Annotated in this window: 71 protein-coding genes and 14 pseudogenes (1 of these 85 only partly in view); 42 read left to right on the plus strand and 43 right to left on the minus strand. The window is 70.6% G+C overall.

The window, feature by feature from the left end; all coding sequences use genetic code 11:
- The 4 genes from GTY58_RS02280 to GTY58_RS02295 form a co-directional block, all read right to left on the minus strand.
- On the minus strand, positions 1 to 9,850 hold the 5' portion of the coding sequence (locus tag GTY58_RS02280; protein WP_042492670.1) for a type I polyketide synthase. It extends 8,633 nt beyond the left edge of the window; only the first 9,850 of its 18,483 coding nucleotides appear in the window; its start codon is at positions 9,848 to 9,850; the stop codon falls past the left edge of the window.
- 34 nt (positions 9,851 to 9,884) lie between these two features.
- Positions 9,885 to 15,395 carry a type I polyketide synthase gene (locus GTY58_RS02285; protein WP_176572994.1) on the minus strand — a complete coding sequence of 1,837 codons (5,511 nt, stop codon included), beginning with the start codon at positions 15,393 to 15,395 and terminating at the stop codon, positions 9,885 to 9,887.
- A gap of 32 nt (positions 15,396 to 15,427) precedes the next feature.
- The gene (locus GTY58_RS02290) at positions 15,428 to 26,122 is read right to left on the minus strand and encodes a type I polyketide synthase (protein WP_010981855.1); all 10,695 of its coding nucleotides are present in this window, start codon (positions 26,120 to 26,122) and stop codon (positions 15,428 to 15,430) included.
- A gap of 71 nt (positions 26,123 to 26,193) precedes the next feature.
- Complete coding sequence (locus GTY58_RS02295) at positions 26,194 to 49,434, minus strand: type I polyketide synthase (RefSeq protein ID WP_010981856.1); 23,241 nt, start codon at positions 49,432 to 49,434, stop codon at positions 26,194 to 26,196.
- Between the two features lie 645 nt (positions 49,435 to 50,079).
- Here GTY58_RS02295 and GTY58_RS02300 point away from each other — a divergent pair.
- Together GTY58_RS02300 and GTY58_RS02305 are read left to right on the plus strand one after the other, a co-directional pair.
- The gene (locus tag GTY58_RS02300) at positions 50,080 to 51,114 is read left to right on the plus strand and encodes a DUF4158 domain-containing protein (RefSeq protein WP_010981857.1); all 1,035 of its coding nucleotides are present in this window, start codon (positions 50,080 to 50,082) and stop codon (positions 51,112 to 51,114) included.
- 1 nt (position 51,115) lies between these two features.
- The gene (locus GTY58_RS02305) at positions 51,116 to 52,369 is read left to right on the plus strand and encodes an Ig-like domain-containing protein (RefSeq protein ID WP_010981858.1); all 1,254 of its coding nucleotides are present in this window, start codon (positions 51,116 to 51,118) and stop codon (positions 52,367 to 52,369) included.
- Positions 52,370 to 52,631: 262 nt separating this feature from the next.
- Here the strand turns inward: GTY58_RS02305 and GTY58_RS02310 are convergent, their stop codons facing one another.
- Complete coding sequence (locus tag GTY58_RS02310) at positions 52,632 to 53,129, minus strand: hypothetical protein (protein WP_052082445.1); 498 nt, start codon at positions 53,127 to 53,129, stop codon at positions 52,632 to 52,634.
- A gap of 290 nt (positions 53,130 to 53,419) precedes the next feature.
- Between GTY58_RS02310 and GTY58_RS02315 the strand changes: the two are divergent.
- Positions 53,420 to 53,995, plus strand: a pseudogene (locus GTY58_RS02315) (IS30 family transposase); the annotation flags it as partial.
- Between the two features lie 40 nt (positions 53,996 to 54,035).
- Positions 54,036 to 54,332, plus strand: coding sequence for an IS3 family transposase (locus tag GTY58_RS02320; RefSeq protein WP_255253777.1), 297 nt, complete (start codon positions 54,036 to 54,038; stop codon positions 54,330 to 54,332).
- Here GTY58_RS02320 and GTY58_RS41485 read toward each other — a convergent pair.
- Positions 54,311 to 54,683: pseudogene (locus tag GTY58_RS41485) on the minus strand (hypothetical protein); the annotation flags it as partial. The gene GTY58_RS02320 and the pseudogene GTY58_RS41485 overlap by 22 nt on opposite strands.
- 949 nt (positions 54,684 to 55,632) lie before the next feature.
- A complete protein-coding gene (locus GTY58_RS02330; protein WP_037652164.1) occupies positions 55,633 to 55,812 on the minus strand; it encodes a hypothetical protein in 180 nt (59 codons plus the stop codon).
- Positions 55,813 to 55,897: 85 nt separating this feature from the next.
- Between GTY58_RS02330 and GTY58_RS39340 the strand changes: the two genes are divergently transcribed.
- A complete protein-coding gene (locus GTY58_RS39340; RefSeq protein WP_137951517.1) occupies positions 55,898 to 56,080 on the plus strand; it encodes a hypothetical protein in 183 nt (60 codons plus the stop codon).
- Between the two features lie 243 nt (positions 56,081 to 56,323).
- Here the strand turns inward: GTY58_RS39340 and GTY58_RS02335 are convergent, their stop codons facing one another.
- The 5 genes and pseudogenes from GTY58_RS02335 to GTY58_RS02355 form a co-directional block, all read right to left on the minus strand.
- On the minus strand, positions 56,324 to 57,262 hold the full coding sequence (locus tag GTY58_RS02335) for a sigma-70 family RNA polymerase sigma factor (protein WP_010981862.1): 939 nt from the start codon (positions 57,260 to 57,262) through the stop codon (positions 56,324 to 56,326).
- A gap of 10 nt (positions 57,263 to 57,272) precedes the next feature.
- Positions 57,273 to 58,463 carry an FAD-dependent oxidoreductase gene (locus GTY58_RS02340; RefSeq protein WP_010981863.1) on the minus strand — a complete coding sequence of 397 codons (1,191 nt, stop codon included), beginning with the start codon at positions 58,461 to 58,463 and terminating at the stop codon, positions 57,273 to 57,275.
- A gap of 185 nt (positions 58,464 to 58,648) precedes the next feature.
- Positions 58,649 to 59,020 (minus strand): DUF2397 family protein, encoded by a 372-nt coding sequence (locus GTY58_RS02345; protein ID WP_010981864.1) that lies wholly within the window; start codon positions 59,018 to 59,020, stop codon positions 58,649 to 58,651.
- Positions 59,021 to 59,246: 226 nt separating this feature from the next.
- Positions 59,247 to 59,630, minus strand: a pseudogene (locus GTY58_RS02350) (thiamine pyrophosphate-dependent enzyme); the annotation flags it as partial.
- Between the two features lie 505 nt (positions 59,631 to 60,135).
- Positions 60,136 to 60,585, minus strand: coding sequence for an SRPBCC family protein (locus tag GTY58_RS02355; RefSeq protein ID WP_037652168.1), 450 nt, complete (start codon positions 60,583 to 60,585; stop codon positions 60,136 to 60,138).
- Between the two features lie 967 nt (positions 60,586 to 61,552).
- Here GTY58_RS02355 and GTY58_RS02360 point away from each other — a divergent pair.
- Both GTY58_RS02360 and GTY58_RS02365 read left to right on the plus strand, forming a co-directional pair.
- Positions 61,553 to 62,170: a carboxymuconolactone decarboxylase family protein gene (locus tag GTY58_RS02360; RefSeq protein WP_010981867.1), complete on the plus strand. Its 618-nt coding sequence runs from the start codon at positions 61,553 to 61,555 to the stop codon at positions 62,168 to 62,170.
- A complete protein-coding gene (locus tag GTY58_RS02365) occupies positions 62,163 to 62,966 on the plus strand; it encodes an SDR family oxidoreductase (RefSeq protein WP_010981868.1) in 804 nt (267 codons plus the stop codon). Before GTY58_RS02360 ends, GTY58_RS02365 begins: the two co-directional genes overlap by 8 nt.
- 60 nt (positions 62,967 to 63,026) lie before the next feature.
- Here GTY58_RS02365 and GTY58_RS02370 read toward each other — a convergent pair whose 3' ends face one another.
- A complete protein-coding gene (locus GTY58_RS02370) occupies positions 63,027 to 63,686 on the minus strand; it encodes a TetR/AcrR family transcriptional regulator (protein ID WP_037652170.1) in 660 nt (219 codons plus the stop codon).
- A gap of 365 nt (positions 63,687 to 64,051) precedes the next feature.
- On the opposite strand from GTY58_RS02370, the gene GTY58_RS02375 reads away from it, so the two are divergent.
- The 4 genes from GTY58_RS02375 to GTY58_RS39350 all read left to right on the plus strand — a co-directional run bounded on the left by GTY58_RS02375 (position 64,052) and on the right by GTY58_RS39350 (position 68,291).
- Entirely contained in the window at positions 64,052 to 65,275 is a 1,224-nt protein-coding gene (locus GTY58_RS02375) for a choice-of-anchor Q domain-containing protein (RefSeq protein ID WP_037652172.1), read from the plus strand.
- A gap of 34 nt (positions 65,276 to 65,309) precedes the next feature.
- Positions 65,310 to 67,172 carry a carboxylesterase family protein gene (locus GTY58_RS02380; protein ID WP_010981871.1) on the plus strand — a complete coding sequence of 621 codons (1,863 nt, stop codon included), beginning with the start codon at positions 65,310 to 65,312 and terminating at the stop codon, positions 67,170 to 67,172.
- Positions 67,172 to 67,561 (plus strand): hypothetical protein, encoded by a 390-nt coding sequence (locus tag GTY58_RS39345; RefSeq protein ID WP_010981872.1) that lies wholly within the window; start codon positions 67,172 to 67,174, stop codon positions 67,559 to 67,561. The genes GTY58_RS02380 and GTY58_RS39345 overlap by 1 nt, the downstream gene beginning before the upstream one ends.
- Positions 67,562 to 67,976: 415 nt before the next feature.
- Entirely contained in the window at positions 67,977 to 68,291 is a 315-nt protein-coding gene (locus GTY58_RS39350) for a hypothetical protein (RefSeq protein ID WP_079121362.1), read from the plus strand.
- Here the strand turns inward: GTY58_RS39350 and GTY58_RS02390 are convergent.
- From GTY58_RS02390 to GTY58_RS02405, 4 genes and pseudogenes are all read right to left on the minus strand, one after another.
- Positions 68,275 to 68,934 carry a TetR/AcrR family transcriptional regulator gene (locus tag GTY58_RS02390; RefSeq protein WP_010981874.1) on the minus strand — a complete coding sequence of 220 codons (660 nt, stop codon included), beginning with the start codon at positions 68,932 to 68,934 and terminating at the stop codon, positions 68,275 to 68,277. The genes GTY58_RS39350 and GTY58_RS02390 overlap by 17 nt on opposite strands.
- 753 nt (positions 68,935 to 69,687) lie before the next feature.
- Positions 69,688 to 69,771 (minus strand): annotated as a pseudogene (locus GTY58_RS40200) (MarR family transcriptional regulator); the annotation flags it as partial.
- Positions 69,772 to 70,041: 270 nt separating this feature from the next.
- Positions 70,042 to 72,468: a SpoIIE family protein phosphatase gene (locus GTY58_RS02400; RefSeq protein WP_010981875.1), complete on the minus strand. Its 2,427-nt coding sequence runs from the start codon at positions 72,466 to 72,468 to the stop codon at positions 70,042 to 70,044.
- Positions 72,469 to 73,094: 626 nt separating this feature from the next.
- Positions 73,095 to 74,195, minus strand: a complete 1,101-nt coding sequence (locus GTY58_RS02405; RefSeq protein WP_010981876.1) for a DUF2855 family protein — start codon at positions 74,193 to 74,195, stop codon at positions 73,095 to 73,097.
- A gap of 152 nt (positions 74,196 to 74,347) precedes the next feature.
- On the opposite strand from GTY58_RS02405, the pseudogene GTY58_RS41490 reads away from it, so the two are divergent.
- Positions 74,348 to 74,404 (plus strand): annotated as a pseudogene (locus tag GTY58_RS41490) (hypothetical protein); the annotation flags it as partial.
- An 84-nt stretch (positions 74,405 to 74,488) separates the two neighbouring features.
- On the opposite strand, the gene GTY58_RS40210 reads toward GTY58_RS41490, so the two are convergent.
- The 3 genes from GTY58_RS40210 to GTY58_RS41500 form a co-directional block, all read right to left on the minus strand.
- A complete protein-coding gene (locus GTY58_RS40210) occupies positions 74,489 to 75,067 on the minus strand; it encodes an oxygenase MpaB family protein (protein WP_052082447.1) in 579 nt (192 codons plus the stop codon).
- Positions 75,068 to 75,734: 667 nt separating this feature from the next.
- On the minus strand, positions 75,735 to 76,103 hold the full coding sequence (locus GTY58_RS41495; RefSeq protein WP_338058979.1) for a LysE family transporter: 369 nt from the start codon (positions 76,101 to 76,103) through the stop codon (positions 75,735 to 75,737).
- A complete protein-coding gene (locus tag GTY58_RS41500) occupies positions 76,043 to 76,213 on the minus strand; it encodes a hypothetical protein (protein WP_308699016.1) in 171 nt (56 codons plus the stop codon). The genes GTY58_RS41495 and GTY58_RS41500 overlap by 61 nt, the downstream gene beginning before the upstream one ends.
- A gap of 435 nt (positions 76,214 to 76,648) precedes the next feature.
- Between GTY58_RS41500 and GTY58_RS02420 the strand changes: the two genes are divergently transcribed.
- The 3 genes from GTY58_RS02420 to GTY58_RS02430 all read left to right on the plus strand — a co-directional run bounded on the left by GTY58_RS02420 (position 76,649) and on the right by GTY58_RS02430 (position 79,565).
- Complete coding sequence (locus GTY58_RS02420) at positions 76,649 to 77,665, plus strand: DNA-directed RNA polymerase subunit alpha (RefSeq protein WP_010981878.1); 1,017 nt, start codon at positions 76,649 to 76,651, stop codon at positions 77,663 to 77,665.
- A gap of 1,289 nt (positions 77,666 to 78,954) precedes the next feature.
- Positions 78,955 to 79,260 carry an antibiotic biosynthesis monooxygenase gene (locus GTY58_RS02425; protein WP_010981880.1) on the plus strand — a complete coding sequence of 102 codons (306 nt, stop codon included), beginning with the start codon at positions 78,955 to 78,957 and terminating at the stop codon, positions 79,258 to 79,260.
- A gap of 128 nt (positions 79,261 to 79,388) precedes the next feature.
- Positions 79,389 to 79,565 carry a hypothetical protein gene (locus GTY58_RS02430; RefSeq protein ID WP_010981881.1) on the plus strand — a complete coding sequence of 59 codons (177 nt, stop codon included), beginning with the start codon at positions 79,389 to 79,391 and terminating at the stop codon, positions 79,563 to 79,565.
- 189 nt (positions 79,566 to 79,754) lie between these two features.
- Here GTY58_RS02430 and GTY58_RS41505 read toward each other — a convergent pair whose 3' ends face one another.
- The 3 genes and pseudogenes from GTY58_RS41505 to GTY58_RS02445 form a co-directional block, all read right to left on the minus strand.
- Positions 79,755 to 80,351 carry an RHS repeat-associated core domain-containing protein gene (locus GTY58_RS41505; protein ID WP_078234884.1) on the minus strand — a complete coding sequence of 199 codons (597 nt, stop codon included), beginning with the start codon at positions 80,349 to 80,351 and terminating at the stop codon, positions 79,755 to 79,757.
- A 377-nt stretch (positions 80,352 to 80,728) separates the two neighbouring features.
- Positions 80,729 to 83,451, minus strand: a pseudogene (locus GTY58_RS02440) (RHS repeat-associated core domain-containing protein); the annotation flags it as partial.
- A 16-nt stretch (positions 83,452 to 83,467) separates the two neighbouring features.
- Positions 83,468 to 83,891 (minus strand): annotated as a pseudogene (locus tag GTY58_RS02445) (Tn3 family transposase); the annotation flags it as partial.
- A gap of 223 nt (positions 83,892 to 84,114) precedes the next feature.
- Here GTY58_RS02445 and GTY58_RS39355 point away from each other — a divergent pair.
- From GTY58_RS39355 to GTY58_RS41220, 3 genes and pseudogenes are all read left to right on the plus strand, one after another.
- Positions 84,115 to 84,342 (plus strand): annotated as a pseudogene (locus GTY58_RS39355) (helix-turn-helix domain-containing protein); the annotation flags it as partial.
- A 475-nt stretch (positions 84,343 to 84,817) separates the two neighbouring features.
- Positions 84,818 to 84,962, plus strand: a pseudogene (locus GTY58_RS40220) (integrase); the annotation flags it as partial.
- Between the two features lie 112 nt (positions 84,963 to 85,074).
- Positions 85,075 to 85,197 (plus strand): hypothetical protein, encoded by a 123-nt coding sequence (locus GTY58_RS41220; RefSeq protein ID WP_255253775.1) that lies wholly within the window; start codon positions 85,075 to 85,077, stop codon positions 85,195 to 85,197.
- Positions 85,198 to 85,245: 48 nt separating this feature from the next.
- On the opposite strand, the gene GTY58_RS02455 is transcribed toward GTY58_RS41220, so the two are convergent.
- A complete protein-coding gene (locus GTY58_RS02455) occupies positions 85,246 to 85,863 on the minus strand; it encodes a TetR/AcrR family transcriptional regulator (protein WP_010981886.1) in 618 nt (205 codons plus the stop codon).
- Between the two features lie 122 nt (positions 85,864 to 85,985).
- Between GTY58_RS02455 and GTY58_RS02460 the strand changes: the two genes are divergently transcribed.
- Both GTY58_RS02460 and GTY58_RS02465 read left to right on the plus strand, forming a co-directional pair.
- Complete coding sequence (locus GTY58_RS02460; RefSeq protein WP_010981887.1) at positions 85,986 to 86,390, plus strand: Dabb family protein; 405 nt, start codon at positions 85,986 to 85,988, stop codon at positions 86,388 to 86,390.
- Between the two features lie 28 nt (positions 86,391 to 86,418).
- Positions 86,419 to 87,321, plus strand: coding sequence for an SDR family oxidoreductase (locus tag GTY58_RS02465; protein WP_010981888.1), 903 nt, complete (start codon positions 86,419 to 86,421; stop codon positions 87,319 to 87,321).
- Between the two features lie 100 nt (positions 87,322 to 87,421).
- Here GTY58_RS02465 and GTY58_RS02470 read toward each other — a convergent pair whose 3' ends face one another.
- A complete protein-coding gene (locus tag GTY58_RS02470) occupies positions 87,422 to 87,790 on the minus strand; it encodes an STAS domain-containing protein (RefSeq protein WP_010981889.1) in 369 nt (122 codons plus the stop codon).
- Complete coding sequence (locus tag GTY58_RS41225; RefSeq protein WP_255253776.1) at positions 87,787 to 87,912, minus strand: hypothetical protein; 126 nt, start codon at positions 87,910 to 87,912, stop codon at positions 87,787 to 87,789. Before GTY58_RS41225 ends, GTY58_RS02470 begins: the two co-directional genes overlap by 4 nt.
- A 14-nt stretch (positions 87,913 to 87,926) precedes the next feature.
- Here GTY58_RS41225 and GTY58_RS39360 point away from each other — a divergent pair, with 14 nt between their 5' ends.
- The 3 genes from GTY58_RS39360 (at position 87,927) to GTY58_RS02480 (ending at position 90,256) form a co-directional block, all read left to right on the plus strand.
- A complete protein-coding gene (locus GTY58_RS39360; RefSeq protein WP_010981890.1) occupies positions 87,927 to 88,448 on the plus strand; it encodes a hypothetical protein in 522 nt (173 codons plus the stop codon).
- 128 nt (positions 88,449 to 88,576) lie between these two features.
- The gene (locus GTY58_RS02475; protein ID WP_037652176.1) at positions 88,577 to 88,957 is read left to right on the plus strand and encodes a DUF2267 domain-containing protein; all 381 of its coding nucleotides are present in this window, start codon (positions 88,577 to 88,579) and stop codon (positions 88,955 to 88,957) included.
- Between the two features lie 150 nt (positions 88,958 to 89,107).
- The gene (locus GTY58_RS02480) at positions 89,108 to 90,256 is read left to right on the plus strand and encodes a hypothetical protein (protein ID WP_137951515.1); all 1,149 of its coding nucleotides are present in this window, start codon (positions 89,108 to 89,110) and stop codon (positions 90,254 to 90,256) included.
- 21 nt (positions 90,257 to 90,277) lie between these two features.
- On the opposite strand, the gene GTY58_RS40225 is transcribed toward GTY58_RS02480, so the two are convergent.
- A complete protein-coding gene (locus tag GTY58_RS40225) occupies positions 90,278 to 90,790 on the minus strand; it encodes a hypothetical protein (RefSeq protein WP_010981893.1) in 513 nt (170 codons plus the stop codon).
- A gap of 349 nt (positions 90,791 to 91,139) precedes the next feature.
- Between GTY58_RS40225 and GTY58_RS02490 the strand changes: the two genes are divergently transcribed.
- Entirely contained in the window at positions 91,140 to 91,481 is a 342-nt protein-coding gene (locus GTY58_RS02490) for a hypothetical protein (protein ID WP_137951514.1), read from the plus strand.
- On the opposite strand, the gene GTY58_RS02495 is transcribed toward GTY58_RS02490, so the two are convergent.
- From GTY58_RS02495 to GTY58_RS02510, 3 genes are all read right to left on the minus strand, one after another.
- Entirely contained in the window at positions 91,453 to 93,120 is a 1,668-nt protein-coding gene (locus GTY58_RS02495) for an SWIM zinc finger family protein (RefSeq protein ID WP_010981895.1), read from the minus strand. The two genes, GTY58_RS02490 and GTY58_RS02495, sit on opposite strands and share 29 nt — an antisense overlap.
- A 297-nt stretch (positions 93,121 to 93,417) precedes the next feature.
- Positions 93,418 to 94,029 (minus strand): DUF6087 family protein, encoded by a 612-nt coding sequence (locus tag GTY58_RS40235; protein ID WP_237528701.1) that lies wholly within the window; start codon positions 94,027 to 94,029, stop codon positions 93,418 to 93,420.
- A gap of 141 nt (positions 94,030 to 94,170) precedes the next feature.
- The gene (locus tag GTY58_RS02510) at positions 94,171 to 94,851 is read right to left on the minus strand and encodes a hypothetical protein (protein ID WP_010981896.1); all 681 of its coding nucleotides are present in this window, start codon (positions 94,849 to 94,851) and stop codon (positions 94,171 to 94,173) included.
- Positions 94,852 to 94,981: 130 nt separating this feature from the next.
- Between GTY58_RS02510 and GTY58_RS02515 the strand changes: the two genes are divergently transcribed.
- Positions 94,982 to 95,416, plus strand: a complete 435-nt coding sequence (locus GTY58_RS02515) for an Hsp20/alpha crystallin family protein (protein WP_010981897.1) — start codon at positions 94,982 to 94,984, stop codon at positions 95,414 to 95,416.
- A gap of 88 nt (positions 95,417 to 95,504) precedes the next feature.
- Positions 95,505 to 95,900: a DUF2267 domain-containing protein gene (locus GTY58_RS02520; protein ID WP_010981898.1), complete on the plus strand. Its 396-nt coding sequence runs from the start codon at positions 95,505 to 95,507 to the stop codon at positions 95,898 to 95,900.
- Positions 95,901 to 95,979: 79 nt separating this feature from the next.
- On the opposite strand, the gene GTY58_RS39365 is transcribed toward GTY58_RS02520, so the two are convergent.
- The 3 genes from GTY58_RS39365 to GTY58_RS02535 all read right to left on the minus strand — a co-directional run bounded on the left by GTY58_RS39365 (position 95,980) and on the right by GTY58_RS02535 (position 97,918).
- Positions 95,980 to 96,501 (minus strand): DUF6300 family protein, encoded by a 522-nt coding sequence (locus GTY58_RS39365; protein ID WP_338058980.1) that lies wholly within the window; start codon positions 96,499 to 96,501, stop codon positions 95,980 to 95,982.
- Positions 96,502 to 96,802: 301 nt separating this feature from the next.
- Positions 96,803 to 97,117 carry a hypothetical protein gene (locus GTY58_RS02530; RefSeq protein WP_010981900.1) on the minus strand — a complete coding sequence of 105 codons (315 nt, stop codon included), beginning with the start codon at positions 97,115 to 97,117 and terminating at the stop codon, positions 96,803 to 96,805.
- A gap of 504 nt (positions 97,118 to 97,621) precedes the next feature.
- Positions 97,622 to 97,918, minus strand: a complete 297-nt coding sequence (locus GTY58_RS02535) for a hypothetical protein (protein WP_174514666.1) — start codon at positions 97,916 to 97,918, stop codon at positions 97,622 to 97,624.
- Between the two features lie 379 nt (positions 97,919 to 98,297).
- Here GTY58_RS02535 and GTY58_RS02540 point away from each other — a divergent pair, with 379 nt between their 5' ends.
- The 10 genes and pseudogenes from GTY58_RS02540 (at position 98,298) to GTY58_RS02580 (ending at position 105,976) form a co-directional block, all read left to right on the plus strand.
- The gene (locus GTY58_RS02540; protein ID WP_010982316.1) at positions 98,298 to 98,795 is read left to right on the plus strand and encodes a cupin domain-containing protein; all 498 of its coding nucleotides are present in this window, start codon (positions 98,298 to 98,300) and stop codon (positions 98,793 to 98,795) included.
- Positions 98,796 to 99,262: 467 nt separating this feature from the next.
- Positions 99,263 to 99,358, plus strand: a pseudogene (locus tag GTY58_RS02545).
- A gap of 168 nt (positions 99,359 to 99,526) precedes the next feature.
- Complete coding sequence (locus GTY58_RS41230) at positions 99,527 to 99,655, plus strand: hypothetical protein (protein ID WP_255253766.1); 129 nt, start codon at positions 99,527 to 99,529, stop codon at positions 99,653 to 99,655.
- A gap of 1,133 nt (positions 99,656 to 100,788) precedes the next feature.
- Positions 100,789 to 101,145: a hypothetical protein gene (locus GTY58_RS02555; protein WP_237528702.1), complete on the plus strand. Its 357-nt coding sequence runs from the start codon at positions 100,789 to 100,791 to the stop codon at positions 101,143 to 101,145.
- A gap of 86 nt (positions 101,146 to 101,231) precedes the next feature.
- Positions 101,232 to 101,528, plus strand: coding sequence for a tail fiber domain-containing protein (locus tag GTY58_RS02560; RefSeq protein WP_237528703.1), 297 nt, complete (start codon positions 101,232 to 101,234; stop codon positions 101,526 to 101,528).
- Between the two features lie 207 nt (positions 101,529 to 101,735).
- Entirely contained in the window at positions 101,736 to 102,407 is a 672-nt protein-coding gene (locus tag GTY58_RS02565; protein WP_010981906.1) for a 2OG-Fe(II) oxygenase, read from the plus strand.
- A gap of 302 nt (positions 102,408 to 102,709) precedes the next feature.
- Entirely contained in the window at positions 102,710 to 102,841 is a 132-nt protein-coding gene (locus GTY58_RS41235; RefSeq protein WP_255253768.1) for a hypothetical protein, read from the plus strand.
- A gap of 105 nt (positions 102,842 to 102,946) precedes the next feature.
- Positions 102,947 to 104,152, plus strand: a complete 1,206-nt coding sequence (locus GTY58_RS02570) for a lipase (RefSeq protein WP_010981907.1) — start codon at positions 102,947 to 102,949, stop codon at positions 104,150 to 104,152.
- 399 nt (positions 104,153 to 104,551) lie between these two features.
- Positions 104,552 to 105,031 carry a transposase family protein gene (locus tag GTY58_RS02575; protein ID WP_237528704.1) on the plus strand — a complete coding sequence of 160 codons (480 nt, stop codon included), beginning with the start codon at positions 104,552 to 104,554 and terminating at the stop codon, positions 105,029 to 105,031.
- A 378-nt stretch (positions 105,032 to 105,409) separates the two neighbouring features.
- Positions 105,410 to 105,976: a dihydrofolate reductase family protein gene (locus GTY58_RS02580; RefSeq protein WP_010981909.1), complete on the plus strand. Its 567-nt coding sequence runs from the start codon at positions 105,410 to 105,412 to the stop codon at positions 105,974 to 105,976.
- Positions 105,977 to 106,185: 209 nt separating this feature from the next.
- Here the strand turns inward: GTY58_RS02580 and GTY58_RS41510 are convergent.
- Both GTY58_RS41510 and GTY58_RS40240 read right to left on the minus strand, forming a co-directional pair.
- A pseudogene (locus GTY58_RS41510) lies at positions 106,186 to 106,374 on the minus strand (helix-turn-helix domain-containing protein); the annotation flags it as partial.
- 895 nt (positions 106,375 to 107,269) lie between these two features.
- Positions 107,270 to 107,581: an AraC family transcriptional regulator gene (locus GTY58_RS40240; protein ID WP_237528705.1), complete on the minus strand. Its 312-nt coding sequence runs from the start codon at positions 107,579 to 107,581 to the stop codon at positions 107,270 to 107,272.
- On the opposite strand from GTY58_RS40240, the gene GTY58_RS40245 reads away from it, so the two are divergent.
- Both GTY58_RS40245 and GTY58_RS02595 read left to right on the plus strand, forming a co-directional pair.
- The gene (locus GTY58_RS40245; RefSeq protein WP_037651849.1) at positions 107,514 to 107,810 is read left to right on the plus strand and encodes a hypothetical protein; all 297 of its coding nucleotides are present in this window, start codon (positions 107,514 to 107,516) and stop codon (positions 107,808 to 107,810) included. The two genes, GTY58_RS40240 and GTY58_RS40245, sit on opposite strands and share 68 nt — an antisense overlap.
- Position 107,811: 1 nt before the next feature.
- Positions 107,812 to 108,145, plus strand: a pseudogene (locus GTY58_RS02595) (alkene reductase); the annotation flags it as partial.
- Positions 108,146 to 108,836: 691 nt separating this feature from the next.
- Here the strand turns inward: GTY58_RS02595 and GTY58_RS02600 are convergent.
- The 3 genes from GTY58_RS02600 to GTY58_RS02610 form a co-directional block, all read right to left on the minus strand.
- The gene (locus tag GTY58_RS02600; protein ID WP_037651877.1) at positions 108,837 to 109,652 is read right to left on the minus strand and encodes a class I SAM-dependent methyltransferase; all 816 of its coding nucleotides are present in this window, start codon (positions 109,650 to 109,652) and stop codon (positions 108,837 to 108,839) included.
- A 141-nt stretch (positions 109,653 to 109,793) separates the two neighbouring features.
- A complete protein-coding gene (locus GTY58_RS02605; protein WP_010981913.1) occupies positions 109,794 to 109,940 on the minus strand; it encodes a hypothetical protein in 147 nt (48 codons plus the stop codon).
- A 17-nt stretch (positions 109,941 to 109,957) separates the two neighbouring features.
- Positions 109,958 to 110,398, minus strand: coding sequence for a VOC family protein (locus tag GTY58_RS02610; protein WP_030185481.1), 441 nt, complete (start codon positions 110,396 to 110,398; stop codon positions 109,958 to 109,960).
- 225 nt (positions 110,399 to 110,623) lie between these two features.
- Here GTY58_RS02610 and GTY58_RS02615 point away from each other — a divergent pair.
- Both GTY58_RS02615 and GTY58_RS02620 read left to right on the plus strand, forming a co-directional pair.
- Positions 110,624 to 110,956: pseudogene (locus GTY58_RS02615) on the plus strand (MFS transporter); the annotation flags it as partial.
- 85 nt (positions 110,957 to 111,041) lie between these two features.
- Positions 111,042 to 111,299: a hypothetical protein gene (locus GTY58_RS02620; RefSeq protein ID WP_010981915.1), complete on the plus strand. Its 258-nt coding sequence runs from the start codon at positions 111,042 to 111,044 to the stop codon at positions 111,297 to 111,299.
- A 34-nt stretch (positions 111,300 to 111,333) separates the two neighbouring features.
- On the opposite strand, the gene GTY58_RS02625 is transcribed toward GTY58_RS02620, so the two are convergent.
- Entirely contained in the window at positions 111,334 to 111,750 is a 417-nt protein-coding gene (locus GTY58_RS02625) for a hypothetical protein (RefSeq protein WP_197586424.1), read from the minus strand.
- Between the two features lie 109 nt (positions 111,751 to 111,859).
- Between GTY58_RS02625 and GTY58_RS02630 the strand changes: the two genes are divergently transcribed.
- Positions 111,860 to 112,207, plus strand: a complete 348-nt coding sequence (locus GTY58_RS02630) for an HAD-IA family hydrolase (RefSeq protein WP_338059015.1) — start codon at positions 111,860 to 111,862, stop codon at positions 112,205 to 112,207.
- 15 nt (positions 112,208 to 112,222) lie between these two features.
- Here the strand turns inward: GTY58_RS02630 and GTY58_RS02635 are convergent, their stop codons facing one another.
- The 3 genes and pseudogenes from GTY58_RS02635 to GTY58_RS02645 all read right to left on the minus strand — a co-directional run bounded on the left by GTY58_RS02635 (position 112,223) and on the right by GTY58_RS02645 (position 113,691).
- Positions 112,223 to 112,771 (minus strand): transposase, encoded by a 549-nt coding sequence (locus GTY58_RS02635; RefSeq protein WP_010981917.1) that lies wholly within the window; start codon positions 112,769 to 112,771, stop codon positions 112,223 to 112,225.
- Positions 112,768 to 113,306, minus strand: a pseudogene (locus GTY58_RS02640) (winged helix-turn-helix domain-containing protein). The gene GTY58_RS02635 and the pseudogene GTY58_RS02640 overlap by 4 nt, the downstream one beginning before the upstream one ends.
- A 61-nt stretch (positions 113,307 to 113,367) precedes the next feature.
- Entirely contained in the window at positions 113,368 to 113,691 is a 324-nt protein-coding gene (locus GTY58_RS02645; protein WP_010981919.1) for a hypothetical protein, read from the minus strand.
- Between the two features lie 130 nt (positions 113,692 to 113,821).
- Here GTY58_RS02645 and GTY58_RS41240 point away from each other — a divergent pair, with 130 nt between their 5' ends.
- Positions 113,822 to 113,956 (plus strand): hypothetical protein, encoded by a 135-nt coding sequence (locus GTY58_RS41240; RefSeq protein WP_255253765.1) that lies wholly within the window; start codon positions 113,822 to 113,824, stop codon positions 113,954 to 113,956.
- A gap of 277 nt (positions 113,957 to 114,233) precedes the next feature.
- Here the strand turns inward: GTY58_RS41240 and GTY58_RS02650 are convergent, their stop codons facing one another.
- Complete coding sequence (locus GTY58_RS02650) at positions 114,234 to 115,055, minus strand: class I SAM-dependent methyltransferase (protein WP_010981922.1); 822 nt, start codon at positions 115,053 to 115,055, stop codon at positions 114,234 to 114,236.
- Positions 115,056 to 115,343: the final 288 nt, after the last annotated feature.

Below are 115,343 nucleotides of genomic sequence, written 5' to 3' on the forward strand. Positions count from 1 at the left end.
TGCACCGTCCGTCAGGGGCCAGCCCGCGCTGGCGGCTGAACTCCACGAACGCAGCCGGTACGGCCATGACGTTCACACCGCCGGCGACGGCCATCGTGCTCTCGCCGTTGCGCAGCGACTGGATGGCCAGGTGCAGGGCGACCAGCGACGACGAGCACGCCGTGTCGACGGTGACGGCCGGGCCCTCCAGTCCGAACGAGTAGGCTACGCGCCCGGAGACGACGCTCGCGGCGCTGCCGGTGAGCAGGTGGCCCTCGACGCCTTCCGGGACCTGCGGGAGGCCCGCGCCGTAGCCCTGGTAGGACATGCCGACGAACACGCCGGTGCGGCTGCCCTTCAGGGAGGCCGGGTCGATGCCCGCCCGCTCGAACGCTTCCCACGAGGCCTCCAGCAGTAGGCGCTGCTGGGGGTCCATCGCGAGCGCCTCGCGCGGCGAGATCCCGAACAGTGCGGCGTCGAAGTCGCCCGCGTCGTAGAGGAAGCCGCCGTCGCGCGCGTACGTCTTGCCCGGGGTGCCCGGGTCGGGGTCGTAGAGGGCCTCTACGTTCCAGCCGCGGTCCTCGGGGAAGCCGGAGATCACGTCGCCGCCGGACGTCACGAGCTGCCACAGGTCCTCGGGCGAGCCGACGCCGCCGGGGAGGCGGCAGCTCATGGCCACGATCGCGATGGGTTCGTCGCCGACGGCGGCCGTGCGCTGCTCCTGCCGCGCGGCGCCCCGCGAACCGAGCAGTTCGGCGCGCAGGAAGCGGGCCAGGGCCGTGGCGTTGGGGTAGTCGAAGACCAGCGTGGTAGGCAGCTTCAGGCCGGTGTCGGCCGTGAGCTTGTTGCGCAGTTCGACGGCGCTGAGCGAGTCGAAGCCGAGGTCGTTGAAAGCGCGGCCGGGCTCCACCGCCGCGGTGCCGTCGTGGCCGAGCACGGCGGCCGCGTGCGTGCGGACGAGGTCCACCAGCGTGCGGTCCTGCTCGGCCGCCGGCAGCCCGGTCAGCTTCGCGGCGAGCGCGTTGCCGGCTTCGGCGCCGCCGGGGGCCGGCGCCTCCAGGGCGCGGCCCGCCTCGGGCACGTCGGAGAACAGGGCGCTGGGGCGGGTGACGGTGAACGGGCCGATGAACCGCTCCCAGTCGAAGTCCGCGACGGTGAGGGCGGTCTCGCCGTCGGCCAGCGCCTGCTGGAGCGCGGAGATCGCGAGGGCGGGCCGCATGGGGGGCAGGCCGCGGCGGCGCAGCATCTCCTCTCCGTCGCCGACACCGGCCATGCCGCCCTCGGCCCAGCCGCCCCAGGAGACGGCGAGTGCGGTGCGCCCGTGTGCCCGCCGATGCTCGGCGAGGGCGTCCAGGTAGGCGTTGGCCGCCGAGTAGGCACCCTGGCCGGCGCCGCCCCAGATGCCGGCGCCCGAGGAGAACATGACGAACGCGTCGAGTTCCTGACCGGCCAGCAGTTCGTCCAGGTGCGTGGCACCTGCGGCCTTGGCCGCCACCGAGCCGGCGAACCCGGCCGGGTCGGAGTCCTCGATCATGACGTGGTCGCCGACGCCGGCGGCGTGGACGACGGCGTTGACGGGGTGCTGGGCCAGCAGCGCCCGCAGGGCGTCACGGTCGGCCGCGTCACAGGCCACGACGGTCGCGGCCGCGCCGAGCTCCTCCAACTCCGCGACGAGCTCCGCGGCGCCGGGCGCCGCGGGGCCGCGGCGGCTGGTGAGCACCAGGTGCTCCGCACCCGCACCGGCGAGCCAGCGGGCGACGTGCCCGCCCAGCGCACCCGTACCACCGGTGATCAGCACCGTGCCGCGCGGCGACCACCCCTGGGCGGGGCCGGTGGCGCGGGCGGCCCGGACGAGCCGGCGCCCGAGGACGCCCGAGGCGCGGACCGCCACCTGGTCCTCGGCCGTCTGACCGAGGACGGCGGCCACGCGGGCCGCGGTGCGGGCGTCCAGCAGCTCAGGAAGGTCGAGCAGTCCGCCCCAGCGCCGCGGGTGTTCCAGCGCCGCCGCCCGGCCGAAGCCCCACACCTGCGACTGCAGCGGGCGGTCCACGCGGTCGGAGCGGCCGGTGGCCACCGCGCCGCGCGTGGCGCACCACAGCGGGACGTCGACGCCCACGTCGCCGAGCGCCTGCACCAGGCAGAGGGTCGCGGCGAGGCCGTGCGACAGGCCGGGGTCGCCGGCCGAGGCGCTCTCGTCCTCGGCGAGCAGGGACAGCACGCCGGTCACCGGGCCGACGCCGGCCAGCTCGCGGGCCAGCGTCCCGCGGTCGGTGCCGGGTCCGGCGACGAGCGTCACCAGTTCCAGGCCGCGCTCGTCGAGCGCGGTGCGGACCGAGGCGGTCCACTCGCTCTCGCCGGCCACGACGAGCAGCCAGGTCCCGGACGCGCCGGGCTGAGGGAGCGCGCCGAGCGGCTTCCAGGTGACGCGGTAGCGCCAGCCGTCGACCACGGACTGCTCGCGGCGCTGACGGCGCCATGCGGACAGCCGGGGCAGGATCGCGCCGAGCGAGGCGTCCGCGCTGACGCCCAGGGTCGCGGCGAGGGACTCCGCGTCCTCGCGCTCCACGCTGTCCCAGAAGCCGGAATCCGCCGCGTCGGTCGGGGTGCCGGCAGCGGCCAGGTCCCCCTCCCCGTCCAGCCAGAAGCGCTCGCGCTGGAAAGCGTAGGTGGGCAGGGTGACGCGGTGAGCGCCGGGGAACAGGGCCTGCCAGTCCGGGGAGACGCCGTGCACGTGCAGTTCGGCGAGCGCGGTGACGACGGCCTGCTGCTCGGGGCGGTCACCGCGCAGGACGGGCACGGTGACGGCCTCGTCCACGCAGTCCTGCACCATGCCGCTGAGGACGCCGCCGGGGCCGATCTCCACGAACGTGGTCACGCCCAGCTCGCCGAGGGTCTCGATGCCGTCGGCGAAGCGCACCGCTTCGCGCACGTGCCGGACCCAGTACTCCGGGGAGTACGGCTCGGCCAGGCGCCCAGTGAGGTTGGAGACCACCGGGACCTGCGGCTGATGGAACGTCAGACCGCGGACGACCTCCGCGAACTCCTCCAGCATCGGGTCCATCAGCGGCGAGTGGAACGCGTGACTGACCTTCAACCGGGAGGTCTTACGGCCCTGGCCGACGAAGACCTCGGCGATTGCGGTGACCGCCTCGCCAGCGCCGGAAAGCACCATGGACCGCGGGCCGTTGATCGCCGCGATGCCGACCTCGTCGGTCAGGTGTGGCAGCACTTCCTCCTCAGTGGCCTGGACCGCGACCATCGCGCCGCCGACGGGCAGGGCCTGCATCAGCGCGGCACGCGCCGACACCAACCTCACGGCGTCGTCCAACGACAACACCCCGGCCACATGCGCGGCCGCGATCTCACCGACCGAGTGACCGGCCACGTAATCCGGCCGCACACCCCACGATTCGAGCAGCCGGAACAGCGCCACCTCGACCGCGAAGAGCGCGGGCTGAGCGCACCCCGTTCGATGCAGGGTCTCGGCGTCGACGTCGACCGGCGCCTCCAGACGCGCACACACCTCGTCGTACGCATCGGCGAAGACCGGGAACGCCTCATACAACTCACGCCCCATACCGATCCGCTGCGAACCCTGACCCGAGAACAGAAAACCGACCTTGCCCTCGGAGCGGGCTCGTCCCAGCGTCACGTTCGCCGCCGGTTGACCGGCGGCGAGGGCGGTGAGGGCTTGCCGGAGCTTGTCCGAGCCCTGTGCCAGGAGCACCGCGCGGTCCTCGAACGTCTCGCGGGAGGCCAGTGAGAGGCCGATGTCGGAAGCCGTCCAGCCGTCGTTCGCGTCGAGGTGGTCGGCCAGCCTGGCCGCCTGAGCGCGCAGCGCCGGCTCGCCCTTGCCCGACAGCACCCACGGCACGAGCGCGCCGGAGTCGGGCGTGGGGGGCAGCTCCGCCGTGGCGGGGGCCTGCTCGATGATGGTGTGGGCGTTGGTGCCGCTGACACCGAAGGACGAGATCGCGGCCCGGCGGGGGCGGTCCGACTCGGGCCAGTCGACGGCCTCGGTCAGCAGCCGGACATCACCGGCCGACCAGTCCACGTGCGGCGTCGGCTCGTCCGCGTGCAGTGTCCGCGGCAGGATGCCGTGGCGCATCGCCATGACCATCTTGATCACACCGGCGACACCCGCGGCCGCCTGCGTGTGGCCGATGTTGGACTTCAACGAGCCCAGCCACAAAGGCCGGTCGCCGTCCCGTCCCTGGCCGTACGTGGCGAGCAGCGCCTGCGCCTCGATCGGGTCACCCAGCCTCGTCCCCGTACCGTGCGCCTCCACCGCGTCCACGTCACGCGGAGCGAGCCCGGCCGAGGCCAGCGACTGGTGGATCACCCGCTGCTGGGCCGGACCGTTCGGAGCGGTCAGACCGTTGGACGCACCGTCCTGGTTCACCGCGCTGCCGCGGACGACGGCCAACACCTGGTGCCCGTTGCGGCGGGCGTCGGACAGCCGCTCCACCAGGAGCATGCCGACGCCCTCGGCCCAGCCGGTGCCGTCCGCGTCCGCGCCGAACGCCCTGCAGCGGCCGTCGGGCGACAGGCCGCGCTGGCGGCTGAACTCCACGAAGACGCTCGGGCCGGCCATGACGGTGACGCCGCCGGCCAGCGCCATCGTGCACTCGCCGTTGCGCAGCGACTGCATGGCCAGGTGCAGGGCGACCAGGGACGACGAGCAGGCCGTGTCGATCGTGACGGCGGGCCCTTCGAGTCCGAAGGTGTAGGCCACCCGGCCGGAGACGACGCTGGACGCGCCGCCGACGAGCCGGTGTCCTTCCACGCCTTCCGGCGTGCGGCGCACATCGGCTCCGTAGCCCTGGTAGGCCATGCCGACGAAGACGCCGGTCCGGCTACCGCGCAGCTGCGCGGGGGCGATCCCGGCCCGCTCGAAGGCCTCCCACGAGGTCTCCAGCATCAGGCGCTGCTGCGGGTCCATGGCCAGCGCTTCACGCGGAGAGATCCCGAAGAAGCCGGCGTCGAAGTCGGTGGCGCCATAAAGGAATCCGCCGTCGCGCGCGTACGTCTTGCCTGGGCGATCGGGGTCGGGGTCGTAGAGGGCCTCGACGTCCCAGCCGCGGTTCGACGGGAACTCGGAGATGGCGTCGCCGCCGGACGTCACCAGGTCCCACAGCGCCTCGGGCGAGTCGACGCCGCCGGGCAGGTGGCAGCTCATCGCCACGATGGCGATGGGCTCGTCGTCGGCGGCCGCGTGCTGCTCCTGCTCCACGACGGCCTGCGATCCGAGCAGCTCGCTCTGCAGGAAGCGGGCGAGCGCCGTGGCGTTGGGGTAGTCGAAGACCAGCGTGGGCGACAGCGCGAGGCCGGTCGCCGTGTTGACCTTGTTCCGGAGTTCGACGGCGGTCAGGGAGTCGAAGCCGAGGGCCTTGAAGGCCCGGTCGGGCTCGACCTCCGCCGCCGAGGAGTGGCCCAGCACGGCCGCGACGTGCGCGCGGACCAGGTCGATCAGGGTGTGTGTGCGCTCGGCCTCCGGCAGTCCGGCGAGCCGGGCCGCCAGGGGCGTGGCGCCGACGTCGGCCGGCGCCGCGGTGACGGCCGCTGTGACGGCGCCGGCGCGGCGCACTTCGGGCAGCTCGGACAGCAGGGCGCTCGGGCGGCCGAAGGTGAACGGTCCGATGAACCGTTCCCAGTCGATGTCGGCCACGACGACCGCGGTGTCGTCGCAGTCCAGGGCGCGCTGGACTGCGGTCACGGCGAGTGCGGCGGGCAGGGTGACGACGCCGCGGCGGCGCAGGTGCGCTTCGTCGGCGTCGGTGACCATGCCGCCGTCTGCCCAGGGACCCCAGGCGATCGCGGTGGCGGTCAGACCCCGGGCCCTGCGCCGGGCGGCGAGCCCGTCGAGGAAGGCGTTGCCGGCCGCGTAGGCGGTCTGCAGGCCGCTGCCCCACACGCCGGCGATCGAGGAGAAGAGGACGAATGCGTCCAGCTCGCGGTCGCCTAGCAGTTCGTCCAGGTGTGCGGCACCGTGGGCCTTCGCCGCCATCGTGCGGGCGAAGTCGGCCGGCGTCAGCTCGTCGAAGGGGGCGAACTGTTCCACGCCCGCGGCGTGGAAGACGGAGGTGAAGGTGTGCTCGGCGAGCAGCGCCGCCAGCGCGTCGCGGTCGGCGACGTCGCACACGGCGAGGGTGACGCGCGCTCCCAGCTCCTCCAGTTCGGCCTTGAGCGCGGTCGCGCCGGGCGCGTCGGCGCCGCGGCGGCTGGTGAGCACCAGGTGTTCGGCTCCGGCACCGGCGAGCCAGCGGGCGACGTGCCCGCCCAGCGCACCCGTACCACCGGTGATCAGGACGGTACCGCGCGGCGACCACGGACGGCCGACGCCGCTTCGGGCATGGGCGAGCCGGGCGGTGAACACGCCGGTGGCGCGGACGGCGACCTGGTCCTCCTGGCCGTCCGCAGCGTCGGCTCCCTGGCTCAGTACGGCGGCGATACGGCCGGCGGCGCGCTCGTCGACGGCCGCGGGCAGGTCGATCAGGCCGCCCCAGCGCCGGGCGTGCTCCAGGGCCAGGGCACGGCCGAGGCCCCACACCTGGTTCTGCACCGCGCTGAGCGGTGCGTCGTCGGAGCGGCCGGTGGCGGCCGCGCCGCGGGTGGCGCACCACAGCGGCGCGTCGACGCCCGCGTCGCCAAGTGCCTGGGCCAGGGCCACGCTCTGCGCGAAGCCCTGGGAGAGCGCGGGGTGTTCGGGCGAGGCGATCTCGTCGGTCGCGAGCAGGGACAGGACGCCGTCGAGCGATCCGGCTTCGCCCGCGACCCGGGTCAGCTCATCGGTCAGGGACGCGCGGTCGGCGTCGGCGCCGACCGTCAGCGGGATCAGGTGCGCGCCGCGTCCGGCGAGTGCCGTGCGGACCGTCCCGGCCCACTCGTCACCTTCGGGCGCGGCGAACAGCCATGTGCTGCCCGAGAGGTCGCCGGCGGAGAGGCCGTTCAGCGGCTGCCAGGCCAGCTGGTAGCGCCGGCCGTCCACGACGGACTGCTCGCGCCGCCGGCGCCGCCAGGCGGACAACTTCGGTACCACGACGTCCAGTTCCTCGGGGTTCAGCCCCAGCGTGGCGGCGAGGGACTGCGCGTCCTCGCTCTCGACGCTCGCCCAGAACTCGGCGTCGACCGCGTCCACGGTGGCCGTCTCGGCCTCGCGGGCCTCCAGCCAGTAGCGCTGCTGTTGGAAGGCGTACGTGGGTAGGTCGACACGTCGGGCGCCCGGGAAGAAGGCGTGCCAGTCCAATTCGGCGCCGCTGACGTGCAGTTCGGCGAGCGCGGTGACGAGCGCGTACGGCTCGGGGCGGTCGGCGCGCAGGGAGGGAACGGTGACGATGTCTGTGCCGTCGTCGAAGCAGCCCTGGACGAGGGCGCTGAGGACGCCGCCGGGACCGATCTCCACGAAGGTGGTCACGCCCAGCTCGCCGAGGGTCTCGATGCCGTCGGCGAAGCGCACCGCCTCGCGGACGTGCCGCACCCAGTACTCGGGCGTGTACGCCTCGGCCAACCGACCGGTGAGATTCGCGACCACAGGAATCCGCGGCTCACTGAACGTCAGACCGCGAACGACTTCCGCGAACTCCTCCAGCACCGGATCCATCAACGGCGAATGGAACGCGTGACTGACCATCAACCGGGAGGTCTTACAGCCCTGTTGGGTGAAGACCTCGACGATCGCCAGCACCGCATCCTCGGCACCGGAGACCACCACCGACCGCGGCCCGTTGATCGCCGCGATGCCGACGCCGTGGGTGAGATGCGGCACCACCTCGTCCTCGGCCGCCTGCACCGCCACCATCGCCCCACCAGCGGGCAGGGCCTGCATCAACGCGGCACGCGCCGACACCAGCCTCGCCGCATCCCCGAGCGACAACACACCCGCCACATGAGCAGCCGCAATCTCACCCACCGAATGACCCGCCACATAATCCGGCCGGACACCCCACGACTCCAACAGCCGAAACAGCGCCACCTCGACAGCGAACAACGCCGGCTGGGTGCAACCGGTCTGGTTGAGCTGCTCCGCGTCCGCGTCGAGGGCGACGTCGAGGTGGGCGCGGATCTCGTCGTAGGCCGCGGCGAACACCGGGAAGGCGTCGTAGAGTTCACGCCCCATCCCCAACCGCTGCGAACCCTGACCCGAGAACAGGAACCCGGTCTTGTCGCCGTGGCGGGCCGCGTTGCGGACGACGGCAGCGGACGGGGTGCCGGAGGCCAGTGCCCTTACGCCTTCGGTGAGTTCCTCCAGGCTCTCGCCGACGACGGCCGCCCGGCGGTCCCAGGCGGTGCGCGTCGTGGCGAGGGAGAAGCCGATGTCGGCCGGCGAGCGGCCGGGGCCGGTCCCGCCGCTCCGGCCGTCCTCCAGGAAGGAGAGCAGGCGCTCTGCCTGGGCGCGCAGCGCCGCGTCGCTCTTCGCCGAGAGCACCCACGGCAGCGCGCCGGCGGCCGGGGCCCCGGCCGGCTCGGCGGCGGGCTCCCGGTCGAGGGCCGGGGCCTGCTCGATGATCGTGTGCGCGTTGGTTCCGCTGACGCCGAAGGACGAGACCGCGGCCCGGCGGGGGTGGTCCGACTCGGGCCATGCGACGGCCTCGGTCAGCAGCTTCACGCCGCCCGCCGACCAGTCGACCTGAGCGGTCGGCTCGTCCACGTCCAGCGTCTGCGGCAGGACTCCGTTGCGGATGGCCATCACCATCTTGATCACACCGGCGACACCCGCGGCGGCCTGCGTGTGACCGATGTTGGACTTGATGGATCCCAGCCACAGGGGCCGGTCGTCCGAGTGCTCCTGTCCGTACGTGGCGAGCAGTGCCTCCGCCTCGATCGGGTCGCCGAGGGTGGTGGCCGTGCCGTGCGCCTCGACCGCGTCGACCTGGGAGGCGGTCAGGCGCGCGTTCTCCAACGCCTGCCGGATCACGCGCTCCTGCGAGGGACCGTTCGGGGCCGTGAGCCCGTTGGAGGCGCCGTCCTGGTTGACGGCGCTGCCACGGATGACGGCGAGCACCTCGTGGCCGAGCCGACGGGCATCGGACAACCGCTCCAGCAGGAGCACGCCGATGCCTTCGGACATGCCCGTACCGTCGGCGGTCGAGGAGAACGCGCGGCAGCGGCCGTCGGGCGACAGGCCGCGCTGCGCACTGAACGCGATGAAGGTGTTCGGCGTGGCCATCACGGTCACGCCGCCCGCCAGGGCGAGCGAGCACTCGCCGCGGCGCAGCGCCTGGGCGGCCAGGTGGAGCGCCACCAGCGAGGACGAGCAGGCCGTGTCGACGGTGACCGCCGGGCCTTCGAGGCCGAGGGCGTAGGAGATGCGGCCGGACACCACGGCGGCGGTGTTCGCGGTGACGAGGTGGGCCTCGCTGTCGCTGTCGCCCTGCCGCTGAAGGTAGGCGTGGTCCTGGCCGTTGGTGCCGACGAACACGCCGGCCCGGGTGCCGCGTGCGGTGACGGGGTCGATGCCCGCGCGTTCGAGGGCCTCCCAGGAGGTCTGCAGGAGCAGCCGCTGCTGCGGGTCCATGACCAGGGCCTCGCGGGGGGAGATCCCGAAGAACGCGGGGTCGAACTCGCCGGCGTCGTAGAGGAAGCCGCCTTCGCGCACGTACGTGCGGCCCGTCCGCCCGGGCTCGGGGTCGTAGATCGTGTCCAGGTCCCAGCCGCGGTCGGTGGGGAACCCGGACACGCCGTCGCCGCCCGAGGCGACCAGTTGCCACAGTTCCTCGGGCGAGGCGACGCCGCCCGGGTAGCGGCAGGCCATCCCGACGATGGCGATGGGCTCGGTGTCCTTCGCCTCCAGCTCACCCAGCTGCCTGCGGGTCTGGCTCAGGTCCACCATCACGCGCTTGAGGTAATCCCTGAGCTTGTCGTCGTTCGACATGTTTTACGTCCTCGGTAGCAGTGCGTGAGATGAGTCAGTGGGACCCGAGCTCTTGGTCGATGAGGTCGAACATCTCGTCGTCGGTGGCGGCGTCGATCCGGTCGAGGTCGAGGTCGAAGTCGCGGTCGGTGCCGTGGCCGTCGTCGGCGGTGTTCGCCGCGGCGTCCTGATGGGTGTCCGTCCACTTCCAGAGCAGCGCCTTGAGCCGGGCGGTGATCTTGTCCCGTACCGCGTCCTGTGGGGCGAGCGCGGCGAGCTGCGCCTCCAGCCGGTCCAGTTCGCCGAGCACGGGCGGGGCCTCGGCGGTGAGGTCGAGCACCAGGTCCTTGTGGAGGAGCCGGGCGATCGCGACGGGGTTGGGGTGGTCGAAGACCAGGGTGGGCTTGAGCCGCAGCCCGGTCGCGGCCTTGAGCCGGTTGCGCAGTTCCACGGCGGTCAGGGAGTCGAACCCGATGTCCCGGAAGGCCGTGGTGGGCTCGATGCGGGCAGCGGTGGCGTGGCCGAGGGCGGCTGCCGCCTGATGGCGCACCAGGTCCAGCATGACCTTCTCCTGGTCGGCCTCCGGTATCCCGGCGAGGCGGCGGGCCAGGGCGGTGGTCCCTGCGGCCGCTGCCTCACCGGCCGCGGCGCCGGTGTCGCCGACGAGGCCGCGGAGGACGGCGGGCAGCATGCCCGCGCGGGCCATGGCGCGCAGTCCCGGAACGTCCAGCCGGACCGGCACGATCACCGGCCGGTCCACGGTCAGGGCGGCGTCGAACAGGGCCAGCCCCTCCGCCGGGCTGAACGGCACCACTCCGGCCCGCCCCATCCGGTTGCGGTCGGCGTCGGTGATCCGGTCACCCATGCCGCCGTTGTCCGTCCACAGGCCCCACGCGAGCGAGGTGCCGGGCAGGCCCGCGGCCCGGCGCTGCCGCGCCAGCCCGTCCAGGAAGGCGTTCGCGGCGGCGTAGCCCGCCGCGCCGGCGCTGCCCAGAACTCCGGCCAGGGAGGAGAAGAGTACGAACGCGGAGAGGTTCAGGTCCCGGGTCAGCTCGTGCAGGTGCAGCGCCCCGTCGGCCTTCGGCCGCAGCACGGTGTCCAGGCGCCCCGGGGTCAGGGCGGTGATCACGCCGTCGTCCAGGGCTGCCGCCGCGTGCACGACGGCCACGAGCGGGTGCTCGGCCGGGACGGAGGCCAGCAGTTCGGCGAGGGCGTCCCGGTCCGCGATGTCACAGGCGGCCACGTCGACGTGCGCGCCCAGCTCGGAGAGGGCGGCGACGAGTTCGCCGACGCCTTCGGCCGCGGGGCCCCGCCGACTGGCCAGCAGCAGTCTCCGTGCGCCGCGTTCGGCAACGAGGTGCCGCGCGAGCGATCGTCCGAGGCCACCGGTCGCGCCGGTGAGCAGCACGGTCCCCTCGGGGTCCCAGGCGTGACCGGTGGGCTCCTCGGGCGGGGTGATCCGGGCGAGGCGCGGCACGTACAGCTTTCCGTCGCGCACCGCGGCCTGCGGCTCGTCCAGAGCGGCGAGCGCCGCGGCCAGCGCCGGGTCGACGCCGCCGTCAGTGACCGTGCCGCCGTTCGTGACCGAGTCGTCCGCGTCGACGAGCAGGAGCCGGTCCGGGTGCTCGGTCTGGGCCGACTTCACCAGACCGGAGACCGCGACGTGCGCGAGGTCCAAAGCTGTGCCGTCCAGCTCGACGGCTCCGCGCGTCATCACCACGAGCCGCGCGTCGGAGAACCGCTCGTCGGCGACCCACTCCTGGACGACCGACAGCACACCGGCCAGCGCTCCGCGCGTCGCCGCGGCAGCATCGCCTTCACTCGGGGCGCACGGCAGGAGGACGTGGGCGGGCGTGGCCGCACCGCCGTCGACCGCCTTGCGGAGCGCGTCGATATCGGAGTGAACACCCTCGTCGCCGAGGACCGCCCAGTCGGCTACGGCAGCGGTGGCGGGAGCGGAGGCCGCGGTGTGCTCGACCCAGTCGATCTCGAACATCCAGTCCTGGTGCGCCACGCGCGAGGCCAGTACCTGCTGCGCAGTCATCGTCCGCGTCCGGACGGACGCGACAGAGGCGACGGGAGAGCCGTCGGCGTCGGACAGTTCGATCGCCACCGCGTCGTCGCCGACGGGCCGGATGCGGATGCGTACGGCCCCGGGCCCCGGAGTGTGCACGGACATGCCGCTCCAGGCGTGGGGCATGAGCACCTCGCCGGGGTCTGCGGCGCGGTCCGACGTCGCCATGCCGAGGGCGGCGTCCAACAGGACGGGGTGCAGGGCGTAGCGGTCCGCCCGGTCCCGCTCCGTGACCGGCAGTTCGGCCTCGGCGTACAACTCGTCCCCGGCGCGCCAGGCGGCGCGCAGACCCGGACGGCCCTCGACGTCCCCGGGTTCGGCACCCGTCGGCGGCCAGATCATCTGGTCGAACTCCGGCGCCGGAGCGTTCCGGGTGAGCTTTCCGGTGACGTGGCGGACCCACGGCTCGCCGGAGCTGCCCGCCGCCGGCCGGCTGAAGACGCGCACCGAGCGCCGGTCAGGGTCGTCGTCCGCACCGATCTGCACCTGGATGCGGACGGCGCCCTGTTCTGCCAGAACCAGCGGGGCGTCCACGTCCAGCTGTTCCAGGTACGGGAACCCGGCCTGCCGTCCTGCGGACAGGGCCAGCTCCACGAACGCGGCGACCGGGAGCACCGGCACGCCACCGACCGTGTGTTCCGCGATCCAGGGCAGGTCGGCCGGGGACAGTCGGCCGGTGAACAGCACGTCCTGCGCCCCGGCGGTCTCCACCACCGCGCCGAGCAGGGCGTGGCCGGAGGAGTCCAGGCCCGCCGAGGAGACGTCGACCGCGGTCGTGCCTTTGAGCCAGTAGCGCTCGCGCTGGAAGGCGTACGTGGGCAGGTCGACACGCAGGGCGCCGGGAAACAGCGCCTGCCAGTCCGGGGAGACGCCACGCGTGTGCAACTGCCCGACGGCGAGCGTGAGCGCCTGGGGTTCGGGGCGGTCGGTACGCAGAGCGGGAACGGTGACGATGTCCGCGTCGTCGAGGCAGCCCTGGGCGAGGGCGCTCAGGACACCGCCCGGGCCGACCTCCACGAACGTGGTCACGCCCAGCTCGTGCAGGGTCCGCACGCCATCGGCGAAACGGACCGCCTCACGGACGTGCCGGACCCAGTGCTCGGGGGTGTACGGCTCGGCCAGGCGGCCCGTGAGGTTGGAGACCACAGGAATCCGCGGCTCACCGAACGTCAGACCGCGGACAACCGCCGCGAACTCCTCCAACATCGGATCCATCAACGGCGAATGGAACGCGTGACTGACCTTCAACCGGGAGGTCTTACGGCCCTGAGCAGCAAACACCTCGGCAACCGCCATGACCGCGTCCTCGGCGCCGGAGACCACGACCGACTGAGGGCCGTTGATCGCCGCGATGCCGACCTCGCCGGTCAGGTACGGCAGCACCTCGTCCTCGGCCGCCTGCACCGCCACCATCGCGCCGCCGGCGGGCAACGCCTGCATCAACGCGGCACGCACCGACACCAGCCTCGCCGCATCCCCGAGCGACAACACCCCGGCCACGTGCGCGGCAGCAATCTCTCCCACGGAGTGACCGGCCACGTAATCCGGCCGGATGGCCCACGACTCCAGCAACCGGAACAGCGCCACCTCCATCGCGAACAACGCCGGCTGCGTCGAACCCGTCTGATGAAGCGTTTCCGCATCGACATCGACCGGCAAGTCCAACAGCGCGCACACCTCGTTGTAGGCCGCGGCGAACACGGGGTACGCCTCGTACAACTCGCGCCCCATGCCGATCCGCTGCGAACCCTGACCCGAGAACAGGAACCCGACCTTGCCCCGGTCGGCCCCGGCGCGCCCCGTCACCACCTGTGCCGCGGGCTCGCCCGCCGCGAGGGCGGTCAGGATCGCGCGCAGCTCTTCCCCGTCGGCGCCGACGACCGCCGCCCGGTGCTCCAGCGCCGAGCGGGTGGCCGCCAGCGAGAACCCGACGTCGGCCGGTGACGCGGCCGCGAGGTCCACGGACGACAGCAGTCGTTGTGCCTGCTCTCGCAGCGCCGCCCCATTCTTCGCGGAGAGTACCCACGGCACCACCGTGGTCCGGGCCCGCAGCAGTTCCTCGGCCACGCCCTCGCCTTCAGCCGTGTCATCGGCCGGGTCCCCCGCCTCCGGTTCGGGCGCCTGCTCGAGGATGATGTGCGCATTGGTGCCGCTGATCCCGAACGACGAGACCCCGGCCCGGCGAGGGTGGTCCGTCTCCGGCCACGCGATCGCCTCCGTCAGCAGGTCGACCGAGCCGACCGACCAGTCGACCCGCGGGGTCGGCCGGTCCACGTGGAGGGTCTTCGGCAGCACGCCGTGCTGCATCGCCAGCACCATCTTGATCACACCGGCGACACCCGCCGCGGCCTGCGTGTGACCGATGTTGGACTTCAGCGAGCCGAGCAGCAGCGGCCGTTCGCGCTCTTGTCCATAGGTCGCCAGCAGCGCCTGCGCCTCGATCGGGTCGCCGAGGCTGGTGCCCGTGCCGTGTGCTTCGACGGCGTCGACCTCCTCGGCGGACAGCCGGGCGCCGGCCAGCGCTTCGAGGATCACGCGCTGCTGCGAGGGGCCGTTCGGCGCGGTCAGGCCGTTGGACGCGCCGTCCTGGTTGACGGCGCTGCCCCGGACGACCGCGAGCACCTTGTGGCCGAGTCGGCGGGCGTCCCGCAGCCGCTCCACGAGCAGCAGGCCGGTGCCTTCGGACCAGGACGCGCCGTCCGCCGCCGCCGCGAAGGACTTGCAGCGGCCGTCGGGGGCGAGTCCGCGCTGGCGGCTGAACTCGACGAAGGCGCTCGGGCCCGCCATGACCGTCACGCCGCCGGCGAGCGCCATGGAGCACTCGCCGGTGCGTAGCGCCTGCACGGCGAGGTGCAGGGCGACGAGCGAGGACGAGCAGGCGGTGTCGACGGTGACCGCGGGGCCCTCGAAGCCGAAGGTGTAGGCGATGCGCCCGGAGGCGACGCTGCCGGAGTTGCCGGTGCTCATCAGCCCCTCGACCCCTTCGGGGAGGACGCCGGGCGTGAAGCCGTAGTCGTGGTACATCAGACCGGCGAAGACGCCGGTGCGGCTGCCCTTGAGGCCGGCGGGGTCGATGCCCGCGTGCTCGAAGGCCTCCCACGCGGCCTCCAGCAGCAGCCGCTGCTGCGGGTCCATGGCCAGCGCCTCGCGCGGCGAAATCCCGAAGAATTCGGCGTCGAAGTCCGCCGCGTCGTGCAGGAAGCCGCCCTGCCGGGTGTAGACCTTGCCGGGCTGCTCGGGGTCGGGGTCGTAGAGCGCGTCGACGTCCCAGCCGCGGTCCACGGGGAACTGCGAGATGGCGTCTTCGCCCTCGGCCAGCAGCCGCCACAGCTCCTCGGGGGAGCCGACGCCGCCGGGGAACCGGCAGCTCATACCCACAATGGCGATCGGCTCCTGGGCGCGGGCCTCCAGCTCGCGCACGCGCCGCCGGGCCTGGCGCAGGTCGGTGGTGGTCCGCTTGAGGTAGTCCCGGAGCTTGTCTTCGTTCATCATCGGTGTCGCCCGCCCCCTTTTGGCTGCGCAGTTCAGGAGATGCCGAGTTCGTCGTCGAGGAGCTCGTACAGCTCCTCGTCGCTCGCCGAGCTGAGGTCGTCTTCGTCCTCGGCTCCGCCGGCGCCTCCCGGATCGGCCGGCTCGTTCCCGTTCCAGCGGGCGAGCAGTGCCTGGAGACGCATGTTGATCTTGGTTCGGGTGATGTTGTCGATGCCGTCCGCTCCGGCACCGTCGAGGGCGGCACCGAGGCGGTCGAGCTCGTCGAAGACCGGCGCCGTCCCGGCCGTACCACCGGGGAGGTCTTTCAGCACCCGCTGCGCGAGCACCGCGGGCGTCGGGTGGTCGAAGACCAGCGTCGCGGGCAGCCGCAGGCCCGTGGCCTGGTTCATCCGGTTGCGGAGCTCCACCGCGGTCAGCGAGTCGAAGCCCAGGTCGCCGAAGGCCTGGTCGGGCTGGACGGTCTTGGCCGAGCTGTGTCCGAGGACGGCGGCGACCTCGGACCGGACGAGGTCCAGCACGGCCTCTTCGCGCTCGCTCTCGGGCAGGCCCGCGATCCGCTGCGCCAGCGGTACCGCGGCCGCCCGGTCCGTGCGCCGCAGCCGGCCGCCGACGAGCGCCCTGAGCAGCGGCGGCACCGGGGCGGTCGCGTTCCGCAGGGCGGCGAGGTCCAACCGTGCCGCCACCACCAGGGGCTCCTGCAGCGCGAGCGCGGCGTCGAGGAGTTCCAGGCCGTCCTCGTCGGACAGCGGCAGCACGCCGCCGCGGGCGAGCCGGGTCCGGTCGGCGCCGCCGAGGTCCTCGGTCATGGTGCCGGTGCGCTGCCACAGGCCCCATGGCAACGACACCGCGGGCAGACCCTGGGCCCGGCGGCGCCGGGCGAAGGCGTCCAGGAAGGCGTTGGCCGCGGCGTAGTTGGCCTGGCCGGGGGTGCCGAGCGTGCCCGCGAGCGAGGAGAAGAGGACGAACGCCGACACGTCACCGGCCAGCTCGTGCAGGTTCAACACCGCGTCGACCTTGGGGCGCAGCACCATCTCCATGCGCTCCGGCGTAAGCGAACCGATCACGCCGTCGTCGAGGACGCCGGCCGTGTGCACCACGGCCGTCACCGGCGTGCCGGACAGCACCTCGGCGAGAGCGTCCCGGTCGGCCACGTCGCAGGCGGCCCAGAGCACTTCGGCACCCGCGGCGGTCAGTTCCTCCTGGAGCTCCGCCGCACCCTCGGCGTCCGCGCCGCGCCGGCTCATCAACAGCAGGCTGCGCAACCCGTGTTCGGCGACCAGGTGCCGGGCGACGAGTCCGCCCAGGGCACCGGACGCGCCGGTCAGGAGCACCCTGCCGGTCCCGAAGTCCGGGGTGGCCCGCGGGGCGTCGGCGGCGGCCCTGGCGAGCCGGGGCAGCAGGAGCGCGTCGCCGCGCAGTGCCGCCTGCGGCTCCTCGGAGGCGACGAGCCGGGGGACGACCGTCGCCGCGACCTGCTCCACGTCGGCGTTCTGTTCGGTGTCGAGGAGGACGATGCGGTCCGGGTTCTCCGACTGTGCCGACCGGACCAGGCCCCACACGGCCGCCTGCACCGGGTCGCCCTGTGCCGACTCGTCGCCTGCGGCGACCGCGCCCCGGGTCACCAGCACCAGGCGGGCGGCCCGGTCCTCGGCCTGCCACCACTGGACCAGCCAGAGCACTTCGGCGAGGACGCTCCGGACCCGCTCGACATCGGTACCCGACCCGCCGGGGCAGGGGACGACGACGGCGTCCGTGTCCGCCTGCGCCCCGGTCTCCACCGTGGGGGCGGCGAGGAGGGCGGCGATGCCGTCGTAGGCCTGTACGACTGGTGTCCGCGCGTCAGCGGTGGCGGCGAGCGGTGCCCACTGCACGGTGAAAAGGGAGTCCCGGGAGCTCGGGCGCAGTTGCTCGACCGACACCGGGCGCAGCGTCAGCGACTCCACCGACACGACGGGACGACCCGTGCCGTCGGCGGCCTCCAGCCGTACCGCATCCCCGCCGACCTGGGAGAGCCGTACCCGCAGGCCGGCCGCTCCGGTTCCGTGCACCGTGACGCGGGACCACGCGAAGGGCAGCAGGGGCCCGTCGGCAGCCGGTACGAGGCCGCCCGCGCCCAGCGCGTGCAGCGCGGAGTCGAGCAGGGCCGGGTGCACACCGAACGCGTCCGTCTGCGCCAGGTCGGGGACGGCGAGTTCGGCGTAGACCGCGTCGTGGCCGCGCCAGGCGGCACGCAGCCCCTGAAAGAGCGGGCCGTAGCTCAGGCCGAGGTCCGCCATGCGGTCGTAGAAGCCGTCCAGGTCCACCGGCCGGGCGTCGGCCGGGGGCCAGTTGCTCAGGTCGGTGCCGGAGGGGGCTCCGCCGGCGGCGAGGACGCCGGTGGCGTTGCGGATCCACGGGCCGTCGTCCCCGGCTCGCGAGTGCACGCTCAACGGGCGGCGGCCGGAGTCGTCCTGCGCGCCCACGAGCACCTGGAGCGCGACACCGCCGTGCTCGGGCAGCACCAGCGGTGCCTGCAGGGTGAGCTCCTCGACCAGGTCGCAGCCGGTCTCGGCCGCGGCGTGGGCAGCCAGTTCCACGAAGGCCGTGCCCGGCAGCAGCACCGTGCCCAGCACCGCGTGGTCGGCCAGCCAGGGCTGGGCTTGCAGGGACAGCAGCCCGGTGAGCAGGTGGCCGCCGGCGTCCGGCAACTCCACCGCCGCGCCCAGGAACGGGTGGTCGGCGGCGTCCAGCCCGGCCGCTCGTACGTCACCGGCCGGAGCGCCGGCCTCCAGCCAGTACCGCTCGTGCTGAAACGCGTAGGTCGGGAGGTCGACGCGGCGCGCGCCCGGCAGGACGGCGTCCCAGTCGATGGCGACGCCGTGCACAAGGGCCTGGGCCAGGGCCAGCATCAGCCGGTTCCGTCCGCCGTCGCGGCGGCGCAGCGTCGGTACGACCGCGGCGTCCGCGTCGGCGGCCTCGATGGCATCCTGGATGCCCGCCAACTGGACGGGGTGCGGGCTGACTTCGACGAACACGTCGTGCCCGTCGGCCAGAGCGGCCCGGATCGCGTCGTGGAACCGCACCGTCTGCCGCATGTTGCGGTACCAGTAGCCGGAGCCCAGCTCGTCCGCGGCCAGCTTCCCGCCCGTCACCGTGGAGTAGAAGGGCACGGAGCCGGGGAGCGGGCTGATGCCGGCGAACCCCTCGCTCGCCTGCGCTTCGACGCGTTCGATCTGCGGCGAGTGCGCGGCGTAGTCGACGGCGACCCTGCGGGCCTGGATGGCATCCTGTTGGCAGTGAGCGAGGAATTCGTCGAGGGCGTCGGTGTCCCCGGAGACCACAACGGTGGCGGGCCCGTTCACGGCGGCGATGCCGAGGCGGCCGGTCCACCGGCCGACCAGTTCCCGCGCCTTCTCGTCCGGGAGCGTCACCGAGGCCATGGCGCCGCGGCCCTGGAGTTCGCGGACCGCAAGGCTGCGCCGCACCACGACGCGTGCTCCGTCCTCCAGGGAGATCGCTCCGGCGATCACCGCCGCGGAGACCTCGCCCTGGGAGTGCCCCACGACCGCGTCGGGGGTCACTCCGAAGGAGCGCCACACCTCGGCGAGGGCGACCGTCATCGCCCACAGCACGGGCTGCAGCACGTCGACCCGGTCCTGCTCGACCTCGGACGTGCCGCGCAGCACCGCGGTCAGCGACCAGTCCACGTGCGGCGCGAGGGCGCGCTCGCAGGCGTCGATCCGGTCGCGGAAGACCGGTGAGGTCTCGAGCAGTTTGGCGGCCATGCCCACCCACTGCGACCCCTGCCCGGGGAAGACGAAGACGGTCTTGCCGCCGGTGTGTGCGGTGCCGGTCACCACGCCGGGCGGCGTGGCACCGCCGGCGACACCGGCCAGCCCCTGCCGGAGCTCCTGAAGGGTCTGCCCGACCACCACGGCGCGGTGTTCGAAGGCCGCCCTGGTCGTGGCCAGCGAGTACGCCACGTCGGCCGCGAAGGCCGCCTCGCCGACGTCGTCCCTGTCGTTGTCGCCGTCGTGGTCGTCCAGGAAGGACACGAGGCCGGCGGCCTGCGCCTGCAGCGCGGCTTCGGTCCTGCCGGAGAGCACCCAGGGAACGGCCGCGCCGGAATCGGACGTCAGGGGCAGTTCCTCGGTCGTGGGGGCCTGTTCGATGATGGTGTGGGCGTTGGTGCCGCTGACGCCGAAGGACGACACGGCAGCACGGCGCGGGCGGTCCGAATCGGGCCATGCGACGGCCTCCGTCAGCAGCCGGACGTCACCGGCCGACCAGTCCACGTGCGGTGTGGGTTCGTCGACGTGCAAGGTCTGCGGGAGCACTCCGTGGCGCATGGCCATGACCATCTTGATCACACCTGCGACACCCGCGGCGGCCTGCGTGTGGCCGATGTTGGACTTCAGCGAGCCCAGCCACAGCGGCTGTCCTGCGGGCCGCTCCTGGCCGTACGTGGCGAGCAGCGCCTGCGCCTCGATCGGGTCGCCAAGCGTCGTGCCCGTACCGTGCGCCTCCACCGCGTCCACATCGGCTGGCTTGAGCCCGGCGGACGCCAGCGCCTGCCGGATCACCCGCTGCTGCGCCGGACCGTTCGGCGCGGTCAGACCGTTGGACGCACCGTCCTGGTTCACCGCACTGCCCCGCACGACCGCCAGCACACGGTGACCGTTGCGCTCCGCGTCCGACAGCCGCTCCACCAACAACAGGCCCACTCCCTCGCCCCAGCCCGTACCGTCCGCACCGGCAGCGAACGCCTTGCACCGACCGTCGGGCGACAACCCGCGCTGCCGACTGAACTCCACGAAAACCGTCGGGCCGGCCATGACCGTGACGCCGCCGGCCAGCGCCATCGTGCACTCGCCGTTGCGCAGCGACTGGACGGCCAGGTGCAGGGCGACGAGCGACGAGGAGCAGGCCGTGTCGATCGTGACGGCCGGGCCCTCCAGGCCGAAGGTGTAGGACACGCGCCCGGAGGCGACGCTGCCGGAGCCTCCGGTGGTGAGCAGTCCCTCGACGCCCTCGGGCAGTTGGCGCGGGCCCTGGCCGTAGTCGTGGTACATCAGGCCGGTGAAGACGCCGGTACGGCTGCCCCGGATGGTCGCCGGGTCGATCCCGGCGCGTTCGAACGCCTCCCAGGACGCCTCCAGCAGCAACCGCTGCTGCGGGTCCATCGCCAGGGCCTCGCGGGGGCTGATGCCGAAGAAGCCGGCGTCGAACTCGGCCGCCTCGTGCAGGAAGCCGCCGTCGCGCGCGTACGTCTTGCCGAGGCGCTCGGGGTCGGGGTCGTAGAGCCCGTCGACGTCCCAGCCGCGGTTGTCCGGGAACCGGGTGATGCCGTCCCGGCCGGAGGCCACCAGCCGCCACAGGTCCTCCGGCGAGCGGACCCCGCCCGGGAGGCGACAACTCATGCCGACGATGGCGATCGGCTCGTCGGCGGCGGTCGCGGTCTGCCGCGCCGCGGCCCTGGCCGTGACCGCGGGGGCCTCGCCGAGGAGTTCGGTGCCGATGTGCCGGGCGAGGGCGGCGGGGGTGGGGTGGTCGAAGACGAGGGTGGCGGGCAGGCGCAGGCCGGTGGCCGTGGCGAGCCGGTTGCGCAGCTCCACGGCCGTCAGCGAGTCGAAGCCGAGGTCCTGGAAGGCGTACGTGGGCTGGACGGCCCGGGACGAGGAGTGACCGAGCACGGCGGCGACCTCGCCCCGGACCAGTTCCAGGAGGGCCTCGTCGCGCTCGTCGGCGGCCAGACCGGCGAGGCGTTCGGCCAGGGATCCGGCGGCGGCGCGCTGGGCCGTGCCGCGTAGGGAGACGCGGACGAGTCCACGCAGCAGGGCCGGTACGGTTTCTGCCGCCCGGTTGCGCAAGGCGGCGGTGTCGAGGCGGACGGGCACGAGTACGGGCTCGTTGGAGGCGAGCGCCGCGTCGAACAGCCGCAGGCCGTCCTCGGTGGGCAGCGGCAGGACGCCGGAACGCGCCATCCGCGACCTGCCCGCCTCGTCGAGGGCGTCGGCCATGGCGCCCTCCTGCTCCCACAGGCCCCACGCCAGCGAGACCGTGGGCCGTCCCTGGGCGTGGCGGTGCCGGGCGAAGGCGTCGAGGAAGGCGTTGGCCGCGGCGTAGTTGCCCTGGCCGGGGTTGCCGAAGACGCCCGCTGCGGAGGAGAACAGCACGAACGTCGTGCTCGGGCCGGTGAGCTCGTCCAGGTTGAGCACGGCGTCGGCCTTGGGCGCGAGGACCGCGCCCACGCGCTCCGGGGTCAGCGCGGCGATCACGCCGTCGTCGAGCACGCCGGCGGTGTGCACAACCGAGTCGACCGGGGTGGCGGCCAGCAGCCGGGCGAGGGCGTCCCGTTCGGCGAGGTCGCAGGCGGCCCACGTCGCTTCGGCGCCGAGCGCCGCGAGTTCGGCCTTCAGGTCGGCTGCACCCGGGGCGTCCGCGCCACGGCGGCTGACGAGCAGCAGCCGGCGCACGCCGTGTCCGGTCACCAGGTGACGAGCGAGGGTTTTGCCCAGCGCGCCAGCGGCGCCGGTGAGCAGCACGGTGCCGAGGCGGGAGGCAGCGCCCTCGACGAGGGCCGAGGCAGCTTCGTCCGCGCGGCCGGTGACCGCGTCCTCCGTTGCCAGGGAGGCGGCGCGGGCCAGGCGCGGTGCGCTGACCTCCCCTTCGCGGACGACGACGTGGGGTTCGCCGGACAGCACGACGCCGGGCACGAGCGCGGCCGCCTCGTCCGGGCGGTCGGTTTCGAGCAGCACGATCCGGCCGGGGTTCTCCGCCTGGGCCGAGCGGACCAGTCCGCCCGCGGCGGCGTGCGCGAGGTCGTCACAGCGCGCCATCAGCACGAGGCGCGGCGTCCGGTCCTCGGCGAACCAGCGCTGAACCAGCCGCAGCACGTCGGTGCTGACCGCACGGACCCGCTCGGCCTCGGTCGCCCCTTCCGGGCCGTCGGGGCACGGGACCACGACCACGTCCGGCTGCGACGGCCCGTCGGCCTCAGCCAGAGCGGCGAGGTCCGGGACGTACGCCACCGCCGTCCCGTCCGCGTCGTCGGAGGGCAGGGTCAGCGGCGCCCGCTCGACGGTGAACATCGCGTCACCGGAGCGCTTGCGCAGCCGCTCGGCCGACACCGCGCGCAGTGTCAGCGACTCGACGGACGCCACCGGCTCGCCCGCGCCGTCGGCCACCAGCAGGGACACCGCGTCCGTACCGGCCGGTGCCAGCCTGACCCGTAGGGTGGACGCGCCCGTGGCGCGCACGGACACGCGGGACCAGGCGAACGGCAGGAGCGGCCCGTCCGCCTCGGCAACGAGGGAGCCGTCCGCACCGCCCGCGCCGATCGCGTGCAGTGCCGCGTCGAGCAGAGCCGGGTGCAGGAGGAAGGAACCGGTGTCCGTGCCGTCGGGGAGGGCGACTTCCGCGAAGACGTCCTCGCCCGTGCGCCAGGCGCTCCGCAGTCCACGGAACGCCGGTCCGTAGGCCAGGCCGAGGGCGGCCAGCCGGTCGTAGAAGCCGTCGAGGTCGACCGGCTCGGAGCCCGTCGGCGGCCACGCCGTGAGCGTCCGGTCGGCGGCCGCGGCGCCGGCCTCTTCGCTCCCTTCGGTGACGAAGCCGGTCGCGTGGCGGACCCACGGCAGGTCGGAGTCGTCCTCGGGGCGCGAGTGCACGGTCAGCGGCCTGCGGCCGGTGCCGTCGACCGCGCCGACCCACACCTGAACCGCGACGCCGCCCTGCTCGGGCACCACCAGGGGCGCTTCGAGGGTGAGGTCCTCCAGTAATGCGCAGCCGGCTTCGTCGGCGGCGCGCACGGCCAGTTCGACGAACGCGGTGCCCGGCAGCAGCGCGGTTCCGAGCACGGCGTGGTCGCTCAGCCACGGGTGCGTGCGCAGGGACAGCCGGCCGGTCAGCAGCCGCTCGTCGCCGCCGGCCAGGGATACGGCGGCGCCCAGCAGCGGGTGGTCGGCCGAGCCAAGGCCGGCGGCGCGGACGCCACCGGGAGCGGCTGGTGAGGCGTCGAGCCAGTAGCGCTCGTACTGGAAGGCGTAGGTGGGCAGGTCGACGCGGCGGGCGCCGGGGAAGAAGGCGTGCCAGTCCGGGGAGACGCCGTGCGCGTGCAGTTCGGAGACGGCGGCGACGAGTGCGACCCGCTCGGGACGGTCGGCGCGCAGGGCGGGCACGGTGACCACGTCGTCGTCCAGGCAGCCCTCGGCGAGGGCGCTCAGCACGCCCCCCGGACCGATCTCGACGAACGTGGTCACACCCAGGTCGTTCAGAGTCCGGACGCCGTCCGCGAAGCGGACCGCTTCGCGGACGTGCCGGACCCAGTACTGGGGGGTGTAGGGCTCGGCCAGGCGGCCGGTGAGGTTGGAGACCACCGGGATCTGCGGCCGGTGGAACGTCAGACTGCGGACGACCTCCGCGAACTCCTCCAGGATGGGGTCCATCAGCGGCGAGTGGAACGCGTGGCTGACCTTCAGCCGGGAGGACTTGCGGCCCTGCTGCCGGAAGGCCTCCGCGATCGCGGTGACCGCGTCCTCGGCTCCGGACACCACGACGGACCGCGGCCCGTTGATCGCCGCGATGCCGACGGCGTCGGTGAGGTGCGGCAGCACCTCGTCCTCGGTCGCCTGGACAGCGACCATCGCCCCGCCGGCGGGCAGGGCCTGCATGAGGCGGGCGCGGGCGGACACCAGCTTCGCGGCGTCGTCGAGCGACAGCACCCCGGCCACATGTGCGGCGGCCAGCTCTCCGACGGAGTGACCGGCCACATAGTCCGCCCGGATCCCCCACGATTCCAGGAGCCGGAACAGCGCCACCTCGACCGCGAAAAGTGCGGGCTGGGCGGCACCGGTGCGGTGCAGTTCTTCCGAGTCGACGTCGACCACGGCGTCCAGCTGCGCGCAGACCTCGTCGTACGCGGCGGCGAACGCCGGGTAGGACGCGTACAACTCACGCCCCATGCCCAGGCGTTGCGAACCCTGACCGGAGAAGAGGAAGCCGACGCGACCACCGGTGCCGGAGAGACCGCGCGCGACGCCCCGGGCCGGGGAGCCGGAGGCCACGGCCCGCAGCCCCTCGGCGAGTTCCGCCGGCGTCTCACCCTGGAGCACCGCGCGGTGCTCCAGGGCCGTGCGCGTCGTGGCGAGCGAGAACGCCACGTCGAGCGGGGGGACTTCGGCGTCCGTGCGGGACAGCAGGCGTTCGGCCTGTGCGCGCAGGGCCTCCTCGGTCCTGCCGGAGATCACCCACGGCACCGGTCCGCCCGCGGCCGGGCGCGCCGCCTCCGAGGCGACGGGCTCGGCGCTCTCCGCGCCTTCCTCCGGCCCTTCCGGGGCCCCGGTGTCCTGTGCGAACGCTTCGGCCGACGGGGCTTCCTCGATGATCGTGTGCGCGTTGGTGCCGCTGATCCCGAAGGAGGAGATACCGGCCCGGCGCGGCTGGTCCGACGCCGACCAGGGCGTGCGCTCGGTGAGCAGCCGTACGGCACCCGCCGTCCAGTCGACGTGCACGGACGGCGCGTCGACGTGCAGCGTGCGCGGCAGTTCGCCGTGGCGCATGGCCATGACCATCTTGATGATGCCCGCCACGCCGGCTGCGGCCTGGGTGTGGCCGATGTTGGACTTGATCGAGCCCAGCCACAGCGGCTTGTCGTCGGGACGGCCCTGCCCGTACGTCGCGAGCAGCGCCTGCGCCTCGATCGGGTCGCCCAGCCGGGTGCCCGTGCCGTGCGCCTCCACCGCGTCGACCTGTGCGGTGGTCAGCTGGGCGGCGGCCAGGGCCTGGCGGATCACCCGCTGCTGGGAGGGGCCGTTGGGGGCGGTCAGGCCGTTGGACGCGCCGTCCTGGTTGACGGCGGAGCCCCGGACGACCGCAAGGACCTCGTGCCCGTTGCGGCGGGCGTCCGAGAGGCGCTCCACGAGCAGCAGGCCGGCGCCCTCGCCCCAGCCGGTGCCGTCGGCACCGGCCGCGAACGGCTTGCAGCGGCCGTCGGGTGCCAGTCCGCGCTGGCGGCTGAAGCCGACGAAGGTGGCGGGGCCGACCATCGCGGTGACACCGCCCGCCACGGCCAGCGAGCACTCGCCGTTGCGCAGCGACTGGACGGCCAGGTGCAGGGCCACCAGGGACGACGAGCAGGCCGTGTCGACCGTGACGGCCGGGCCTTCGAGGCCGAAGGTGTAGGCCACGCGGCCGGAGGCGACGCTGCCCGAGGTGCCCGTCCCCAGGTAACCCTCCAGGTCCTGCGGGGAGTTCTGGAGGGCGGCGAGGAACTCGTGGTTCATCACGCCGGCGAACACGCCGGTCCTGCTCCCCGCCAGCGAGGCGGCATCGATTCCGGCCCGCTCGAAGAGCTCCCACGACGTCTCCAGCAGCAGCCGTTGCTGGGGGTCCATCGCGAGCGCCTCGCGGGGCGAGATCCCGAAGAGGCCGGCGTCGAACCGCGCGAGGTCGCGCAGGAACGCGCCCTCGCGGGCGTAGCTGGTCCCGCGGGACTCCGGGTCCGGGTCGTAGAGGGCGTCCAGGTCCCAGCCGCGGTCGGCGGGGAACTCCGAGACGGCGTCGCGGCCGCCTGCGACCAACTCCCACAGATCCTCGGGCGAGTCGACCCCTCCCGGGTAGCGGCAGCTCATCCCGATGATGGCCACCGGCTCCCCGGCGGCGTCCTCGTAGTCACGAAGGCGCCGCCGGGTCTCCTGGAGATCTGCGGTGACTCGCTTCAGGAAATGGCGGAGCTTGTCCTCGTTCGCCACCGAAATCGTCCCTCACCCCTGTGAAGACTTATGGGAATTCGGCAAGAGGTCACCGGGACGCGCCGGAGCGGTCAGGAAATCCCGAATTCCTTGCCGAGCAGATCGAATACTTCGTCGTCCGTGGCCGATTCCAGATCGCTGCCGCCCGTACCAGGGCCTTCCTGGGCCGGCGCCTTGCCGAATTCACCGGCAATCGCCAACAAACCCTGGAGCTTTGACAGGATCCGGTCGCGAGCTTCACTCGCTGCCAACGTCGTGACCAATTCTTGTTCGACCCTGTCCAGATCGGCAAGTAGGGAATCCACTAGGGCCGGTTCGGCCGCCCCCGCCGCCGCCATGAACACATGACGGGCCAGGAGAGCGGGTGTCGGATGGTCGAAGACCAGCGTCGCGGGGAGCCGCAGCCCGGTGGCCTTGTTCAGCCGGTTGCGCAGTTCGACGGCCGTAAGGGAGTCGAAGCCCAGGTCCTGGAAGGCGTGTTCCGGCCGGACCGTACGATCCGACGCGTGCCCCAGGCCCGCGGCCACCTCGGCCCGGACCAGGTCCAGCACGGTCTTCTCCCGCTCGGCCTCAGGCATCTCCTCCAGGCGCTCGGCCAGCGAGGACGCGGAGGGAGCGGCGGCGGCCCGCGCGGTCCTCCGGGCGGCCGCGGCCGGCACGAGGGCGCGCAGCACCGGCGGTGCCTCACCGGCACGCAGCGCGCCGGTGTCGATGCGGACCGGGGCGAGTACCGCCTCGTCCGAAGCCAGTGCCGCGTCGAACAGCCGCAGCCCCTCCTCGGGCGGCAGCGGCAGCACGCCGCTGCGCGCCATCCGCGCCCGGTCGGCCTCGACGAGGCCGTCCGTCATCGCACCGGACTGTTCCCACACACCCCATGCCAGCGATATCGCGGGCAGCCCCTCACGGCGCCGGTGCGCCGAGAAGGCGTCAAGGAAGGAATTCGCCGCGGCGTAGCTCGCCTGACCGGCGCTGCCGACCATGCCGGCGACGGACGAGAACACCACAAAGGCGGCCAGGCCCATGTCCCGGGTGCACTCGTGCAGGTTCAGCACGGCGTCCACCTTGGGGCGGAAGACCTCCCTCATCCTCTCCGGTGTGAGCGAGGCGACGATCCCGTCGCCGAGAACACCCGCGGTGTGCACGACGGCCGACAGCGATTGCTCCCCGAGCCCGTTCAGCATTCCGGAGACGGCCTCCCTGTCCGCGACGTCGCAGGCCGCCCAGCGCACCTCGGCGCCCCACGCGGCCAGTTCGGCCTCCAGCTCGACCGCGCCAGGGGCCTCCGCGCCGCGCCGGCTGAGCAGCAGCAGGCTGCGTACGCCGTGCTCGGCGACCAGGTGCCGGGCGACGAGCCCGCCCAGCGCACCGGACGCACCGGTCAGCAGGACGGGGCCGACGCCGAAGTCCGGCGTGCCGGTGGCGGTCCCCGTGGCGCTCCGGGTGGCCTTCACCAGGCGCGGTACGAACACCTCCCCGTCGCGGACCGCGAACTGCGGCTCACCGGAAGCGAGCGCGGCAGGCAGCACACGGACCGCCTCATCGGTCTCCTCGGCCTCCACCAGCACGATCCGGTCCGGGTTCTCCGACTGAGCAGACCGCACGAGCCCCCACACCGCAGCATGAGCCAGATCGCCCGGACGCGTCACCAACGCCAGACGCCCCGCACGCTCCTCCGCCAACCACCACTGCACCAGCGCCAGAACCTCACTCGTGGTGCTGTGCACGCGGTCGGCGGTCTCCCTACCGGAACCCGCCGGGCACGGAACGACAGTGACCACCGCGACATCGGGAAGGGCCGGCTCGGTCGACAGCGCGGCCAGGTCCGCGTAGCTCCGTACGTCGAGGCCGGCGGCGGCGTCAGTCTCCGTGAGGACCGCGGGCTGCCATGCGAGGCCGAACAGCGAGTCGTCGGCACGCCTGCCGGAGCCGCCCGCCGCGAGCAGTTGCTCGCGCGACACCGGCCGCAGCGACAGTGAGCCGACCGTGGCCACCAGACCACCCGAGGCGTCGGCCACGGTCAGCGACACCGCGTCCGTACCCGTGCGAGAGAGCTTGACCCGCAGCGCCGTCGCCCCCGCGGCCCGCACACCCACTTCGGACCAGGCGAAGGGCAGCAGCGGCCCGTCGAGGACGGGGACGAGCCCGCCCGCGCCGACTGCGTGGAGCGCCGCGTCCAGCAGCGCCGGATGCACGGCGAACGCGCCCGCCTCCGTGCCCTCGGGGAGGGCGACCTCCGCGAGGACGTCGTCCCCGCTGCGCCACACCGACCGCAGGCCGCGGAAGACCGGGCCGTAGCCCAGGCCGAGTCCGTCCAGGCCCTCGTAGAACCCGGTCAGGTCGACGGCCTCCGCACCCGCCGGCGGCCACGCGCCGAGGTCCGCGCCGTGCGGCGGCTCGGGCAGCGCGTCCGTCAGGCGGCCGACCGCGTGCCGCACCCACGGCGCGTCGTCCGGGGCGTCCTCACGTCGCGAGTGCACGCTCAGCGCGCACCTGCCCGGCTCCTCCTCGGCCTCGACCCACACCTGCACGGCCACACCACCGCGCTCCGGGACGATCAGCGGTGCTTCCAGCGTCAGGTCCTCGACCTGTGCACAACCGGCCTCCTCGCCCGCGCGCACCGCCAGTTCCACGAGCGCGGTACCCGGCAGCAGCACGCTGTCCATGACCGTGTGGTCGGCGAGCCAGGGATGCGTCCTGAGTGAGAGCCGCCCTGTGACCAGGAACCCGCCGGCGCCGGGGAGCGCGACCGCCGCACCGGCCAACGGGTGCTCCGCCGCCCCCAGTCCGAGCCCGGTGGCAGCCGCTGTGCCGGTGTACTCCTCGGGCGCTTCCAGCCAGAGGCGCTCGTACTGGAAGGGGTAGGTCGGCAGGTCGACGCGCCGGGCGCCCGGAAAGAGCGCCCGCCAGTCGGGGGAGACGCCATGGGCGTGCAGCTCGGCGAGCGCGGTGACGACGGCCTGCGGCTCGGGGCGGTCGGTCCGTACGGCGGGGACGGTGACGATGTCGCCGTCGAGGCAGCCCTGGGCGAGGGCGCTGAGGACGCCGCCGGGGCCGATCTCGACGAACGTGGTCACGCCCAGCTCGTGCAGGGTGTGCAGGCCGTCGGCGAAGCGGACCGCCTCGCGGACGTGCCGGACCCAGTACTCGGGGGTGTACGGCTCGGCCAGCCGGCCGGTGAGGTTCGACACGACGGGAAGCCGCGGCTCGTTGAAGGACAGACCGCTGACGGCCTCGGCGAACTCCTCCAGCATCGGATCCATCAGCGGCGAGTGGAAGGCGTGACTGACCTTCAACCGGGACGTCTTACGGCCCCGCTCCCGGAAGGCCTCGCCGATGGCGACGACCACGTCCTCGGCACCGGAGACCACGACGGACTGCGGGCCGTTGACCGCCGCGATACCGACGCCGTCGGTGAGATGTGGCAGCACCTCGTCCTCGGTCGCCTGGACGGCGACCATCGCCCCGTCGGCGGGCAGGGCCTGCATCAGTGCGGCACGCGCCGACACCAGCTTCGCCGCGTCCTCGAGCGACAGCACCCCCGCCACGTGCGCGGCCGCGATCTCACCGACCGAGTGACCGGCCACGTAGTCCGGCCGGATGCCCCACGATTCGAGAAGCCGGAACAGGGCGACCTCGACGGCGAAGAGCGCGGGCTGCGTCGTACCCGTCTGGTTGAGCTCCTCGGAGTCGACGTCGACGGGCGCGTCCACAAGCGCGCACACCTCGTCGTACGCCGCAGCGAACACCGGGAAAGCATCGTAGAGTTCGCGCCCCATGCCGATCCTCTGCGAGCCCTGACCCGAGAACAAGAACCCTGACTTGCCGCCGGCGCCCGGTTCACCCAGGACGACCCGCGTGGACGGGGACCCCGCGGCCAGCGCGCGGAGCCCTTCCAGGAGTTCGTCCCGGCTCTCCCCCACCACGGCGGCCCGATGCTCCATGGCCGAGCGTGTGGTGGCGAGCGAGAAGCCGATGTCGGCCGGCGGCAGGTCCATCTCCGGGACCAGGGACAGCAGGCGCTCCGCCTGTGCCCGCAGCGCCGCCTCCGTCCTGCCCGACAGCACCCACGGCACGGCCTTGCCGGAGTCGGGCACGGGCGGCAGCTCCGCGGTGTCGGGAGCCTGTTCGACGATCACGTGGGCGTTGGTGCCGCTGATGCCGAAGGATGACACGGCGGCCCGGCGCGGGTGATCGGTCTCCGGCCACTCCATGGCCTCGGTCAGCAGCCGGACATCACCGGCCGACCAGTCCACGTGCGGCGTCGGCTCGTCGACGTGCAGGGTCCGCGGCAGCGCACCGTGCCGCATCGCCATGACCATCTTGATCACACCACCGACACCGGCCGCGGCCTGGGCGTGGCCGATGTTCGACTTCAGGGAGCCCAGCCACAACGGCCGGTCCCCAGGCCGCTCCTGACCATATGTAGCGATCAGCGCCTGCGCCTCGATCGGGTCACCCAGCTTCGTCCCCGTACCGTGCGCCTCCACCGCGTCGACCTGCTCCGAGGACACACCGGCGTTGGCCAGCGCCTGCCGGATCACCCGCTGCTGCGAGGGCCCGTTCGGGGCCGTCAGACCGTTCGACGCGCCGTCCTGGTTCACCGCCGTGCCGCGGACCACCGCCAGCACCGTGTGCCCGTTGCGCCGGGCGTCGGACAGCCGCTCCACCAGCAGCATGCCCGCGCCCTCGGCCCAACCCGTACCATCCGCGCCGGCCGCGAACGCCTTGCACCGGCCGTCCGCCGACAAGCCGCGCTGACGGCTGAACTCCACGAACGTCGAGGGAGTCGCCATGACGGTGACACCGCCGACCAGCGCCATCGAGCACTCGCCACTGCGCAGCGCCTGGGTCGCCAGGTGCAGCGCCACCAGCGACGACGAGCACGCCGTGTCGACCGTGACCGCCGGGCCCTCGAGCCCGAACGTGTACGAGACCCGGCCGGAGGCGATGCTGCCCGCGCTGCCACTGCCCAGGTAGGCGTCCATGCCCTCCGGAGCCGTTTTCACGCGCCCGCCGTAGTCGTGGTACATCACGCCGGCGAAGACACCGGTCCTGCTGCCCCGCACCGTCGCCGGGTCGATCCCGGCCCGCTCGAACGCCTCCCACGACGTCTCCAACAGCAACCGCTGCTGCGGGTCCATCGCCAACGCCTCACGCGGCGAGATCCCGAAGAAGGCCGGGTCGAACTCGGCAGCCTCGTGGAGGAAGCCGCCGTGGCGCACGTAGGACTTGCCGGAGCGGTCGGGGTCCGGGTCGTAGAGGTTCTCGACGTCCCAGCCGCGGTCCTCGGGGAAGCCCGAGATCGCGTCGCCGCCGGATGCGACGAGGCGCCACAGGTCTTCGGGTGACCGCACGTCACCGGGGAACCGGCAGGCCATGCCCACGATCGCGATCGCCTCGTCCGTCCCGGTCACCGCGGCGATCGCGGCCTCGGCCTGCTCCTGGACGCCCAGCGTCTCGGCCAGCAGGAAGCGGGAGAGCGCGACAGGCGTGGGATGGTCGAAGACCATGGTCACGGGGAGCCGCAGCCCGGTCGCCGCGTTCAGCCGGTTGCGGAGTTCCACCGAGGTGAGCGAGTCGAAACCGGCGTCCTGGAACGCGTGTTCCGGCTGGACGGCCTGGGCCGAGGCGTGGCCGAGTACGGCGGCGACCTCGGCGCGCACCAGGTCCAGCACCACCTGCTCGCGCTCGGCCTGCGGCAGCCCGGCCAGCCGCTGACCCAGCGATCCCTTCGGCGCGGTCTGCGCCATGCGTCGCGCGGTGCCCCGTACGGTACCGCGCAGCCCTCGCAGGACCGGCGGCACCGTGCCCTGCAGCCCGCCCAGGTCCAGCCGCAGCGGGGCGACGACGGCCCGATCCAGGGCCAGTGCCGCGTCGAACAGCCGCAGTCCTTCGTCGACGGCTATCGGGGCCAGGCCCACCCGCTTGAGCCGGGCGAGGTCCGCCTGGTCGAGCCGGTCGGCCATGCCGCTGCCCTGCTCCCACAGGCCCCACGCCAGCGACGTGGCGGGGAGCCCCCGGGCGCGCCGGGCTTCGGCGAAGGCGTCGAGGAAGGCGTTCGCCGCCGCGTAATTGCCCTGTCCCGCGCTGCCCAGGATTCCGGACACCGAGGAGAAGACGACGAACGCCGACAGGTCGCTCGTCAGTTCATGGAGGTTGAGCACGGCGTCCGTCTTCGGGCGCAGCACCTTCTCCATGCGCTCCGGGGTGAGCGCGGCGATCACGCCGTCGTCGAGGACGCCGGCCGCGTGCACCACGGCCGTCACCGGCGTGCCGGCCAGCACCTCGGCGAGAGCGTCCCGGTCGGCCGCGTCGCAAGCCGCCCAGCGCACCTCGGCGCCCCACGCGGCCAGTTCGGCCTCCAGCTCGACCGCGCCAGGGGCCTCCGCGCCGCGCCGGCTGAGCAGCAGCAGGCTGCGTACGCCGTGCTCGGCGACCAGGTGCCGGGCGACGAGCCCGCCCAGCGCACCGGACGCACCGGTCAGCAGGACGGGGCCGACGCCGAAGTCCGGCGTGCCGGTGGCGGTCCCCGTGGCGCTCCGGGTGGCCTTCACCAGGCGCGGTACGAACACCTCCCCGTCGCGGACCGCGAACTGCGGCTCACCGGAAGCGAGCGCGGCAGGCAGCACACGGACCGCCTCATCGGTCTCCTCGGCCTCCACCAGCACGATCCGGTCCGGGTTCTCCGACTGAGCAGACCGCACGAGCCCCCACACCGCAGCATGAGCCAGATCGCCCGGACGCGTCACCAACGCCAGACGCCCCGCACGCTCCTCCGCCAACCACCACTGCACCAGCGCCAGAACCTCACTCGTGGTGCTGTGCACGCGGTCGGCGGTCTCCCTACCGGAACCCGCCGGGCACGGAACGACCACGACGTCCGGTGTCCCTTCCGACTCCCGCAGTGCGTCGAAGTCCGCGACGGTCTCGATCATCAGCGCGTCGGTGGCGGAGGGCAGAGTGAACCGCGTCCACTCCAGCCCGAACAGCTGATCGCCGCCAACAGCACCGGGCAATTGCTCCGCCGAAGCGGCCCGCAACGACAGCGACTCGACCGAGGCCACCGGGTCACCGGCGCCATCGGCCACGGCCAGCGTCACCGAACCGGTGGCCGTCCGCGACAGCTTCACCCGCACCATCGCCGCACCGGCCGCCTGCACGACGACGCCGGACCACGCGAACGGCAGGGCCGGGCTGTCGTCCAGCGACACCAGCCCACCGGCGGCCAGTGCGTGCAGGGCGGCGTCCAGCAGCGCCGGGTGCAGGGCGAACGCCGCCGCCTCGGCAGCCGACTCGTCCGGCAGCTCGACCTCGGCGAAGACGTCGTCCCCGTCGCGCCACACCGAGCGCAGGCCCTGGAAGACCGGACCGTAGTCCAGGCCCGCAGCAGCCATGCCTTCGTAGAACGCCGTCAGGTCGACGGCCTCCGCACCCGCCGGTGGCCACGCGCCGAGCTTCGCGGCGGACGGTGCCTCTGCCGAGGACAGCACACCCGTCGCGTGCCGCAGCCACGAACGGTCGTCGACGCGCGAGTGCACGCTCAGCTGCCGCCGGCCTGACTCGTCCTCCGGGCCGACAGCCACCTGAAGGGTGACGCCACCGCGCTCGGGCACGACCAGGGGAAGCTCAAGGGTGAGGTCTTCGATCCATCCGCATCCCGTCTCGTCGCCCGCCCGGATCGCCAGCTCGACGAACGCGGTGCCGGGCAGCAGAACAATCCCGTTCACGGCGTGGTCGGCAAGCCAAGGGTGGGTTCCGAGGGAGAGCAGCCCAGTGAGCACGGCCCCGTCGCTGTCGGCCGTCGCAATCGCGGCACCGAGCAGCGGATGGTCCGCAGCCCCCAGACCGGCGGCCCGGACGTCACCGGACGCCTGAGGCGCATCGAGCCAGTAGCGCTCGCGCTGGAAGGCGTACGTGGGCAGGTCGACGCGGCGGGCGCCCGGGAAGAGCGCCTGCCATTCGGGCGAGATGCCGTGGGTGTGCAGTTGCCCCACGGCGGTGACGAGGGCGTACGGCTCGGGGCGGTCGGCGCGCAGGGCGGGAACGGTGACGATGTGTGTGCCGTCGTCGAGGCAGCCCTGTACGAGGGCGCTGAGGACACCACCCGGGCCGATCTCGACGAACATGGTCACGCCCAGCTCGTGCAGGGTGTGCAGGCCGTCGGCGAAGCGGACCGCCTCGCGGACGTGCCGGACCCAGTACTCGGGGATGTACACCTCGGCCAACCGGCCGGTGAGATTCGAGACCACCGGGATCCGCGGCTCACTGAACGTCAGACCGCGGACGACCTCGGCGAACTCCTCCAGCATCGGGTCCATCAGCGGCGAGTGGAAGGCGTGACTGACCTTCAACCGGGACGTCTTGCGGCCCTGCTGCGCGAAGACCTCGGCGATGTCGAGAACGGCATCCTCGGAGCCAGAAAGCACGACGGACCGAGGCCCGTTGATCGCCGCGAGGCCGACGCCGTGGGTGAGGTGCGGCAGCACTTCCGCCTCGGTGGCCTGGATCGCGACCATCGCACCACCCGCGGGCAGGGCCTGCATCAGCGCGGCACGCGCCGACACCAGCTTCGCCGCGTCCTCGAGCGACAGCACCCCGGCCACGTGCGCGGCCGCGATCTCACCGACCGAGTGACCGGCCACGTAGTCCGGCCGGATGCCCCACGATTCGAGAAGCCGGAACAGGGCGACCTCGACAGCGAACAACGCCGGCTGCGTCGAACCCGTCTGATGAAGAGTTTCCGCATCAACGTCGACCGTGGCGTCCAAAAGCGCGCACACCTCGTCGTACGCCGCAGCGAAGACGGGGTACGCCGCGTACAGCTCACGCCCCATGCCGATCCGCTGCGAACCCTGACCCGAGAACAAGAACCCGACCCTGCCCCCGACGGCACCGCCCACCGGAGCAGCGCCGGAAACAATCCCCTCCAGCCCCTGGCGGAACTCCCCAAGCTCCTCCCCCACGACCGCCGCACGGCACTCCAGCACCGCACGCGACGTCGCCAGCGAGTACGCCACGTCCTCCGGCCGAACCCCGGCACCCCCGACGCCCTCAGCGTCCAGGAAGGACAACAACCGGCCCGCCTGCTCCCGCAGCGCCGCATCGCTCTTCGCCGACAGCACCCACGGGACCGGTCCTGCAACGGCCGTCCCACGGGCGGTCACTTCGCTCGTCGCGGCCTGCTCGACGATGACGTGCGCGTTGGTGCCGCTCACACCGAAGGAGGACACCGCGGCCCGGCGCGGCCCGTCGCTCGCAGGCCACTCCACGGCCTCGGTCAGCAGCTGCACCGCGCCCGCCGACCAGTCCACGTGCGGGGTCGGCTCGTCCACATGCAGGGTCTGCGGCAGCACGCCGTGCTGCATCGCCATGACCATCTTGATCACACCACCGACACCCGCAGCCGCCTGCGAATGCCCGATGTTCGACTTCAGCGAACCCAGCCACAACGGCCGGTCCTCCGACCGCTCCTGCCCGTACGTGGCGATCAGCGCCTGCGCCTCGATCGGATCACCCAGCCTCGTACCCGTACCGTGCGCCTCCACCGCATCGACCTCATCCGAAGACAGGCCCGCGTTCGCCAGCGCCTGCCGGATCACCCGCTGCTGCGAGGGCCCGTTCGGAGCCGTCAAACCGTTCGACGCACCGTCCTGGTTCACCGCCGTACCGCGGACCACCGCCAGCACTTTGTGCCCGTTCCGACGAGCGTCGGACAACCGCTCCACCAACAGCATGCCCACGCCCTCGGCCCAGCCCGTACCGTCCGCCCCGGCGCCGAACGCCTTGCACCGGCCGTCCGCCGACAGGCCGCGCTGACGGCTGAACTCCACGAACACGGACGGGCCTGCCATCACCGTGACGCCGCCGACGAGGGCCATCGAGCACTCGCCGCTCCGCAGCGCCTGCGCAGCGAGGTGGAGGGCTACGAGCGAGGACGAGCACGCCGTGTCGACGGTGACCGCCGGCCCCTCGAGCCCGAACGTGTACGAGACCCGGCCGGAGGCGATGCTGCCCGCACTGCCGTTTACGAGGTAGCCCTCCAGCCCTGGGGGCGAGGTGTGCACCCGCCCGCCGTAGTCGTGGTACATCACGCCGGCGAAGACACCGGTCCTGCTGCCCCGCACCGTCGCCGGGTCGATCCCGGCCCGCTCGAACGCCTCCCACGACGTCTCCAGCAGCAACCGCTGCTGCGGGTCCATCGCCAGCGCCTCACGCGGCGAGATCCCGAAGAACTCGGCGTCGAAGTCCGCCGCGTCGTGCAGGAAGCCGCCCTCTCGGGTGTAGCTGGTGCCCCACTGGTCGGGATTCGGGTCGTAGAGCTGCTCCACGTCCCAGCCGCGGCCCTCGGGGAAGCCCGACACGGCGTCGCGGCCGGAGAACACCAGCTGCCACAGGTCTTCGGGTGACTGCACGCCACCGGGGTAGCGGCAGGCCATGCCCACGATCGCGATGGGCTCGTCCGCCGTTCCGGTGGCCGTGGAGAGGGTCGTCGGCACGGCTGTCGCCGCCTCGCCGCCTGCGGCTTCGCCGGTGAGGAAGTGGGCGAGGGTAAGCGGGTTCGGGTAGTCGAAGATCAGGGTGGCGGGCAGGCGCATGCCGACGGCCGAGTTGAGCCGGTTGCGCAGTTCGACGGCGGTCAGCGAGTCGAACCCGATGTCCTTGAACGAGTCGTCCGCGCCGACCGACTGTGCTCCGGCGTGCCCGAGCACGGCGGCGACCTCGGTACGCACCAGGTCCAGCACCACCTGCTCGCGCTCGGCCTCCGCCAGCCCGGCCAGCCGCTGACCCAGCGATCCCTTCGGCGCGGTCTGCGCCGTACGTCGCGCGGTGCCCCGTACGGTACCGCGGAGCCCTCGCAGGACCGGCGGCACCGTGCCCTGCAGCCCGCCCAGGTCCAGCCGCAGCGGGGCGACGACGGCCCGATCCAGGGCCAGTGCCGCGTCGAACAGCCGCAGGCCGTCCGACGACGGGATCGCGGCGAGGCCCATGCGCTGGATGCGGGTGAGATCGGTGTGGTCGAGGCTGCCGGTCATGGCGCTCTCGCTGTCCTGCGCCCACAGGCCCCAGGCCAGCGACGTGGCCCGCTGGCCCGCGGCACGGCGGTGCTCGGCGAGGGCGTCGAGGAAGGTGTTGGCAGCGGCGTAGTTCGCCTGGCCCGGCGTGCCGAGAGTGCCCGCCACCGAGGAGAACAGCACGAACGCGGACAGGTCGCCGGACAGCTCGCCCGCCAGGTCGTGCAGGTTCAGCGCCGCGTCCACCTTCGGGCGGAACACGGCGTCCAGCCGCTCGGGGGTCAGCGAGCCGATGATTCCGTCGTCCAGTACGCCGGCGGTGTGGATGATCGCGGACAGGCTCTGCCCGGGCCCGGCCAGGAGTGCACGGACGGCGGCGCGGTCGGCCACATCACACGCGGCCCAGGTGACGTCGGCGCCCTGCGCGGTCAAGTCGGCGGTGAGCTCGGCCGCGCCGGGTGCGTCGCCGCCGCGGCGGCTGACGAGCAGCAGACTACGGACGCCGTGTTCGGCGACCAGATGCCGGGCGAACAACCCGCCCAGGCCGCCCGACGCACCGGTCAGCAGGACGGTGCCGGAGCCGAGGCCGGGAAGTTCCGGCTCCGCGTCCGGCACGGCGACTCGAACCAGCCTGGGCACCCGGACCTCGTCGTCCGCGTGCACCGCGGCCTGCGGCTCACCCGACGCGATCAGGCCGGGCAGCACCCGGGCAAGATCGGCGTCATCAACACCGCTGCCGGCCCCGGCATGGGCATCGCTGGAGGTCTCGACCAGCACGATGCGGTCGGGGTTCTCGGTCTGCGCCGAGCGCACCAGTCCGCAGACCGCCGACTGGGCGAGGTCTCCCCCACGCGTCACCAGCACCAGGCGCCCCGGGCGTTCCTCGGCCAGCCACCACTGCACCAACTCCAGCACGGCATGGGTGACCTCACGGACCCGGGTGGCCAGGTCCGCGCCGGTCCCGGTCGGGCAGGGCACGACCACGGCATCGGCGGCGGCTGCGGCATCGGCTTCGGTGTCCGCCGGCGGGTCAGTGGCCCGAAGAGCGGCGAGATCCTCGTACGTCTCGATCCTCATGCCGTCCGGCGCGGACGGCAGGCTGACCGGCGTCCACTTTAGGCCGAAGACCGCGTCGTCGCTGCCGGAACCGGCGCGCAACTGGTCGGCGGGCACCGGGCGCAGCGTCAACGAGTCGACCTCCGCGACCGGCCCACCGGTGCCATCGGCCAGCACCAGCGACACCGTAGAGGTGCCGGTACCGGCGCGCGATACCTTCACCCGCAGGTCGGAGGCTCCGGCAGCCGCCAGGCGCACGCCGCTCCAGGCGAACGGCAACAGCCCGTTTCCCGTCCCGGCCTCGGGCTCGACCGCGCCCAGCCAGACGGTGTGCAGGGCGGCGTCGAACAGGGCGGGATGCAGGCCGTACGCGCCCGCGTCCGTCCGCTCCGCGCCGGGCAGCTCCACTTCGGCGAAGAAGTCGTCCCCGCTCCGCCACGCGGCGCGCAGCCCCTGGAAGACGGGGCCGTAGTCGAGCGCCATGCCGGCGAGGCGGTCGTAGAACCCGTCGACGTCGACCGGCTCCGCACCCACGGGCGGCCACGCGGTGAGCGAGCCGTCCACGGGCCCTCCTGTGGCGACGGTCAGCACGCCGGAGGCGTGCCGGACCCATGCCCGCTCGGAGTCGTCCTCGTGGGCGTACGCGTCCCCGTCGTCGATCTGCGAGTGCACGGTCAGCGGCCTGCGGCCCGAGCCGTCGTCGGCGCCGACGTGCACCTGCAAGGCGACGCCGCCGCGCTCGGGCACGAGCAGCGGTGTCTCCAGCGTCAGCTCTTCCAGCAGGTCGCAGCCCACGGCGTCAGCAGCGGTGATCGCCAGCTCGACGAACGCGGTTCCCGGCAGGAGCGCGACCCCACTGACGGCGTGGTCCACCAGCCACGGGTGCGTGTGCTTCGAGAGCCGGCCGGTGAGCAGGTGCCCGACGCTGTCGGCCAGCGGCACGGCGGCGCCGAGGAGCGGGTGGCCGGCCTCGCCCTGCCCCACCGCGCGCATGTCACCGGCGGAGGCGGGGGCGTCGAGCCAGTAGCGCTCGCGCTGGAAGGCGTACGTGGGCAGCTCGACGCGCCGGGCGCCCGGGAAGAAAGCGTGCCAGTCCACTTCGGCGCCGCTGACGTGCAGTTGGGCGTACGCGGTGGTGAGCGCCTGGGGTTCGGGGCGGTCGGCGCGCAGGGCGGGAATGGTGACGATGTCTGTGCCGTCGTCGAGGCAGCCCTGGACGAGGGCACTGAGGACGCCGCCCGGTCCGATCTCCACGAACGTGGTCACACCGAGCTCGTGCAGGGTCAGCACGCCGTCGGCGAAGCGCACCGCCTCACGGACGTGCCGGACCCAGTACTCGGGGGTGTACGACTCAGTCAGCCGGCCGGTGAGGTTCGAGACCACCGGGATCCACGGCTCACTGAACGTCAGACCGCGAACGACCTCCGCGAACTCCTCCAGCATCGGATCCATCAACGGCGAATGGAATGCGTGACTGACCTTCAGCCGAGACGTCTTACGACCCTGAGCAGCGAACACCTCGGCAATCGCCGTGACCGCGTCCTCCGCCCCGGAAATGACCACGGACCGCGGGCCGTTGATCGCCGCGATACCCGCTCTGTCAATCAGGTGCGGCAGCATCTCGTCCTCGGCCGCCTGGACCGCCACCATCACACCACCGGCGGGCAGGGCCTTCATCAGCGCGGCACGCGCCGACACCAGCTTCGCCGCGTCCTCGAGCGACAGCACCCCGGCCACGTGCGCGGCCGCGATCTCACCGACCGAGTGACCGGCCACGTAGTCCGGCCGGATGCCCCACGATTCGAGAAGCCGGAACAGGGCGACCTCGACAGCGAACAACGCCGGCTGCGTCGAACCCGTCTGATGAAGAGTTTCCGCATCGACGTCGACCGTGGCGTCCAAAAGCGCGCACACCTCGTCATACGCCGCAGCGAACACCGGGTACGCCGCGTACAGCTCACGCCCCATCCCCAGCCGCTGCGAACCCTGACCCGAGAACAAGAACCCGACCTTGTCCGCCGAGTGAGCGCGCCCGGCGACGACGTTCGCCGCCGGTTCGCCTGCCGCGAGGGCCTCAAGACCTGCCCGCAGCTCGGCCGGGTCGCTGCCGATGACTGCGGCCCGATGCTCCAGTGCCGACCGCGTCGTGGCCGACGAGAATCCGGCGTCGACGGGCGACACATCGTCGGTCGCGAAGGCCAGCAGACGCTCCGCCTGGGCCCGCAGCGCCACTTCACTCTTTGCTGACAGCACCCACGGCACGGGCACCGGGCGGTGTTCCCGGGCCGGCTCGGCCGCGGCCGCGGCGGGCGCTTCCTCGATGATCGTGTGCGCGTTGGTGCCGCCGATACCGAAGGAGGACACCGCGGCCCGGCGGGGCCCGGTGGTCCCGGGCCATTGCACCGGCTCGGTCAGCAGCCGCACGGCGCCTGCCGACCAGTCGACGTGCGCGGTCGGCTCGTCCACATGGAGCGTCTGCGGCAGCACGCCGTGCCGCATCGCCAGCACCATCTTGATCACACCGGCGACACCCGCGGCGGCCTGCGTGTGACCGATGTTGGACTTGACCGAGCCCAGCCACACCGGCCGGTCGTCGGAGTGTTCCTGGCCGTACGTGGCGAGGAGCGCCTGCGCCTCGATCGGGTCGCCGAGCCGCGTGCCCGTGCCGTGGGCCTCGACGGCGTCCACGTCGGCCGGCGTGAGCCCGGCGGACGCCAGCGCCTGCCGGATCACCCGCTGCTGCGAGGGGCCGTTGGGCGCGGTCAGACCGTTGGACGCACCGTCCTGGTTCACCGCACTGCCGCGGACCAACGCCAGCACCTGGTGCCCGTTCCGACGGGCGTCGGACAACCGTTCCACCAGCAACAGGCCCACGCCCTCGCCCCAGCCCGTGCCGTCGGCACCGGCCGCGAACGCCTTGCACCGGCCGTCCGGCGACAGCCCGCGCTGCCGGCTGAACTCCACGAACAGGTCCGGCGTGGTCATGACGGTGACGCCCCCGACCAGGGCCATCGAGCACTCGCCGCTCCGCAGTGCCTGGGCGGCCAGGTGCAGGGCCACGAGCGAAGACGAGCAGGCCGTGTCGACCGTGACCGCGGGACCCTCGAGGCCGAACGTGTAGGAGATGCGTCCGGAGACGACCGAGGCCGCCTTGCCGGTGAGCGCGTAGCCCTCGATCTCCTCGGGCGCGTTGCGTAGCCCGTTGGCGTAGTCCTGGCCGTTGGTGCCGATGAAGACACCGGTGCGGCTGGCGCGGACGGACGCGAGGGCGATGCCGGCGCGCTCGAAGGCCTCCCACGCGGTCTCCAGCAGCAGCCGTTGCTGCGGGTCCATCGCCAGCGCCTCACGCGGCGAGATCCCGAAGAGACCGGCGTCGAAGCGGTCGGCGCCCTGGATGAAGCCGCCCTCGCGCGAGTACGTCTTGCCGGGCCGGTCGGGGTCGGGGTCGTAGAGCGCGTCGATGTCCCAGCCGCGGTCGGTGGGGAAGCCGGACATCGCGTCCCGGCCGGAGCTCAGCAGCTCCCACAGGTCCTCCGGCGACTGGACGCCGCCGGGGAGGCGGCAGCTCATGCCGACGATCGCGAGGGGCTCGTCGGCCGCAGCGGCGGCCGTCGCCTGCGCGGCGGCCGTCTCCAGCCCGTGCCGGCCGAGGAGTTCCTCGCCCAGGTGACGGGCGAGGGCGGTTGGGGTCGGGTGGTCGAAGACCAGGGTGGTGGGCAGCCTGAGGCCAGTGGCCGTGTTGAGCCTGTGACGCAGTTCGACGGCGGTGAGCGAGTCGAAGCCGGTCTCGCGGAACGTCCGGTCGGCTTCGAAGGCGCCCTTGCCCGTGTGGCCGAGCACCGTGGCGGCCTGCTCGCGGACCAGGTCCAGCAGGATGCGGCCCTGCTCCCCCGGCGTGGCGCCGAGGAGGCGCTGGACCAGCGCGGACACGGGTACTTCGGGGCTCTGCGCGGCCCGGGCGCGTGCTTCGAGGGCCTCGCGGGCCTCGGGCACGCCGAGCAGCAGCGGGCAGGGCCGCGTGCCGACGAAGGCCGGGACGAAGCGCTCCCAGTCCACGTCCGCGACGGTCATGGAGGTCTCGCCGTGGGTCAGCGCACCGTGCAGCACGGAGATCGCGGGAAGGGCCGCGATCGCCCGTACGCCGCGCCGCCGCAGATGGTCACCGGCGGCGCCGTCGGCCATGCCTCCGTCCGCCCAGGATCCCCACGCGACGGCCAGCGCGGGCACGCCCTGCGCCCGGCGGTGCTCGGCGAGGGCGTCGAGGAAGGCGTTCGCGGCACCGTAGGCGCCTTGGCCGCCGTTGCCCCAGACACCGGTCATCGAGGAGAAGAGCACGAAGGCGTCGAGGTCCTGACGGTCCCGGGTGAGCTCATGCAGATGGAGCGCTGCGTCCACCTTGGGGCGCAGCACGTGGTTGAGGCGCTCGGGCGTGAGCGATTCGACCAGGCCGTCGTCGAGTACGCCTGCGGTGTGCACCACGGCGTTCACGATGTACCGGCCGAACAACTCGGCGAGCGCGTCGCGGTCGGCCGCATCGCACGCGACGACGGTGACCTGAGCGCCCAGCTCCTCCAGCTCCGCCTTGAGTTCGGCGGCGCCCGGGGCGTCGGGGCCCCGGCGGCTGGTGAGCACCAGGTGCTCGGCACCCGCACCGGCGAGCCAGCGGGCCACCTGCCCGCCCAGCGCACCCGTACCACCGGTCACGAGCACGGTGCCGCGCGGCGACCAGGGTGCGTCCGCCGGTGCCGCGCTCAGCGGCGCGCGCACGAGGCGGCGGCCGTACACTCCGGAGGCGCGTACGGCGAGTTGGTCCTCGTCGGCCTGGGCCAGCAGGCCGGCCAGTCGTTCCAGCGCGCGGGAGTCCAGCTCGGCGGGCAGGTCGACGAGCCCGCCCCAGCGCTGCGGCTGTTCCAGGGCGACGATCCTGCCCAGGCCCCAGAGCTGGGCGGAGACGGGGTCGGTCAGCAGATCCGCCGTGCCGGTCGACACTGCGCCGCTGGTCAGGCACCACAGCGGGGCCTCGATCCCGGCGTCGCCGAGGGCCTGGACGAGCAGGACGAGCCGCTGGAGGGCGTTCGCCCCCGCTTCTCCCTGTGCTGCGGCGAACAGGATGCCGTCGGCCTGCTCTTGCCCGGCGTCGGCGAAGGCCCGGGCGAGCGCGTCACGGTCGGTGTCCTCGCCCACGGCGAACGGTACGAGCGCGACGCCGAGTTCCGTGAGCCCGGCGCGGATCGCCTCGGTCCACGCGGTCTCCTCGGAGACCACGTAGAGCCAGGTCCCCGACGGAGCGGCCCGGACCATGTCATCGAGCGGCTGCCAGGTGATCCGGTAGCGCCAGCCGTCGGTGGTGGACTGCTCGCGCCGCTTCCGGCGCCAGGCAGACAGCTTGGACGCGACCACGTCCAGTTCGGTGGGCTCCAGTCCCAGGAGCGCACCGAGAGATGCCCGGTCCTCGCTCTCGACGGAGTCCCAGAACTCGGCGTCCATCGCGTCCGGGGCGCCGGCGGTCGCCGCCCGAGGCGCGTCGAGCCAGTAGCGCTCGCGCTGGAAGGCGTACGTGGGCAGGTCGACACGCCGGGCGCCAGGGAACAACACCTGCCAGTCGGGTGAGATGCCGTGGGTGTGCAGCCGCCCGATTGCGGTGACGAGCGCGTACGGCTCGGGGCGGTCGGCGCGCAGGACGGGAACCGTGACGATGTCTGTGCCGTCGTCGAAGCAGCCCTGGGCGAGGGCGCTCAGCACGCCACCGGGGCCGACCTCGACGAACGTGGTCACGCCCAGCTCGCCGAGGGTCTCGATGCCGTCGGCGAAGCGCACCGCCTCGCGGACGTGCCGCACCCAGTACTCGGGCGTGTACACCTCGGCCAACCGGCCGGTGAGATTCGAGACCACCGGGATCCGCGACTCACTGAACGTCAGACCGCGAACAACCGCAGCGAACTCCTCGAGCATCGGATCCATCAACGGCGAGTGGAAGGCGTGACTGACCTTCAGCCGGGACGTCTTACGACCCCGACCGGCGAAGATCTCACCGACTGCGGTGACCGCGTCCTCAGCGCCGGAAACCACAACTGACCGAGGCCCGTTGACCGCCGCAATCCCGACCCCGTCGGTCAGGTGCCGCAGCACCTCGTCCTCCGTCGCCTGGACCGCGACCATCGCCCCGCCGTCGGGCAGCGCCTGCATCAGTGCGGCACGCGCCGACACCAGCTTCGCCGCATCCTCGAGCGACAACACACCCGCCACATGAGCAGCCGCAATCTCACCCACCGAATGACCGGCCACATAGTCCGGCCGGATGCCCCACGATTCGAGAAGCCGGAACAGGGCGACCTCGACGGCGAAGAGCGCGGGCTGCGTCGTACCCGTCTGGTTGAGCTCCTCGGAGTCGACGTCGACGGGCGCGTCCAGAAACGCGCAGACCTCGTCGTACGCCGCAGCGAAGACGGGGTACGCCGCGTACAGCTCACGCCCCATGCCGATCCGCTGCGAACCCTGACCCGAGAACAAGAACCCGACCCTGCCCCCGACGGCACCGCCCACCGGAGCAGCGCCGGAAGCGCCGGAAGCAAGCGCCTCCAGCCCCTGCCGGAGCTCCGCGAGATCCCCGCCCACGACCGCCGCACGGCGCTCCAGCACCGCACGCGACGTCGCCAGCGACAACGCCACGTCCTCCGGCCGAACCCCGGCACCCCCGACGCCCTCGGCGTCCAGGAAGGACAACAACCGGCCCGCCTGCTCCCGCAGCGCCACATCACTCTTCGCCGACACCACCCACGGGACCGGTCCGGCAACGGCCGTCCCGCGGGCGGGCTCTTCGCTCGTCGCGGCCTGCTCGACGATGACGTGGGCGTTGGTACCGCTGATGCCGAAGGACGACACCGCCGCGCGGCGCGGCAGGTCGCGCGCGGGCCACTCCACCGCCTCGGTCAGCAGTCGTACGCCGCTTGCCGACCAGTCCACGTGCGGGGTCGGCTCGTCGACGTGCAGGGTCCGCGGCAGCACACCGTGTCGCATCGCCATGACCATCTTGATCACGCCGGCGACGCCCGCCGCGGCCTGCGTGTGACCGATGTTCGACTTCAGCGAACCCAGCCACAGCGGCCGGTCGCCGTCCCGTCCCTGGCCGTAGGCGGCGATGAGGGCTTCCGCCTCGATCGGGTCGCCGAGCAGCGTGCCCGTACCGTGCGCCTCCACGGCGTCGACGTCCGCGGGCGCGAGTCCGGCGGCTGCCAGCGCCTGGCGGACGACGCGCTGCTGGGAGGGGCCGTTGGGCGCCGTGAGTCCGTTCGACGCGCCGTCCTGGTTGACCGCGCTGCCCCGCACGACGGCCAGCACCTGGTGGCCGTTGCGCCGGGCGTCGCTGAGCCGCTCCACCAGGAGCATGCCGACGCCTTCGGCCCAGCCCGTACCGTCCGCGCCGGCCGCGAACGCCTTGCAGCGGCCGTCCGCCGACAGTCCGCGCTGACGGCTGAACTCCACGAACATGCCAGGCGTGGACATCACGGTGACGCCGCCGGCCAGGGCCATGGTGCACTCGCCGCTCCGCAGCGACTGGACGGCCAGGTGCAGGGCGACCAGAGACGACGAGCAGGCCGTGTCCACCGTGACCGCGGGGCCTTCGAGGCCGAACGAGTAGGCCACGCGCCCCGAGGCGACGCTGGTCGTCGTGCCGGTCAGCAGATAGCCCTCGACGCCGTCGGCCGGCTCGTGCAGCCGGGGGCCGTAGTCCTGTGCCGTCGCGCCGATGAACACGCCCGCCCGGCTCCCGCGCAGCGTGGCCGGGTCGATGCCGGCGCGCTCGAAGGCCTCCCACGCGGTCTCCAGGACCAGCCGCTGCTGCGGGTCGATCGCGGCGGCCTCGCGGGGGCTGATGCCGAAGAAGCCGGCGTCGAACTCGGCCGCCTCGTGCAGGAAGCCGCCGTGCCGCGTCGAGGACTTGCCGGGCGTGCCGGGCTCCGGGTCGTAGAGTGTTTCGACGTCCCAGCCACGGTCCGTCGGGAATCCGGAGATGCCGTCGCCACCGGAGGCGAGCAGCCGCCACAGGTCCTCGGGGGAGCTCACGCCGCCGGGCAGGCGGCAGCTCATGGCCACGATGGCGATGGGCTCGTGGGGGTCGGCCACCGTCGCGGGCGCGGCGGCCGCCGCGTCCCCGCCGCCCAGGGACTGGGCGGCGAGATGGCGGGCGAGCGCGGCAGGGGTCGGGTGGTCGAACAGCAGCCCGCTGGGCAGGCGCAGGCCGGTAGCCTCGCTGAGCTGGTTGCGCAGTTCCACCGAGCTGAGCGAGTCGAAACCGAGGTCCTTGAACGTCCACTCGGTCTCGACCTGGCGGGCTTCGGCGTGGCCGAGAACGGCGGCGATGTGTGCGCGGACCATGTCGAGCACGGCCTCGTCGCGCTCGGACTCGGCCAGTCCGGCCAGCCGCCGACCCAGGGCTCCGACAGGCGCGCTGTCAGTCTCGGCGATGGCGTCCGGCTGCGGAGCCACAGGAGCCCAGCCGGTGGTGGCGACGGGCGACGTCGTGTCGCCGTCCAGCCAGTACCGCTGCCGTTCGAACGCGTAGGTGGGGAGCGCGACCTTGCGGCGTGCGCCTCGCCCGCCGCCGAACAGGGCGTCCCAGTCCGGCTCCACGCCGTGGACGTGCAGCGAGGCGACCGCCGCCAGCAGGGCCTGCGCCTCGGGGCGACGGGTGCGCAGGGCGGGGACGAACAGGGACTCGCTGTCAGCGCCGGCGCGGGCCATGGAGGCGAGCACGCCGCCAGGGCCGAGCTCCAGGTACGTGCGGACGCCCTGCTCGTCGAGGCGGGCGACGCCGTCGGCGAAGCGGACCGCCTCGCGCACGTGGCGGACCCAGTACGCGGCCGTGCACCCTTCGTATCCCGAGGGCTCCTCGGACAGTCGGCCCGTCACGTTGGACACGATCGGGATGCGCGGGGCGTGGAAGGTCAGGCCCTCGGCCACGTTGCGGAACTCCGCCAGCATGGGTTCCATGTGCGGGGAATGGAAGGCGTGGCTGACCCGCAGCCGGCTGGTCTTGCGGCCCAGGGCGGCGAAGGCGTCGGCGATCTCGGTGGCGAGGTCCTCGTCGCCGGAGACGACGACGGAGTCCGGGCCGTTCAGCGCGGCGATGCTCACGCGGTCCGTGCGCTCGCCGATGCGGGCGCGCACCTCGTCCTCCGCGGCCTGGACGGCGATCATGGCGCCGCCGGCGGGCAGCGCCTGCATCAGGCGACCGCGCGCGGCCACGAGGGCGCAGGCGTCGGCGAGCGAGAGGACGCCGGCCACGTGCGCGGCGGCGAGTTCACCGATGGAGTGGCCCATCAGCACGTCGGGGGTGATGTCCCAGCTCTCCAGCAGCCGGAACAAGGCCACCTCGACGGCGAACAGTGAGGTCTGCGTGTAGAGGGTCTGGTCGAGTTCGGCGGCTTCCCCAGTGCCTACGGGTGCGAACATGACCTCGCGCAGCGGCCGCGGCAGCAAGGGGTCGAGGTGTGCGCACACCTCGTCCAGGGCGGAGGCGAACGCCGGGACGGACTCTGCCAGTTCGCGGCCCATGCCGGCCCGCTGGCTGCCCTGGCCCGAGAAGAGGAAGGCGAGCTCGCCGCGCGGGCCCGCGCGGCCAGTGGTCAGTGCGGCGTCAATGCCGCCGGTGGACAGCTCGCGCAGGGCGCGCAGGAAGTCGTCACGAACCTCGCCCACGACGACGGCCCGGTGTTCGAAGGCGGTGCGGCCGGTGGCCAGCGACCAGCCGACGTCGGGCAGGGCGAGACCGAGGGGCGCCTCGGTGTGGGCGAGCAGTGCGGCGGCCTGGGCGCGCAGCCCGGATGCGGTCTTGGCGGACAGCGGCCAAAAGGTCGGAGCCGCGCCCCCGCCCGCCGTCGCACCCTCACCCGCCTCCACAGCCGCGCCCGACGCCAGCACGATGTGGCAGTTGGTGCCGCCCATGCCGAACGAGCTGACGCCGGCGAGCAGCGGGCGGCCGTCCTCGGCGGCCCATTCGCTGTGCTCGGTCTGCACCCTCAGGTTCAGCCGGTCCAGCGGGATCGCCGGGTTCGGCGTCCCGAAGTTGAGGCTGGCGGGCAGTTCACGGTGGTTGAGCGACAGGACCGCCTTCAGCAGGCCGGTGATGCCCGCGGCGCCCTCCAGGTGGCCCACGTTGGTCTTGGCCGAGCCGACCCGCAGAGGGCGGCCGGGCTCACGTCCCGTGCCGAGCACTGCGCCGAGCGCGGCTGCCTCGATGGGGTCGCCGACCTTGGTGCCGGTCCCGTGCAGTTCCACGTAGCCGACATCGGCGGGGTTGACTCCGGCCCGTTCGTAGGCGAGCCGGAGCACCTGTTCCTGCCCGGACTGCAGGGGCACGGTCAACCCGTCGCCGCCACCGTCGTTGTTGACCGCACTGCCGCGGATCACGCAGTAGACAGGGTCGCCGTCCGCGACGGCCCGGGCAAGAGGTTTGAGGACGACGATGCCGCCGCCCTCGCCGCGAACGTAGCCGTTCGCGCGCGCGTCAAAGGTGAAGCAGCGGCCGTCCGGGGACAGGCCGCCGAACTTGGCGGCGCCCAGGGCGCTCTCGGGGACGATGTTCAGGTTCACGCCGCCCGCGAGAGCGATCGTCGATTCGCCCTTGCGGAGACTTTCGCAGGCCAGGTGGACCGAGACCAGAGAAGAGGACTGGCCGGAGTCCACGGTCAGGCTGGGGCCGTTCAGGCCAAGGAAGTACGAGACCCGGTTCGCGATGATGCTGCGGTGCAGGCCGGTGACGGTATGCGGGGAGATGGCCGTGAGTCCGGAGCGGTGGTGCAGCGTCGCGTAGTCGTCCCACATGGCGCCGACGAACACTCCGGTGCGGGTGGAGCGCAGCGTTGCGGCGCGCACGTGCGCGTCCTCCAGTGCTTCCCAGGCCAACTCCAGCACGAGCCGCTGCTGCGGGTCCATGGCGGCGGCCTCCTTGGGGGAGAGCCCGAAGAACCCGGCGTCGAAGTCGCCGATGCTGTCGAGGAAGCCGCCCCGGCGGATGCCGGTCCTGTCGGGTGCGGACGCGTCGGCCACCACCGCCCCGTCCCACCGGTCCGGAGGGACGTCGGTGATCGCGTCCGCGCCCTCGCTGAGCAGCCGCCAGAAGGCGGCCGGGTCGGCGGCCCCCGGCAGTCGGCACGCCAGGCCGATGACAGCTATGCCATCGGCCGAATCTGCCGAAGCCGAACAGTCCCGATTCCCCGTTGCGTTGAGCTCGGACTCGACCATGTTGCGCTCCACCCACCCACACAGAGAACGAAAGGCACCGCACCAACGTCGGCCGCTACACGGGCGATCGGCTCGACCAGGCGGCAACAAGCTGCAGTGTGACCCTGGTTTCGCTCCCGCGGCAGCGCGCCGCCGCTGCAGCAGATCAGGTTTAGGGGAATCCCCAATGGGTGACGTGCACGAGCATTGACAGTCGGGAAAATCTCTAAGGAGAACCCTAGGCGCTAGCTGTGAGAGAAACACGGCATATATAGCCCTGGCCCGATTTCCTCTGATGAAGAGGTCCCACTTTCATGATGCATTTGCAAGCGGCCGAGAATCACTACCGACCTCGCCACCAAGATGATCTCCGCCTGCGAAAATCTCGCCAGAGCCACGTTCACGTGTACGCCGACACCTGCATGAACGCCGACCCAGCCCTCCCGCACCTACTACGACAAGAACGAGCCCGCGGCAAGACCCACACCCAGGCCCTCCTCCGCCTCGCCCGCCAACGCATCAGCGTCCTGTTCGCCATGCTCCGAAACGGCACCTTCTAGGCCCTCGGGGAGGATCGGAACGGCCAATAGCGACATCTGGCCGATCTTGATTCCAGTTCGATGACTCGCCCTGTTTCCGCTGATCAGGGCCCCTACGTTCCGGGTCATGCCAGTTGAATTTCTCTCTCATGACCAGGTCTCGCGCTACGGCCGGTTCGCTTCGGCTCCGACACCCGGGGAGCTGGAGCAGTTCTTCCGTCTGGACGCGAAGGCGTTGGAGTCGGCGCGGTCGAAGCGGGCGCCGGCGAACCGGCTGGGGTGGGCGGTGCAGTGGGGCTGCGTACGGATGCTCGGGGTGTTCCCCACCGAGGACCTGTCCGTGGTCCCGGAGGTGGTGGTCCGCTTCGCTGCCGAACAGCTGGGTGTCGATCCGGGCGAGTTCGCCGCGTACGGAGCCCGGCGGCAGAACCGGTACGAGCACGCATGGGAGATCCGGGACGCCTACGCGTACCGGGAGTCCCCGGCGGCGGAGGCGCAGGTGCGGGAGTTTCTGGCGACGCGGGTGTGGGCGTCGTGGGAGGGGCCGCGGGCGTTGTTCGACCGGGCGGTGGGGTGGCTGGTGGACAACCGCGTGCTGCTGCCGGGGATTACGACGCTGACCCGGCTGGTGGCCGAGGTCCGCGCGCAGGAGAACGCTGCGTTGTACCGGACGCTGGATGAGGCGGTGCCCGAGAAGCTGCGGCAGTCGATGCGGGATCTGCTGAAGGTCCCGGAGGGCAGACGGGTCTCGGAGCTGGAGCGGCTGCGGAGATCCCCGATGGGGGTGTCGGGGTCGGCGGACAGGCTGGCGTTCAGCGAGCGGATCCGGATGGAAGCAGTCGCAATGTTCACCGCTGGGCCGGGCAGCACGGACATCGCGAAGGAGTTACGGGTCAGCGTCCAGTCGGTCCAGCGGTGGCGTTCAGGCCTGGCGGGAGACCGGCCAGGACGGGGTGCGGTCCCGCAGCCCGTCTCGGTCGAGCTGAGCGAGACCCTGTTCGCCGCGCTCGATGAGGAACGGGCCAAGGGCTTCGCTCCCTCATGGACAATACGTTACCTTCACCACGATTTCCCCATTTTTGGACAGAGGTATGCCTATAAATGGTCACAGGGCTGCTTGCACTCCTTCGGGCGATCAGCGCAGGGATACAGAGACCAGTGACATGGGAGAAGCTTTGATCACGCTGTGTACACGAAGCACCAGGCTGGCGGCTACGGCCGGCGTACTCGGCGGTGTACTCGCAGTCACGGCCCTCGGCGGTACGAGCAACGCTGCGACCAGCGGCAACGGTGCAGGGAACCACCCGACATCGCAGGCGAGGATAAATCAGGCGGGCGCCCAGGAAGCCTCCGACGCCCGCATCGAGATCACGCCCGGGCAAGGCACCTACAGCGTCGGGACCAACCACCCGGTCAGTGTCACCGTCACCAGCGGCAAGCTCACCAAGGTGACCATGACCGCCGTCGCGACCGGTGCCGAGATCCCGGGCACTCTGTCCACGGACGGCACCTCCTGGAAGCCAAACGGCCGGCTGGAGCGTGCCACCAAGTATCAGATCGCCGCAGAGGCTGGGGACGTCAAGGGCCGCTCCACCACCGGTAGCGCCACGATCACCACTGTCTCCCCGGCCAACGACTTCATCGGGCACCTCTCCCCCGAGGACGGCTCGACCGTCGGCGTGGCCATGCCGGTGACGGTCAACTTCGACAAGGCGATCAGCGACAAGGCGGCAGTGCAGTCGGAGATCCGGGTCAGCTCCAGCAGCGGCCAGCGGGTCGTCGGTCACTGGTTCAACGACCACCGCGTGGACTTCCGCCCCGAGAATTACTGGAGGCCCGGCTCCACCGTCACCGTTACGCTCAACCGCCACGGCATCCAGAAGACGGTCACGTTCAAGATCGGCCGGAGCCAGATCAGCACCGTGGACGCCAAGACGAAGCAGATGACCGTCGTCCGGGACGGCAAGACGATCAAGACCATCCCGATCTCGTCAGGCAGCCCTGAGCACCCGACGTACAACGGTCAGATGGTGATCTCCGAAAAGTTCAGGCAGATCCATATGAATGGTGCGAGCGTCGGCCTCACGGAGAAGAACGGCAAGCCCTCGTACGACATCAAGGCCGTACCGCACGCCATGCGCCTGACCGACTCGGGCACGTTCATCCATGGCAACTACTGGGGTACCGACTCTGTCTTCGGCGAGGCCAACACCAGCCACGGCTGCGTAGGCCTGAAGGATGTTCGAGGCGACAGCCACGGCAGGCAGCCCGCCGCGTGGTTCTTCGACCACTCGATAGTCGGTGACGTCGTGATCGTCAAGAACTCCGAGGAGAAGACCATGTTGGCCCCTGACAACGGCCTCAGCGATTGGAACATGTCGTGGAGCGAGTGGGTCGCGGGCAGCCCAGCCACCTGACACCACGTCACCTCCACGCAGCCGAACCGGCATCCCTTCCGCCAGGCGGTGGCCGACACCATGTCGGCCACCGCCTGCGGCGTCAGGACGCTTGAACAGCCCTCGGCCCGGGGGCCCCGCACCTGGTACGCGGGGAATGGGTAAGCCGGGTTCAGCGCGCGGCACGGAGAAGCGGACCGGTGGCAACACCGGCATCGCACTCAGTGTCGACTCAACAGGCACCCTCCCCGCAGGCGGCCGGTTGGTCGCCGCGCACACTGGATCAGATCAAGAGGAAGGCTGGGAGGGGGCGCCGCTCGGCCTCGTGCAACGTGACCAGCCCGGCACCTGCGGGCAGCCGCAAGCGCCGAAGCCGGTCACTCCGGTTGGCGCTCTGGGCCCCCGCAGTGAGGACTGTTCGGTCCGCCTCGGCGCGGATGGAGCTGAGGTAGGAGCCGTCGTCCAGAACTTGGAGCCCGGGCACGGCCGCGCTGCTGCGGAGGCGCCACAGCAGGTCGGCGCCGGTGGCGCGGGCGGTCTGCCACAGCTCGAAGCCGTAAAAGCCCTGATCGGCCAGCAGGAGCTTCCCCTCCCCGAGCTGGGGGAACAGCTGCCGGGACAGCTCTGCTCGCCCGCCGACAGCGGGTCCGATGACAGCCCCGAACACCGCATGGGTGCCGCATTCCGCCAGTGCCACCACCCTCGCCTGCGCGAACGCGCTCTCCCCGCGGCCGCCGGCCTGGCGGCCGAAGAACTCTTCGTTGGCCCATGTCCGCCACATCCAGCGTCGTGCCGTCCACCGCGACCAGACGCCAGTGCCGGTACTCGGCACGCCGTCTCGGGCACAGCCACCGGCCGGCACACCCGGGCGAGCAACGCCTTCAACGGCTCCACGCCCAGCCGCCGACGAGCCCGCCCGATCACGGCGCCCGCCACGACCACCGGGCCTCGCCCAGCAGCCGGGCGACCTCTTCGTATCCCTGGCCGAAGAACAGGCACCTCGCGAGGATGAAGTACACCACCACCGCGCCGACAGCAGACTGCGCTGTTCGACCCAGCCGGTCTCGGCGATCAGAACGCCCCGCCGAGGCCGCAGACCGCGCGGTCCCCGGACACTGGGAAGGCGATTTGATCATCGGGACGGGGCGCTCCGCGATCGGCACGCTGGTCGAGCGCAGCAGCCGCTCCACGCTCCTGGTGCACCTGCCCCGGCTCGAGGGCTGGGGTGAGAATCCGCCCGTGAAGAACGGCACCTCACTTGGGGGCTATGGCGCGATCGCGATGAACACAGCGCTCACCGCCTCGATGACGCAGCTGCCCGAGCAGCTACGCAAAACCCTCACCTGGGACCGCGGGAAGGAACTCTCCGGCCATGCCCAGTTCGCCCTCGACACCGGGACGAAGGTGTTCTTCGCCGATCCCCACTCGCCCTGGCAACGACCGACGAACGAGAACACGAACGGGCTGCTGCGTCAGTACTTCCCGAAGGGCACCGATCTCTCCCGGTGGTCGTCCACGGACCTCGAAGCCGTCGCCATGGCGATCAACAACCGGCCCCGCAAGACCCTCGGTTGGCGGACGCCAGCCGAGGTCTTCGAAGAGCAGCTACGCTCGCTGCAACAGCCCGGTGTTGCAACGACCAATTGAACTCGCCCAGTACACATCCGTGAAGCTGACAACTGGCCTTGTGAGAGCGGGAGTTGAGGCATCTATGGGCTCGGTCGGGGATTCGTACGATAACGCCCTCGCGGAGAACCTTTGGATGCTCATCAAAACCGAGTGCATCCGTGGGCGCACCTTCACCACCCGCGCCGAGGCCAACCTCGCGCTCTTCGAGTACATCGACGGCTTCTATAACTCCCGGCGCATCCAGAAGCGGCTCGGCTACCTCAGCCCCGTCGAGTTCGAGGAGAAGCACTACGCCGACCAGGCAACGGCCGAACGAACGAACCTGAAACCCCGTCAACCCGCCCTGGCCAGCTGATCAGCACCTCCCGCACACCGGGGGAAGCTCACGGCGGCCATGAGGTCGGTCATGGCGATGTGGGTCATGGCTTCGGAGTGGACGCGCAGGGTCTTGTAGTCGCGGGCAAGTCGACGGTTGAGCATGAGCCAGCCGTAGGTCCGCTCGACTGCCCAGCGTTTCGGGATCAAGTCCGGGGCTTGCGTTGATTTCCATGTCGATGCCGAGGGTGGCGGCGTGGTCGACGAGGTGCTGACGGTAGCCGCCGTCGACCCACCCCTTGCGGATGCCGGGGTGTTCGGCCGCGACCTGGTCCAGGAGTCTGGTGCCAGCGACGGAGTCCTGCACGCTCGCCGCTGTGACCAGCACGGATGGCATCCTCGAGAGGGCTGTGCCTGGGCTTTCACCCCTGCTGCACGAGTGCCTCGCATCCGCGGTCGAGCGATGCCATGAACTCGCGGTTGGCCGCACGGGCAGCGGCAAGGTCGTCGTCGCGTTCCTGGACCTTCAGCTCGGGACGAATCACCTTCTGTTCGAGGGCGGCGATCCAGGCCTTGAGCTGCTCGGGGTCGTCAGGGCCGCCGATGCCGAACTCGCGGCAGACCTCAGCGGAGCGCTCTGCTCAGGCGCAGTTCAGGTCGGCGGACCTGGGCTGCGAGCCGTGCGGAACGGGCTTCGGCGGCTGCGCGGTCGGCCTTCAGCGAAGCGCGGTCGGCCCGTGCGTGACCGCCGACGGGTGACTCGGCGGCCTGGGCATGGACTCAGGTGGCTTCGTTCACTTTCGTCAGCAGCGTGGACCAATGAGCTCGAGCAACGCTTGGTAATCAACGGGCCGACAGATGTTCACGCGAAATGACCGCACATCCAGCGCGTGGCGGACCGAGGCCGCTACCGCAGTGTGTCGACCCCGTAGAAGCCGGTCAGCTTCTGCGGGGTGACCACCGCATCTGCCCCACGCCCAGGAGAACCAGTCCAGAGAGCAGCAGCACGTTCATGCTGAAGAATCGGATCTCCCAGGACGGACTCGGCACGATTCCGAAGTAGAACAAGCCCTGCACAGTGCAGGGCGTGCCCACCAACAGTCCTCCAAGTCCATAGACCCGCGGTCGGGCGACATGGCGGCGCGCCCACGACAACGTCCACCCCGTGCGGATCGACACAGTTCCCAGGGCGATCGCCAGCACGCCCAGGACCATCCCAAGTCCAACGAACCAATCCACGGCCACCCCTCCGGCTTGCGAACATGCCCACCCGGGGCCGCGTCGCCGCGCAAACGGTACACCTGCCGTGTCTCGCGAGTTCAGTGCAGTTGTGCGGGTAGTCAGTCCGATGCCGGATGGTGGGGTGTCGGTTCATCGGCCTCGGCCTGTTGAAAGGTGCTGTACAGCAGCCCGAGTGAGGGGACGAGCAGGACGGCACCGCAGGCCAGGACGATCAGGCACGCAGACAGGACGGCAGGCTGGGAGGCGGCCTCGTCCAGGGTGAGGCTGCCCACCAGCATGGCCGGGTATTGGGCCGCGCCCCAGGCTGCACCAGAGGATCGCCGCGACTGCAAGTGCGGCCGCTGCCTGGGCCGCCACGTATTGTTGTTTCCCCAACTGCCCGACGACGAGGTGACCCCGCGCTGGCCCGCAACTTCGCGCGCCGAGCGACGCTCAGCGGGCTGGCCGGGCGGCCGGCTCTCCCTGACCAGCAGAACTCCGGCCACCTTCACCCTGCTGGTCCCGGTCCACGGAGCCGACTCCGAGGCCGACGCCTCGACCGAGTAAGGACGCACCCCGGCAGCTCTACGACCCGTGTGGTGCTCGCCGCGGCAGTGCGGTCCGCGGCAGCAGGCGGGGCCATGCCGGTGGTCACCAATGGGGTGGTGCTCTCGCGGTCCCCATAAACACAGCGCACTGCGCTCGCTTCGCGCTGTCGAGCATGCGAGACGACTTCGCCCGCGCCACCGCGATCTGAGCGGTGGCAAAAGCACCGCTCCGACTCAGGTCACTGGATGCCGGTGGCTCGGGTCACCATGCGTTGATGGCTGGCGCGTCGGGTTCGTGCTGCCGCCACGCCTCGTTGAGGCGCGCGAGCCGGTCCGCGGCGGCGATGCCGCGCAGGGACGCGACCTTGCCGTCGCTGACTTCGAACGCCACGGCGCCCACGACCCGGTCGTCGACCACGGCGAGGACGGCCGGGGAGCCGTTGACCAGCGCGATATAGAACGCGGGCGAGCCGCCGGCCAGCCGGCGCTTCGCCGGCGTGGGCTTGAAGCCGGCCCGCACGTAGGAGGCGACCCGCTCGCGCGTCTTGTAGTGCAGCAGCCGCTTGCTCAGTCCGGCGCCGTCCGAGACCGCCGTCACGTCGTCGGTGAGCAGCGCCACCAGCCGTTCGGTGCGCCCCGACGTGGCGGCGGCGAGGAACTCCTCGACGACCCGGCGCGCGGACGCGGGGTCGGTCTCGCTGCCTCGGCGGCGCTCGGCGGCGACCCGGATCCGGGCCCGGTGGACGTGCTGCTGGCTCGCGGACTCGGTGATGTCGAGGATCCCGGCGATCTCGGCGTGGCTGTACGAGAAGGCCTCACGCAGAACGTAGACGGCCCGCTCGACCGGCGAGAGGCGCTCCAAGAGGGTCAGTACGGCCAAGGACACCGATTCGCGCTGCTCGAAGGTGTCGGCCGGGCCGAGCATCGGGTCGCTATCGAGGAGCGGCTCGGGCAGCCAGGCACCGGCCGCCTGCTCGTGGCGCGCCTGCGCCGAGCGGAGCCGGTCGAGGCAGAGATTGGTGACGACCTTGGTCAGCCACGCCTCCGGCACCTCAACCCGTTCGCGGTATGGGGCCTGCCAGCGCAGGAACGTGTCCTGCACGGCGTCCTCGGCGTCGGCGGCCGAGCCGAGCAGACGGTACGCGAGCGAGGCCAGCCGGCCCTGGCTAGCCTCGAACCGATCGATGGCTGCGATGTCCATGCGGAGCAGCCTAGGCGGCGACCTTCACACCGGCCCGGTCAGGCGCGGTGGCCAGGCGGCGCTTGCGCTTCGGCATGCCGAAGGTCGGGTGGGCGATGCTCCACCCGGCGCCCTTGAGCACGCCCGACTTGAGCCGCGCGGCGGTCCGGCCGCCCAGGTACCAGGGCTTCGACCGGCCGTCCCCGTCCACCATCTGGAAGATCGCGTCCCGCCGCCCGAGGCTGATGTGGTTGCCGTGGTACTTCAGCCCGGTGGTCGGGACCTCACTACCCGTCAGGCGCGCGATGATCGCGGCGGTTGCCTGCATGTTGGTGAAGCCGGCCGAGGCGCAGGACATCGGCAGCGGCCGGCCGTTGTCGCCGATCGCGTAGGCGCAGTCACCGGCGGCGTAGACGTCCGGGTGCGAGACCGAGCGCATGGTGCGGTCGACGACGATCTGGCCGGTCTCGGCGACCTCCAGGCCGCTGGCGGCCGCCATGGGGTGCACGGCGAACCCGGCCGACCACATGGTCACGTCGGCCGGGATGGACGTACCGTCGGCGGCGATCGCCCGTGTCGGCTCCACGGCTTCGATGCCGGTGTGCTCGTGGACGGTGATGCCGAGCCGGTCGAACGCCTGGCGCAGGTGACGGCGGGCCTTCGGGGAGAGCCAGGCGCCCAGCTCGCCGCGGGCGGCGAGGGCGACCGAGAGGTCGGGCCGGGACTCGGCGAACTCGGTGGCGCTCTCGATGCCGGTCAGCCCCTCACCGACGACCAGCACGGTGCCGCCCTCGCCCAGGCCGGCCAGGCGCTCGCGCAGACGCAGCGCCGAGGACCGGCCGGTCACATCGAAGGCGTACTCGGCCACGCCGGGGACGCCATGGTGGGCGACGGAGCTGCCGAGCGCGTAGAGAAGCGTGTCGTAGGCGAGCTCGCCGTCGCCGTCCTCGCCGGTCACGGCGACGGTCCTGCGGTCGGGGTCGACGCCGGTGACGCGCGCCAGGCGCAGCCGCACCCCGGTGCTCGCGAATACGTCGGCGAGGTTGCAGAACGCGAGGTCCTGGCCGATCGCGAGCTGGTGGAGCCGCATCCGCTCAACGAAGTCGGGCACGGCGTTGACGACGGTGATCTCGGTGTCGGCGGGGGAGAGTCGGCGGGCCAGGTTTCCGGCGGCGAAGGCCCCAGCGTATCCGGCGCCGAGTACGACGATGCGGTGCTTCATGGCGTTGCTCCTGTCTCGTTCGCGTGCCCCTTGAACGAGACGGCGTCCCGATTGCTGACAGGAGCCGGGTGTGACGCGGGTCACCGAACTGAGACGTGCGGATGAGCCTCCGACAGGCGCTCGGCCACACATCTGCCGTTTGAGCATCTTGATCCGGTCGCGTGTCCTTCGACGACGCCGGAGCTCTAGGTGCTCGGCGCGGAGCCGGGCCGCTGGGCGTCGTTGCGCTCGATGCGGCCGGTGCCGTGCCGGGCGGAGGTGCGGCCGGACTGGACCAGGGTGCGAGCCAGCTCGACCGGTTCGGCCCCCCACCAGGACGTACGCCCTGGGATCTGTTCGGGATCGGCATACGGGACGGCGATGTGCCGGGGTGCGCCGAGCCCGAAGCCCGCCTGTAACAGGGCGTGCGCGTCCTCGTCGCTCGCACAGGAGGTGAACCAGTCGGCGTGGTGGCGCAGCTGGCTCTCCCGGCTCACCCCGCCACGGCGCGCCTCGGTGACGCGGCGCAGCAGGGCAAGGACGGAGCGGATCGCGGTGACGGTGGCGTCCTGCAGCATGTAGTCCCGTGGCCACGTACTCCCGTGACCACACCGGTCAGCGACTCCCGTACGACAGAAGCTGTTTCGACCGCGCCGTAGACCCAGGCCGGTCCTGCTCCCCGCATTAGCCCGTACTACAACCAGGGTCGTCGCATTCCCCTCCAACGTGCCGTCGAGGGGAGGTCGGTGGACAGGGTGTAGACGGCGGCCTCGAGGTTCTCCAACAGCGGTTCGGTGGTGTGCCTTACTTGTTCCGATGCCCGCCGGGCAGCATCTCCTGCACCTTCGCCTTGAAGCCCTGCTTCACCACGCCCGCCCGGTCGCTGTCACCCTCGAGGATCGCGGTGGCCGCCGCTTCGATCTGCTCCAGCGTGGCGTGCGGCGGGATCGGTGGCACCGCCGGGTCCGTGCGGAAGTCGAGCACGAATGGCCGGTCGCAAGCCAGCGCCTGGCGCCACGCACTCTCCACGTCGCCCGGCTTCTCCACCCGCACGCCGCCCAGGCCGAGGGAGCGTGCGAAGTCCGCGTACGGCACCTCCGGAAGCGACTGCGAGGGCAGGAATTGCGGTGCCCCGGACATGGCGCGCATCTCCCAGGTGACCTGGTTGAGGTCCTGGTTGTTGAGGACGAAAGTGGTCGGAGATCGCCAGTGGCTCGAAGCCAGTCCGCTCGGCCGCGCGGGCCTAGGAGAGCAGTTCGGCCGGAGTGAACTCCTCGGAGGAGAGGAAGTAGCCGTACGTCGCCATGCGTCGCCGTTCCAGGAACTGGTCGCGCGGTCTCGGGTCCTGCTGTGGGTGGCGGGTACCCGCCCGAGGCTGAGCCGAACGGGGGGCACAGTACGGACTCGCGTCGCGGCGTCGTGCCGCAGTCCATGCGACAACCGAGCGTGAGGCCCGCATCGCCGCGTTTCGCCGGCTCCCTTGCTACAACAGCCGACGCCTTCATTCCCGGCTCGGACAACGCAGTCCGATCGCCTACGAAACGCCCTGGGCTGCTGTACCGCTGGATGAAACCGACCGGTCGGACCACCCCGTGGATGTGAGAAGCCGGGAGGAGCGGGATTCCTCACGTCCACGGGGCGTGGAGCATCGGTGGCTCCATGGACCGTCGGTCGTGTCCGAGCTGGTTTCGGGTCAGACCTGCCCGCGCCAGGCGCCGCTTTCCTGGCCCCGATTTTCGATGAAGGACTTGAACCGCTTCAGGTCCTCGGAGACTTGGTGCTTCACCACGCCAAGCTTGTCCCCGACGGCGTCGACGACACCCTTGGAGTCGTGGTCCATTTGCAGCATGACCTTGGTGCGCCGGTCGTCCAGTCGGTGGAAGGTGACCACGCCCGCTTGGTGTACATCACCGCCGACCGTCGTCCATGACACCTGTTCGTCCGGGATCTGTTCGACGATTTCCGCATCGAACTCCCTGGTCACGCCGCCTACCTTCGTCACCCAGTGGGTGAGCGTCGCGGTCTGCTGTTCAATCCGCTCCACACCACCCATGAACTGCGGGAACTCCTCGAATTGCGTCCACTGGTTGTACGCGGTGCTGACGGGTACGGCGACCTCGATGGATTCCTCGACCTTGGACACAGCACTCCTCAAGTTTGGGGACGCTTACCTGAATCCGCCGCGTACCCCGCAGGCATACACGTACACGTGGCCACCCTCGGTACCCGGCCCGCACGGTCGCTCGGTTGAGCGTTTTTGCCGTGCGGGCCCGACAGCAACGGAGTGGGCATGGCACAGCGCAGTGTTCGGAATCTCCGTCGCTGAACCGCCGCCGGAGAAATCGACCGGCACGAGGGTGCGGGGAGCCGCTCCTCCTCGCCCGAAAGGCTGCTTCGAGGGGGCAGCTCTGTCTGGGCCCACCGCCACCGCAGGGATATTCCGCTGTCCTGACCGGTAAAGAGAGATCGGGGGGGCCGCCCCAGCACGCTCTTTGCGCCGGGGAACGTGCTCCCGACTGGCTACGCTTGAGACGCAGAGCCTCCTGGTGGCAACCAGGCTGGACTTCATGGCCGAAGTGCGTCGCACGCGCGCAAGGAAGTACTCGACGCCATCCGGCCGCCGCGCATCGTCCACCGCGGACCCATACACGCCGTGCGCGCAGCCCACCACAGTCTGCAGGAACTGACCGATGCGTCCAGCCAGGTGGTGCAACGGATCAAGGCTGGTGAGCGCGCGGGTATCTGCTCGGGGCGTGCACCCGTCGGCGCGACTGCTCCCTGAATGATCAGGGCTCACCGCCGCTCGAGCTCTGATTTTGTCGAACGAGGGGACTTCGAGGAACACCTTCGATGACCTGCGCTCCTGGCGGGCATCGAGCTGGGTGGTTCTTCGTTGCGGATGCCGGTCAGGCGGAGGACCTCGATCGTGGATCGTGGCGAAGGCCCCAACGCTTCCTCTACTTCTCGAGCTTCTCGACCGTTCGCTGAATGATCCGGCGGGCAGCCCAGAAACCGAACATCGCTCGGGGCGATGGAGGCCGGTCATGCGCATTGACTTGCTAAGCGTTCAGCCAGTCTCCTAGGGTGAACGCCACACGTTGGAGGTCGCCATGTCAGAGCGCCACGAACCCCGCCACGAACCCGCCGGACAGACCCGTCCGCGGCTGGTGCCCCTCCCCGAGGAGCACTGGGATGCAAGGACCCGGAAGCTGTTGGCCGGCGCAGCCCACGACCCCGGAGGGCGGATCCCGAACATCTTCACGACACTGGTGCGCCATCCCGATCTCTACGAGCAGTTCATGCCCTTCGGAGGCCAGTTGCTCCGCAGGGGCCGACTACCAGCGAGGCTCCGAGAACTGCTGATCCTGCGCACCTCCTGCAACACCGGCACCCGGTACGAGTGGGGACGGCACCTTACGCTGGCCAAGGCCGCGGGCGTCACGGATGGGGACATCAACCGCATCACCGAGGGACCGGAAGCGCCCGGCTGGACGGACCTCGAGAGGCACCTGATCCGGGCGGCGGACGAGCTGAACAGCGGTGCAACACTGTCCGACGCCACCTGGGAGGCGCTGACCGAACACTTCGGCGACGCCGAGCTGATCGAGATCGTCATGCTGGTGGGGCAGTACCACATGGTGGCCTTCTTCCTGAACGCCACCGGTGTGGAATTGGACCCCGGTTTCGACAGCACAGGCTTCACGGAAGGGGACCGGAACCATGGGTGAAGGACACCCGGAGCAGGCGGCCCCTCGGCTGGCCGGCCGCAAAGTGCTGGTGGTCGGTGCGGGCACCCGCCCCGACGGCGACCCGCGGGCACCCGTCGGCAACGGCCGGGCGATCGCCGTGCTCGCCGCCCGTGAGGGCGCCGACGTGGCATGTGCCGACGTGGCCGCCCCGGCCGCCGCCGCGACCGCCGAACTGGTCCACTCGGAGGGGGCATTGAGCGTGGCCGTCGTGGGTGACGCGACGGATGCCAAGCAGTCGGCCGCCATGGTCGCCGAGGCGGTCCGCCGTCTGGGCGGACTGGATGCGCTCGTGGTCAACGTCGGAGTCGGTCTCGGCACCGGGCTGGATGGCTCATCACCCGAGGACTGGGACCAGGTGCTCTCGCTGAATCTGCGTGCGCCCTTTCTGGCCGCCAAGCACGCCCTGCCGGCGATGGCCGACGGAGGCGCCGTCGTCTTCATCGGATCGGTCGCAGGACTGCGCGCCGCCACGAACTCGCCGGCCTACGACAGTTCCAAGGCCGGCCTGTTCGGCCTCACCCGCCATGTCGCCAAAGAGGGCGGGGCGCGCCGGATCCGCGCCAACCTGGTCGTCCCCGGTCTGATCGACACCCCCATGGGACGACAGGCCTCGGCCCAACGGGCCTCCAGGACCGCCTCGTTCGAGCGCATCCCGTTGGGCCGCCAGGGCACCGCCTGGGAGGTCGCGGAGGCCGTCGCGTTCCTGCTCTCCGACCGCGCCTCCTACATCACGGGCCAGAGCCTGGTGGTGGACGGCGGACTCAGCGCCGTATGACGCACGGCGCCCCGGCCCCCGGCCGGCCACCGCCCAACCCGGGCGCGGTCGACCGGGGGCTCAGTCGGCGCCCCGCGTGGCCGTGAGTCCGAGCACCAGCGTCTCGCGGGCAGCCCGTGCGATGTCCACCAGACGGGTTCGGGCGGAGTCCAGTTGATACTGAAGGAGCACGCCGCGGGCGATGCTCTCCACCAGGAACGCCTGCGCGACCACGTCCACGTCCGGGCGGATGCTCCCATCCGCGATCCCCCGCCTGAGGTCCTCCTCGACGCCGGTGCGCACGAGACTGAGATGCTCGGCCATCAAGTCCTTCATCCCGTCGGCGCTGCCGACCGCCTCGACGAGGAGCACCAGCAACGCCCGCGCCCGCACCCCCGGCTCCGGCTCCGCCAGCCGGGCGAAGAGCTGGTCGAGCTTGGCCAAAACTGATTCGAGCCCGTTCATCCGGGCGTACCCGGGCTGCGACCGGAGCAGGTCGATGAACGTCTCACGAATGTCGGCGACCACGGCTTCGACGAGCCCGGCCTTGGACATGAAGTGGTAGTTGACCATGCCCCGGCTGACTCCGGCACGGTCGCCGACCTTCTTCACCGTCAGGCCGCGGTAGCCCTCCTCCGCGAGGATCTCCAGTGCCGCGTTCAGGAGCCTTCGGCGGGAGGCCTCTCGCTGGTCATCGCGCTTGGTCGGGGGGCGTCGGGCCGCCACGGTTGGTTCGCTCATCGGACCTGCAGTATGCCATCGACGGGGCGGCCCTCTGGCCTGTGGCGACCGCGCCAGTGGTCCTGCCGCTACCTCAAGCGGACGGTAACCGCCTCGGCCGTCGTCGTGGCCGACGCCCATGGCACTCAAGCAGCTGCCGCTCCGTACAGCCGCGCCACCTCCATTCGGCCATTCTCCCCGTCGGTCGTGGACACACGGCGTTCTGAATGGAACGCTCGCTCCAGACCGCGGGCGGTCTCACGTGGCACAGTCCGTCGGCCCACGCCGACCGCGTTCCTCGCACGAGCCGCACATCGCGCACCACACGAAGTCCTCGCGGCAGCCGAGTCCCGGCACGCCCATGCCTCGCGTGAAAGGTGCACCGCATGAAGGTCAGAGCCATCCCGACAGCAGTCACCGCCGCTCTCCTTGTCACTGCGGCGCATCCCGCCGCCGGTGCCGCCGCCCCCGCCGAAGCCGTGCCGACGAGGTTCACCGTCGACACCACATCCGACGCGGTGGACGCCGACCCGTCGGACGGCCGGTGCCGCACCGCGTCCGGCACGTGCAGCCTGCGCGCCGCGGTGATGGCCGCCAACTCCCGGCCGGGCAGCACGATCGCGCTGCCTTCCGGCCGCTACCGGCTGACGATCCCGCCTGACCCCCGGCTGATCACCGGCGACCATCCCGACCCGACCACTGGCGACTTGAACGTCGACGCGCCCACCACGATTACCGGCGCCGGTGCGCGGGCTACCGTCATCGACGCCAACCACCTGGACCGGGCCTTCCGCCTGCGGGCGGACACCCGTATGTCCGATGTGACGATCACGGGGGGAGAGGCAAGGCAGCGGGAACTTCCCTTCACCGACACCGGGGGCGGCGGCATCGCCAACGAACGGCATCTGACGCTGCGTCGGGTCGCGGTGACCGGGAATTCCGCCGGCTATGGGGGCGGCGTCTTCAACGTCCCGGACTCCCACCTGGATCTCGTCGACAGCACGGTCAGCGGGAACGCCGCCGGAGAGGCCGGAGGCATCAGGTTCGACGACAGCGGCACTGTGACGAACTCGACGATCGCCGGCAACCGCGTGACGGACCCCGGCGACCGCCCCGGCAGCCTCGGCGGCTACGGCGGAGGCATCGACATCCGCGGACTGGGAACCGTGGAAATCCTCGACTCGACCATCACGGGGAACCGTTCCAGCCACCACGGGGGCGGAATCAACATCGCCCCCGCCTACCTCGACAGCCTGCCCGCACCGATCCCCGACATCGTCGATCTGCCTCTTGGACGTCTGGTCCTGCGCAACTCCATCGTCGCGGGCAACACCGCCGACTGCGCGAAGGCCTTCGCCATCATCGCGTCTCGAGGCCACAACATCGACGGCGACGGCAGCTGCCGGCTGACCGCCACGGGCGATCTGCCCCGCCGTGACCCGCTGGTGGGGCCGCTCGCGGACAACGGCGGCCCCACAGACACCACGGCGCTGCTGCCGGGCAGCCCCGCCCTCGACGCGGCCGACGGCTGCCCAGCCACCGATCAGCGCGGCGTCGCCCGCCCCCAGGGCACCGCCTGCGACATCGGCGCCTACGAGTACACGCCATGACCCCCTGTCTCCGCACCGGCATCAGGAGGATGCGATGAGATCTTCGAGCTCGCGCCCCGCCCTGGCCACCGCCGTGACCGTCGTAGCGGCCCTGCTGCTGTCCCTCACCACTCCCCCAGTCACGGCGCATGCCGATGCCGACCATGACTCCCTGGTCGTGCGCACCGACCGCGGCTGGGTGCGCGGGGCAGCCGGCCGCGACCGCGGGCGAATCTTTCAGGGGATTCCGTTCGCCGCCCCGCCGACGGGTGACTTGCGCTGGCGTCCACCCCGACCCGCCGCACGGTGGTCCGGCGTACGGGACGCCACCGCGTCCGCCCATCCCTGTCCGCAACTGCCGCTGACCCTGCTCCCCGACGGCGGCCCCGTCCTGCCCGGCGAGTCCAACCGCACCGGCAGCACCACAGAGGACTGCCTGTACCTCAATGTGTGGACGCCCGCCCGCACCATGGTCCGGCCCCTCCCGGTGCTGGTGTGGCTGCACGGCGGCGGCAACGCCTACGGCGCGGGCAGCGACTACGACGGCTCGGCGCTTGCTGCGCGCGGTGTGGTCGTGGTGACCGTTAACTACCGCCTCGGAGCACTGGGGTTCCTCGCCCACTCCGCCCTGTCGGCCGAGAGTGCGGACCGTGCCTCCGGCGACTACGCCCTGATGGACCAGCAGGCCGCATTGCGCTGGGTACGGCGCAACATCGGCGCCTTCGGCGGCGACCGCAGCCGGGTGACGCTCGGCGGTCAGTCCGCCGGATCGTCGGACGCCTGCGTCCACATCGCCTCGCCGACCGCGAAGGGCCTGTTCCACCGGGCGATCCAGCAGAGCGGAAGCTGCGCAGCGGACGGCGGACTGACACCGCCCACGCTCGACGCTGCAGAGCGGAAGGGAAGCGACTTCGCGGCCACGGTCGGCTGCACCGACCCGGCGACCGCGGCGGCCTGTCTGCGAGCCGTACCCACCACCGAGCTCATCCGCAGCACAGGAACCGGGGCCGCGTCCTTGTGGGGCCCGAACACCGGGCCCCACATCCTTCCGCGCACGCCGCACGCGGCGTGGGCCGAGGGACGGGTGAACGCGGTGCCGACGCTGAGCGGCAACACCCACGACGAGTACCGCTACTTCACCGCCCTGTACGTGGATCTGCTCGGCGGCGGCCCGCTGACCCCTGCCTCGTACGCGGCACTGATCACGCTTCAGCACGGCGACCGTGCGGCCGCGGTCCTCGGCACGTACCCGGCTGCGGCGTACCCGTCGCCCAACCTGGCCTATTCCACCGTCGGCACCGACCAGCGGTTCGCCTGCCCGGCACGGGCCGACAGCCGGCTGTACAGCAGCCGAGCGCCCGTGTACGCCTACGAGTTCGCCGACTCCCAGGCACCACCGTTCATTCCCGCCCCGCACACACCGCAGGGCGCTTTCCACGCCTCCGAACTCGCCTTTCTCTTCCCCACGGACGCGGTGCCACCCCTGACGCCGGCCCAGCGCCGTCTGTCCGCCATGATGACCGCCTACTGGGCCCGCTTCGCGGCCACCGGCGACCCCAACGTGCCCTGGGCTCCCACCTGGCCGCGCTACACGGCCGACGGAGACCGCATCCAAGTGCTGACGCCGGACCGGACGGGCCCCACCACCGGGTTCGCGGCCGACCATCACTGCACATTCTGGCAGCCCCCCACTCCCCGGGGGCGGTGCGGTGACGTCGACGTGGGCCCTGGTCCGGGACGGGTGCCGGAGCGTGCGGCAGGGCCCCTGACGCCCTGGCCAACCGTCAGCGGGAGCGTTTGGTCGCGACGGTCGCCTTCGCCCGCGCTCACTCCCCGTACTACCGCGAGCTGTACCGGACCCTGCCGGAACGCGTCGAGGACCCGGCCCTGCTGCCGGTCACGCGCAAAGAGATACTGATGGCCCGATTCGACGACTGGGTTACCGACCCGGAGGTGACGCTCGACCGCGTACGTGCCTTCGTCGCCGACCCCGGCCGGGTCGGCGAGCGCTTCCTGTACAGGTACCTGGTCACCACCACGTCCGGAACCACCGGACACCGCGGCGTGTTCCTTCTCGACGACCGGGCGGCGGCGGTGGCCAGGGCCCTATCGCTGCGGGCCGCCCGGCGCACTTTGACCGCCTCGGCGACGGCCCGTTTACTCGCCCACCGCGAGCGGTCGGCGCACATCGTCGCCACCAGCGGCCATCTGGCCGCCTGCACGCCCGGGGCAGCCGGGTGCTGTCGGCGCACAGCCCGCTGCCCGACCTGGTGGACCAACTCAACCGGTACCGGCCCGTGTTCCTGAGCGGCTACGCCACGGTGATCTCGCTGCTCGCCGGTGAGCAGCTGGCCGGCCGCCTGCGCATCGCTCCGGCCGTGGTGCCCCTGGTGGCTGAGGGCCCCGGTGACCGCGACCACCGCCGGATCCGCTCTGCCTTCCGGGCGCCTGTGGTCAACACCTACGGCTGCAACGAGAGCCTCGCCCTGGCCTACGGCTGCGCGTTCGGATGGCTCCACGTCCACAGTGACTGGCTGATCCTGGAACCCGTCGACGCCGACCACCGCCCCACTTCGCCGGGGGAGTCCTTCACCGTGCTCCTGACCAGCCTGTGCCAATGGGCGCAGCCGATCCTGCGCTACGACCTCGGCGACAGGGTCTGCTGCGCCCGGACGCGTGCGCGTGCGGAGACCCGCTCCCCTCCATCAAGGTCCGTGGCCGCGTGGCCGACCTGCTGTCCTTCCCGCGCCGGGGCGGCGGCACCGTCCGGATCGTGCCCATGGCCTTCGAGACCCTCCTGGAAAGCATCCCGGACATCGACCTGTTCCAGATCGTCCAGACGTCGCCCACCACCCTCCGGGTGAGGATCCGGTCCACCACCGGAGCCGATCGAGAACGGCTGTGGACGGCGGTGCGCCAGGAGCTGGCCGCCCTCCTCGGCGCCCACGGGGCGGACCAGGTCAGTGTCGAACGGGCCCACGAGCCACCCGAGCAGTCGCCGGGCGGCAAGTACCGTGTCGTCATGCCCCATTCGTGACGCCGCGCGACGGGGCGTCCTCACCCGGGGCGTCCCGTACCGGAACGCCGTGGTGAGCGGCCAGTGCCAGCAACGCCACACGCAACGACCCGGTCTCCAGGGCGGTGCCCGGATCGAACCAGAGGGCCACGGCTGTTCCGCTCGCCATCCTGAGCGTGAAGCGCGCCAACTCGTCCGCCACCTCCGGGCGGTCACGCAACCCGAAGACGGCGCTCACCGATTCCCGTGCCCAGACCACCAGCGCGTCGCGGTACTGACGCACCTCGGCCACGGCCGCCGCACTGGCATCCTGCTGCACCATGCCCAGCCCCAGCAGCAACCGCAGACCGTGCGGATGACGCTCGAACGCGTCCCTGACCTCGGCCAGGAAGGTGTCCAGGCGCTGGATGACGTCGGCGCCCGGCACCTCGGCCGGAGGCAGGGCAGCCAGCAGCTCGGTCCTGGCGCGCTCCAGCACCGCGATATAAATCCCGTCCTTGCTCCCGAAGTGCCAGTAGAGGGAGCTGGTCGGCAGACCGCACGCGGCGGAGATCATCGAGATGGAGGTGGCGGCGTAGCCGTACCGCGCCATCAGTTCGCCGGCGGTGTCGAGAATCGCGTCCCGGGACCGTGCGCCGCGGTTCTGGACCGGTGCCTCCGTCATACCGCTGACTTTAGACGACACGATGGCCAACGGGCCCATGCGTGGATTCAGCCATAATCGCTTGCATTCGGAGCCGCGCTGATCGGCTCTGTAGCGGGTCCGCAAAAGGGTTCGGAACGTCTCTGGAACAGCCGGTCCGCGGTGACCTGCGTACTCAGCGAGCTGGTGAGGTCGGACCGGGACGCCCGGCCGACGTTGCCATCGGCGGGTTTGCCCAGCCCGCATCCCGAACCGGACGTGCCCGATCTCCAGGCATCTCCACAAGCCCCTCTCAGACGGCCGCCGCCCATGGTCCCGCTGGGCCAGGGCGAGGGGATCTTGTTTTCGCGATACAAGTAGCGATCGGCCCGGACCTTCGCGCGCCTGAACAAGACCACCTCATCGTCGGCAGGCCACCACCGGCCCGCACAATAGCGACGGCGCGGACTCTTCCAGCTGGACCAACAGTGCAGCTTGGTCCGCATCTCCCGTACCCGGCGCTCGGCCTTGAGCAGCGCGCACCCCAGCGCATCGGCATTCACCAGCGGCCTCCCGGCATTGCAGCATCCTCCCTGCCGACTTACCGGCCCCCTTCGCCATGCACGGAGCTTTCCTCAGCTCGGACTACTACGGAACCTCCGCCCCGCCTGCGGACCTCAGCCGGCAACGGGCCTGCCCTCGGTCTCCGGATCGGACGCCCGGAAATGAGCGCGACCGCAGGCGGTTCCCGCGTTCACCACGTGCCGATCGGTCAGGTCGGCGTCCCGCAAAACGGTGCGACTCGATCTTTCCGTGCAGCAGGGAGAGTGCGTACCAGCCCTGAGCGAGGACGGTGAGCGCGCCGGGTCTGGCGGTCATGGGCGAGCGCGCCTGCAAGTACGCGGCTCCGTCCACGCAACCAACTCCGCCTCACTGCTACTCGGTATCACCCAGTTCGAGAAGGACTGCCAAGGCTTCCGCTGACCGCTCAGCAGGCTTGATCAGTCGGCCTTGCGTGCGCGGACTCCGCGGGCTGGCGGGTGTGGCGGAAGACCGCAGTGCCTGCGCGACAGCGTCAACGGGCCTGTCCAGTGTGGTCTTTCGCCTGGTAGGGATCGACCGACGGCGCCGTCCGTGCGTGTCGCGCTGTCAGCAGCGTAGTGGCTGTTCGGCCCAGATGGTTTTGCCGCGTTCGCCGTACCGGGTTCCCCAGCTCCGGGTCAGCTGGGTTATGAGGTAGAGACCGCGTCCGCCCTCGTCCGTGTCCTGGGCCCGTCTGACGTGGGGAGATGTGCTGCTGCCGTCCGACACCTCGCAGATCACGTTGCGGTCGAGGATCAGCCGTAGCGTGATCGGTTCTTCGCCGTAGCGGATCGCGTTCGTCACCAGCTCGCTGACGATCAGCTCGGTGGTGAACGACTCCTCCTCCAGCCCCCACCGGGCCATCTGCTGCGTCGTCAGGTCGCGTGCCCGGCCGACCAGTTCGTCCTGAGCCTCTATCTTCCAGGTGACATGGCGGTCCGAAGCCAGGCCGCTGACCCGGGCCGTCAGAACGGCCACGTCGTCCTTGTGGCATGTCGGCAGCAGTTCGCGGACCAGCGTGTCGCACACCTCTTGAGGCGTGGCGGATGGAGGAGTCCGCGAAAGGGTGTCGCGCATGCGGTGCAGTCCGGCATCGAGATCCTGGGCGCGCGGCTGCAGCAGGCCGTTGGTGTACAGCACCAGAACGTCCCCGTCGTCCATGGCGATCTCACGCTTTTCGAACACGATACCTCCCAGGCCCAGTGGGGGGCCGCCAGGCAGTTCCACGAAGTCGACGGCGCCGTTCACCGAGAGCACAGCCGGCGGTGGATGACCGGCGCGTGCCAGGAGACAGCGGCGGGACACGGGGTCGTACACCGCGTACAGGCACGTCGCTCCTGTCGCCAGGGGCCCTTCGTCACTCCGTTCGTCGAGGAAGCGGTTCATCTGGTCGTCGAGATGGGTGAGAAGCTCGTCGGGGGCCAGATCGAGATCCGCGAGCGTACGTACGGCGCTGCGCAGGCGGCCCATGGTCACAGCGGACTGCAGGTCGTGTCCGGTCACGTCGCCCACCACGAGCGCCACTCGTGCGCCGGACAGAGGGATGACGTCGAACCAGTCGCCGCCCAGCCCGGTGTGCCCGCTCGCGGGCAGGTAGCAGGACGCCGTCCGCACCGCCGACGCCGACGGCAGCCGCTGAGGAAGGAGACTGCGCTGGAGGGTCAGCGCGGTCGTCCGCTCGCGGTGGTATCGGCTGGCGTTGTCGACGCACACCGCCGCTCTGGTCACGATCTCCTCCGCCAGCAGCACGTCGTCGGGCTCGAACCGGCGGGGGTTGCCGGAGCGCAGGAAGACGACAGCGCCCAGGACGACGCCGCGGGCGAACATCGGGACGAGCAGCCACGAATGGATCTTCGGTCCGTCGTCCGGGGAGTGGCGGAGGCCGACTGCGGCGGGGCAGTTCTGGAGTTGATCGTCCGCCAGGAGGACGGATTCACCCTTCGTGAGAGCGTCGAGGAACGGCGAGCCGGGCGCCGTCGCCCACAAATTGGCATCCCCCACCTTCACTTCCCCGGCAGCGTCTGACCCCGTGTCTTCGGCTGCCCCACTGCAAGCGGCCCTGCGGAACAGCGGGGGACGCGGTGGTCGGCCTTCGGTCGGTTCGCGGCCGGGGAAGACTGAGTCCAACAGGTCGACAAAGCAGATGTCGGCGAAGCGCGGTACCGCGACCTCGGCCAGTTCCCGGGCGGTGCGCCAAAGGTCCAGGGTGGTGCCGATCCCGATGGCCGCCTCGTTCGTCAGGACCAGCCGCTCGCGCGATCGGACCCGTTGGGTCACGTCGGAGACGACATGACCCAACGCGATCACCCTCCCGGACGGGTCCCTCAGGGGCAGGATGGACTCCGACCACACGTACTCCCGCGGCGAGTTGGCCACGGGGTGGCCGACCACCTCGGTGTCGATGAGCGCCTTGCCGGTCTCAAGGACCCGCCGCTGGCGGGCTTCGAGGGCATCGACGTCCAGCAGGCCGGGCGGCGCCATCTCGCGCATGGTGTGCCCGGAGTACTCGGTCCCCTGGAACACGCCGGCGCGCCGCTCGGCGATGTTCAGGCCGACGAAGCGCAGCTGCGTGTCGAAGATGTCGATGTTGAACGGCGAGTCGGTGAACAGCCCCTTCAGCAGGGCGCGCCCGTATTCGTACGTGCGGAGTACGGCGGTACGGGCCGCCTGCACCAGCCACTGCGGATCACCGTTCGCGGACGTGAGGGCACGGACCCAGATCTGGGCCGCCAGCGGCTTCCCGCTGCGCTGTCGCAGGACCAGAGACCCCCGGCGGGCGCCCTTCTCCCAGCGCCTGACGATGTCCGCCGCGTCGGCGGGGTCGTAGAGGAACTCGTCCGCACTACGGCCCACAGCCTCGCGCGCCGGACAGCCGAGCATCTGCTGCGCTCCCGGACCCCAGGCCGCGACCCGACCGCAGGCGTCCAGCAGGACGTCCGCCTCGCTTCCCGGTTCCGGAAATTCACCGTCGCCGCGAAAGGTGATGTCATGCATTCCGCACCTCGAGCACATCCGTGCAGGAATGTGGATTTGAGCGGCTTAGTCCAATTTAGCAATAGATGATACCCGTGACGTGGTCATCTTTCTCGTCACTCCACGGCCTGGGCGGTCTTCTGCCGTAATCACCGAGTCTTGGGCGATCTGATCCGGGCGCCCCGCGTGGCCAGGCTCCGGATCTGCGGCAGCCGGGACGGATGTCAGCGGACGGGTAATCCTGGCAGCGCCGCGCCGCACCATAGTCACCATCGCCAGCATCAGCTCTCGCGTCTCGCGCAAATCTTGCCCTTGATCGTTGCCGCCCGGCCCCGACCCTGCGAAGGTTTCGGCCACTCCCCCAAACCCCCAGGTCATCGGAGGCCCCTTGGCTGCCCGTCGTGCCGTTGTCGCTGCCGCGTCAGCGGCACTCGTCGTCCCGCTCCGCGGAGGCGCGGCCGCCAGCGGCTGCGGGGCCGCCGCGCCCCGGCGATTGGCTGCGTGCCCTTTACACCGGGCAACCAAGTGGCCAGCCGTCGCCACCCCGTCCGGTGCTACGTGCACCACCTTCACAGCATCTGCCGTAGCCGACGTACCGGAAGCACCCCGTACTCGCACCCTTTGCCCTGTAACGGAGCGGCGGCTGGTCAGAAGATGACCACGTGGCCGGTGCGCGGCGCGGTCCGGCCCGACTGGACCTCGCGCCAGACCTGCGTCAGGGCCTGCGGGCCCTGGCCATGGACGACGTCGACCCATCCCTCGGCCACGGGGGCGAACCGCTGCCATGCGTCGGCGAACCGCCGGTCCAGCCCTGCGCGCCCCCACTCGCCGGTGCGCTTGCGCATCTGGTCGGGGGCAAAGAACATGCCCGGACCGGTTTCGGCCAGTGTGCCGGCCGGCCCGGGCTCCTGGTTGGTGATACCGACGACCACGTGGTGCACCAGGGCGTCGCCCAGATGGGCGCTCAGCGAGGCGGTCAGCCGCTCGTCGCCGGCGAAGTCTGCGTACAGAGTGGGCCGGTTGGGCAGTTGCACGACGTCCTCATAGGCGAGCACCCGGTCGTAACAGCCCAAGCTTTCAGTGAAGGCTACGTTGCGCCGGGAAGTAAGGCCGACGATCTCGCACCCCCGGCCCTGCAGCAGGAAGGCGGCACCGTAGGCCGTCTTGCTCGACGCTGACGACAGGACGGCCGTCGCAGCCCCCAGCCAGGCATTGTCGACGAGCCAGTCGGCCAGCATGAACGAGGTCCAGAACAGCGGGCGGTACAGGATCTGGAGGTCCTCGCGGTCGGCCTCGTAGGCGAGATCACCCGTGGTGAGGGCGTACGCATTGTAGGGCCGGGGCAGTGTCTGCCGGTGGGGGCTCGCGTCCCGGAAGCCGCGCTCGTCCACCCGGCCGGGGCGGACCAACAGGTGGCTCGCGGACGGCAGATAGCCGTAGTAGCGGCTGCCCGGCTCGATGCCCTCCACACGCGAGTCGACGACCTCTGCAAAGCCCCACAGGGGGACGATCCCCCAGCCCTCGCGGGAAGCGGGGAAGAACTGCCAGTAGCGGAAGGAGTCGCCGAGCGCGGCGTAGGTGACGTTGTTCGCGGTGAGGCCGACCTGGTCGACCCGAAGCAGCGCCTCGCCGTCACGAACCTCGGGAACCGGTGCGTCGGCGAGTTCGGCGATCGACAGATCGTCGCGGGCGATCAGCAGGTTCCAGCCGACGGCAGCGGCGGTAGCAGTAGTGGTGGTGGTGTCCATGGCCCGGAACGTACTTGAATCCGAATTCGGATTCAATAGTGGGCCTAGAATGCGCGCATGCCCTCCCCCCAGCACGAACGTGCCCCCACCCCGCCGCGCCCGCGGCGAGCCCACGGCGCACCCGGCGCGGTGTCCGCACCCGCGACGCCCTGGTGGCCGCAGCGCGGCGGATCTTCGAACGGGACGGCTATCTTGAGGCCCGCATCGTCGACATCGCGGCCGAGGCCGGGGTCGCCGCCGGCAGCTTCTACACACACTTCACCGGTAGCGGCGGTGCTCGGGCAGCGCGTTCATCAGCACGCGATACCGCGGTGCAGGATCAAGGACAGCAGGGCCGCGCGGCGGGTGCGGGGCGGGCTGAAGCGCTCGCGAAAGGCTTCCGGCAGGTCTGCGATGGTCAGCGCACCGATCACGTGGGCGGCCACCGTGCGCACAAGCGGCCAGGCCGGCTTCAGGTGGCCGAGGCGGCGGGGTGCGGGAGCTTCACGGAGCATGTCGAAGAGCAGGTAGCGCACGGGTTCGCTGTATTCGAGGCGCTCGCGGATCGTGCGGTCCATATACGCGGGTACGTCAGCGGCCGTGACCGGGAACAGGTCGTCGGACAGGCCGAACTCGGTACACACCGCACGGAATTCTCCGTATATCTGATCCAGTTCAGGCGGCGCCAGCGGGCGTCCCGACAGTTCTCGCATCGCCGTCATGCACTCGTACAAGGTGACCAGCACCCACACCCGCACCGCCGGGTCCAACGCTGTGAATGGCCTGCCCTGCTCGTCGGTCCCTGCCAGACGGCGGTGCGTGCGCTCCAGACGGGCGACCTCACGGCGTAGCCCTTCACGGTCGGAGAAGAACAGCCGCTTCCCGCTGTCCATCGTGTGCTCGCTACGCCGCCACGGGTGCGCGCGGTAGGTGGAGAAGTTGTCATGCCGGCGGCGACCGCCGGATCTGCAGTCTGCAGAACCAGCAGCCGCCACGCCACCAACCCGATCCGCCACTCCCCCAGCGTGCGGCGTAGCAGCGAATCAGGACCAGGAAGATCAGCGGTAGCCAAGGGGACGTCTCCTCAAGTACGTGCACAGGAATGAGCAGGGGACGACCGGAAGAGGGATCATCCGGCTATCCGCCCAGCCCAACGGCCCTACTGGAATCCGGGAGCGGCCAGGTTCCCGAGTTCAACCATCCGGGAAGCGCCTCAGGGCTCTGCTGAGCGAACACGACACGGTGGATGGAGGGGTGGATGGCAGCGAGGACCAGGCGCCAGAGCTCGGCCGGCCCCGTACTCGGAGCAGGCCTCCCCCCTCGGCTATCGCGCGGGAAGAGGTGTCCTCCTCGCCGGGAGGCTTACCCGCGGGAGATGACTGGCAACAACGGGCGGCGTCCGAGCGGTCGCGGGCGTATTGGATCTTGTTGGTGAGCAGGACCGCGGAGTGCCCGCATTGCGAGGAGATCCACATGCCGGTGCTGGTGAAGCCGTAGTGCAGCCAGACGTCCTGGTCGGAGCCGGTGCCGGGTGCCAGAACAGACCGCGGGCCGGTGCCGTCACCGGTCCGGACGGCCAAGGACACCTCCGCCCAGGCCGGGCCGAAGCCGGGCCGGGCAGGTGCGGTCGCGGGGGCGAGCAGGCAGGACCTCATCCTGCGCGGCGGCCAAGACGTCTACCCCACCGAGATCGAACACGTCCGGCGCACCCTCGAATGGGTCACCGACGCCGCCATCGTTCCCGCCCCCTGCGAAAGCCGAGCGACGCCAGGAGGTCCACAGCAGCCTGCCGCCCATCCACACCAGGTAGGCGGCCCCGCCCCAGCGGAGTGCCTCGTACGCGAAGTGAGAGGCAGTCAGCAGAGCGGTCACACCGACCGAGGTGAGCACTCCCCAGACCAGCGTGCCGCTCTGGATGCCGAGGACCACGCCCCAGGCGCGACGGCGGTGCGCAGGACGAGCGCGGTGTCCAGTCCGGGAGTGACGGTGAGCAGTCCCACCATCAGGGAGAAGGTCCACAAGGCATCCATGGCGATCACGAACGATCACCCTAGGCCGGGCGTCACGCAACCTCTACTCTTCTGCCCGGAATCGGGCAAGAGTTGCAGCAATCTCTGATCTACGACCGCGGGCCACACCTCAGAACGGTGAACCCGGAAAATCCTCAAACCAGCCGTGGCGCCCCAGCCAACGGTGCACGCCACCTGCCACTCGCCCCGTCCAACGTCGTGATCACGACACGGCCAGGTCCGCGCATGCCTGCCTGGCGGTCGTGCGCGCCCGCGACCTGGACGCGGGCAAGGTGGAAACGCGTGGGGGCGGCAGGCGAAAGGAGAGGCCCGAAGCCTCCTCGCTGGGTTGGGAAGAGAGGCGGTTCGGCCTCTGCGGAGGCCGTATTGCCCGCACTGCCCCGTACCCTTCGTGGTGTCTACGGCGTCACTTAGCGGGCGCCAAACCACTGGAGGCAACACCCCGTGCTGATTGCTCAGCGTCCGTCCCTGACCGAAGAGGTCGTCGACGAGTTCCGCTCCCGGTTCGTGATCGAGCCGCTGGAGCCGGGCTTCGGCTACACCCTCGGCAACTCCCTCCGCCGGACCCTCCTGTCCTCGATCCCGGGTGCGGCGGTCACGTCCATCCGCGTCGACGGCGTTCTGCACGAGTTCACCACCGTGCCGGGTGTCAAGGAGGACGTCACCGACCTGATCCTCAACATCAAGCAGCTGGTCGTCTCCTCGGAGCACGACGAGCCGGTCGTGATGTACCTGCGCAAGCAGGGTCCGGGTCTGGTCACCGCCGCCGACATCGCGCCCCCGGCCGGTGTCGAGGTGCACAACCCCGACCTCGTCCTCGCCACGCTCAACGGCAAGGGCAAGCTGGAGATGGAGCTGACCGTCGAGCGCGGTCGCGGCTACGTCTCCGCCGTTCAGAACAAGCAGGTCGGTCAGGAGATCGGGCGCATCCCGGTCGACTCGATCTACTCGCCGGTGCTGAAGGTCACGTACAAGGTCGAGGCGACCCGTGTCGAGCAGCGCACCGACTTCGACAAGCTGATCGTCGACGTCGAGACCAAGCAGGCCATGCGTCCCCGTGACGCCATGGCGTCGGCCGGCAAGACGCTGGTCGAGCTGTTCGGTCTCGCCCGCGAGCTCAACATCGACGCCGAGGGCATCGACATGGGCCCGTCCCCGGTGGACGCCGCCCTCGCCGCCGACCTGGTGATGCCGATCGAGGAGCTGGAGCTCACGGTCCGGTCGTACAACTGCCTCAAGCGCGAGGGCGTCCACTCCGTGGGTGAGCTCGTCGCCCGCTCCGAGGCCGACCTCCTGGACATCCGCAACTTCGGTGCGAAGTCCATCGACGAGGTCAAGGCGAAGCTGGCCGGCATGGGCCTGGGCCTCAAGGACAGCCCGCCCGGATTCGACCCGACCGCCGCCGCACTCGGTGCGGACGACGACGCGGACGCGGGTTTCCTGGAGACGGAGCATTACTGAACGCTGCGCTGCGCTGGTCATAGAGACACGTCGCGACGGGGACAGCACCCGTAGCTCCTTGAGTGACGGTGCCGCTGTTCCTGCCGGCAGCACGTAGGACTCCACCTGCAGATCTGCGGGATCTTCGGCTCTCGCCAGGGATGGCGCTGCCGCGGACAGGAGGCGACAGTCGTCATCATCGTCAGTACCCGTCTGCGGGCACAGCGGAGCAAGGCCGAAGACGTGCTGTTTCCCGGGATCGACGTGCGGTTGGAGGGCGTGGTGGTCACCGGTACGCTGCTGTTCGTCGATGCCGCAGCGTGCGGGCGACCACCGTACTGCCCGAACTGCCGGTGGCGGGGGCGCAGAATCCACTCGCCCTACCACCGCAGCTTGTCCGAACGCCCCCTGGCTGGCCAGAAGTCGGTCGTGCGCCTGCGGGTGCGGCGCTTCTTCTGCGACCGGAAGTCGTGCGCCCGCAGGACCTTCGTCAAGCAGGTCGACCGGCTGACGGAACGCCACCGCCGCTCCAGCCTCGGGCTGAAGGAATGGCTGACGACGGTAGCCGTCGAGCTCGGCGGCCGGCCTGGGGAACGGGTTTGCCGCAAGCTGAACCTGGCGGCGGGTCGGACCCACCTGGTGGGGCTGCTGGAGGAGCCGCCGGTGCCAGGCCCGCGCTCTGCTGGACGAGCACACCGCTGTGCGCGGCCCGGGGACCGGCTGGGACCTGCACCGCCACACTCCGTCCTCACCCCCTCGGCGAGCAGGGTGCCTCCCTGCTGGTACTTGTTTCCCATCCTCTGATGCGGCTCGGTGGACGGCCTAGCCTTGTGGGGGGGTTGTCTGGCTCTGGACCGGAATTGGGGTCTGACACCAGTGATGCGGGCCGTGTCCCGTCACGGCTGGGGAGCCGTGACCGGCCCGTTTGGTGTGTGAAACACATGCTCGAAGGTGCTACGGCAACGCTCTCGCCTGTAGACAGATGGCCGGGCGCGGGGCGCCGATCAGGTGAACTGACACCCGGGTCCAGGAAGCCGGAGGCGGTTTCCCGAGCTGCGGACTCATGATGGCCGTATGCCTTCCGCTGGGCGCGTCCGACGACATGCCGGGCAGGCAGTCGACACCAGACCTATCCGCATGCAGAACGGCAGGCAACGGCCCCCGGCCGACAGGGCCGTGGGGCCACCCGTCCGAGTGACATTCCATCGAATAGGCGTATTGGTCCAGCCATACTGGCGCCGTTCGATGCCAACCGGTCACGGTAGTGCCCGGGCGCTCGCGGGCGGCCGAGCACCGAAAGGAGTCCCCTCATGGCAGACGTCAAAGTCGGGCTGTACGTATCTCTCCAGGCCAAGCCCGGCAAGGAGGAAGACGTCGCTGACTTTCTCCGCAAGGGCCTTGACCTCGTGCAGGAGGAGCCCGGCACCGTCGCCTGGTTCGCCGTGCGCCTGAACGCGACCGCCTTCGCGATCTTCGACGCCTTCCCCGACGTCTCCGGACGCCAGGCCCACCTCGCAGGCCGGCTGGCCGCGGCCCTGATGGAACGAGCCCCCGATCTGCTCGCCCAGCCGCCTTCCATCGAGCAACTCGACATTCTCGCCCACAAACTGCCCTGAAACCGAAGGCGGCTGGTCGGCCCGGCGTGGCCGCCTCTGTCCCCGATGCTCGCACTCTCTGACCAAACAGCTGGAGCACACCCACCAAGATCGCCACGCATAAGACCACCCGCCGGCCCGCCCTCGCCGTGTTCAACGACCGTCTGCACCTGGTCCACCGCGGGCAGGCCAACGACAGCCTGTGGGAGTCGGTCTACGACGGCAGCAGCTGGACCACCGACACTCCCATCCCCGGCCGGCACAGCTGGCGCGGACCCGCCCTCGCCACCTACCGAGGCGCCCTCCACTGTCTCGCCACCGGATAACACCACCGCCCCGGCGGCCCGCCACCCAGGTGGCCCGCCCCGCCGGACGAGCGAGCAGCGGGGGCCTCCACCAGGACAAGACCTGCGGACGAGCTGGCACGGGTCAGGAGCTGTGTCATATCTGGTTGAGGCACAGCCAGCCGAACTCGGTGGTTCAGCGGGGGCGGGACTGATGAGCTTGATCAGGCGTCATCCGTAACTCAAGATGTCTGCGTTCAACTCGGCAGCGCCTACACCGACAGCACAGGAGACAATGACCGACCCGACGGTCCCCGCTGGACCGAAGAGAGTGGTTGCGGCCATAGTGACGCCGGTTTCAGATGCTGCGCCGATACCTGCCAGGCAGCCAGCGAAATCCCCGACAATACGGCTGCCTATGTCAAGAAAATCCGAGAAGCTGAACAGTCCGCTCGGGTCGATGCGGTTGACTGGGCCGTCTTCGGCGTAGAGGTGGGGGTTCCCCTCTTGTCCGGAGGGGTCGGGGCTGTTGAAGCGGCCGACGTTGGGGTCGTGGTAGCGGGCGCCGGGGTGGTAGAGGCTCGTGGGATCCTGGTAATTGCCGGTGAAGCGGTAGGGCTGGCAGCACCCCGGGATGTAGCCGAGGTCCAGGTCGCCCGAGGCCCACGAGACAGTGCACCCAGTCGGCGAACCATGGCCGACGCCTCGCCGTAGCGGTCGACGTGGTCGAACACCGACTGGCGGTCGTGGGCGGCAGACGAGCCACTTGCTTCTGCCCTCAATTCCTTGCAGGACAACCCTATTCGACCCCTGTCTCGCATTTCGGATTCCCTCAGGCGAACCGGTCTCCGGCCATCCGCATCGTCGGGATCAGTACGGCGCGCGAAATCGGATCCGAATCACCGCGTTAGGAGCGATTCTTCCGACGAGCCAAGAAGGCGAAGCCCGCCAAAACAACTCCGCTGACTGCGGCGATCACTCCCAGTACGAGCGGAACAGCATCGTCAGTAGCCGTTCCTGCGACGCACGCGCATATTCCTCCTACGATCAAGACCGCAGAGAAGATTCGCACTCCTCTGATTGCGTCATCCATCGATGCACCCTTCCGCCGCACTCGTAGGAGAACCGTTGGGCCGAGAATGAGTTCCCGACCCAACAGCCATCTAGAGAGGCCGTAGCCTCCTGTTCAATCTATTCTTCACGTATTACCCGTAGGTGAGAATCTCCGCTCCATAGAAGCCTGCGGCACCTCCAAGCGCGCAGCTGCCGACTACGGCGAGACCAACGCCTACAGCACTGCCAACTCCGGCGCCCACCACGCCGCCGACGGCGGCGGCGTATGCGATGGATCCGGTCTCTGCTGCAGCTGTAACTCCCGCGAGGCAGCCAGTAACGACTCCGAAAATGTCGCTGCCCGTGTCGAGTGCGTCGGAGAAGCTGAACAGCCCGTTGGGGTCGATGCGGTTGACGGGGTCGCCTTCGGCGTAGAGGTAGGGGTTCTCCTCCTGTCCGGAGGGGTCGGGGCTGTTGAAGCGGCCGATGTTGGGGTCGTAGTAGCGGGCGCCGTAGTGGTAGAGGCCCGTGACGTCTTGGTAGCCGCCGGCGAAGCGGTAGGGCTGGGGGTTCTTCTCGCTGGTGGAGGCCCTGGTGACGCCGCGGGGGCTGTAGGCGTAGGTGTTGACCTTGGCGCCTGTCTCGTCGGTGAGGGCGATGACGGAGCCGAGTGCGTCGGTGAGGTAGCAGTACGCCTTGCCCCCGGTCGTCATGGAGTTCAGGGTGCCCCCGGGTTCGCGGTTGAATCCCGTGTCCACACCGGCAGTTGAGGTGCCGGCCAGGCCGATCGGCCCGTTGTGGAAGTAGGTGTCTCCGAGGCGGATGCGTTCGCTCTGGTCGGTGGAACCGTACTGCCCGGTGTATGTCTTTCCGCCCACGGTCAGCGACGTCAGCTGGGAGTGGTCGGTCCACTTCTCGGCCGTGCGGGTGCCCTCCGGAGTCGACGCGCCGGCGGTCTCGTTGCCGATCTTGTCGTAGGACCAGTTCGTCGTGGAGCCGTTCTTCGCGGTCAGCTGCTGGGCGTCGTTGACGGTGTAGGTGGTGGCGCCGGGGCAGCCGGCCGCAGTGCCCTGGCTGGTGAGGTTGCCGGCGAGGTCGTAGCAGTAGAGCCAGGAGGAGTTGAGGGTGGTGCCCTTCTTCTCCTCGGCGTACGAGAAGCGGCCCGCGCCGTCGTAGGTGTAGGTCGTCTTCAGGCCGGTGACGTTGTCGGTGGACGAGCGGATCTTGCTGCCTTCCGTCGTCCCGCTGGTGCCGTATCCGTAGGAGTAGGCCAGGTCGACCGGGGTGCCCTTGGGGGAGGTGGTCTTGATGGTCTTGGGGCGGCTGGAGTTGTCGGGATCGACCTTCTGCACCGTGCCACCCGGATAGGTGGTCGTGGTACGGACGTCGTTGTTGTTGTACTTGTACGTCGTCACCCGGCCCGCGGGGTCCTTCAGCTCGGCGAGCTTGTTGACCTCGTTCCAGGTGTAGTCGACCGTGCCGGCCGGGTCCTGGTAGTAGTCGACGTTCCCGGACGGGGTGTACGCGAGCAGGGTCTGCGAGCCGTCCTGCAGGGTGCGGATCGTCTCGCGTTGCAGCGGGTCGAAGTCGTACTTGATGGTGCCGGTGCTGTCGGTGCGCTGGGTGAGGTTGCCGTCGCCGTCGTACCAGTACTCGACACGTGCCTTGTTGGTCGTGTCGACGATGCGGGTGCGATCGCGGTTGTCGTAGGTATAGGTGACGGTCACACCGCGGGCGTCGGTGACGGTCTTGGTGCGGCCCAGCGCGTCGTAGGTGTAGGTGATCTTGGCCAGCGGGGCGGGCGGAGTGACGGTGTCCAGGTTGCCCGCGCTGTCGTAGTGGAAAGTGGTGGTGACCGTCTTCGCCGCGGTCATCTTCGTCTTCTCGGTGCAGCGCTGGCCTGCGAAGCCGCCGCACGTCGGGGAGGCGGGGTTGTAGGTGTAGGAGACGTTGCCGCCGCCGGTACCGGTCTGTGCCACCGACATCGTGTTGCCGACCGCGTCGTAGGTGAAGTCCGTCTTTTCACCGTCGGGGTTGGTGGAGTCCTTGGGGACGTCTGCGCCGGCGATGGTCTGCCAGTGGTTGACCGTCTTGCCGCCCGTTGGCTGAGTGATGGTCTCGAGGTTGTTACGGGTGTTGAAGCCGTAGTCGGTGACGTTGCCCGGTGTGGTGCCCGAGCCCATCGCATCCGTGCTGGTGTCGATGCTGTGGTTCGCGTCGAACTTGGTCGAGCGCTTGTGGCCCATCGCGTCGGTGACGTCGGAGACCTGACCGTCGCTGTCGTGCTGGTACTTCGTCGCGTGCGTCTCCGGGTCGGTGGCCGTGGTCGTACCGGCCGCGGTCACAGAGTCGCTGGTGTAGGCGTAGGTCCAGGTCGGGCCGGTGTGGCCGTCGCTGTTGAAGCCGGTGCCGCGCAGCATGGAGGTGACGCGGTTGGCGTCGTCGTAGGTGAAGACCGTGACACGGCCCTCGGCGGTGGTGATCTTGTCGACGCGGCCCCAGGCGTCGTAGCGGAAGACGGTCGTCTTGCCCTCGGTGTCGGTGGTGGAGGCCAGGTTGCCGTTCGCGTCAGGTGGAAGACGGCGGTGCGGCCGGTGTTGTCCTTGGCCTGCCACTGCGAGGCGTCCGTCTTGGCCAGGTCCACCCAGCGGCCCGAACGGGTCTCGGTGAGCTTGAAGCCCTTGTTCTCGCCGCTCTCGTCGTGCTGAGTGACGGTGACCGAGCCCTTGTTGCGATCGGTGACCTTCGTCAGCGTCCCGTTGGCGTCGTAGGTGTCCTTGGAGTGGGACTTCCAGTTCGTCAGCGTGTAGGTGCCGTCACTGTTCTTCTTCAGCTCCTGCGAATACCACTTCGGGGTGGTGAACGTACCGTCACTCCAGGTCGGGAAGCTGGAAGGAGTACCGGCCGAGCACGTTGATGTGGTGGCGCATGAACGGGGAGAGCCGGGCGACGTCCTCGTCGCGCACCTCGAAGCCGTCGGCGCGGAGCTGGGTGAGGGCGGCGTCCATGTAGCGGGTGTTGAACAGCACGAGCGCGTTGAGGACCAGGCCGAGCGCCCCGATCTGGTCCTCCATGCCGTCCTGGTAGCGCTGGTAGAGCTGCCCCGCCCGCCGGGCGAGCGCGTGGTGGCCTTCCTGGAGGTTGGCCTGCACCTTGATCTGCCGCCGGTAGCCGGGCTCGTCGGCACGGTCAGGCGCAGGATGTGCAGAGTCTTCGCGATCCGCCGTAGTACGTGATCGCGTCGCCGAGCGGGGTGGGCCGGCCATCGCGGGAGAGCATCCGGATGACGTCGTAGGCGCGGACGGCTCCGAGGCTTCCAGGCTCTCGTCGGCGCCCCGGGCTAGGAGGAGCCATGACCGGCGAGGTCGGCGCCATCATCGAGTAGACGGAACCGGCCGTACTCACGGCGGCCGCCGTCACACTGGTCGAGGGGCCGGCGTTCTGCGTATCGGGCACCTCTTGACCGCGTAGGTTCGCCGGGTTGGTGGTCGTGGCGGTTGGATGTGCACTGACGTCCGTCCCGACCGCTGGGGGTGTGGTGGCCGAGCCTGTCTGCGTGCGCAGGTTGACCGATCAGGAGGGTCAGAAGCTGCAGCAGATCGTGCGCCGGGGCAGCGCCAGTTCGGTGCGGTTCCGGCGGGCGATGATGCTGCTGGCCTCGGCCGGCGGGAACCGGGTGCCGGTGATCGCCCAGCTGGTGTAGGCCGACGAGGACACCGTCAGGGATGTGATCCACGCGTTCAATGAGAAGGGCCTGGCCTGCCTTGGACCCTAATTCGTTGATAGCAGCACCGGCGCGTGACTAGGAGCGTTGCCGGACTGTTCGAGTACGGGACTGTGACGCCTTCCTGGACCCCGGCCGATGAGGCCTCCACTGAGAGGGGCGGCAGTCCCATGACTCGGGTGTTGGCAGCCGTGTGGGCGTCGGGCGGACAAGCTATACAAGCCCCGGCCCGCGAGGCCTCCTAGGTAGAGCGGTGACGCCTGACGTCGTCACGGTCGCCACCACAGGAGTGAACCTCCGCTCTTTGGAGTTGGAGGTGCGAGCCCGTTTCACGGCGACCTCTTGCCAGCCCTGAACCACCGAGTTCTGGGCAAGACCGAGGCCCGTGAGGCGCGCTGGTGCCGCGAACGGCTTGTGAGATGTCGGACGGAAGAGTCCTGGAATTAGGGAGCCGCGCGGCCCGCATTCGCTCGTGCCTAGCGCATATGTCAGCGCCAAGGGGAGGAAACACCGTGATCAGACCCGGGCCCTCCACGCCTGTCTCCGCTGGCGCAACGCCAACGCCCGCCACCCCGACGTCTGCCGCCCAGCGTCGAGAGTGCGCCCGCAGCCGCAGTGAGAAGGGCATCCGATGGGGCGGACGAGCGAGGACGGCGGCTTGATCATTCGCTGACGTTCAACGTCGCGCAGTCCCCGACTCCAGTTCGGACAGCACCGCCCGGAGCCGCTCCAGGGCCGCGGTCGTGTCCGGCTCTCCGCGATTTCAAGGTCAAGATGGCAGCGACCCATGCCGCTGCCCGCGCCGGTGACCTCAGCGCCGAGCTCGAACGCCGTCTCCAGAGCCTCCTCGACGTCGTCACGATCGATCGGCAGCCCCACGAAGACGATCTCGACTAACACTCCGGTCCTCCCTCTAAACCCGGCGAACCACAGCGGTCAGAGCACCTAGCTGCTCGCCGGTCGACCGTTCGCCGGCGTCTCGGTTCGCCAGCCGAGGAGGATCGTGTGAAGCGCCTGTTCGGCGAGGTAGCGGGCGCGATCGTTGCCGACGCTGCCGAGGTAACTGAGCGACGCGATGCCGTACAGCGTGCCCCAGAGGATCTCACAAGCCTGGTCGAAATCGGCCAGGACCACGTCGTGCGCAGCCGACCAGGAGGTGAGCAGCTCCTTGAGGACGTCGATGACCGGTTCCGCGACGCGCCGACGTTCGTCCGCGTCGACCATCGGGTCGTTCATGACCTGGAAGAGGTGGGGGTGCTCGCCGGCGAACCGGACGTACTGCGACGCAATGCGCGTCATACGCCGGTCCGTATCGGGCTCCTGCGCGGCTTGGCTGAACTCGCTCAGCATCAGGCGGTGACCGTGCGCGACCAGCTCCAGTACGAGCGCGTCCTTGTTGGCGAAGTGCTGGTAGACGACGGGCGCGGAATATTCGACGTCGGTGGCGATGCGCCGGATCGTCAGGGCCGCGATGCCCTCGGTCTCGAGGACGTGCAGCGCGGCCTCGATGATCCGCTCCCGGGTGTTCGCCCGTTCGCGGGCCCGTCTCGTGCTGGTCGGCATGGTCCGTCACTTCGCTTCGATGGTGTTCTCGAACACTAGTCACCGCCTTGACCGCGTCGGCGACGCGCGTCATAGTTAACGCCGTTAGGAAATCTAACGACGTTAGGAACGAGTAGTAAGTCATGATTTACCACATCAACAGAGTCACGATGAAGGCCACTGCGACGCCTGAGCAGATCGAAGGGGTGCTGGAGAGCTGGCGCAATCAGGGCCGGTCGAACCCCGCCATCAAGTCCTTCGTGGTCGGCCGCAACCACGGCGGCGACTACACGTACGGCGCGGTGTTCGTCGTCGAACATCTCGACGGGCTCTTCGCCTACCTGACGCACCCGACCACCTACCAGACCGACCACCTCGGGCTGCACCTGGTCGAACGGCTGGAGATCTTCGACGTCAGTGACGACGACGACCCTGACCTGAACGCCAAGATCCAGGAACTGCACCGGCGCCGCAACGAGCTCAACCCGCAGATCGCCGGCATGCTCGCGGACGTGCCCACCTACACCGGCTCCGGCGTGGACGACTGACCGATCCCCCGGAGAAGGAGAAACCGTCATGGCCAAGCACGTCATCATCGGTGCCGGTTCCATCGGTACCAACGTCGCTCGTCTGCTCGCCGAGGGCGGCGAGAGCGTCCGGATCGTCACCCGCAGCGGCTCCGGCCCCGAGCACCCGCTGGTCGACCGGGTCGCCGCGGACGCATCCGACCCCTCCCGCCTGACCGAGCTGTCCCGCGGCGCGGGAGTGATCTACCACTGCGCCAATCCACCCTCATACACGGTGTGGGAGCGCCTGTTGCCGCCCCTGCAGACGGCGGCCATCACCGCCGCCAAGGCGAACGACGCCGTCCTCGCGCTGACCGGCAGCCTTTACGCCTACGGTCCGCAGCCCGGCGGCCGGATGAACGAACACACCCCCATGGCCGCCACCGGGCACAAGGGCCGCCTGCGCAGACGCATGTGGGAACAGGCCCTCGCCGGGGGGATCCGCACCGTCGAGGTCCGCGGCTCCGACTACATCGGCAAGGACGCCAACGGCATCTACTCCCTGCTCATCAAGTCGGCCCTGCAGAAGGGAAAAGCGGCCTGGATCACCGGCCACCTGGACATGCCGCACACCTTCACCTTCAACGGCGACATGGCACAGGCCCTCATCACGCTGGCCTCGGAAGAACGCGCGTGGGGCCGACCCTGGCACGTGCCGTCCGCGCCGGCCGTCACCATTCGCGAGCTGGCGCGGCGCTACGCCGTCGCGGCAGGCCGGCCACCGATCAAACTAATCCAGATACCGCGCTCCGTGACGCGTACGGCCGGGCTGATCGTGCCGATCGCCCGCGAGATGGCCGAGATGGACTACCAGTGGTATGCGCCGTTCCACATGGACGCGACGGAGACCACCGAGACCTTCGGCCTGACCGCCACCGACCTCGACACCGCCGTCCGCAACGAGGTCGGCTGAACTCCCACCGCCCCACCGGCAGGCCGACGGCATGGCCGCCGACACCGTGCACGTTCGTGGTCACGGCACTAGCCAGCTACTGACTGGCGAGCGAGGGGTTTCAGGCGGTGGTGCGGTTGCCTTGGCGTGCGGCGAGCGCGGCGTCGGCGCTGGAGTAGGCGGGCAGGAAGGCGTCCATCCCGGTGACGCTGAGCAGGCGGCTCAGCCGGTCGGGGATGGCCGCCAGGGTCAGGGAGCCGTCGGCGTCCTTGGCGCAGCGCCAGATGCCGACGAGGGCGCCCAGTCCTGAGGAGTCGCAGAAGGTGACGCCTGAGAGGTCGGCGACCAGGTCAGGGTGGCCGTTCGCGATGAGTTCCAGGGCGCGGGCCCGTACGGCGGGTGCGGCGGCGATGTCGAACTCGCCGGACAGGGCGATCACGGCCAGGGCAGCGTCGGTGTGCGGGACGTCGATGTGGAATGCGTCGGTCATGGGCGTGGGTTCTCCTGCCCGACGGAGACGTCGGCGGTCGGGGCGGCGGCGCTGTGGGCGGTGGTGGTGATGCCGACGGGAGCAGCATCGGGGGTGGGGACGGACAGGGCCAGCAGGGCCACGTCGTTTCGCCGAGGTGTTCGCGGTCAAGGAGAGCCGCGTACGCGTGGTGGGCGAGATCGCGGCCACGCCCACCGGCGAGGCTCTGGAACTCGTGTTGCACTTGGGTGAATCCCTGCGCGGCGTGCGGGTGGAGAGCAGCGATGCCACCGCGCGGCCGGACGGGCTGGATTTCCTGGCCGAGCTTCCGGCGCGCGGCGAATGGCACACCACCGCCCTGGTCCGCCCCAGCGTCGAGGGCGAGGAGGCCGGCGGCCTCTTCCACCCGGGGGCGGAGCCCGGCGAGTCCGGGCCGGCGCGCCGCCTGTGTGCCTGGCGCGAGAGCGCCCCGCGCATCACCGACATCGAGGACCCGGAAGTGCACAGGACGCTGCGGCGGAGCCTGGAGGACCTGGGCGCCCCTGCGCATCTTCGACCCGCGGCACCCCGAACACACGGCGGTCGCCGCCGGTGCCCCCTGGTTCATGGCCCTGTTCGGCCGCGACTCGCTGCTGTCCTCGTACATGGCACTGCCGCTGGACCCTGCACACCACGGTGAACGCAGGCGTCAAGCTGTGGATGCTCGTGGTCACCGCCGTCCGTGCGCGGGCGCGGGCCGGGTCGGCGTGGCAGGCTTGCAGGGGGGCGCGCCGTTCGTCGCAACACAGCAGCGAAGGGGTACGCCGCATGGATGAGAAGGAATTCCTCCGTACCGTCGCCGAGCGCACCGGACTGAGCCGGCAGGAGGCGGCGGACCTGACCTGGGCCACACTCGAGACGCTGGCCCGCCGACTGAGCCCGGGGGAAGCCAGGGACCTGATCACCGAGCTCCCCGAGGGCCTCGCGGAGGCGGTGCGCCGGGGAACCACGGACCGCATCGAGCGCTTCGGCCACCACGACAGCGTGCGGCGCGTGGCCGAACGCACCATGCTCAAGGAGGAGGAAGCCGACCGGGGTGTGCGGACCGTACTGGCCGTGCTCCGGGAGGCGATCAGCGAGAAGGAGTTCAACGACCTGATGTCGCAGCTCGGAACTGACTTCTCCCAGGCCCTCGAATCCGCCGGGTGACCCCGGATCCTTCGGCCCGCCGACCGCGCCACGGCGGCAGCGGCCCGCACGCTGCGTGTGCGCCGGGGACGGACGGCACGGTGAGTGACACCCGCGGACCGCTGGTACCTCGCGGCCGCCATGGCGTGAGGCGCACACGAAGGTGTGATCATGACAGCTGACGTGCCCGAGACATCCTCCGGCAGATCCGTGCGCGTCGCGCTGGTGGCCGACCCCGGCCTGCCGTCGGAGATCGCCCGGGCTCTCGCCCCCCGGTTGCCCGACCATCTCCGCCGGGCAGTCGGTGCTCGGGTCAGATGGCAGGTCGACACGATGACCGCCCCGCTCAGCGTGAGCGAGCAGGCCGACGTCTCCGACATCGCCGAGGCCGTCAGAAGCCACCTGGACGGTGCCGAATGGGACGTGGCGATCTTTCTCACCGACTTTCCGCGGCGGGCCCGGCTCTACCCGATCAGCGTCGAGGTCGACACCGCGCTCCGGGCCGCGCTCATCTCCCTTCCCGCCCTTGGGGTCCGCCGCCTTCGGCGCCGGGTGCGGCAGGCCGTCGTGGATGTCGTTCGAGAGCTGGTCGCGCACGAGGAGACGCCCAGGCACCCGGAGGTGATCGGCCGCCCGCCGCGCGAACCGGTACCGGACACCCGTCCCGGCCCCGAGCAGCCCCAGCGCTACGTCGTGCCCGGCCTGCGCGGCCACACCCGACTCGTCGCCGGCATGGTGTACGCCAACCGCCCCTGGCGGCTGTTCGGCTCCCTCTCCCGGGCCCTGGCGGGCGTGTTCGCCACGGCTACGGTGCTGTTCATCAACAGCGCCACCTGGAACCTCGCCACCGCACTCGGCGCCGTGCAGCATGCCGTCATCACCGCTGGGTCCGCCGTCGCGCTCACCCTGTGGATCATCGTCGACCACCAGCTCTGGGAGCGCGGCACCCACCTCCCCGCACGGCACCATCCCCTGTACCCCTACAACCTGGTCACCCTGGTCACCATCGCGCTCGCGGTGGTGGTGCTGGCCGCGGCGCTGTTCGCGACTCTGGTCGCCGTCTCCTTCCTGCTGCTGGACGCGTCCGTCCTGCGCAAGTTCATCGGACGGCAGGTCGGCGTCGGCGACTACCTCTTCCTGGCCTGGTTCATCACCGCCATCGCGATGATCGGCGGGGCCTTCGGCACCAGCCTCGAAGGGGACGAGAAGGTGTCCGACGCCGCCTATGGACGACGGCAGCGTGAACGTCAGCGGATGCTGCGGCAGATGCCGCGGCCGGAACGAGGCGAACGCAGGGGGCCGGACACCACCGACGGGTGACGCCCGGGCCGCGGCCGGGCGTCACAGGGCGATGACGTGGAGGTCGACCAGCTCGAGCAGCGCCCGCAGGGCCGAGCTGGGCCGCCGGGTCGACGACGTGCCGAGATGCATGCTCCAGCGGAGCATGGTGCCGTGGACGTCCAGGACGTCCAGGACGTGCAGACCGGGGGTGCGCGCACCGCAGCGTGGTTGCGCGTCATTCGCAGCGGCACGGCGGCGGGCGGAGTTGCCGAGGGCCGAGGTGGCCATGCTTGCCATGCTGCCGAGTACGAATGCGGGGCTGCCGAAGGCAACGGCGTTTTGGTGCATGTATCTGCCGTCGCCGAGGGCCCGCCAGGTCACACGTTGTGCGGGGCCGACCGCGAGTACTCGTTCTCCGGCCTCGAGCCGGGCGACGGTTGCGACCAGCGGCCGCTGCTCCAGCCGTCCTTCGGCCAGGTCGGCGATGATGTCGCACGAACACCACAGGTACTCGTCGAGCCAGGACCACCCCGGCCGTTGCTCGATGCCGGAGGCAGGAGCATAGGGGTTCACGTTCTCTCCGTTCTCTGCAGGCTGACGTGCCATCAACTGCGCGCGTGCTATGGCCACTTTGCTGAGGCGCGTGTGCCCTCACGAGGGCGTCCGAATTGCGGCAGTGCCGGCAGGGTTCGTGCTGTCGAGGCGTCCGTGGACGGCGTCGGTGTATCGCTGTGCGGTGGTGGGGCCGCAGTCCGAAGACCGCCGCGAGGTGGAGGGGTCTCGGACACCGGTGGCTTCGGCTTCGTCGAGGCTGCGGCCCTGTCGCAGGCGGCTGAGTGTGGTCCGCTGTCCGCGAAGGGCGGTCCCGAGCCAGGCCGTACGGAGCCGATTCAGGCCCGGCACCACACGCTTCCTCGGCGATGTGCTCGTCTATCAACGCCACCGAGACGCTCTCCACGCCCGCGTACGCCATGTCATCGACGATGTGCATCCCGGCCTCGGGCGCGGTGCCGCCCGCCCGGTGCGCATCGCGACCCACAGCCTGGGGGGTGTCATCGCCGTCGACATGGCCACCGCCAACGTGCCGTTGTGGACCGAGTCCCTGGTCACGTTCGGCTCCCAGGCGACCTTCTTCCATCAGCCCGTGCCGGGCGACCTGCTATGCCAGATGATTGCGTTCCGCATGCGCAAGCACCAGGAAGCGGAAACGGGCGCTCTTCCTCCGGAGACAGGGTTCATAGCCCATGCCGGTCAAGGATGGTGATCAGTTTGCGCCTGCGTTTCAGCTCGGCCCGCAGATCGGCGACATACGCGGTGAACTCATCCTCTGTACCCAGCGACCGGTGGCAAGAGCGGACGTCGAGCAACAGCCTCGCCATCTGCTCGTAGACGCGGTCCCCGGTGGGTCCCTTCAGCAGCTCGACGAGCCGCAGGTACACCGCAAGCGCGTCTGCCGGGCGCGTCTCGCGCGAGAGGTCGGCGAGCTGCTGCCACTGCCGGTCGTCGGCACGGTCGGCCGCCTCCCGCCAAGCGGTGTCCAGGTCACCGTCGTCGAGGAGCGCGTCGATCAGTACGGGCCCGCGGTGCCAGCCGCCGCGCTCCTGGCGAGTGCCCTCGCGCAGAGCGGCCAGCGCCGCCGCCCGCTCGGTCTCCCAACAGTCCGCGGCCCGGGCAGCAGCACGCAGTTGCTGGTAGGCGGCGAGGGATCGCTCGGCCAGGAGGCGGTCTCGACGGACTGCGACGGTCTCGGCCTTCCGGCCTGTCCGCGTGTAGCGGGCGCACACGTAGTCGACCAGGCGACCGTCGACGTGTGCCTCGTCGACGGTGTCCCGGAGTCCGCGTTCCGCCCACGAGAGCGCGTCCTCGGGGCGGCCGGCCGCACCCAGCTCCTCGGCAATGCGCAGATGCGTGGCACCAGAGGGCACCAGATCTTTCATGTACAGGGCGACCAGCGCGTCCACGTCGCCCTCCGCCTTGGCCAGGCGCTCCATCAGGTACTTCTCCGCCCAGCCCCGTGGGCTGCGCCGCCGAGCCTCGGCCGCCAGCTGCCGCAGGCGGGCCAGCCCGGCCTGCCCCAACACGTCGGCGTAGTCGAGCGGATCGAGGTCCGTCGCATCATTCCACTCACCGAGCACGTGACCGACCAGCCATTCGGCCAGGCGCTCCGGATCGGGGCGAGCGACTCCGCACGCTTCCAGGTGGGCCCCGGCCACCGCGGCAATGGCCTGCCCGACTACGCCGTCCGAGTCATCGATCTCCTCGTACGCCTCGCCGAGCGCCCGGATCGCGTCCTCGGCCAGGCCGACCGCGCGCGCCGCCTGTCCGCTGGTGGTCAGGGCACACAGCGCGTCCGCCGTCTCCGCCACCTGCCTCGCGTACCCGGCGGCGTCCGCGTACGTGACGTAGCCGTACCGGGCGAAGGGCCGCGGATCGATCAGCGCCAGGACGCGCTCCCGGACGGTGCCAAAATCGGAGCGCGCGGCCGCGGCCCGCAGCTCCAGCCGTCGGCGCAACTCCCGGTCGTCGGCGACCTGTTCCCGCACCAGCGCCAGGAGCTCGTCCCTGGACAGCGCCGTGAGCCACGCCTCTAGGCCGGAGGCCCGCGTCCGGGCGTCGGCCCGCTGCCGCGGGATCGCCTCCGCCTGCCGCAGCACGGTCAGCCCCACCGCCACGCAGTGCTTGCAGAAGTTGCCCTCCTGCCCGTACGGGCAGTCGCACCGCCCGGAAACTCCGGCGCCTGCGCCGAGGGCGAGCTCCACCTCGTAGATGTCCGTGCCGTGCACCACGGCAGTGACTGAGCCGTCGCCCACCTCCAGACCCCTCACCGCGTCCACATACCCCGACCCCCGCTCGAAGGACCGAGTCCCTGCGAGGGCCCGCAGTTCGTCTTCGCCGAATCCCATCGCCTTCCGTGCCACACCGGTATCCAACCGCTCCCACAGAGCGGCTGGCGCGAAAACCGCCGACCTCACAAAAACCGTAGGGCGCTACACAGTGGCACCTGACAGCACACAACGGCCGCTGTGGAACCATGACCACCCAACCCGAGACCGCCCAACGCGACCTGCGCACAAAATCCAAAGAGATCACGGACGCCGCCCAAAGCACCCAGTCCTTCACCATCACCCGCGAACCGCTCGCCGGCAGGTAGCTGCGGTGGATCACGGGCCGGATGAGCCGGTAGGCGCGCTCGGTCGGGGTCATCGTGCCAACGCTGTAAAGGCGGTAGCCGTCGTGGAGGGGCACCAGTCCTTCGGTGGCGAGCCGTTCCAGAGCGGACCGGACCACGGGCACGGACAGCTGGAGATCCCTCGCAATCTTGTCCAGCGCGGGCAGATGGGAGCCCGGCTCGGTGCACGAGAGCCGCGCCCACCGGCGCACCGACTGCACGTCTTCGTCCGCTGGCCACCACGCTGCCCGCAACTGTCATTCCTATGCTCCCCGTTCCGGTCGGTCAGCGCAGGGCTTGGGTCACGCGATGTCGCAGACGGGGCAGGGAGTTCTTGCCCATGACCGAGAGACGGAGCCTCATCCGGACTCGCGGGCGCCGACTCGATAACCCATCGCTGGGCTGCGGCGAGATCAGGTGCCGTTCCGGCTGGGATGAAGGTGAAGCCGTCCCACTCTTCCAGCGCGCGTGGTTCGTCGGGGCGGAGGTGGCCAGCGTCGCCGTGCAGGGGCCGGTGACGACGGTAGACGTCCAGCGGCCGGCGGCGCCGCTTGCTGTACGCGGCAAGCGGATTGGTGGCGTCGACGCGCGGGACGGCGCGGGACGGCTGGTTCGGTGGGCCGGGTCGGCGGTGCTTGCCCATGCGCTCGATGGTCTCAGGCGGCGATCGTAGTCGGTCGGCCGGCGGGGAGATCCCTCGCTCTGCTGCGCAACGCTCGTCGCCTCCCGGCTCAACACGCTGCTGGACGCCGCCCGCCTGCAAGTAGTCCGCGCTGATCAAGAGTCAGGGTTGGTTTCGGCGCTGGTTTCCGCTGTTCTGACGGAGTTGGTCGATGCGACGGGTGAGGTCGTCGACGCGTGCGGCAAGGTCGGGGTGGCCGGATGCCAGATAGGGGTGCGTGTCCTTCAGGCGAGGGACGAGGGCGGCGGGGTCGTTGTCGGCGAGGGCGGCGGTGAGATCAGCGAGTGGGGCGTGGGCGGCGGCGGGGAGGTCGGGGAGTGCGGTGATCTGGCCGGCGAGCTGGCGCAGGGTGGCGGCGTTGGTGCGGGCCCAGGCGGAGACGGTGCGGTCGGCGGCGCGGCGGTCCCGGGTGGCCTGGACCCGCTGTTCGCCCGTGGCTCCCGGCTTTCCGGGGCGTACGCGCAGGTAGCGGCGTTCGGCGGCCTGACGGCTGGCGACACCGAGGGGGTGGGCGAGGTCGGCCCAGCTGGCGCCCGCCTCCCGTGCGGCTTCGATCAGGCCCGGCTCCCAGTCGGCCAGTTGATCGCGCACTTCGCGCAGCAGTAGGAGCGCGGCGAGCGCCTGCTCCGAGCTGGCCTGGCCGGGCTTGGAGGGCTCGCCGTCCCGAGTGGTCTGGGCAGCGCGCAGGGCATCGTCGATCGTGTCCAGGGCCGCGGCGGCGGCGAGGAATGACGCCGGCGCGGGACCGCATACGCGGGGGTCGGGCTGATCGTCCCTGGTCATCGGGCCTCCAATGGCCATGTCGTCATCTTGATGACGTCAAACTTGTCATCGCTTGGATGACATGTTACAACGATGTCAGGTGAACGCATTGGCAGCACTGCCTGACCTTGAACCCTGGAGGTGTTTCACGATGTTGATGCGTACCGACCCTTTCCGTGAGCTGGACCGGCTCACCCAGCAGCTCCTGAACACGACCGGAACGTGGTCGCGGCCGTCGGCGATGCCAATGGACGCCTACCGTGAGGGCGAGGAGTATGTGATCGCCTTCGACCTGCCCGGTGTCTCGGCGGACGCGATCGACATCGACGTCGAACGGAACATGCTGACCGTCAAGGCCGAGCGCCGCCCCGTCACCAAGGCGGACGACGCGCAGATGGAGCTCTCCGAGCGGCCCCTGGGCGCCTTCTCCCGCCAGCTCGTGCTGGCCGACACCCTGGACACCGAGCACATCAAGGCCGACTACGACGCCGGGGTGCTGACCCTGCGCATCCCGATCGCCGAGCGCGCCAAGCCCCGCAAGATCGCCATCGGGGGCAGGACGGAACGCAAGGAGATCAGCGGCTGAGGCCCCTCCCAGCCGCACCGCGGGACGGGGGCGGCGCGCACCGAAGCCACCCCCTTTCTGCGTCCGCCGCACACGTACGGGAGCAGCGATGGTGATGCGATGGGAGGCGTTCCTTCACCAGGTCAAGGAACGCGGCGACTACGAGACCACCAGGGAAGCCGAGCGGGCGGCCCGCACCGTGCTGGCGCTGCTGGGCGCGCACCTGGTGGGCGAGGTGCGGGCGGAACTGGCCGCTCGGCTGCCGGAGAGTCTGGCGCTCGTGCTGCTCAATCCGCTCCAGGCGCGCGAGCCGCTATCCCCCGAGCGGTTCGTCAGGGCTACTGCGGCATGGATCGAGGGAGCCACCGAACAGACCGCGGCCTGGGACGTGAGCGCCGTGCTCAGCGTCGCAGCGGATGCGGCGGGCGACGAACTCACCCGCCACATCCTGCTCCAGCTCCCAGCGGGCTACGACCTGCTGTTCGGCCACCCCCACCCCGTCTGACCCACGCACAGGCAGTACCCCTCCTTCTGCCCCCCGGGCCGCCGGCGGCCCGGGGGGCCTCATGAGAAAGACAACCGCGTCAGCGATGATCCCCCAGCAGCAGCCACACCGCCTGAAGCTGCGTGCGCTGCTCAGAGCCGGCGTTCGCCAACTCGGTGCGCAGAGCGTCGCGTTCCTGCTGGCGCTGGTCGATCTCAGGGAATTCGCCGGCCGTGCCTGGATTCATGAGGTCGCGGGCGGCTGCCTCATCATGCTCCAGGCCGGGGGCGGAGGTGGCCGCGTCCACGTCGGTCCCAGGCCAGTACCAGCCGTACTCGGCCATCGCCTCTCCCGTCCATTCCATCAGCAGTCGGGCGCCCTCCTCGCTCCGTTCCGTGTCGTGCCCGCCGCCCGAGGCGAACCAGAACAGAAGTGCGCCGGCTGCGGGCTTCTCAGCGTCGCACGCACTGCACAGCTGGAGTTGGATCGGCCGACCGTCGGTGTCGTTCTTTGGCGCGACGACGCTCACGATCAGGTCTCCGCCGCACCGGGAGCACTGCGGTAGCAGGCCAGACGTCTCAAGACGGTACACTCCGCTCCTTACTGAACGCGTGAGCACCACCCAAGGTCCTGTGACATGCAACGTCAACCCTTGCGGCCGCGGGTTATGTCGCCCGCCCGGCGCCGAACACCCTGTCAGGCAGGGGCGTCGGCGGCCGCAGGCTGCCCGGTGCTGTCGTCTTTCGGGGCAAGGGCGGTGGTCATGGTTCGGAACCAAGTTCTAGTCACCAACATTGCCCCGTGAGAGCGGGGCCTGGGCGCGGCCGTTGTGACTGAGCGCCCTAGTGGCCCGCCTGGCCAGATGCGGGCTCAGTTGGGTGCGATGTCCCGTCCGCTGCCCAAGGCCTCGAAGACGCTGGCCGTCAGATTCCGGCGGCCTGCAGTTGGGCGAAGGTGCCGACCTTCGCCGACCATGCCTGCTGATCCGGTACAGCACGCCAGCCGATCAGCGAGTCGGGGGTGACAGTGTCGGGCCAGATCATGTAGCCGAGCATGACGAGTTCGCACCCCGCCGCATGTGCGGCGTCGACCGGGAATGTCGGCCAGTCGGGCCAGTGTGAGAGGTCCTTCTGGGCGAGGGGCTCGAAGCTGCCATCCCGGATCACTTGCAGGAGATAGCCGCTGTCCGCGGCCTTGCAGATGGCAGTGAGATCACGGCGGCAGTTCTCAGTTGTCATGGCAGAACGCTAAGGGAAACGCCGTGCTGGCGGAGCGTCGGGTACATGCCCCTGCATGAGTCCCCGATGCCGGAGCCGTGTCGAGAGCGCCGTCAGCAGCAAGGGGACATGGGCGGCTGCGCCATCTGCCGCATCGCGTTCAGCGGCCGACGGCAGTTGGCGATCGCGTCGTACGCGCTGCCCAGAGGCTGATAGCAGTAGGCCTGGTGGCGAGCGGACCACAACCCTCTCCAGGCTGCGTACGGTGCCATGGCGTCCAACCATGAGCAGGTGCCGAGCTCCCGGACACCCGTACCGGACCAGCGGGGGCGCCGCCGTTACCCGGCGCTGGTCCGCGGTAGCCGGTCACCGCCGTGGCTTGGAACGTGGCTGTAGCGTTCCCGGTGTCGGTCACCGTCACCTACGCATCGGGGGCGCCGCGGGGCTTGGGGGACGCTTGTCTCCTCCGCCCACGCGACAACCCTCCCCCTTGCCTTGGGCCGTGCTTTAGCCGAACCGAACTGGTCAGGTGTAGTCGATGCTGCTGACAGCGCTGCTGCCGTCGCCACCGGCGGTAGCGTTGCCGGTCCTCTCCGTCTGCGCCGATCCGCTGCCCCGGCCCTGCGGGCACTCAACGCCGGTGACAGCCGTGCCTCCGCCGCTCGCGCGCGCCACTCCGGTCCGCGCGGCCGTGTCGTCCGTGCGGCTTGCCGGGTGCTGGAACAGCGCCCCGATCAGGGCCGCGACGCCGACGGCGGCCTGGATGGAGGCCCCGACCAGCTGCCCCGCATCGGGGCTGTCCAGCAGCCAGATCAACGGCATGGAGAGAACCCCGGCCGCCGCCAGCACGATGACCGTGACTTACCGCCCCTGTGACATGCCGCCCCTCCCTCGCCCCAACGCATCCGCTGCCAGTCGGCTGACGGTCCACTCCTTGTGGCGGGGTGTAGTCGGATGGGCGCCCCTGTTTCATGACATGGGCCGGGGCCTGGAGGACAAGGGCTCTACGCACGTGGGGAAGTTCTCCGAGGACGCGGACTCCGTCGGCCATGCCCTCGATGCGCGCCCCGCGCACCGGCCGCTAGATTGACCCATGATTTCACGCCTTCAATGCACCCTCACATGGGTCTCTCCGGAGCCTAGATTCAGTGGTGTCGCCGGGAACACCGGTCGGCGCAACTACTGAGCCCCAGGAGTGACCATGACGTTCACCAGTGCCCCGAAGCCCGTCCTCGTCCGCGCCGGCGAGGCCGAGACACTGCAGGACGGTGCAACCAGCCTGATCACGCTGCTGGCCGACGCGAACACCACCGGCAGTGCGCTGACCGCCAACCGCGCGACGCTGCACAAGGGCTCGCCCGGTGCTCCCGCACACTTCCACACCCGGGCAACCGAGATGTTCTACGTGCTCAGCGGATCCATGCGGATCCTGCTCGACGACCAGGTCCTCACGCTCGGCCAGGGCGACTTTCTGACCGTCCCGCCGACCGTGCCGCATGCCTTCGCCCCGGCCCCGGACAGCGAGGCCGAGATGCTCGTCGTCTTCACTCCGGGGATGGACCGGTTCGACTACTACCGGCTGCTGGAGCGGGTGTACCAGGGCGAGGCCTCGGTACAGGACATCCGCGACAGCTCCGAGCAGTTCGACAACCACTACTTCGAGAGCCCCGTCTGGCAGCAGGAACTCGCCCGGCGCTGAACTCACGATCCGATCGCCTCCCGCAGAGCCCGGGCAAGGGCGGCCCGGCATGAACCCGTCCCGGCCGGCTCAAGGGCGGTGGCGTCCGGGTCGCAGGCCGGGGCCGCAGGTGTGGTGAGGTCGCAGGTTCAAATCCTGCCCCGCTACCAACGCACCGGCCCCCTCGACACCAACGTCGAGCGGGCCGCAAGCCATGTTCGTTGGCATAGCGCAGCCTCACCGCCTGGTCATCGTCGGCCGGGGCCGTCCGCCGGCGACGTCGCCGCCGAGGTGGAATTGGCCGAAGCCGGTGCCGTGGGTGAGGCCCAGGCGTCGGAGCAGAAGTCGCGCCCCGCGCGCCAAGCCGCACGCACGATCGGATCCCCCTCAGTCGGCAACACGAGTCAGCTGCTCATCAGGTCCCCGTCAGCAAGCCCTGCCACTGTGGTTCACGTGAGCGGCGCCGGCACCACCGGGGGCGCGAACGAGGAGAGGTGCCCGGAGTGGTTGATCGGGGACCAGCGAGCACGCCTCAAGGTCGGGCCCCCGCGGGGCCCACGCAGGTTCGAATCCTGCCCTCTCCGCCCCACAGAACACCCGGTCGGGCCTCACCTTGCCTCCGCAGGGCCGTGGCGGTGCCGGCCGCTGGTCAGTTCGTACAGGTGTCGAGCATGGTCGACAGCGCCGACTTCTCGTCGTCGGTGGTGGTCAGCTTGAAGACGGATTTGATGTGCGTGTAGTCCTTGGCGTACGTGCACCAGAAGGCATGGTTCGTCGGCTTTCAGTCCGCCGGCCCACTGTCCGACTTCGAACTGTTTGACGACCCGAAGGCGATCAGCAGCAGCGGGATCCTTCAGGCGTTCCCGAAGGCCTTGCGCTGATCAGCGGTCCAGGTGTCGGCGCCGGAGCGCCAGGCCTCGGCGAGAGGGACCATGTGGTCGATCGTGGCCTGGGCGACGTCGGTGACCGTGGTGTCGCCGTAGACCGAGTACCAGGACCCGGACGCCGGCTGGCAGTGGTCGGGCTTGTCCTGGACGTCCTTGCCGTCACGAGCCAGGACAGCCTGGCGGTCGTGCAGCCGTCGGCTAGCCGCCTGAAGCCCCTACTGTCTCCGTCACCTCTGCCACGCACTCTGAAGGGGGAATAAAGGACTGGGCCCCCTCGTCGGTGGTGAACTCGGCCTCAGCCAGGACCAGACTCTGCAGGGGACCGTCGAAGACGTCGACGCCCAAGGGAGGCACGCTGAAACGCGTCTTTGTCGGCGATCACACGGGTGACCGTTACCGTCCACGGCTTCGGAGGTTCAGCCAGCAGGAACCGTCTCTCACGCTCAACGCGTCCATACTTCCCCGGGCAAACCGACTGACCTTGAACTCCACCGGCCTTGTCCATCATGAGCACAGCTTCTCAGCTGCTTCTCCCTGCGCGGCCACATCAAGACCACAGACCCCGATCTCGCGCCCTTCCGGATACTGCCAAGTCCAGTGAGAAGAGCCCGAGGCCAGTATCGGCGAAGATGACGAACCACAGCTCAGCGATCCGCCCCTCACCATGCTCGATGACACACTCGTGCTCTGCTGATCATTCGTCAGAGCACGTGACACTCCAGCGGCGGAACCGTGTCACCCCAAGATGACAACTCCCAGCTCAGAGACCTTCGGTCAGCGAACCTCGATGAGAACGGACACTGACCAAGTCAGCTCCCCCGGCCGACAGTTCACCCGATAGAAGGCATCTCCGATCTTCACGCAGTATCGCCTGGCGGGCGCCCTTACAGTCTGTGTGCCGTCCGGATGAGACGGCGTCCGTCGCTGACACATGGGAGTGGGACGTGAGGTCTTCGGGGCGTATGGCTGTCTCGGCAATGGCCGTGGCTATGGCGGCGCTGGGAGTAGGAAGTGGTGCCCCCGCGTCCGCCGCCCCCACGGCGACGCCGTCGTGCAGCGGGACGGAATGCCTCAGTCTGAAGCCGACCAGGCTCACGGCCAGCCAGGCCAGCCTGAATGTCACTCAGATGCAATTGGAGAACATCAACGCGATGGCGTCCGACGCGGTGACCGGGGAGCCCATTCGCGGCGCGAAGATCGTGTTCGCCACCACGGGCGGCAGGACGCTGGGGACGGCCTACACGGACTACGACGGCATCGCTGCGATCGCTGCTCCGGAGAACCTGGGCCCCGGAACCCTCCAGGAACTGCTGGGCGGCTACGAAGCCGCAATGGTCGGCGACGGCGTTCACGCCCCGGCCGGGGCCCACGGAGCGATCACGATCGGCACTGACCAGGGCCCCGGTGTCCCGGGCAGCCCATGCGCCGTCTGCAGCGACCGTGCGCTCAAGCAAGACGTGGTCCCGGTCGACTGGAGCCGGTAGCGGTGCGAATCTTCCGTCGGCGGTCTCGGACGGCTGACCGCGGTGACCCGGCACGGCTTCGAGCCGAGACGCGGGAGAGCAGCGGTGTGGCGCCGGTCGGCCCGGTCAACGGCTACGCGGTCCTGGAGACCGTGGCCGCGCTGCCCATCAGTACCTGGCGCTACCTCTGGGAGCCAGAAGGCGTACGTCACTTGGGGCCGATGGCCCAGGACTGGCACGCCGCCTTCGGCTTCAACCAGGACGACACCACCATCCCCGTCGTCGACGGCCTCGGCGTCGCCCTGGTGTGCATCCAGGCACTGCACCGCCGCGTGGAAGAGCTCACGGCTGAAATGGATCGTCTGCGACAAGCCGCGAGCGTGAACACGTCCGGGGCCGCGTGACGACGCCAGATGGCCTGTTGTGATGTTCCAGCACTCGGCCGGGGAAGGCCAGTGGCCACAGTCGCCCGCCCTCGCCGAGCGCGGCCCGCGGTCGCCATCTCTTCCCTCAGAAGGCTGGAGGAGTCGGCCCCTGCGGAACACTCATCGCGATCCAGAAGGCAGGACACCTTGGCACGACACGACACTGTGACGGGACCATCCCAGGCGATGGATCACCGGTCACCGGTGTGTACGGACGCGGTCTGGCGGCTTCCGGTGACGGTCTGTCGCATCACACAGTTCCTGGGTGAGCAGACGGCCGGCGCCCTACTGGAGCGCGCCATCGACTCCGCCGGCGACACGTTGCAGCCCTCCATGATCCGCGACCGAGAGGTGGTCCCCGACTTTCGCCGGTCCCGCTCGCGCCACGACTTCGCCGCACCCGAGCTGATGGCAGCCATCGACGAGGTGCTGGAGGCGGTCGAGCACACTCTCGGAGTCTCCTGCCAGCACACCGAACCCAGCTACAGCCTCAACGCGCACAACGACGGCGACTTTTACCGGCCGCACCAGGACACCAGCGCCGAGTTCGCCCCCCGTCGTCTGCTCACATTCGTGTACTACCTGCATCGCACACCCCGGCCTTTCGATGGGGGCGAGCTGCGTGTGTTCGACGCGGCTCTGCCACTGCACACCGAGACAGCCGGGAGATGGCAGGAACGCACCTGGCGGGACTGGGAACCCGAGCACGACAGCATCGTGTTCTTCCTCCCCACTGCCTGGCATGAGGTACGGCCGGTCAGCTGCCCGAGCAAGCAGCACGCGGACAGCCGATTCGCCATCAACGGCTGGCTGTGCAGCCCCGACCCCGCGAACCGCGGGAATGACGCGAGCCCGTGAGACACATCGTCGCCGAGTCCGACTGGCGGGATGCGTCCCGTCAGCCGGGCTCGTTCGAGACGAGGGCACGTGAGCTCCCGGGACTCGAGCGTCCGGCCCGTTGGCCCGGTCGGTCAACCTTCAGTGGCAGAAACACGCGCCGGTCAACGTTCGGTGTCAATCGGTCAAGGTTCAGTGTCACGGGACACAGGGCGTACGGAGGTGGCCTCTGACACGAGATCTTGACCGTTTGCCAAACGATCTTGACGCGATTTCCGCTGGCCAAAGGTGGCCACCTTCGCGGGCTCTGCTCCTCAGCGACGGTGAGCGACCACGTGGGGTACGAGTCGTGGCTGGAGCGGGACCGGTTGATCCTGCTGGACCGCGAGCTCGAGGTGATCGGGATGGCCTCACAACCGGATGACACCGCCGACCGCATCAGCCCCAGGGTGTAAACCCGTGGGCCGATGCTGCGCGGGAGGGGCACGTGACAGCGTTCCCCTGTGCCCACGGACCAGCCGCAGCGGCACGGTTGACGATCCGTCACCACGGGAGGGGCCATGACCACCACGCCGTTCATCAGCCGGAAGGGCATGACGCGCCGGAGCATGCTGGGAGCCGCGCTGGCCGCTGTGCCGCTCGCCGCCGTTGCCGGCCCCGCGTGGGCCGACCCGGCCGCCCCCGCCGTGACGCGGCTCATGCTGCCCGTGCCGACCGGGCCGCACCCGGTGGGCACGGTCCAGCTGCACCTCGTCGACCGGTCGCGTCCGGACGACATCGCGGGCCCCGGGCACTTCCGCGAGCTGATGGCCACCGTCTGGTACCCCGCCCGGGACGTTCAGCGGTACCCGGTGGCGCCCTGGATGCCAGCCGGCGCACTTCAGGCGTTCCTCGCCGACGCCGGGTTCAGCGCTCTGGTCCGCCTGGGGCCGCTCACTGCCGGCCACGTGGGCGCTCCGGTGCGGCGATCGGGCCGACGGCTGCCCGTCGTCGTGTTCTCGCATGGCGCGCACAGCCACCAGGGCGACCACACCGTCATGGTCCAAGAGCTCGCCAGCCATGGATACGCGGCTGTGACGGTGGCTCACCAATACGACACGTACACCGAGTTCCCCGACGGCCGGATAGCCGTCCCGCTCCACGACGGGCAGGCGCCGACGCTGCCCGGGGACTTCGCTGCTGACCTGCGCTTCGTCCTCGACTGCGTCGAGCAGCTCGCCGCCGGGTGCAATCCCGACGTCGACCACAGGGAGCTGCCGGCCGGGCTGCTCGGCTCCCTCGACCCGCGGCGCGTGGGCGCGTTCGGCTGGTCGAAGGGCGGGACGGCCACCGCCTGCGCCACGCTCGCGGACGAGCGCATCCGGGCCGGGCTGAGCCTCGACGGCCCGATGCAGATGAACCCGCCACTGGCCGGCGACTTGGACCGGCCGTTCATGATGATGTCCGCCGTGTTTACCCGGGCCACGGATCCCGAGGCCGCCGCATTCTGGTCGCACCTGCGGGGCTGGCGGCTGAACATTCAGGCCCAGGGCGCCGTCCACGTCTCGTACGGCGACAATGAGGCGCTGTTCCCGCAGGTGGCGAAGCTGCTCGGATGGAGCGGGCAGCAGCTCCAGGACGTGATCGGCACCCTCGATCCCGACCAGGCGGTGAAGATCCAGCAGGCATACCCGCTCGCGTTCTTCGACGAGCACCTGCGCCACCGTCGGGGGCACCTGCTCGACGGCCCGTCCCCAGCCTTCCCGGCAGTGACGTTCCTCCCCTGAGTACCGCAGCACCGCGTTTTCTCACAGGCTCTTGAGGGAGCAGGACGACGCTGTGCGCCTCACAGGAGCGGGAGCGGTGGGCTACAGGACGGTGCCGTGCTGGGCGCGGCGGTCGCCGGACGTAGCGGCGGGCGACGAGGCCGTTCTCGAGGGTCTCGCCGATCTGCTCGCACAGCGGCGCCAGGACGTCGGCCGCGTCGGTGTCGGAGAGGTAGGCCGGGGCGACTTCGAGCATCAGCTCCCCGATCGCGTGCGTACTGCAGCGAGGTCGTCGACGACGGCGCGCAGCCCGGCGAGCGTAGGATCCGCCGGCGGATCGGCGGGCGCCGGCGGCGGGGCGGTGCGGACGTCACGGACGGCCTGGCGGACCACCGGGCGCACCGTCGGCTCATCGAGCGGATGGAGGCCGCTGGGGGCGAGCGTGGCGAGTCGGCGGGTGATCAACTCCGGACGTCGCCGCGATGGATCGACGGCACCGGGATCCGGGTCCGCCGCCCGGCCGACGGGCGCAAGGACCGGGAGAAGTTCATCTCCGGCAAGAACAAGCAGAACGCCGTCAAGTTCATGGCCGTCACGGACGCTGACGGGCGGCTGCTCTTCTGCAGCCCGGCCGAGCCCGCCAGCTGCACGGACATCACCCATGCCCGACAGTTCAGCCTGGTCAAGCTCCTGGCCAACGGGCCGGTCGTGGAGATCCTTGCCGACGCCGGCTACCAGGGACTGGGCGCTCAGACAGGAGGGTGTGTAGTGACACCACCGCACCGCAAGTGCAAGAAGAACCCGCCGGACTGGTACGAAGAGATGCATGAACGCCTGCGCAAAGCCCACTCCTCCCGGCGTATCCGTGTGGAGCACGGCATCGCGCACCTGAAGAACTAATCCTTCCCAAGAGCACCCGGCAGGAGCCTCGCAGTTCCTCGGATGTTCGAGTCGGGTGCTGGATGTATGCCGGGCCGTTGAGGGCGTTGGTGACGTCGCCGACCAGTGATGCGGGGTCTCGCCGCTCGTGACATGTCGATCTTGCGTGACCTGGGCGTTCTTGGCTGTCTCACGGCCTTGTCACCCATGATCAGTCTCAAATCCGTGGCATTTCCTCGCGAGGGCGAGGTCGAGATCAGGCGGCTTGTCCGAGTCGGCCGAGTACCCCACGCCGAGCCCCGAGCACGAGGGCTACCGGCGAGCCCAGATCGCGCACCGATGAGTTTCCCGCGCCGCGCTGGTCTATACGCCGGACACCCACGAACGGAAGGCTGAGCCATGCGGAAACTGATCTACGGCATGAACCTGACCCTGGACGGCTACATCGCCGCGGCCGGCGACGACATCGGCTGGAGCGGACCGCCGAGCGACGAGCTGTTCCAGTGGTGGCTCGACCAGGAGCGGGCGATCAGCCTGTTGCTGTATGGGCGCAAGCTGTGGGAGACCATGAGCGCCTACTGGCCGACTGGCGACCAGCAGCCCAACGCCACCCCAGCGGAGATCGAGTTCGCGCGGAACTGGCGGGACACGCCGAAGGTGGTGTTCTCCTCGACGGTCGACAAGGTCGACTGGAACACTCGCCTGGTCTCCGGCGACGCGGTCGCGGAGATCACTCGGCTCAAGGCCGAGGACGGTGGGCCGATGAGGGTCGGTGGCGCAGCGCTCGCAGGGGCGGCGATGCGGGCCGGGCTGATCGACGAGTACGCGATCGTCACCCATCCGGTCCTGGTGGGTAGCGGCACACCGTTCTTCACCGCGCTGGACAGCTGGGCGAGCCTGAACCTGGTGGAGACACGGACGTTTCCCGGCGGCGTGGTCCTGACCAGGTACGAGACGAGGCGCTGAACGCGGTGGTCGAGCGGTAGGACAGCGACGACGACCAGCGACGGATCGGGTCACGTCCACAGACCGTCGGCGAGCAGTTCGCGGTCGAACAACCGCTGCGGGTATCGGAGCGGGTGCGGACGCTGCTGCGGGTCACGCTGTACGCGGTCGTCCGTGACGGCGCGGTGCGGGAGCTGGCCCGAGTCGCAGCCGAGGAGTGTTCCCTCGCGCGCCTGCTCAGCCTCGGACAGGACCTGATGATCACCCGCACGCCGGCCCCGCGGACGGGACAGCTGCGCGTCTCGGCCACCCGCCTGTCACCTCGCCCACCACTTGTCCACGGCCCTGACCGACACTCTGAACAGGGCGGCAACCTCCGACCGGCCCCGGCCCTCCACCAACGCGGAAACCGCCAGCAAACGCACAGCCTCCTGTGCGTCCGGTGACCAGGTCCACGCATCCCCCACCTGATCACTCACACACCGTCAACGAGCGCGAACACAAAGCGTTTCAGATCAATGGTGCACCAATCAGTCTCACCATCGCCTCGCACGAGAGATGCGCCGCGAACTGCGACGACGGTGTCCCTCGGTGCGCAGAAGGTCCCTTACACGGAATCCCTGGTGTGCACGCGGTTCGTCCTGTTCGATGAGTGCCCGGGCAACGCGTAGAGCTGGTTCCTCGCCCGCTGCTTCGAGGGGTTGCTCGCCGTCGGCGTGGGGGGAGTCGTCTCGTTCGCCGACCCCGTTCCCCGTCGGACCGCTTCCGGGGCCCTGGTCCTGGCGGGGCACTCCAGGACGATCTATCAGGCGACGCACGCGGTGTACGCCGGCCGGGCGACCGCGCGCACGGTGAAGCTCCTGCCGACGGCACCGTCTTCCACGAGCGGGCGGCGCAGAAGTTCCGCCGCCTGGAGCAGGGTTACGAGTACGCCGCGACCCGGCCGTCTGGCCCCGTGAGTCCCTGACCGCCGTCGACACCCGCAACCGGCGCCATCTCGGCGCGCACCGCTTCTGCGGACGGCACGGCGCCTCGGTGTTCGCCCTGAACCCGTACGCCGCCCGGATCTCACCCCGGTGGCACTTGACCGCCTTGGCCTGCCAGTCGTAGGCGGCCCACTTTCACTGCTCTCGAACCGCTCCGCCCGTCGGCCGACCCGCCGCAAGCCGAGCACCGAACTGGTGCTCGCCTGGCATGCTGCCTGCTGATCACCTACCAGCCGACCCGTCAGGCCGGCACGTCCTGACCTCAATCGCGTACCGAGTCGCAAGCGAGGGCGGCCCACGGGAGCGCCTGACTTGAGGACGCGGCCGCTCACCCAGGCGCGGAGAGTCTTGGAGCCGCACCGCCGGTCGCATCGGCCGTGGCCTGCCATTCGCGCGGCGACATGCCGTAGGCGGCGCGGAACGCCCGGCTGAAGTGGGCGGGGCTGACGAAGCCCCACCGCGGACACGGCCGGCCTGCTCCGGCGGGGGCGGCTGAGCTCGCGGCCGCACTCCTTGAGACGACGGCCGCGGATCCATCCGTTGACCGTCGTCCCCTCGGCCTGGAACAGGCGTTGCAGGTGGCGTACGGAGATGTGGTGGTGGGCGGCGATTGCTTCCGCCGACAGGGCCGGATCCGCAAGGTGTGCGTTGATGAAGTGCCGGATCCGCTGCAGCAGGGTCTGCCGGCCGGCGTCCGTCGGGGCGGCATCCCGGCCGAGCCGTTCGGTGACGACCGTCGTGAGCAGGTCTCCCACATTGCGGGCGAGCAATTCACCGACCTCGGGGCTGTACGTCCCGGCTTCGGCGGCCAGACTCGACAGGAACGGCGCCGGTTGGAGCCGGTCGCGATGAACTGGTGGATGAGGTAGCCGCACCGACGCCTGGGGCGGCTCCGTCGAGGGCCGCATCAAGTTCACCGTCGAGGTCACCAAGGCCGTCACCGCAGAGATCGGCTCCAGCGCACCGGCCTGCGGATCTCGCCCGGCACCACGTTCAACGACATCGAGGAGAGCGACCCGGAGGCGACGTACACCGCCCTGGTCGAGCCATCGAGCCACTCGGCCTGGCGTACCGGCACGTCGTGGAGAGCGCCCTGGACAACCGCGAGCTGACCCTCGCCCTGCGCAAGTGCTTCTCAGGCGCCTTCGTGCTCAACCCTTCGACCGAGGGCCCGACCGGCCCCGACGAGCTCACCCTGATCGAGTAGACACGGCCCTTGCGCTGGGCGTACTCGTCCACGCCGGCCACGCGGAGTACAGCGGTGGCGGGGTCCGGAAGCGAGGCGATCAGCCTCAACAGGGTGTTCCGGCTGACCGGAACCTTGAAGGCGTCCGTCATCCGGGCGCCGGCCCGGCCCTCGAGCGCAAGACCGACCGACACCAGCGTCGACCGCAGCCGCTCGGTCCGTCGCCCGAACCTGCGGGTGAGACCGGGTACTTGCTCGGCGAAGGTCATGCGCTCGCAGGATTCCTCCTCGCAGACGAACCTCCGCACCCGCAACGGCACCACGACGCACTTGCCCGGCGTCGGCAGATCACGAGGAAATCGCAGGTAGGAGCCTTGTATTCGCCCCGCCCAGTATGCGCACCCCACACAGGCCGCCCGCCCTGCGGTCGTACGGGCCTCGACCCTGACGACCGTGCCGATCACCTCGACCGATTCCACCAACACGCCCTCGACCGAGGAAAACAGCAGCTCGTTCAACTGCGGCAGCACTTCGTTCACGGCGAAGGACTGTCGACCACACCACCGTCCAGCCTGGCGATTTTCGGGCGAACTTTAGTGGTCGTAGGCGGTCAGTGCGCGCACAACTGGCTGGCCGCGAATGAACCTGGCTCCACACTCCACTCATCAGGTCCCATTGGAATCGATCATCTAGGGAACCGGGAGGCGCTCTACCGGCGGACCGCCGAGATCAGTCCGCCGGGCCGCTCCTCGCGCTGCGGCGGGGTGCTGATCGGGCGGCCGTAGGCGGCAGCGCGCTCGCGCAGGGTGTGACTGTCGGCCTCCCAGCCGTGCCCGGCCAGCCAGCCCACCGGGTCGTCGGGCATCTCCGAGACCCACATGGACGCCGCCGATCCCGGCGCGGCGTCCGCGCCGAAGCGCTCGATCACGCCGCGCGAGCCCAACGTCAGCCCCATCCGACTGCCTGCCGCCGACTGCGCGCTGATCCGGGCCAGCAGCAGCTCCACCGCGTCCTCGGGCAGATAGATCAGCAGTCCTTCGGCGATCCACACGGTCGGCACGGCCGGGTCATGCCCTACGGCGGCCAGCGCGCCTGGCCAGTCCTCACGCAGATCCACCGCGACGGTGATCCGCTCGCAGCGTGCGTCGGCCCGTTCCTGGCGCAGCACCGAAGCCTTGAAGTCCAGTGGCGCGGCGGTGTCGACCTCGAACAGCCGGGTGCCCTCGGGCCAGTCCATCCGGAAGGCCCGGCTGTCCATGCCGGCGCCGAGCAGCACGACCTGCCGGACCCCGGACGCGGAGGCCTGCTGCAACAGGTCGTCGAGGAACTTCGTCCTGATGACGATGGAGAACGACACGGTCAGCCGGCGGCGTCGCGCGGCTTCGTCATCGGGCAGCGGCGGCGAGGAGGGCCACAGGCCGCCGGCGGTGGCGAAGGCCTGTGCCAGTGGGTCGCGGAACAGCGCGTTCTCCCGCTCGGTCTCCAGCGCCCGCACCCTGGCCACCCCCACCGCCGTGGCCCACACGCCCGACGGCTGCACCCGCTCCTGCTCATCAGTCACCACGCCAGCCTAGAAGATCGATTCCAGGAGGCCTGATGAAGGGAGCCAGCTTCATGCGCGGCCAGCCAGACACTCAGATGTGTCTCACCTACTGGTGCCGTCGTTTCAGGAGCCTGTGCGCGAGGGTGGCCACGGGAGTTTGGGGGCGTTCTTCGTCGTAGACATGCCGATATGCGACCGGGTCACGTCACGGGCCAGCAGCTCCTGGCTGATCGGGCGGTTCAGAACCTCGATGATCTCGTTCGGCTGCATGGTTCGGTTTCTCCTTCTCAGCGCAGTTGCTCGGCCAGTCCGACGATGATGCCCTCCGGGCCGCGGAGGTAGCAGAGCAGATAGCTGTCCTCGAACCGGGCGATCTCGCCGACGAGTTCGGCGCCGTGAGGGCGCAGGCGGGCAACGGTGTCCTCGATGTCGTCGACGGCGAACATGACGCGGTGCGTGCCGAGAATGTTGTGCGGCCGGTTGCGCGGCCCGGCGCTGATCACCGCGGGGCTGCGGTACTTCGCCAGCTCGAGCCGGCTGTGACCGTCCGGGGTCCGGACCATCGCGATGTCACAGCGGACGCCGTCGAGTCCGGTGCACTGGTCGGCGAACAGGCCCTCGACCTCCGCCCTGCCCTCCAGCTCCATACCGAGTTCCACGAAGAACGCGATGGCGGCATCCAGGTCCTCGACGACGATGCCGACGTTGTCCATCCGCTGAATCGCCATGCAGGTTTCTCCTTCTTCCTTGTGCGGCCGGTGGTGGCCGCTGCTGTCCCTGGGACGGAGCCAGTGGCACGTTCTCGACATTGTCAGACCGCCGAACTCCGAAAAATCTGGATCGCGCCTCAGCACCCCTACAGCAGACCCGCGAGCCAGGCGCCACCACCGTGGGTGAGTGCGGCGCAGGTGGCCGCTCCCATGAAGACGATCAGCCGCAGCGGCTCGCTTCGGGCCGCCGCCGTCGTCCGCGCCGGTGCCGCCCTCGCAGCAACCGGACTCGGCGCCGGCCTGCTCATCGACTCCGCCCCGGCCTCCCTGATCGGGTGGATGGCGCTCGGCCTCTGACTGTCAACTACGGTGCCGTCCCTGATCAGCGCCGCAGGACGCGGCGGCCCCCGAGCCGTCGGCGCCGTCGCTGCAACCGGATATCTCGGCCCGCTCACAGGGCCTGCCGTGATCGGAGCGCTCGCCTCGCTCAGCAGCCTGTCCGTAGCCCTCGCCCTGCCCGTCCTGCTGACGGCAGTTGTCGCCCTTTCCGCCCATCGAGCATTGGAACCCCGATGACCGCACCTTTCCCCACACCTGTCCCAAGGCTCGAGGCCCTGATCCTCGGCTACCACGGCGTCATCGGCAAGCAACCCACCAGCAGATGTGGCTACGGCTGGCCGCACTCGCCGGATGGCCCGCCGATCAGACCGCCAACTTCGAGATCGAGTTCTGGGCACGCCGCGCGCTGTACGACGCCGGCGAGATCAGCACCCACACCTTCTGGAGCGGCATGCTGTACGGCCAACTGACCGCCCCGCCGGGCAGCACCCTGCTCTACGCACTGCGCAGCACCGACGCCGAGATGTGGACCCACACCGACGAGGACGTCGTCCGGGTGTCCTGTCTCACTGAAGGTTGACCGATCTCACCGAAGATTGATCAGTGCCTTCCGATCAGCGCAGGCGTGTAAGCCGCAATAGGGCTTCGTTGCGGACATCGGGGTCTCTGTCCGCTGCCAAGGTCCGAAGCTGCACGATCAGCTCGTCGCCGTCCTGTCCGGTCGCCCAGCGTGGGTCACAGTCCAGCTCCGCAGCGAGCTGATCGGCGGTTCCCTGGTCAGAGGCGACTGTACGGGCAGCGAGCACGGCACGCAGGCCAGCCAGATCTCTCCGAGCCAAGAGAGCTGACGCAGTATCTGAGGTTACGCCGGTGTCCTGAGCGTCTAGCAACAGACGGTGCAGGACATCGGCGACACCCTCAATCTGCCGTGTTGCCGCCAGACGTCGTCCCGCGGCAGCCCTCACAGACCAGGCCGGCGATTCCGCTGCCGCGATCGCGTCGCGAAGCCCTTGCTCGGTGAAGTCGTACACACCACCAGGCTGCCAGCGGGATGTCTCGATCACGCTTCGTTGAGACAACACCGCAGCGGTCAATCTTCGGTGAGATTGGTCAACCTTCAGTGAGACAGGACACCGGGTCCTGCAAGCAGCACACGCAGGCGGCCTTCGGATGACTCTTCTGTCGAATGTCCCGCACCCGCTTGCGGAGGCACTCGACCTCTCTGCCTGGTGCAGCACCCTGATGACGAGGACCGTCTACTCCGCCCGGCTCGGCGTGAACAAGCCGGACCCGCGTGCATACGAGGCCGCCGTCGTGGCTGCCGGGTTGCCCCACCCGGAAAATACTCTCTTCGTCGACGACAGGCTTGAGAACTGCGCTGTCGCCGCCCAGCTCGGTCTGCGAACGCTCCATTTCAACGGTGACAGCCAGGCACTCGCTTCTCACATCCCGCAGATGGTTCCTGCGACGGGGATCCGCAGGAACTGACCGGCTCCCGCCTCGTTACTGAGCTTGTTGGCGTTTTGTCGTCAAGGTGAGGCCGGTTTCGGCGAGGCATCCGTCGATGAGGTTGTTGCGGTACTGGATCTGGCGGAGGCCGTGCCGGAGGGCGCGCATCAGGTGGCCGGGGTCGGTGAAGGCGGTGTTGGCCTGGCTGCTGCGTCGCAGCAGTGACCAGACGCCTTCAACGGGGTTGAGGTCGGGGGCATAGGTCGGCAGGAAGAAGCAGTTGATCCAGTCGTGGGCGTTGATGAACTCCCGCAGCCGGCGGTCCTTGTGAACGTTCAGGTTGTCCCACCCGAGCACGATCGGGGCGCCGAGCTGCTGGTGGGCGGCGATGAGCAGGTCGCGGTAGTCGGTCCAGGCGAAACTGCGCCGACCGCCTCGCTTGTGGTCCACGTGCCGTTTGGACCGGTAGACCAGGCGTGAGCGCTCGCCCTGTTTGTAGCAGGCCAGAGCGGCGATCGAGATGCGGCGCTGGGAGCGTCCCCGCACCCGGATGACAGGTGTGTGCCCGCGCCTGGCCCAGGTGCGGGAGGTGGGCGGCGTCATCGAGAAACCGGCCTCGTCTTCGAAGCAGAGCCAGGCCCCGAGCGCCGCCACGGTGTTTCCACCTGGGGCCAGGTCTCCTTCACCCAGCCCGTGACGGTTTCCTCGTTGCGCTCCACCGCTCGGCGGGCCGGGACCTGGTGGCTGAAGCCGTGCCGGTGCAGCATCTGCGCGATGGCCGACAGCGTCATGCTCTTATGGAACCGACGCCCGATCAGCGTCTTGATCCGCGACAGCGTCCAGGTCTGGTCCGGCCAGCCGTGCGCCACCGGCCCCTTGCCCAGCTCCTGCTCCAGTACCGTGAACAACTTCTCGCTCAGCTTGGGCAGCGACACCGGCCCCGCCGACCGAAGACCGTCCGTCCCCGCGTCCTGCCAGCCCCGGCGCCACCGCTGAACGAGCGCACACTCATCCGTAAGTCCTTGGCGACCTCCGCGTTGGAGGCGCCGGCGCCGAACCGTTCGGCGGCCTCCATCCGGATCCGCTCACGAAACGCCTGCCGTTCAGGCGTCATCCCACCACCCTGCGGATACCTCATACAAACGGCATACCGCGAAGGTCACACGCCGTCAGCCCCCAACGACAACACGCCAACAAGCTCAGTAGCAGTCATCAGGTGTGGCGAGGTGGTTCATCCCATCCTCTTCTCGGTAGGCGATGTAGCCGGTGCTCTTGGCCGTGCCCGAGAACTGGATGTAGAAATCGGATCCGTCCGACACGTCTGTGGCGGCCAGTGCCCACTGTTTCGCCCTGGCAGTACTCCACGCGTTGCACGATCCGGTGGCCTTGAAGCAGGTCCTGACCGAACGGGTTGCGTTGACCTTCAGGTTGATGTCCTCGCAGTCCCGGGTGGTTGTGGCGTAGTAGCCCGTGGCGGGCCAATGTGCGTTGCCGCCGCCGCTACCCGGCGTGCCGTCGTACAAGAACGCGGTGTCAAGGCAGGCCGCCCGGCGGAGCCTGCCCGGCTCACCGTCGACGCCCTGGAGGTGCTGGCGACCGCACCGGCGCGGGCATTGCAGGAGATGGTCCTCGACAGGTACGCACGACTACGTCGTGGTGTTCGACGCCGACACCGACGCCGTGCCCGTCTTCACCGCCCTCGGGCGGTGGGTCGGCATGGCGGAAAGCTCCGGCACCATCGGCACGCTGACCGAGATCCACGAGCGCGTGAACGGCGGTGACGCGTAATGGCCACGACCACCGCGTAGTTTCACACCGTCCTGGAGCGGTTCCCCGCCGGAGGCCCCCGAGGTGGCGTGCGGAAGAGTACGCCGCCGACCAACACGCCCAGGGCACGGACGCCCGGGTGGTGGTGGACCTCGGCAGCGACCAGTTCCTCGTGGTCACCGACATCACTCGCCGGTAGCACCATCCCGAGCACCGCGGCCCGGCTTCCCCGGCCGGGCGCGGCGCTCCGCCGTTTGCTCACCACCGAGCAGGAGGCACCTCGTGCACCCTGAGGTCTCTAACGCAGTCGCGCTGTTGCGAGGTGGATTTTGAAGGCGCAGGGGACGTGTCCCTCTGACGTCGTCATATCCCTCACCTCGGCAAAAAAGGCTTCTCGCAACCGATCCAAAGTCGCGCGATCGAGCGGGCCAAGATCATAAAGACTGGAAACAGCAGCCCATACCTGCTCCCCTGGTGCGCTCAGATCGATAGGAACGGTCTCCCAGTCAACCGCTGTGAAGCCTGCTGGCCCGAGGACTTCATCAAGCCCCTCGCGACTGCGTGTTCTTTTGTCTCCCAGTGCCGGGATGCGCTGCGAGGCCGGCGTCTCCTCGATCGTGCACCGCAGCAGGGCGAGGAATCGTTCGTAGGCCTCGCCGCCTACAGCCCCACCTCCCACTACGCATGCCAGTACCCCTCCGGGAGACAGCACTCGGGCAACCTCAGATGCGACTTGCTCGATCTCGCTCATCAGCATCAGTGCCATGTGGGAGACGCAGGCGTCGAAGCTGTCGTCGGCGAAGGGAAGCTCTTGAGCCCGGCCCTCTTCCAGCTTCGCTTCGGAAAGCGCCGGTCGACGGCGTGCCAGCGCCAGAGAGTGCGGAGACAGGTCCACCCCGGCGAGTTGTCTCCCGGACCTTCGGGCCAGGAACTCGAGCAGTAGGCCATCGCCACAGCCGAGGTCCAGCACGCGCATGCTTCCGGCTACCCGATCGCACAAGATCTCATAGCTGGACCGGCCGTCTGGAGCATGGCCACGGCCGAACGCTTCCGCGGTCACCGCCGGGTACTCCGCGTGGAATGCCTGGAGAAATGCTTCTTGCGATGCAGTAGTCGTCACTCCCCCAACCTACGGCGCAGGCTTTTCGCCCGGCCGTCCTCAGTCCGGAAGTGTGCAAGCGGCCTCACGGAACTCCGTGCCCGAACGCTCCAGGCGCCGCGGCCGAGGTCGAAGTCCAGCACCTGCACGTCCACCCGGCGCGTGCTCAACGAGCCCGGCAACACCAGCACCGGACTGAGCGCATAACCACCACGGCCCCCCACGAGAGCGAGATCAGCGAACACCGGCAGGAGCACCGCGCCGCCCTCGCCACCCGCTGACCCACACATCGTGCCCCGGACCCGCCCC

It is taken from the genome of Streptomyces sp. SID5469 (assembly GCF_009862865.1).
GTDB lineage: Bacteria > Actinomycetota > Actinomycetes > Streptomycetales > Streptomycetaceae > Streptomyces > Streptomyces avermitilis.

Excerpts from the sequence above, each read along its gene's own strand:
- GTY58_RS02345 (WP_010981864.1), bottom strand. The coding sequence starts at position 59,020 with ATGCTGCAGGACGCCACCGTCACCGCGATCCGCTCCGTCCTTGCCCTG.
- GTY58_RS02475 (WP_037652176.1), top strand. The coding sequence starts at position 88,577 with ATGGATGAGAAGGAATTCCTCCGTACCGTCGCCGAGCGCACCGGACTG.
- GTY58_RS02540 (WP_010982316.1), top strand. The coding sequence starts at position 98,298 with ATGACGTTCACCAGTGCCCCGAAGCCCGTCCTCGTCCGCGCCGGCGAG.
- GTY58_RS02465 (WP_010981888.1), top strand. The coding sequence starts at position 86,419 with ATGGCCAAGCACGTCATCATCGGTGCCGGTTCCATCGGTACCAACGTC.
- GTY58_RS02470 (WP_010981889.1), bottom strand. The coding sequence starts at position 87,790 with ATGACCGACGCATTCCACATCGACGTCCCGCACACCGACGCTGCCCTG.
- GTY58_RS02335 (WP_010981862.1), bottom strand. The coding sequence starts at position 57,262 with ATGGACATCGCAGCCATCGATCGGTTCGAGGCTAGCCAGGGCCGGCTG.
- GTY58_RS02360 (WP_010981867.1), top strand. The coding sequence starts at position 61,553 with ATGTCAGAGCGCCACGAACCCCGCCACGAACCCGCCGGACAGACCCGT.
- GTY58_RS02295 (WP_010981856.1), bottom strand. The coding sequence starts at position 49,434 with ATGGTCGAGTCCGAGCTCAACGCAACGGGGAATCGGGACTGTTCGGCT.
- GTY58_RS02520 (WP_010981898.1), top strand. The coding sequence starts at position 95,505 with ATGGTGATGCGATGGGAGGCGTTCCTTCACCAGGTCAAGGAACGCGGC.
- GTY58_RS02460 (WP_010981887.1), top strand. The coding sequence starts at position 85,986 with ATGATTTACCACATCAACAGAGTCACGATGAAGGCCACTGCGACGCCT.
- GTY58_RS02365 (WP_010981868.1), top strand. The coding sequence starts at position 62,163 with ATGGGTGAAGGACACCCGGAGCAGGCGGCCCCTCGGCTGGCCGGCCGC.
- GTY58_RS02310 (WP_052082445.1), bottom strand. The coding sequence starts at position 53,129 with ATGTGGCGGACATGGGCCAACGAAGAGTTCTTCGGCCGCCAGGCCGGC.
- GTY58_RS02285 (WP_176572994.1), bottom strand. The coding sequence starts at position 15,395 with ATGATGAACGAAGACAAGCTCCGGGACTACCTCAAGCGGACCACCACC.
- GTY58_RS02555 (WP_237528702.1), top strand. The coding sequence starts at position 100,789 with ATGCAATTGGAGAACATCAACGCGATGGCGTCCGACGCGGTGACCGGG.
- GTY58_RS02575 (WP_237528704.1), top strand. The coding sequence starts at position 104,552 with ATGGAGGCCGCTGGGGGCGAGCGTGGCGAGTCGGCGGGTGATCAACTC.
- GTY58_RS02535 (WP_174514666.1), bottom strand. The coding sequence starts at position 97,918 with ATGCCGTTGATCTGGCTGCTGGACAGCCCCGATGCGGGGCAGCTGGTC.
- GTY58_RS02380 (WP_010981871.1), top strand. The coding sequence starts at position 65,310 with ATGAGATCTTCGAGCTCGCGCCCCGCCCTGGCCACCGCCGTGACCGTC.
- GTY58_RS02605 (WP_010981913.1), bottom strand. The coding sequence starts at position 109,940 with ATGCAGCCGAACGAGATCATCGAGGTTCTGAACCGCCCGATCAGCCAG.
- GTY58_RS02425 (WP_010981880.1), top strand. The coding sequence starts at position 78,955 with ATGGCAGACGTCAAAGTCGGGCTGTACGTATCTCTCCAGGCCAAGCCC.
- GTY58_RS02565 (WP_010981906.1), top strand. The coding sequence starts at position 101,736 with ATGGATCACCGGTCACCGGTGTGTACGGACGCGGTCTGGCGGCTTCCG.
- GTY58_RS02580 (WP_010981909.1), top strand. The coding sequence starts at position 105,410 with ATGCGGAAACTGATCTACGGCATGAACCTGACCCTGGACGGCTACATC.
- GTY58_RS02570 (WP_010981907.1), top strand. The coding sequence starts at position 102,947 with ATGACCACCACGCCGTTCATCAGCCGGAAGGGCATGACGCGCCGGAGC.
- GTY58_RS02370 (WP_037652170.1), bottom strand. The coding sequence starts at position 63,686 with ATGAGCGAACCAACCGTGGCGGCCCGACGCCCCCCGACCAAGCGCGAT.
- GTY58_RS02375 (WP_037652172.1), top strand. The coding sequence starts at position 64,052 with ATGAAGGTCAGAGCCATCCCGACAGCAGTCACCGCCGCTCTCCTTGTC.
- GTY58_RS02340 (WP_010981863.1), bottom strand. The coding sequence starts at position 58,463 with ATGAAGCACCGCATCGTCGTACTCGGCGCCGGATACGCTGGGGCCTTC.
- GTY58_RS40210 (WP_052082447.1), bottom strand. The coding sequence starts at position 75,067 with ATGGACAGCGGGAAGCGGCTGTTCTTCTCCGACCGTGAAGGGCTACGC.
- GTY58_RS40235 (WP_237528701.1), bottom strand. The coding sequence starts at position 94,029 with ATGGGCAAGCACCGCCGACCCGGCCCACCGAACCAGCCGTCCCGCGCC.
- GTY58_RS02455 (WP_010981886.1), bottom strand. The coding sequence starts at position 85,863 with ATGCCGACCAGCACGAGACGGGCCCGCGAACGGGCGAACACCCGGGAG.
- GTY58_RS02300 (WP_010981857.1), top strand. The coding sequence starts at position 50,080 with ATGCCAGTTGAATTTCTCTCTCATGACCAGGTCTCGCGCTACGGCCGG.
- GTY58_RS02510 (WP_010981896.1), bottom strand. The coding sequence starts at position 94,851 with ATGACCAGGGACGATCAGCCCGACCCCCGCGTATGCGGTCCCGCGCCG.
- GTY58_RS02495 (WP_010981895.1), bottom strand. The coding sequence starts at position 93,120 with ATGGGATTCGGCGAAGACGAACTGCGGGCCCTCGCAGGGACTCGGTCC.
- GTY58_RS39345 (WP_010981872.1), top strand. The coding sequence starts at position 67,172 with ATGGCCCGATTCGACGACTGGGTTACCGACCCGGAGGTGACGCTCGAC.
- GTY58_RS02305 (WP_010981858.1), top strand. The coding sequence starts at position 51,116 with ATGGGAGAAGCTTTGATCACGCTGTGTACACGAAGCACCAGGCTGGCG.
- GTY58_RS02610 (WP_030185481.1), bottom strand. The coding sequence starts at position 110,398 with ATGGCGATTCAGCGGATGGACAACGTCGGCATCGTCGTCGAGGACCTG.
- GTY58_RS02330 (WP_037652164.1), bottom strand. The coding sequence starts at position 55,812 with ATGCTGGTGGGCAGCCTCACCCTGGACGAGGCCGCCTCCCAGCCTGCC.
- GTY58_RS02405 (WP_010981876.1), bottom strand. The coding sequence starts at position 74,195 with ATGGACACCACCACCACTACTGCTACCGCCGCTGCCGTCGGCTGGAAC.
- GTY58_RS41220 (WP_255253775.1), top strand. The coding sequence starts at position 85,075 with ATGGCAGCGACCCATGCCGCTGCCCGCGCCGGTGACCTCAGCGCCGAG.
- GTY58_RS02400 (WP_010981875.1), bottom strand. The coding sequence starts at position 72,468 with ATGCATGACATCACCTTTCGCGGCGACGGTGAATTTCCGGAACCGGGA.
- GTY58_RS02635 (WP_010981917.1), bottom strand. The coding sequence starts at position 112,771 with ATGACGCCGCCCACCTCCCGCACCTGGGCCAGGCGCGGGCACACACCT.
- GTY58_RS02530 (WP_010981900.1), bottom strand. The coding sequence starts at position 97,117 with ATGACAACTGAGAACTGCCGCCGTGATCTCACTGCCATCTGCAAGGCC.
- GTY58_RS02390 (WP_010981874.1), bottom strand. The coding sequence starts at position 68,934 with ATGACGGAGGCACCGGTCCAGAACCGCGGCGCACGGTCCCGGGACGCG.
- GTY58_RS02620 (WP_010981915.1), top strand. The coding sequence starts at position 111,042 with ATGTGGCTACGGCTGGCCGCACTCGCCGGATGGCCCGCCGATCAGACC.
- GTY58_RS02480 (WP_137951515.1), top strand. The coding sequence starts at position 89,108 with ATGACAGCTGACGTGCCCGAGACATCCTCCGGCAGATCCGTGCGCGTC.
- GTY58_RS02515 (WP_010981897.1), top strand. The coding sequence starts at position 94,982 with ATGTTGATGCGTACCGACCCTTTCCGTGAGCTGGACCGGCTCACCCAG.